Raw genomic sequence first — 104476 nt, forward strand, 5'->3', positions numbered from 1 at the left:
GCTTCAAGGGTGGGGGAAGGTTTGTAAAAAGTTACAGGGTTTTGCGCACTATCAAAGATTTAGATTATACGTGCCTTTTCCGTTTAGTAAATTTCCAAGATTTGGCTCCTCGAAGAAGGGGGACAAAGAATCCTGATCATACACGCGCAGAATAATCTCAGCAGTCAGGCGTGATGGAGAAACAATTTCCAGGCGGTTTAGTTTTTTCTTTATTTCTGGGGTTATTTCTACAGTTTCTACAACCACCATTCTGTCTATGAACCCCGCTTCGCTGAGCTCAGCAAGGCGTTCCACCGCTGGCTGTGAAAATACCGGATGCACTACGGCTACATGAACGGAACCAACACCACGATTTCTCAGTTCCTTTACCAAAGCATACAGAGAACCCCCGGTGTCTATCATATCGTCCACAATCCAGATTGTTTTATTTTGAAGGGATGTATCTGATAGAACCTTGATGCTCTCTATTGAGTTAGCACGATTATAATTTCTCTTTTTATGTGCAATGATTAAATCAGCGCCGAACGCTTTTGCGTATTGCCGGGCTAATCCTTCACCCCCAGCATCCACTGAACAAAAGGCCCAATTCTTAACCCCTTGGGCTGAGGAAGACCCCAATAGGTCTGTGGAGGTTCTGGCGATGTACTCCATTAATAACCCTGTTACTGGGACATCATCAATAAGTACCCTGGTGGGATCTACTGCTGTCTTTGATTTATCGCTGTGTAGTTGATAGGTGATTATATGATTGATCCCCAAGCTTGCAAGTGTTTTGTAATGTACCCAGAACCCCACGGAGTTACGCCTCGTAGTCCTGTCCGAACGGGAGCATGTCATATAGGGTTCAATAAGAATTATCCGCTGTGCAGCTGAACGGCGAATGGCATCAACAGCATGGTACAATTCCACCTTCGCCTCGTTGAGGGGAATCCCTGCTGCATTTCGGGCACAACTAGCCAGTAAAAATACCTGTTTCCCACGTAAACTGGTAAGGATTTCCACCTCCATCTCGCCGTCAGCAAAGGTTCGTGTCTGCATTCTACCAGAAACGCCGGTCTGAAAATTACGATCATAATAATCGGGAAAGGTACGTAGTTGTTGGGTCACAGAATTACAGAACCACTGCATAGATCGGGTGGTAACGATGGAGAATCCACAGTTCATACCACTAGAATAGTCCATAAAACTCCGCCTTGACCAGTATCTTTTTAAAACCGTATACTATTTCAACGAAATTTGAATCAGAACTGAATTTTATTTTGGTAATAACAGATAACATCACCGAATAAAAAAAGGAAACGATATGGCTAAAGGAACTCCCAAGGAATTACACAGTCCTAGTAACCAACAAGAAAAAATCAAGGCACTAGAAGCCGCCCGACTCCAGATTGAACAACAATTCGGAAAAGGGTCCCTCATGAAGCTGGGTACAGGGGTAGAACGAATAAATATCGAGTGTATTCCCTCCGGTTCTATCCTTTTAGATGAAGCACTAGGCCTTGGGGGTTACCCCAAAGGCAGGATCATTGAAATATATGGTCCCGAGTCCAGCGGAAAAACAACCTTGGCGCTGCATGCTATTGCGGAAACGCAAAAACGCGGCGGAATAGCCGCATTCATTGATGCGGAGCATGCCCTTGATCCAGTATATGCCCGAAACCTCGGTGTCAATATAGATGAGCTTTGGGTCAGCCAGCCGGATAATGGAGAACAGGCACTAGAGATTGCGGAAAGTCTGGTCCGTTCTGGTGCAGTCGATATGATTGTTGTCGATTCAGTGGCAGCCCTTACCCCCCAAGCAGAGATCCAGGGAGAAATGGGGGACAGCCACGTCGGTCTACAAGCACGCCTAATGAGCCAAGCCTTACGGAAACTGACTGGAACGATCTCAAAATCCGGGGCCTGTCTGGTCTTTATCAACCAGATTAGAATGAAGATAGGGGTTATGTTTGGCAACCCGGAAACAACCACCGGAGGGAACGCCTTAAAGTTTTACGCATCTGTACGGCTTGAAGTCCGCCGGGTAGAAACCATTACCCAAGGTTCAGACAACGCCATCGGGAATACTGTTCGTGTTAAGGTGGTGAAAAACAAGGTTGCTCCTCCCTTTAAAAAGGTAGAGATGGATATCATGTTCGGTAAAGGTGTGTCGTGGTCGGGAAGTCTGCTCGATGCCGCAGTTAAATACGACATGATCAAAAAAAGTGGCTCTTGGTATTCCTTCGGCGAAGAACGGATCGGCCAAGGAAAGGAAAATGCAAAAACCTTTCTTGAGTCTAATCCTGAAATTGCCACAAAATTGGAAAAATCACTACGAGAGCAACTGTTCCCCAATGAAATTCTGGTTGGCAGCGATCCCAAACCGGAAACAGGGAAGGATGAAAAGAAACAAGCTGACCAGAAAACAACAGGGAAGAGTACGAACTCGAAGGAACTCTTTTAATTCGTGAGAGTGGTGATAGGCCTGGGGGGAAATGTAGGGAATGTGCCCAAGACCTTTGAGGAGGCAATTTCACATATACAATATCGGATACTTCGTTATCATCGGGGGTATTTAAAGAAGATCGCCCCCCTGATCTCATCCGATCCAGTCGACTACCTTGAACAACCGCGCTTTCTCAACACGGGGATTTTACTTCAATGGTCCAGTTCATTACACCAATTATTACGCATATGCCAAGAGATTGAAACAGCACTTGGACGTGACCGGGAACATGAGATCATTAAAGGTCCCAGACCCATAGATATCGACATTTTGTACGCTGGCAGAAACCATGTTCTGCGCCATCCCAGGATCACCGTACCTCATCCTAGGCTTCATCAACGGGGATTTGCCCTGATCACCCTTTTAAGCCTATTGCCTAGCGCGGTAGATCCATTGACCGACCGCGCCTATCAAGCATACCTGGAGGAAGTTTCTACCCAGGGTATTTACTATGAGGAATGGGAATACTATAATGCCGCCACCAAGGAGATGCGCGGAGTTCATGGATCAATTACCAATGCCCCTGGAGGAGGGGACTCAAAAACAGACCTTTCGGATCCAGGATTTTGAGGGACCTCTCGACTTATTACTATTTCTAATTAAAAAAAATGAAGTAAATATCTATGATATCCCGATTGCCCAGGTGACAGAACAGTATGTTAGTTACCTAAATGATGACGTAAATAGAGATTTAGATAATTTGACGGATTTCTACCTTATGGCTGCGACCCTGCTCTATATAAAAAGCAGGATGCTCCTTCCAGTCGAGATCGATCTCGATGACGAGCTAGGTGACCCGCGTAAAGATCTTGTAGAACGGCTCATAGAATACCAGCGCTTTAAAAAATTGTCGGATCTTATGATTGAACGAAATGATGATACAGATGTATTAATCGAACGAAGGGGAAGTCAAAGGACTATTCCTTTCGGGGTTGAGGATCCCTGGCAGGATATAGAGGTATGGGATCTACTGAAATCTTTTTCCACTGTTATGGCCGGATTGACCTCTGAAAAAATCATTAATCTGTATGAAGAGGTTTCGGTTAACGAAAAAATCAGTCTAATTTATGAACTTTTAGAGGAACATGAGCATTTCTCATTCCAGGATCTTATCACAAAACAGAATTCAGTTATGGAGTTGGTCTGCGCATTTCTCGCAGTATTAGAAACGGTAAAAATGCGGCAAATCCGCATTCAACAGCATGTTTTCTTCGGTGACATCCGTATAATTCGGCGGGAAGATGCTGCCGATTTTACCATAGATGAGTCCATCGAGGAGGAAGGAGGTTGAAGCTGAAACGAGAAACTGCCCTTATCGAAGCGGTTCTTTTTCTAGAAACAGAGCCCATATCTATTAAATCACTCTCAAAAATAACCGGGCTATCGCCGGATGCTGTGGAAACCGTTGTGGCACAACTATCGGAACTCTACAATGAGGATGAGGTCCATGGGCTTGAGCTAAGTCAATTGGACGATGGCTATCTCTTTATACCGAAGGCATCTCTGTGGAATTCCTTGAAACATCGCTATGGCAGGAAGAACGAAAATAAACTAAGCCGAGCAGCCATGGAGACCCTGTCAATCATAGCGTACTCCCAGCCTATAACAAGAGGTGAAATTGAGAATATTCGAGGCGTAGCATCGGACAGTATGATCAAACTACTTGCAACTAAAGAACTAATAAAAGAGGTCGGTAAAAAAGATGCACCAGGTAGACCGGCCCAATATGGAACAACCAGGCAATTTTTAAAGGTATTTCGCCTTTCTAGTATTGCCGACCTACCCAAACTAGACGAACTGGAAAGCGAAAGATTTAAATTAAATGCAACATAATATTAATGAGGATAGCAACACTATCCGTTTACAGGTATATGTCTCAAAAAGCGGAGCGGCTTCAAGACGAGAAGCTGCAGAGATTATCACGGAAGGAAGAATTACAGTTGACGGGGTTGTTATATCAGAACCCGGTTATCGAATATCCGGTAATGAAGAGATTGCTCTGGATGGTGAAATCCTCCATCAAACCAAAAATCACGCCTATGTGGTTCTCAATAAACCAGTTGGATACATATGCACCAATAAGGATCCCCAGGGCAGGCCAACAGCTGTCGGTCTTGTACAGCCGCAATTCGCCCAGAGATTATTCACCGTAGGGCGCCTTGACTTTCAATCCTCAGGCCTCATCCTCTGTACCAGCGATGGTTCTTTTGCCGATTCTGTTATGCATCCATCAAAGCGTGTAGAAAAAGAGTATCTTGTCGAAACGCAACAGGAGATACCGGCACAAATCCTAACCGAGTGGAAGCGAGGCATCCGGATTGCTGGCGAACGGTACATCTTAAAACGATTCTCCATCCTTAATCCTAGAAGAGTACGCGTGGTTCTTGAAGAAGGGAAAAACCGAGAAATACGGAATGTATTTGCACATTTCCGAATAACGATCCGTAAATTACATCGCATTCGTTTTGGCCAACTAGAACTCGGCGATCTTCCATCTGGAAGCTATAGGGCGATGTCAAAATCTAAAATTATCGAAATGGTTTTCGGTGATGTTAGTCACGATCCCCAACTCACTACCGACAATGGTATGCCAGCAGAAAAGAGCAATAAAAGGAAAACACCGCGTAAACAGGGCTGGGCCAAACCAAAGGGTAGTAAATCTAGAATGCGATCTAACACTAATTCCAAGCGATCCGTCACCAAGTCTAAAAAGCAAAGGAAACACGATGATAATCGCCATTGATGGCCCTGCAGGAAGTGGGAAGAGTACTGTTGCTCGTTATATTGCTGATAAGCTGGGGTTTCTCTATGTGAATTCTGGGCGGGTATACCGTACCGTCACCTTTCTTTGTTTGGAGAAGGATCTAAGTATTTCGGAAGAAGCAATTTTTAAATCCATCCCATGGAATGAAATTAGCATTCACCGTGATTACATAGCGGTCAATCTACAGCAATTATCCGACGAGCTGCATCATCAACGTATCGACAAGTTGGTACCGAGGATAAGTTCTTTTCCGATGATTCGAAAAGCAGTAAACAATATAATTGTAAACACCTCAAAGAATGAAAATGTCGTAGCAGAAGGCCGGGATATGACTACGGTAGTTTTTCCGGATGCGGATATTAAGGTGTATCTCGATGCTTCTATTGAATCTCGGGCGATGCGCAGATTCAACCAAGGAATCTCTGACCAAACCTTCGAGGAGATATATAAAGCTATTGAGGAACGAGACCAAGTTGATCAGAAAAAAGCCGTGGGTGCGCTACGCCGTTCAACGGACGCACTGTATTTAGATACATCCGGCTTGACCATTGAACAAGTTTGTGAGAAAGTAATTAAATCCATCCAAGGACATAAAACACATCAGGAGTTATTATAAATCATGGTAGATAAAGAACAGCAAAGCTCAGCCGAAAAAACAACAAAGCAGGAGTTGCTGCAAGAAGAGTATCTTAAATCCTTGGATGAGCTGGAAGTCGGTCAGCTCGTCGAAGGTACTGTAGTGGCCGTCTCGGACGATCAGGTTTTTGTTGATGTTGGTTACAAATCTGAAGGTAAAATCGCAACCACGGAATTTGATGAAGTTCCTTCGGTTGGTGAAACGGTTCAGGTTGTGCTCGTAACGAAAGAAGGCCGGAACGGCGAGGTGGTTGTTTCAAAACGCAAGGCAGATGAACGGATTGTTTGGAAGGATATAAAACAGGCATTCCAGGATCATCAGCCTATAACCGGAAAGGTTGCTAAGACCGTAAAAGGTGGTTTTGAAATCAATCTTGGGGGAGGAACCAGAGGGTTCAACCCAATTTCAAAGATGGATCTCTTCAGAATTGATGATCCAGACTCCTACGTGGGTATGGATACACAGTTCTACATTGAGCGTTTATACAGCGATAACCGAGTTAACATTATCCTCTCAAGAAGAGCCTGGCTCGAAGAAGAGGTGGATAAAAAAAGGTCGGAATTTTTTGCCTCAGTCCAAGAAGGTGATGTTGTAAAAGGTATCGTGAAGTCTTTCACAAGTTTTGGTGCCTTCGTTGATCTCGGCGGCTTTGATGGTCTATTGCATATTAATGATATGAGCTGGGGCCATGTTGCTCGCCCGAAGGATTTCGTAAAGCGCGGCCAGGAATTAGAATTGAAGGTTGTTCGACTGGATCATGAGAATCAGAAGATAAACCTTTCACTCAAGGATATGCGGGAGATTCCCTGGGATAGCTTCCATGAGCGGTACGAACTCGACCAGGAAGTAACCGGGACGGTTACAAAATTAACCGATTTCGGTGCGTTCATTGAACTTGAGGAAGGAATTGAAGGACTTGCCCATATATCTGAACTCTCTTGGACCAAGCGAATCAACCATCCCAAAGAGGTTTTAAAGATTGGTGACAGTGTCGAAGCCAAGATTCTTGGATTTGACCTAGATGCCCATAAGGTGAGTCTTGGTGTAAAGCAAGTACAGCCCAATCCTTGGGATGAAATCAATGAAACCTATCCTGAAGGAATGCGACTTACACGGGTTGTAAAGAAAATTACCAATAGCGGTGCGTTTGTAGAGCTTGAAGAGGGTATAGACGGATTCTTACATGTTGATGACCTTTCGTGGACAAAAAAATACAAAAACCCCGGTGCCGTTCTTAAGGAAGGCGAAGAAGTCGAGGTTGTTGTCCTTTCTTCGGATCCTGATGCTAAAAACATCCGTCTAGGAATTAAGCAGCTTTCTGATGACCCTTGGGATTCATTAAAGAAAGCTTTCCCGGAAGGTTCTATCATTGATGGGGAAGTTACCAATGTGACCGATTTCGGTGTTTTTGTACGCGTACAGGGTGGAATCGAAGGGTTAATCAACAAGTCTCAATTGGTTGATCCTCGGGTTGAAAGTCCCGAATCCGCTCTTCAGAAGGTAACTATTGGCCAGGAAGTGAAAGCAGTAATTACCGAAATTAACCCTATGCGACAGAAGCTCTCCCTAAGCCTCCGTGAACTGGAAAGGCAGAAGGAACGGAAAGAGATCGAAAAGTACATCCATGATGATGGTGATATTGAAACCACCACCACAATGGCTGACTTCTTCAAGAAAGAAGAAGACTAACTACAGGGGTACATATGTTTAACTCAGCGGAGGATACGAAGAAAATCGAAACCCTCATAGAGTTAAACAGTCTCATTAACTCGGACTATACAGATCTGAATGCATTGCTGACTCGTATCACCGAGTCAGCAATGATTCTTACTGGGGGAGAGGCGTCATCGTTATTGCTATTAAATACCTTTGAACAGAAGCTGTATTTTGAAGTAGCTCTTGGGAGCAAGGGCGATGCTGTCCAAAAGTTTTCTTTAAAAATAGGGGAAGGCATCGCCGGTTGGGTTGCTAAACACAATAAGAGTTTAATTGTAAACGATGTAGAGAAGGATTCCCGGTTTTTCTCCGATATAAGCAAGAGCATAGGGTATAAGACTAGTTCTATACTAGCAGCCCCTATGAGGATAAAAGATGCTTGTATAGGCGTCATTGAGTTGATCAACAAAAAAAATGCGAGGCATTTCACTGAAAACGATCTTCAGTGGCTCGAAATATTTGCAAATCAGGCCGCTTTGGCAATCTCTAATGCCAGAGTGTATCAGAAAACCCAAAACGAAATTGCCGCGCTTCAGGATAGTATTCAAAGCCATGCGGGCTTTCACCCCTTGAAATTTGCAAGCCAAGAATTCGAATCAGTGATGTCTATTGTGAAGCGTGTTGGCGTAACAAATTCCTCTGTTCTAATCCTCGGGGAGAGTGGCGTTGGTAAAGAGCTGATTGCTGAACAAATTCATTTAGCAAGCAAACATGCAAATGGCCCTTTTATTAGAGTGAACTGTGCAGCGTTACCAGAGGGAATGATTGAGAGTGAGTTATTCGGCCACATTAAAGGGTCTTTTACTGATGCAATTAACGATAGGGTGGGGAAATTTGAAACAGCTTCTAATGGTACGATTTTCTTAGACGAAATTGGTGAACTATCGTTAGCAGTACAAGCAAAACTGTTACGTGTTTTAGAGGAAGGGATTTATGAGCCTCTAGGCTCAAATGAACAAAAAAAGGTTCAGGCAAGAATTCTTTTTGCAACCAACAGGGATTTAGCTAAATTGGTTGAAGAAAAGCATTTTCGGCAAGATCTTTATTATCGATTAAATGTAATTCCCATCAATGTACCCCCCTTAAGGAAGAGATTGGCCGATATTCCGGTACTAACCGATTTTTTTCTTCAAAATGCCTGTAGAGAGATGAACAAGCCAGACGGTGGTATTGAAGCCACTGCTATGGAAGCACTTCTTGATTTTCCGTGGCCTGGGAATGTACGAGAACTGAAAAATGTTATCGAACGAGCTGTGGTATTATCTCCGGATGGAGTTATCCGACGGGAGGGACTGCAATTAGGAAACCAACATTTAGATAAAGGATTATATTTTAAAGGTAAGCGGTTAAAAGAGTCAGTTAATGTATTTAAGAAACACTTTATAATTTCATGTCTAGAAGAGAATAGTTGGAACCAAACCATTACGGCGCGACAACTAGGAATACAACGAACATATCTATCCAGACTCATGCGTGAGCTGGAAATTAATCACTAGGAGAATAGTTAATGCCTGTTATTGAAAACTCATCAAAAAGCACACTGCGTGATAAATTCAATGGTTTTTTGGCAAGAAACCGCCGCATAATCATTTGGTTAAGTGTTGTTTTTATCTTAGCAGTAGCTGCCACGATCATCATCACTGAAATTAGTAACAATACCGCCCTGGAACAGGCCGCGGCTCTTGAAAAGTTAGAAGATGAATATGCTGCATTCATGTCTGAAGATGATGATGCAGGCGAAGCGGGCCAGGAAGCCTTAATGGCCGAGATTGACGATGTAAAGAAGAGCTTTCCAAATACTATTGCAGATCAAAGAGCAACCATGATACTCGGTGAGCTCGAACAGAAAAATGGTAATTATGAAGCTGCTTTCGAATATTTCACTCAGGCTTCCACTATTCAAGAAAAAACGTATCTATCGGTACCTATTTTGATCCAGGCGTACAAAACGGCTGAATTATCCGGTAATATCGATATCGCTGTAGAAACACTAGAGTCTCTGTTGGATAAACATGGAAATGAATCTGTTGAGGCCCCGCGAGTCCTGTTTAATCTCGGTCGATTATCTGAACTAAAAAATGACCCGTCTGAAGCAAACACTTATTATGAGCGACTTCTCTTGGAATATCCCTCAAGCAGTTGGACAAACCTAGCCCAGGACCGTATACTTTATTTAACAGCGACAGGGGTCATTATAGACTGATAATAGGCCTATTACCGTTTAAGTAGGCCATAATTTGGATGCTGGAACTATAGATTTTGTAAAACAACAGTTCTGCGATTGGCGTGAGGTTCTTTGAAATTTTGTTTTGAAGAACCTCAATTGTTTAGATCGATGACTCCAGGGAGGTGCTATGAAAAAAAAATCATTATTAACTCGGCTTCTTGATGTTCGTTTTTTTGGTTTTTTCATAGCACTGCTGGTAGCTGCGGTGTTTTTGCTTGCAGCAAACGGGTTGGTTATTTTTAAAGGTCTTGATCAACTGATACTTGATATCCATTTCAGGTTAAGAAATAGTACTCAGGAACGCGTGTTGCAGCAAGGCGCAGTTATGCAGGATCGTTCCCTTTCTATCAGCCCAGATATCATGATTTTGGGTATCGACAATAGAACATTGGAGCGCTTTGGAAGATGGCCGTTTCCCCGCTACAGACACGCCGATTTGCTAAATACCCTTTCTAGAATTAAAGATCAGCAAGAGCGGGAGCGTTCAATACTGTTGGATTTTTTCTTTTTCGAGTATACAGACGATCCAGTTTCCGATGTTCTACTTAGGGATGCCATTAACGAAAATGGAAGAACCTTTTTGGAGACAGTGCTCTCACCCGCACCTCTGACTACCGACAATCCCGCGGAGCTAAATCAACGTTTTGATGAAATCATTGCACGGGGTGAGGTAATCAACTCAATTAATGGTGACAAAGAAAAGTTGCCCGCCTGGCTAGGAATTGAATCACCGATTCTTCCATTAAGCAAGACGAATGCCTCGATCGGCCATGCTAGTTTTGTCAGTGATCTTGACGGTGTGTTCAGGCGGCAACCTTTAATTATTCGATATCGAAAGGAAGTTGAGCAGATCTCTCTCGGTACCCTACAAGAATCCAGGGAAGCGATTCAAGATAGATTACTCGCGGATGATCTGGATATAGGGTTCTACTCCGCCACAGGGTATCCGCACACCTTGCCGGATCCTGACAATAACCAAATTTTGGAAGACATCATCGAGCGCGTTCAAAAAGATGGAATACCAATAGCAAGCGATTCAGATTCCGTACTGGATAATTATACGGTATCGTTATTTAAAGATTACTACGTCCCATCAATTACTTTGAGACTCGCAGCAGATTACCTTAGGGTTCCTCTTTCAGACGTATCAATTGAAATTGGTAATAAAATAATCTTACCTGAACCTAAAATGCGTAATATTGAAAATGGTTCAATCGAACCCTATGCAATAATGATAAAACAACCAGAATACAATGAAACTGGCGAAATTATTGAACCTGGGGAGTTTAAAACCGTGGATATTATCGAAATTCCAATCGATGAACATGGGTATATGGTAATAAACTTCATGGGTCCTAGATCAAGCTCTGATCCTAGCGGCAATCAAACCTTTCCTGTAAGAAGTTTCGGAAGTTATGCTGCTAGAGCCACGGGGCCCTTTTTTGATACCTGGCCTGAATCTTTACGACTCAGAAATAAGATTCTTCTTGCAGGTGCTTTTAGTCCAGGAATGGCTGAAGATGAGAAACTCACACCCCTTGGTGGTATGTATGGTATTGAGGTGCATGCAAATGCACTAAATACTATAATTATGGACAATTTTATTATTGAAATGTCGTACAGTTACTATCTTATCTTCATCCTTGCCTTGGTTATCATTGTAGCCCTTTATTCGAGACGAACCTCTACGATTATTTCGTTTATCATTACTGTTCTCCTTCTTGTAATTCTTTTCTTTGTTACAACGTTTATTTTTGATACCTATTCCTATCTTATACCCTACGCAGTTCCAGCATTGTCAGCCTTCTTCACATTTTTAAGTATTATTGTATATAGAGTAATGACTGAAGAAAAAGATAAGAAACGAATTAGAAATATGTTTGGAAAATACGTCAGTCCTCGGGTTGTGGACCAAATACTTGCGAATCCTCCTGAATTGGGTGGGGTAGATAAAGAATTGACTGTTTTTTTCTCTGACATCCGTGGTTTCACCACTCTATCAGAATCAATGACACCTCAAGAATTGGTAAATCACTTGAATATTTACCTTACAGCCATGACCGATATCATCCTAGAATTCCAAGGTACTCTCGATAAGTATGTGGGCGATGAAATAATGTGCTTTTGGGGTGCTCCGCTTCCCCAGAATGAGCATGCGATTTTGGCATGTAAATGTGCCCTAGCTCAAATAAATAAACTCAATGAATTGAACTCCCAATGGCCAATAGAAAAACAAATACATATCGGTATTGGAATAAACAGCGGTATCATGACAGTTGGAAACATGGGTAGCTTGGGCAGGATGAACTACACCCTGATGGGAGATAATGTTAACCTCGGGGCGCGTCTTGAAGGTACAAATAAAACGTATTTAACAGAGATAATTATATCGGAATATACATATGGTTTGGTCAAGGATAGGGTGGTAGCACGTGAACTCGATAACATCCGTGTTAAAGGAAAAAATAAACCTGTGGTTATTTATGAACTGGTGGATGTCCTTGAATAAAAGAGTTTGCACCTCTTTGGCACATAAAAAAAGTCGGACCGCATTGACTATATATATGGCGTACAGTCGGCTAATCATCCTCGGAATACTGGGTATCCTGTTTTCCTGCGGTCTGCCGACAGTAGGACCTCCTTCACCCGGTAGTCTTGTAGAATTGAATTCCCCAGGAGATAACCACCTTCAATTTACTGCAAAAGTTTTAGTGAACTCCGCACAACTTTTCCTCCTCTTACGGGCTGTGGATCCTGAAGACATTGAAGAACTAAAAGACAAGGTCACAGATTCGATTGTTCCCAACACATTACTCAGCAGTGCATACGGGTTTTATAATTATAATAATGAAAATAATTCCCCTTCAATCAAATTAGAGGACGACCTAGCGGGGAAGGAGCTTAAGTTTGATTTATACCTTTCCGCGGAAGAAACAGTAACAAACGGTGTCCGTATTCGCGTCGTAGAAGACACTGTTTTAAAGATAGATTCTGCACTCGTGTATGAATTAGAACAAGAGATCCCCAGTGATAGCAGATTCATTATCGCGGCCTACCTTCAGGTGCAACAATTTGATTCGAGCAATTCTAAAATACTTTTTAATTTTGATTATCCATTGAAATTCGGTGTAGGGAACTGATATGCTGTTGATTGTTTTCATTATTCTTGGTCCAGTACTCCTCATGACTGGTTCTTTTTCTTATTTGTATGCTCGTTACAGTTCATTTTTGCTGTTGTTAATCATCTCATTTATAGGGGGAATCTTATTTGCCTTTCTTGGTATCAGAGTAAGTGATGGTATCATTGCGGCCCATAAGCAATTTGTATATACCTTGAGTCTCAATACTGGTATAAGTCTATCCTTTATGAATCAACTCTTTCGGCTAATGACCTCAATTCTCGGAGCTGCTATCTTTAATCTTCTTCTAGTGGGCTCGATGAAGTTTAATCGCAATATGTAAATACTTAAACTTGTGTATATATTCTATACGCCCTTTGTTAGATCCTTCCTATCCGTTCGGTGATTTAATTGGTTACTACGTATAATATATATTCTGTCTACTAGAATCTGCTTTCTATGTAGTGCATTGTATCAGCTGTTAGTATCGGTATCGGTTCAAGCCAACATTTAGTATTAATCCAATACCTATCATCGCAGAAAGGAGATTTGATCCCCCGTAACTGATAAATAGTAAGGGAATCCCAGTTACAGGCATTATACCCATGGTCATACCAATATTAATTAAGAAATGCGACAATAACATGGTTAAGATACCCACAGTCAGATATCCGCCGAAGGCATCACGTGCTTGTCGTGCGATTCTAAGTCCTCTGAATAATATTATGCTATATAACAGAAAAACACTGATTCCCCCGATGAACCCCCACTCCTCCGAAAGGATGGAGAAAATAAAATCGGTACTCTGTTCAGGAAGATACTGCAGGTGACTTTGGGGACCATTTAAAAGGCCTTTGCCGTATAATCCTCCGGATCCTATGGCGATTACTGATTGTATAATGTTCCATCCAGAACCTAAACGATCAACGTAGGGGTCAATAAATACTATCAATCGCATTATTTGATACTCTTTTAGGACGAATCGTACTAAAAAGGAAGAAAGATAGGCAGCAAGTAATAAAAAGGCACTGTAAACCAACCAGTAAAAGAGCATTTTCTTTTTCAGTAGAAAATACCCGGTCAGCCCTATTATAATAGTAATAGATATAAATACTATACTACCTATAATAATTTCTTTATTTCTGAATATGTCAACCAATGGTATTCTGCTTTGAACTATTCGATTCTCCCAGCTGGGCAACACACTGAATAGTAATGTGAGAATACTGAAAAGCAATATAAAATTTAGATACCGTAATTTCGCGCCACCAAAATACAGCATGGCTAAAAAGACAGGTAAAAAAACAATTGCAGTCCCCAGATCCGGTTGAAGCAATACTGCACCCATGGCAGCAATCAATAAGAGAATAGGTTTAATTAATCCATTCGCTGACTGTAACTGTCCCTGCCTTCCTTCCATGTGATTCGCTAATATCATTATGAAGGCAATCTTCAAAAATTCTGAAGGCTGTATTCCCAGTTGACCAACACCAACCCACGCTCTTGCACCGTTTATTGTCCTTCCAATTAAAAGAGTAAGTAGAACAAGCAGAAAGAATAAAATAAAAACATAAACAGATAGACTTTTTAGATAATCATACCTGATTAATGTTATCGAAATTAACAGAAATAGACCTATGATTGCCCAAATGATTTGTTTTATAAACTGGTTTGAAAACACCACTCCAGTCGAACTCACACCACTGGAATAGATAAAAAGTATTCCAATTGAAATGAGTCCTACCAAGGCAAGCAAAATAGAAATATCAATATTTAAAAGCAATCGTTTTTTCATACTATAAATACCAAAGAGGTTTAAGATCCTCCACAACCTCTTCATAATTCATTTCATTGAAGTATCCATGGAGTATAATATTTGCAGCTTTCGGCGCCCACCAATCCCATTCATTTTTTGCATCGATCCATACAACCACCACAATCGTCTCATCCGTACTAACACCAACTTCATAGGGTGCATAGGAAACAAACCAGGAATGTTTATTACCTTCATAGCCAGTCTGAGCTGTACCCGTCTTTGCTGCAACCTCGACGGCATCGGTTGTAACAACAACATTGGCAGTCCCGTCAGTAATTACCTTCCGCATGCTTTCTTTGAGTATTCTGATAGTCTCTTGCTGGAAATTCAGATCTTTTATTAGCTCCGGCTCAATATTTTGAACAACCTTAAATGAAACCGGATCCCGAATTTCCCGAACAACATGGGGTCTGTAGACTTTTCCATCATTAATAATTGCACTAACCATATTGGCTAATTGTAGAGGGGTCACGGTTAAATACCCCTGTCCTATGGATAGATTGACTGTGTCTCCCCCGACCCAAGGAGCATCGTAGGTTCGCTCTTTCCAATCCTGAGTGGGTACTAGTCCCCGAACTTCACCAGGAATATCTATACCAGAATTTTGTCCAAATCCTATCTTTCTTGCATAATCGATTATCAAGTTTTCTTTCAGTATTTCATAACCTAAGTGATAAAAATATACATTACAGGACATTGCAATGGCATCATATAAATCCACATGCCCATGTCCACTCGGATCCCAGCAATTGAAACGTCTATCCCCGATATCCAAATGGCCTTCACAAAACACGGTATCATTTGGGTCTATGAGGTTTTCTTCAAGAGCCGTAAGAGCCATCAATAACTTAAAGGTTGAGGCCGGTGGCGCGGCAGCTTGGATTGCTCTATTCAGGAATGGACTCGAAGGATCATTATTCACCTCATTAAAACCATCTCCACCGAGGGGACCGTAAAAAACATTGGGGTCATAACTAGGATGGTTTACCATAGCTAGTATTTCACCGCTAGCAGGCTTCAATACTATCGCCGACCCAATTCGATTTCCAAGTGCTTTTGATGCCAATTCTTGGGTGTTTCTATCAATGGTGAGAATGAGGGTATTTCCAATTGTTGGTGTTTTTTGCAGAATTGTATCCTGCAGACCGGCATCCCTACCGAGAGCATCTACTTGACGTATAGCCAAGCCATCTACACCCCTAAGCACCTTGTCATACGCCCCCTCAACTCCTGTTTTACCGATTAGGGATGATTGATTATAGCCTTGGTTAAATAGCACTTGTAACTCTTCTTGGGTAATATTCCCAATATACCCGAGAACATGGGAGAACAACGACCCATAAGGATAAATCCTCAATGGTTGTTGAGACCAAGAAATTCCTGGATACAATTCTATGCGTTCAGCCAGCCTGGAAATAATGTTATATTCCAAACCAGATAAAATCACCTTTTTTTCATGGGATCGATAGGATCTTGGGACTATTTGTTCTAGGAAAGTGACTGGATAATCGAGCACCTGGGTTAGGTTTTGAATTATGGCACTCCGATTTTCCTCATTTCCTACTAACGCAGGGGTTATTTCCAAATTAAAACTACTTCTATTGGTAGCAATCGGTACATCAGCATTTCTATCGTAAATCTCTCCTCTTTGACTTGATATGATCACTGAGCGATTGGACACCCGACTAGCACGATCCTCGTATATGTAGTTTTCCACAATTTGCATTGAGAATAGTTTGTATGCGTAAATAAGAATTAAGGAGATAATAAGTATAATAAATACATAGTAACGCTTGCTATTAAATTGCTCATTTTTTCCAGAACGCTTCATTTACCGTGTACCACCTGGCCTTCTTGTAATTAGTAGTTCAAGTCTTCCAAGTATGAAAAATAACAGGGGTGCAAACAGGACTGTATAGAGTATTTCCAGTAAATTTGCTATGGCGAATATTTGATCATTAAGATTAAGGTTAAAGATGAATGATAGAAAAATTAGGATTACATTCCACAGAATCATTGAAATGAAGGTGATACCGATTGGCCAGAACAACCAATGAGTAGAGACAAAAGCGTTCCGGAGTCTTCCAACAAGGTATCCAATAAGAGTACAAAGAAGAATAAAGAGACCAAAGGGTAAAACACCGACAAGATCGTAGGTTAACCCTATAAGGGTACCTACGATTTCTCCCAGAAAAGAACCATTGGTAACCGCAAAAAAAACAAGTAGAATTAACGCAGTATTGGGCAATGCACCGCCTAGGAGATTAGCTGCAGAAAAAGCCGTTCCTTGAAAAATTACTAGTAAGGAGCCCATAAGAGCAAAAATTAAGACACGTAGCATAGCTACTCCCTAAACTGATTTGATTCTGCATGTTTTAATACAAACACTGCCTCTAGTGTAGCAAAAGAGACTGAGGGACGTACCGAAAGATGAATAGAAGTTTCCCAGGATTGAGCGTGTATTTCTTCTATGGTCCCTATTTGTATTCCTCGAGGAAAAATAGAATCAAGGCCCGATGTGATGATCATATCACCGACAGACAAAATGTTCCTTGCATCACGATCCACATAATCCATATTCAATGATTTTCTATCGATCCCGGATCCAGATACAAGACCCTCATATCTGGATTTTTGCAGCCTGGCTGCAATAAAGTGATTGTTTGAGGTTATGGGCAATACTCTACTCGTAAATGTGTTTACGTCTACTACCCTTCCAACTAAAGCCTGTTGATCACCGGCAAGGGCAACTACCGGAAGGCCCTCAGCTATCCCGTCGGCTCTTCCTTTATTTATTGTAAAAACCTCAATTGTTGAAGTTGGATTTTTAGCCACAATGAAGGCCGGAACGGTCTCAAAGCTGGACTTCTCCTTAAACTCCAGCATTTCTCGAAGTTGCTGGTTTTCAAATTTTACGTCCTCAAAATCATTCAGTGACTGCTCCAAGTCCTGTAATCTTTCGACAACCGTATCGTATTCTTTTTGAAGACTCGCGAGCTCTGATACTGATGTTAAGGTGTTTTTAAAAAATCGTCCTACGGAGGCTGCTCCGGTTTGCAATCCCCCAGTAAAATCCTCACCCAAGTTCCTGAGCGCCATAGATCCAGAGTCACTACTAATAATTAGTGAGATTGTGGTAATTACCATCACAATTAAAAGATAGAAAGAATCTTTATGCTTTTTTATGGCACTGCTGAGACGTAACATTCGGACTTACACTTACGGGTTCAAACTATCGTAAATCATACGATTTGAATCAATCCCCCTCACCTGCTCAAAATATAAACCTGCGCCGATTGCAACACAGTCTAGTGGTGCTTCTGCACGGAATGCGGGGACTCCTGTCTCATTAGAAATAAGTGTGTCTAATCCCTTTAAGAGGCTGCCGCCCCCTGTCATCACGATTCCTCGTTCTACAATATCGGCAGCAAGTTCCGGCGGTGTTTGACCTAAGGTTTTTTTAATCTCTTCAATAATTGCGCCAATGGGCTCTTGTAGTGCTTCACGGACTTCTACACTATCAATCTCGAGTCTTCTGGGTAGTCCGGTTATAGCATCAGTCCCTTTGATTTCCATTTTATCAATTTTCTTGTCGGGTGTTGCATTCCCGATGCTCTTTTTTAGTTCCTCCGCTGTCCGCTCACCAATAATTAAATTATGGATCCCCCGTACATGCTTAATGATTGCTTCATCAAACTCATCGCCTCCCAAACGGATTGCATTGGTTACAACCATTCCTCCCAAGGAGATGACAGAAATTTCACTCGTACCGCCGCCGATATCAACCACCATATGTCCCGCTGGTTCATGGATTGGTATATTTGCTCCAATTGCAGCAGCAAGAGATTCTTCAATGACCTTTACTTCGCGTGCTCCAGCCTTGTAGGCGCTCTCTTCAACAGCCCTTCTTTCAACCTCGGTGATGCATGAGGGAACACCGATTACCATTCGAGGCTTAATGAACAATCTACGGGGTAATACCTTGGAGATAAAGTAACGAATCATTTTTTCTGTAGTTTCAAGATCGGCGATCACACCATCCCGCAATGGTCTTATAGCAATGATATCTCCGGGTGTCTTCCAGAGCATACGCTTGGCCTCTTCGCCTACCGCGACAACCTTCCTAGTGCCACGCTCCACTGCCACAACAGATGGCTCATTGGCTAGAATTCCCTTCCCGCGCAGATATACCAGGGTGTTGCAAGTACCAAGATCAATACCGATGTCAGTAGTAAAGGAATTAGAAAATTTACCCATGTATTGGTTCCCCTTTAAGAGTTTAAACGAAGTATTGCACCAGCATGCTTCGGATTTAGTTCATACGCTTCTCGCCACAACGCACGGGCAAGCACAGTGTTTCCTTCAGCAGCAGCAATCTCACCTAAATAGTATTTAGCGTCCGCAGATGAAGGATTGAGCTCCTCCAGCTCAAGATACATCACCTCCGCCTCTTCTAAATTATTTAATTTTCGGTATCCTTCACCTGCGAGCAAAAAACCCTGTTCTTTAACATAATTTTCCGATGATTCATCAATGGCTTTCCGTGCATAGAATGCAGTTTTTTCGAAATCCTCCAATGAATCATATAATCGGGCGACTGACAGCAGTATAATAGCACGATTATTTTCCTCGTGTGAAGCAAGAAGGTACTCAATCCCTTTTCTCGGAAGCCCAAGTTCCGCACTGGTCAGCCCTAAATACTCAAAACTATCGGGTTGGTGGTAGCCAAGACTTTCTGCAAATTCAAAGTACTTAAGGGAAAGGTCATAATAATAGTATCCGGCATGATAATATGCTTTCCCCAATATATAGTGTACCTGCCCAGTGATTGATGACACAGAATCCAAACTCAGGAGCCTTCGAAGAGATTGAATAGATTGATTGTAATGGAATAACTGGGTTTCGTAATTGACTTCTGATTGTCCGATATAGAAGTGTGCAAAGCCATCGAACCGTAATGCTTCTACATTGAATGGCTGCTTATCAAGAATGCTATTGGTTCTCTCAACAATTTCGCTGTATGCTTCTTCGGACCACAATTCCTGTAGCTCATTCCCCATACGAAAATTTATTGAAAGCCCCTCAAGCGGTTTAACCTGAATAAAAATAACCGTTCCACTCACTAAAATTACAACACAGAGGATAATGAATAGCCAGGTATACCTCCGACTTGCGCCGGTCTTGCTGTTCTTGTTGTCGTTGTTTGAAAATTTCCTCTGCATTGATTTCATTGGGTATCTCTAAAAAAAGGCTAGTAAGCCGGGTTCTGTTTCAGATTGTCATCTATCTCAATTCATAGTTACCCATGAACTATAGCAATCTACCCGCCAGGCATTTTGAATACAAAACTCTTCCTGACTGCTTGATCTTGCTCCTGACAAGGTTTACCAGCACACTGGGTTACCCCAATGCCGGTGGGCTCTTACCCCACCCTTTCACCCTTACTGGATATCCAGCGGTCTAATTTCTGTGGCACTTTCTGTAGGGAAATCCCTCCCGGTCATTAACCGGTGTCAACTTTATGGAGCCCGGACTTTCCTCTTACATAGTAAAAATATGTAAGCGACAACCTAGCCTCTAAATTACTCTTCTATCTCCTCATCCAAAAGATCATCCTCTCCGTCATCTAAATCATCGTCAAGATCATCGTCCAACACCTCTTCCTCATCGGATGAGTCGTCCTGGTCATCATCTTCATCATCGTCGTCGTCTTCCTCTTCCTCGTCTAAATCATCGAGATCTTCTTCATCGTCACCGATGGAATCGTCAAAATCATCCATATCATCTGCGAAATCATCATCAAATTCGGACTCGTCAAAGAGATCAGCGGTGTCTTCCAGATCCAGATTCTCAAGTGCATCTTCGGATCCGGCTTCTTGATAAAATAAAATCATCGAGCAGTAGGGGCAAAAGTGTATTTGCTCGCCGCTCCGGACATCATTCACAAATTGCAACGGAAGAATCATATTACATCCAGTACAAACACCTTTTTGAAGAGGAACGATGCCCTTTCCTTCCTTGGACCTAATAATCCGTTTGAACTTAAATACAATTTCCCCATCAATATCGGGGGTTATAGCTTGTTCTTGATTGTCAAGCTCTGTCAATAATGACTCTCGGTCCTGGGTCTCTTGATGTATTTTTTCTTGTTCAAGGGTGAGCTCTTTTTCCTGGTCCTTTATCAACAGTTCTTCACGCTCGATCGCTTTTTCTAGTTCTTCAAAAGCCTTTTCTTCCCTTTGGAGTTCTTTTCGATAGTTTTGTTCGCGTTCCCCAGCATCCCGTATCTCTTTAACCAATGCTTCATATTCACGTTGAGTACTTATTTCTGCAATCTTTCCTTCATAATTCTCGCGTTCAGTCTCTGCATCACGCATCTTAATACGCAAATCATTAATATATGATTTCGCAGCTGTAAGACGTTCATGTTTTTCGATAAAACTCTTTTTTAAGCGATTTACCAGCTCTGACTTGGTGGTCAATGACCTAGGCAATTCTTTTAGTTCACTTTCTATTAAATATTTCTGAGCCAAAATATCTTGTAAAGACTTTAATTTTTCCAGGGTCTCAGTAATCATGTCTATGCCGCTCCTTATTATTGGTACCAGTAACGATAACTAATTATCTAAATAATCTTTCAACCTACGGCTACGTTTTGGATGACGCAATCGGCGTAATGCCTTCGCTTCGATTTGCCGTATTCGCTCTCTTGTAACATTAAAATACAGTCCAACCTCTTCTAAGGTGAGACTGTATCCATCCTCAAGACCAAAACGCATTTTCAGAACCTCTTGTTCTCTCTCAGGCAATGTACCCAACACTTCCCGGAGTTGTTCCTGGAGAAGCGTGAAGGCAGTTTGATGCGCAGGATTCTCTACATCCTTATCTTCTATAAAATCCCCTAAAAGGCTATCTTCTTCCTCTCCAATGGGTGTTTCTAGACTAATCGGTTCTCGTGCAACGTTTTTAACGCTCTTCACCCGTGCAGGTGTCCAACCTAAACGCTCCGCAACCTCCTCATCAGTAGGCTCCCTACCCAATACCTGCATTAACTGCCGTGACTCTCGTACAACCTTGTTTATTTGTTCAATCATATGGACAGGAACTCGGATGGTCCGTGCCTGATCCGAAATTGAACGAGTTATAGCTTGGCGAATCCACCAAGTGGCGTAGGTAGAAAACTTATATCCCTTACGGTATTCAAACTTTTCTACTGCTTTAATTAAACCTATATTTCCTTCTTGCACAAGATCAAAGAAGTGTAACCCACGATTTGTATATTTTTTTGCAATGGATACCACAAGCCGTAGATTTGCTTTAATCAAACGGTCTTTGGCATTTTGCATCATAATTTTGCCATGCTCAATCTCGTCCGACATTTCCAAGATTTGTTCAATGGTATTCTCAAACTCCAGTTCCAAATTGCGGAGCTTTTTATCGGTTAACTGAATGTCGCGGATCATCTCCTTAATTTCATCCGCAGTTAAACCGAGTTCCGATTCAATTTGATCTCTTTCATCCGCAATAATGAGACTTCGACCGAGACTTCTCAACTCTCGAGGGCTTGAGACCTTCAACCGCTTCTCGGTTCGTGATATATCTCTCTTGTAAATATGGATTTTCTTGGCTGCATTAAGGAATTTATCGGAAAAATGGGTAATTTCATCTGGATGAAGCTCAATTGCACCTAGATCAAGCACCAGTACTGAACGTTTATCACTCAATTCAGGATCTTCTAAAACATCTACACCCTTCGATACCAGCTTCCGCTTATGCTCTATATATGTCTTAAGATCCGAAAGGATCGGTCTCAGTGGATCTCGGTAAAAACTGGACAGTCTTCTTCGCTCCGCAAGATACTCACTTATTTCTTTCTTGGTTAAATTCATCTCCCGCGGATCTTTCTTCGAGAAGGCTCGTGTGGCAAGGTTATAAAATTCGGGTATCATCATCCCAGATTTTTTAATCACCTGTTTGATGATGTTTTCACCGTCCTCCATTTTTTTTGACAGCTCAACTTCTTGATCAGCAGTCAGCAAGTTTTCTTTTCCAATCTCACGCAAATAGAGCCTTATAGGATCATCAATCGCAGACTCTTTATCACCGTAAATAACCTTGCTTTTTTTTTGTTTACCAGACTCATCCTCTGGCGTACTATCGGAGGCAACAGGAGGTTTTTTATCCTCCCCCTGACCATGAGCTTGTGCTTCAGCAGGCTCCTGCTCAGCAGCATTCTCCTCTTCTTGACCCAACCTCGCTGCAGCAATTTCATCTTCCAATCGGATATCGTAATTACCAAGAATTACCATTACCTCTTCGATTAATACTGAGTTAACGATTTCCTCGGGCAGAAGATCATTCATCTCTTCAAAGCTAATAGTTTTCTTTTTTTTCGCATAATCGATGAGTTTTATTACAGCAGGATTATTCTGCAGGTCTATCATGTATAGTCACCTTTAATTTATTCAAAGCTTGATCAATGTAAATTTTCTCTGTGAGTAGTTCATGCAGCTTTTTTTGTTCATCGGTAGACATGAACACCTTTTTTAACTGCATTTCAATTTCTCGTCGTTGCCGAAGTAATTTATCAATTTTCACCTGTCGGATTCCATCAAGAATCAATGCTTCAGGATTCACAAGAAACTCTTCCAAGGCTTGCTTTTCCAAAAGGAACGAGATCAAATCCTCATCCTCAATTCTTGCAAGAATACTCTCTTGTGTTAACTCATTAGCTCGAAAGCTTTCCTCCAGCACGATATATAACTCCATTGCCCATGGATCTCTTAAATCCTCTTGGTGTACTTCTCTTCGAACCTTCTGAAAATACTGAAAATTGAGTACCACTGCAATCATCAGAAACAGATCCCCTGTTAATTTGGATGGTACTATCTGCCTCTTACTGCTCTCAGACTCCTTTTCAATGAAATCAGAATCATTCTTCTCAAAACGGGTAGCTTTATTAACTCCTCTAGGTGCCGGTTTTGAAACTTCTAGTCTCTGATTAAAATCAGTTTTTAAACTTTCAACAGATAATTCAAAGTACTCTGCTATCTGTTTAAAGACTCCCTCTCTCTTAACAGCAGAATTTATAGATTCAATATAATCAAAAAGCTGTTCCACAGCCTGTCTTTTCCCCTCTGGGGTTGAAACAGGAAACCTCGAAACAGCTTGTTTGAGTAGAAAATCTAATGCATTTGATGTTGAATATACAATATTTTGTACACCTTGTGAACCACTTTTTTCAAGGATATCACTAGGATCTTCTCCTGAAGAAAGCAGACCCACAGATATGGTAAAATTTTTGCTTTCCAATAATTGCAATGCTTTTTGCGAAGCATTAATCCCGGCTTGGTCACCATCAAAAAGCAGTAATACCTCTTTAGCGTACCGATGCAATAATGTAGCCTGCTCCGGAGTGAAGGCGGTACCGAGAGGGGCAACGGCATGATGAAGCCCCCCTTGGGAAAGCGCAAGGACATCCATGTATCCTTCACATACAATTGCTTCTTTTTTTTTTCGAATCTCCTCTTTAGCTTGCCACAAGCCATAAATTGTAGAAGATTTATGGTACAGAATCGTCTCGGGAGAATTTAAGTACTTTGGACCATCTCCCTCTAGAATTCTACCTCCAAAAGCTACCACGCGGCCGCTATTATCCAAAATAGGAAACATAAGCCTGTTTGAAAACAAACTCCTGCTGCTATTTTTCCTGGTAAATAACCCCGAATCCTGGAGGAACCCCTCTGAATACCCCTTTGAAACCAGAAACTTCTTAAGCCAAAACGGATCCCTGGGGGCGTACCCAAGTTGAAACCTTGTAATCGTTTCTATATCAATTCCTCGGCCAGAGATATAATCCAGCGCTTTAGCACCATCCTTTGACTTAACAAGCAGATGATGAAACATACCAGCCACACGGGCATTTAGTTGTTGCAGAGATAGACGTTTTTTTTGAGCATCATTCTGCTCAGAGCCCTCCATGGTCAATTCGATACCAAGTTTTTGTGCTAGATACTCCAGTGCTTCTGGATAGGTTAAGCCTTCCATCTCCATAACGAACTGCACGACCCCACCGCCTTTTTGGGTACTAAAACAGTAGTATGCATTTTTTTCCGGGGTCACGGTAAAAGAGGGGGTTTTTTCATTTTTAAAGGGACTCAAGCCCCATAGACGGCCTCCTTTTGGGGTTAAAGTAACGTAGTCGGAAACAATTTCCTCAATCCGAGCCCTTTCTAATATCTCTTGCACGATGTGACTTGGAATCCGCATGGTAACCGCTAAACTCCTACCGTTCTAGAATAAACTCAACCCGGCGGTTTTTCCATCGGTTGTCTACATCCGAATGCGGCACAATTGGCTTACTTCCACCCACACCGAGAATCTCAATTCTATTAGGATTCATACCCTGTGCAACTAGGGCTTGTTTCACAGACATACTACGGTCACGGGACAACGGGATCAGCTCCTCCTCCTGTTCCCGTTGAGTACCGGTGATATTGACCGCATGACCCTCAATTCTTATACCGTAGGAAGGATATTTAGCGAACAACTCTATGAGACGGTTCAAAATCAGAGCATTGCGTAGACCTTGTGGTGTGTCTTGACTCAAAACAAGCTCGGGACTATTCGGCAAAAAGGTGATACTGGCAATTTGTATCTTTAATTGATTGCCGTCCCTAATCACAAAGATATCAATAGTGATAACACCGCGGCTTTGAGACTCATTACCCCACCGGTCGATGGTGGTAAACGTATACGTGTAGTCTTCGGCTGCTAGGACCTTCTCACCTTCTGCAGAAATCCCATCCCAATATAGATTGGGAGGTACATCACCTTCAGATTCAAAGGTGTTAAATAGTTTACCGTTTCTATCAAAAATACTGAACTGCCATGCCTGAATTGAACTTTCATCAACGGCACGAAGGTTAATTATCAATTCATCATTAAGACCGTCACCATCGGGTGAAAAAGGAGTGTTTTCCAGACTCACAGATTGTTCTGGGCCAGAGACATCCACGACAAAGCTTTGGCTTCTCGCTTCAGGACTATCACCCTTTTCATAGACCGCGGTAAAGAATGCAGTATAGGCCCCTTCCATAATGTTACCATGAGAATTCCTGCCATCCCAGGTAATGGTGAACTGGTCCGATGCCTCGACACCTTCTCGCAGAAAGACGGTATTCATCGACGCATCTTGCACCTCGAAGGCCCATCTCTCAAGTCCCTGTACAATATTCATGAACAATCCGAACTCAATCGTTTCGTAATAGCCATCATTATTCGGCGCAAGCCCTGCCTGGTTTAAGGTAATGAATACGGCTGCCTTACGAGTATCAAGGGCAAAGGGCTCTGATTGCTTAACGGTTTTATTTCCTGCCGCATCCTCAGACATGATTACTAATCGGTAATCGCCATCATCCACGATATTTCCTGTTGAATCCCGACCATCCCACTCAAAGCTCTCCAAGGCATCAGTCCATCGGAACTCGGTTACCACAGATCCATCGATGGATTGTATCTCTCCTCTGAACTCCGGTTCCTCGCTTGAATCAAGAATAAATCTGAATGTGTCTTTACGTGAATCGCCATCAGGCGAAAAAATATCATCTTCTGTGGATATTGTAATTTGCGGGAATCGGGTATCAATAGTTATAGCCGAGGTCTTGGCAGTGCCAACAGAACCGTTATTATGCGTAACCTGGAGTTGAGCGTAATAGATGCCGTCAGCAACTGGCCGACCTTGATCGGTTTTACCATCCCATCTAACGGAGTTTGGTATAGAATTTTCTCCAGAATAGGTCCTTACAGAACCTTCAGAATTTGCAGACATAATCGTTATAGTATAACTCTGAACCGAAGACCGAGATCTCTGAGTAATGAAGAGTCTATTTTCATCTTTCACACCATCGGCATTCGGACTGAAGGCTGAAAACTCTGGCGTTATAAGATACTCGGCGCCGCTTGTATCCTTGGTAAAGGTAACCGGATCAGAGGTGAATCTATTCCCTGCTGCATCTTCAGCTCTGAGGCGATATCGGTAATCCCCATCCTCAACCAGCCTTGTGTCCCCATCAATACCATCCCATCTTAGCTGGAATGGCACCGTACGGTCCCAAATGTACTGTTTAACTATTCGATTTCCCTCATCGATGATTTCACCTACCCATCTCGACTCTTCGGTAAACACTTCTTGATAGAATAGGATCTCATCCTGCTCCCCATCAGAATCTGGAGAAAAGATCGACCATTCTTTACTAACCAAACCTTGAGGCGGGGTCACATCAACCTGAAAAATACCACTCATCGCCTGGGGTTTATTTCCACTAGTATAGGTTACTGATAATTCTGCCTTGTAACTTCCCTCGGGAAGAAGTGCCTCGGTATTGTCGCGGCCATCAAATAGTATCTGACGTGGTGGAATCCCCTGACCTGTATAGGTACGTACAGTCGTGTCCCGCGTATCCATGACTCGAATTGACCAACCTTGTACTCCATCAAGCTTAGTCAATTCTGGGCGGAACTCAATAGAATCGCGAAACCCATCTCCATTCGGACTGAAAGCTTGGTCGGAAATGGATAATCGAACGGGACTTATATAGGAATTAAGCAAGATATTATCCAGAACAGCAGAGTTTCGATTTCCAGCCCTATCCGTTGCATGGATCCGATAGGAATAAACACCATCAGGGAGGATCTCACCGGTAGAATCTGTACCATCCCAGGTTAAGTCTTGAGGTCTTTGATCGTTCATTGCAATTTCATAAACTACAATCCCTTGTTGATTAAGGAACTCCATCACCCATAAATCTTCTTTGCTACCGGTTTGTGGAATTCGTAGATAGTCCTTATTTCCGTCTCCATTGGGACTAAAAATTTTCTCATCCTGAGTTAATGATCCGATGCTAATTTCTGGCTTTTCGGTATCGATAAAAAGGACGGCAATCTCCTTGTTCGTGGAGTTCCCATATTTGTCGGTGGCATCTAGGTAGATAGAATATCGTCCGTCTGGCAATACGGTTCCATCTTGACCCCTTCCGTTAACCACAATGGAAAAAGCCCCAACCACCATGTCTGGATTCGAGGTCAAATGGGAGAGAAAAGCCCCAATAGAATTGATCTGTGGTATCAGGCTTGCTTCCCCCGCAGAAAATACTTCGCGGCTATTTCCATCAAGAACAGACCACCGATATTCTGAAATTCCTGATGGATCAGTGAGTTGAATAGCAAGTTCCTGCCTGTCTTGTATTCCGTCGTTATTTGGGGAAAGCTCAATATAGTTTATTGAACTTTCAATTTCTGGACCTTGGATATCACCCCGCTTCAACGGCAATGATACCCCGGCTCCTATACCTACTATTCCATCATACCAAGAAGCCAGACTCATGGTAGTGAGTACGCCTGGGGTTAATGATGGTTTTTTATCGTTTCCGGTGGGAATCCTAAAGGTAAAAGAAATCCGTGGTAATAGGGATGCGGCATCAACGGAGTCCATGGTAAGCTGCGCGACATCAAGAGAGAAGCTCAGACTTACATCAACAATATTAAAAAAGCCAAAATCACTTCCAATCTCAGCCCTAAAGTTTTGGAATCCCGGGACTGAAATACCTACAGAAGGTCGTATTGAAATGAAAGAGTTTTTCACTACTGTAGCTTGGATACCAAACGATGGTGTAAAGGAAGACTCAAGGGCAGAACGTCCAGCCACTGGACGGTAATCCTTCCCCATCCCCCGGATTGCAAAAGCCCATGTCAGATCATGTATTCCACTCAGGGAGGTATAGGTTTTACTGATTCCAAAATCAGCACCGATCCCCATATCTGTTATCGACGACACTCCACCTACGTAAGTCCGCAGACCAACCCCCAGGGTTAATCTGCCTGGGAAAGAACGTGCCCAGGAAGCTCCTAGTCCGACTACCGTCCCGGTGTTTGCAATTCCATAATCGATATTATGTAACTCTGAGGTGACTCCGAGGGATCCCACCTTCAATGGTAAACCGAGGCTAATAACTGCGCTGTGTCCGGACAATTGATATTGGTCGGTTATATTTTCCAAAAAGCCGACATAACTAATATCCAAAATTGGAATAGTAAAATCCGAAAAAGAACTCGGATTACCTCGTCGATCATGGACAAATCGATTGTTTACAGGATTACCACTCTGTTGAGTGGCCGTAAATTGCAAAATATCCTCGCCACCGAGGGGTGGATTGTATTCGGCAAATAGAGAACTTCCCAATACTGAAAATACGAATGCAAAAAAAAGAGTATTAATCCTGTGCTTTTTCAAAGTCCCCCCCCATGGTGATGTTCATCATCCTTAAAAACATGTTCAAACTCACATCCCTCAGAATAAAGCTGCTCGATATTCTCAAAATCCGATATTCGTAATGCCGAGAAAAGCTGATGTTCAATGGTTTTGTATAAGATCTCCAACTCGTGGTCTAAGCTCTGTTCCTTTTTCATTACTATAAATAAACCAACCAATTGTCTTGGAGTAACGGGTAATGATGCCCTAATCATGCCACCTGCCTTTTCCTGAGGGATTGCCCATCAAAGTACTACAAGGCTGAAGAATCGGATTTACTGATATTTTCACTCTTCGGTAAACGGTTCAGCTTTTCGAAGATCAATCCACCTTTTTATTGTATCTCCTGGGTGGTGTTTTCCAATGTTAACACCAGGACACTCTTTTTCAACCTGATCCCATGCTTCCTGGCTATGTAGATGAGAATTCCAAAACGGGTATGATTTACACTGGAGTGGGCGAACGGGATAAACCGAACAACCACCTTCCGACCAAAATATACAGTCAAAGTTCTCCTGCTCCAGGAGGGTCCGCCGTTTTGCCACCCCTAGGTCCACCATGCGAGTGTATTTTTTTTTAAATTCATCTTGTGAAATAGAAAAGAAAGCAGCGAGCTTACCTATATCGTTATCGGAGAGAAACACATATCCCGACTCATGCCTACAACACATATTACACCGAGTACACGAAAAGCGTAATCCATGGTCGAAAAATGTTTTATCCATTATTCCCCCTAGTAACAAAAAAGCCAGTGCTCCAAGGAACACTGGCTTTATGGGGAGTGAAGGATTCGAACCTTCGAAGGCTGAGCCAACAGATTTACAGTCTGCCCCCTTTGACCGCTCGGGAAACTCCCCTTGATGCGTCCAATTTGTAGCACACATCGTTTTTTTGTTCAAGCCATCTGTCGGATTCGAACCGACGACCCCGAGATTACAAGTCACGTGCTCTGGCCAGCTGAGCTAAGATGGCATTAACGGTTAGCAAGCCTAACGTAAGAGCGGATTCTGTGTCAATACGTGACTGTGAGTAGTTATTCTAGAAGAACAGGGGATGCTTTAGGAGAGTATCATTAAAAACAGAATACCCTGGCAAGGATACTAGCTCACCAGGATTTTTTTTATTCCCCTGCTCACCCGTCCACACAGAGAATTCAAATTGGGCGGAAAGTGCTGAGGGTCTTGTGGAAATTGACCAGCCATCCTCCCCAACGGTAAGTTCATGAGGATTTCCTTGCCTCCTGGATATAAGAACCGGTTCTATATTTAGCACGCTGTTTTGTGGGATACGGTGCAGCTTTGCCTCTGAGAACAATGGATCCTTGGGTGAAAACGGTATATGCGGGGGCTGATGTAGATTTTCTCCTATCCCGTGGCCATAACAACCTGGGAGGATATCAAATTTATAATACCGTGCGGTGTCTACGGCGGTTAACGAGATATCGGATATTGTTTTACCCGTAATTGCGGTGCGAACAGACAAAATTGAAGTTTTCCAGGCCACGGATAACAACCGCAACTTCAATGCAAGTTCATCATCAGCGAGCTGATCGTGAAGCGGTTCGTTCTTTTTCCGTACCAGATACGTCCATGCACCATCAACATATAGGCCATGCATACAACCCACGATATCGATGGTACATAGGTCTAACCGTTCGAAGGGGGTATCATTCGGCACACCATGGACGGCTACATTATTAGCAGAAATACTACAGACGGCTGGAAACCCACGGTATCCCAATAAACCTGGCTGTAACCCCTTTTTTTCAAGCAAAGATTTGACTATCTCTTCAATGTCCCTCCCGCTAATTCCGGGCTCAATAACGTGGGAAAGATATTCAAAACACTCGAACAACCTCTGATTAGCATACCGGATGAGGGGTAAACTCTGCAGGTTCATGGAAACACTAAATCACTTCTTAAGTTTTCAGCACCGTTTTTATAAACAGGTTTTGGTCGTATCTGTGCATCGGTTTGAAAAGTCATGAGTATTCGAATCATTTTTTTTAAGGTATTTGGATATTCCGGCTCAGCAGTACAAAACAACGGAACATGATCAAACCCTCCTGAGGATCGAAGAGCACGGGCTGGGTTTTCGGAGCGGATATCCGTGGTTTGACTGAAAATAATGTTAATAATATTCTCGGAATCAATTCCATTATGTTCTAATAACTCTCGCACTGTTTCGACAGTCCAATACTTAACATTTTCTGGAGTGTCATCATCAACCCTCACAGCCCCACGAACACTTAAAACCCTCATTAAAAAACCCCCTCAATCGTAGTTTGAAATCCTAAGGATATGACTGCCACAAAGCCGGATACAACTATTCCAATACCGAGACCTAGTAACCGTCGGATACGTGGTTTAAAGGAATCAACGAACCCTCCGATCACCGAGAGGACAAAGGCATAGATAAAAAGTATGAACAACACCGAGTTACCTATACTCAAGGCAAATAGCAGTAGTTTCATGGTAGAATCCATGAAGCGTTGATAATTACCCATAATAAAACTGCTCAAGATAATAAGGGTTCCCAAAAGAATGGTTATAGAAATGCGGACAATTACCGTCTCATGGATAAGGAATAAAGTTCTTCTGGTGTTCATACTTGAATCAATATATGCTATCTTTTAGTATTTCTACAAGGTTTGCAGTCAAGGGGAATAGAGATGAAGAAATTTATAATCAGCCTTCTTATATTGGTAATTATCGGGGGCGTTGTTTTTTTCTTCGGATGGGTTCAATTGAAGCTTTCCCCCGGCGAAGGACTCATACTCTTTTCAAAAACCAACGGATGGGAATCAGAGCTACTGAAGCCAGGTGACTTCCATTGGCGATGGCAGGCCTTATTGCCAACCAATGTTACTATGTACCGGGTTCCTACCTATCGGAAAACCGAAAGCATCTCTTTTTCAGGAGATTTGCCTAGCGGTGATGTGTATGCAACATTTATAAACGAACCGGGGGCATTTAGGTTTCAGGTTGATTTATCCGTAGAATACCAGATTAATTCTGATGCGTGGGTTTCATTAATTCAGGACGGTCGATTTGATCCTGAGTCCCCAGAGCAATTTTTCTTGACAGTTAATCAATCCTTATCGGCAAGCATACCGACCTTCCTCTCATCTGCCGCTTCTATTCTTTCCGAGGGTCAAAGCGAAAATGCCCTTGATACCCTCCAAGAACGGCTTACCTCATTTCTAAACTCTCAAATTGACGAAATTACTGTAACAAGCACGTCTCTCAAATCAATTTCGTTGCCCGATACGAGCCTCTACCAAACAACACGGGATGCGTACAATGCTGTTGTCCAAGCAACCGCTGAAGGCAAGGCTGAAGCGGCTCGAGAATCTACGTTCGAACAAGACAGATTATCCGAACGCGTCCGGCAATTGGGCGAATATGGACGGGTTCTGGAGGAATACCCCACCTTACTTGAGTATTTTTCTCTACAGAGCACCACAGGACGAGACCCTCTAAATCTCCAAGCACTTCTGACCTCCATTATCCAGGATACAGGAAGCGATGAGTGACTTTTTTTTCAACTTCCAAAAGATTACATATATCCACGGACCTAAGCCGCCCGGGTGCATTTTATGCTCTATTATAAATCATAGCGATGAGGTGGAACGATTGGTGGTAGCCGAGCATCGTCTTTTTGTTGTTGCAGTCAATCTCTACCCATTTAATGCAGGACATAGTTTAATTTTTCCGAAACGGCACATAACAGATATTCGCGAAATGACAGCAGAAGAAGTTTCGATTCACGGTGAGATTCGGACAGTTCTGATGGACTGTATTGAGGACCTATACCATGCCCAAGGTTTTAATATAGGATTCAATAATGGAAGGGTTTCCGGCGCTTCGATAGAACATATTCACGAACATATAATTCCACGCTTTCCTTCGGAGCTCGGAATCGCAGATCTGCTTTCTGGAAATCGAATTATGATCGAACCCCCCTACACTACCTGTAAACGGCTTACAGAGGCCATTCGGGTTCATCCACAAGCCCATGCGATTAACCTCACCACGTATTAATCTTGGTCTATCCCTTTGCCTTTATGGTTTGTACTGAATGCGTTACAGACTCTTCTTGATGAACCAGCAATTCTAGCTTTATTATTTTTATAATTGAGGTGTATTGGATTCTCAAGGCTTTCAGGTAATCCCCCAATGTCTTTGGTAGCACTCCTTCCCCGCTCACTGATTTCATTTGCAGCGCATCAAATCCAATCCTATTCTGGGGAGCCGGTCTTCGTAATTCTTCTTGCAGAGCCTCCATCTTCGAACCCAGGATTACGTCAAAGGTTTCATGTAACACGGTAATATCATCCAGGTACCTCTGGATTATTTCTACGGCACTTCGTTCACGCTGTGCCATTAGATTCCGGAACGCCCGCTGCTGGGTAATATCTTGCAGAGCGCCACGTTGGAGACGTAAATATGATTTCCCATCCTCGGTCTCCGGTGAGAATCCCTCATCAAATCGTTCTATTTCTCCAGCTGCATCCTCTAGTGAAGCAGACTTGAAAAGCAGATTGTTTTCTATATCCCGCATACGCGGCGGGATAATTTTTGCTACCATTCTAAGGCTCTCACACTGCTGGGGAAGAAACCATTGTAGTATAAAATTATATAGTGTCGTTAATGCATCAGTTGCGGCAAAATGCGTCATTCCTGCCACCGGCGGGGAACTCCGTTCATTTTCTAAATTAATTAAGGGCCGCAGTTCATTTCGAAAGATTTTCTTTTTAGATATGGTCAAGTATTCGTTACGAATGGCTGCGAAAGAGGTGTCAAGTTCATCTAGTACCCGTAATGTGATGGCATTCTTGTAAAAATCCTTAATCTTTAGACGCGGGGTATAGGCTATAAATCGATAGAAGGGATCATTGTACCCAACCCGCAACAAGTCCGCCATCGATATCTTGTTAAAAATCCCTCGATATGATCAGCCGTCTGCGTAAAGGCTCTATTTAATGCTTCTAGCTGCTCCTTGGGTACCGATGCAATCTCATCTGGATGCCCGGGAACATCCTCCTCTTGGAGAAGTAATTCTGTATTGGTAACCAGATAGAATGATAACAGTTCGGAATGCACAGTCCCGCATTCACGGGTCTTACTCGCACTGTAGAGTGCATATGCTAAGTGCTCGATGTATTCGAGGGCTTGAGCGAGGGATACAGGCTTAAAATCAGGAACCGACTGTTCTTGGTAGTCGTCCAAATCAACCCGAAAAAGAGAAAAGAAGGATGTAAACGGAAACTGTGATAGTTTCTTCATAAAATACAGAGGGAGTATCCCTTCCTCTATAAAAGAAAACACCTCGTTAGGAATAGTCTGTAAATAGGTACTAACCTCATTGAGAATCTTTTCTTTTAAAACCGTCCTGCTTTCATGAATACCGTAGAGTTCCACCAGCTGGTCAAATTGAATAAATCGAAATAGTGATGATTTTGCCTCCGGAACCTTACCAGCCATCACAAACTCCACAGCTCTGCGTAAATTTTCGGGTTTCTCCCAGAAAAAGAGAACAGCCTCGTTTGGGACAATGAGTTTTTTATATAGAGTAAATACTTCTTCCGCAAAGAACGTCGTTAAAAACTCGGTATCTCTTTCAAGCACCGGATGAGAACTTGATCGTAATTTTCTAAGACTTCGCCGCACTAAAATCTCTGATGCTATCTCCTCCTGGGTTTTTGTGGAGAATATATTACGTATCCATAGTATGAAACGTTCCCAAAACCCCATTTTACGAATTTCCTGGGCAACTATATCTTTTTTTTGCCCTTCCTCTTGGATCCTATGATAAATTTCCTGTCGATCGGTATTATGTACACTCAGGCTCTTCCTAATCTTTTCAAGTAACGCCGTTCGTTCTTGAGGACTTAAGGCAAGTGATAATTCGTCAAGGGTAGACCTTTTCAAGAATATTACCTCCTTTTCAGCTCATATTGAGTCCGATGGTTTTCTGTAAGTTCCACGATACACAGTAGGCTCCCCTCTTGTACCGTTACAGTTACTGTTTCCTGGATTCCTACATTACTTAAACTCATCGGCATTTCCTGCCAAATTACATCTTTTAAATCCCATGCTAACCCCTGGGAATTGCAGACTGTATGTGTTTGCCCTAGGGGAGTAAAACTCACTCTCCTGTCTTTCATTTTTGCAAGACTGGTTTGACCAGGAAAAAGCATAAATAATTCATCGTACTTGGTTATCCAAAAAACGGGAACAGATAGCCGACTGACTATATGGATAATAGATAGCGTATGGTCTAGCCTTCCGCCACCTCCTCCTAGAATCAGTAATTCCGTGGCACCTCGTTCCAATGCAAATTGTATTGCCAGTTCAGTGTCGGAAAAGTCCTTTTCCTTGGGATACTTTATCACCCGGTCTGGATCCATTTTTCTCAGGGACTCCCTATGTACTAGAGAATCCATATCACCTATAACGAGGTCAGGCTCTAAACCAGCATCCAGAACAGTATCGAATCCACTATCTGCAGCTATCAAAAAACTACATCCATGCAGAATTCGTTGTAATACAGGGTTGGTAGGTGCTTCGCCACCGATAACGATAGACACAGTTTGATGTAAACAACTTTCCATATCGACAGGATGTACTATTCATCCAGGTATAGCAAGGCGTTCAAATTACCCTACTCTCCATTCATATCTCTTTGGGCTGTCATGGTGTGAACTCCGAATTTTAGCAGCAGTGCTCGTAAATGGTTGTAGCATCGCGCCTAAGCGGTGCTGCTCCTGGGGCCGGAATCCTATTATCCACCCTATATCCGATGTGGGTTACTTCCGAATGCGCAGTTTTTCTACATCAATGGAAAATTTTTATTTCACAGCCTAAAGAAACCATTCTATGTTCCGATATTCAATCTAAAGGAACAAGGAAGTTCCTTAAATGGGTGTTTACCCAGATCGATCAAGGAGGATTGTATGATCATCAATCACAACATGAGCGCTATGTTTGCCCAGCGCCAGAACAAGTTCAACAACATGAGTGTTGATTCGAACATCGAGAAGCTATCATCAGGGCTACGGATTAACCGTGCGGGTGATGATGCATCGGGTCTTGCTGTATCCGAAAAAATGCGAGCTCAGATCCGCGGTTTGAACCAGGCTGAAAGAAACGCATCGGACGGTATTTCCTTTATTCAAACCACTGAAGGTTATCTACAGGAAACTCAAGATATTCTTCAGCGGATCCGGGAATTGGCTGTGCAATCTTCGAATGGTATCTATTCCTCAGAGGATAGGATGCAGATTCAGGTAGAGGTATCTCAGCTTGTAGACGAGATCAACCGGGTAGCATCCCATGCTCAGTTCAATGGGATGAACATTCTTACCGGTCGGTTTGCTGCTGATAACGGGACAAACGTGGTTACCGCAAGCATGTGGTTCCATATTGGCGCAAACATGGACCAACGAGAACGTGTTTTCATTGGAACCATGACCGCCCAGGGCCTCGGACTCCAAGGAACTGGTGGTCTCCCTCACACAGCATCATTTATCAGTATTTCGACCCCTGAAAAGGCGAATACAGTAATTGGTGTAGTGGATACAGCCTTGAAGACCGTAAGCAAACAGCGCGCAGATCTTGGTGCTTACCAGAATCGCCTTGAACTTGCTCAGCAGGGTATTTCTATTGGTGCTGAAAATCTTCAGGCAGCTGAATCTCGTATTCGAGATGTGGATATGGCCAAGGAAATGGTTGATTTCGTGAAGAATCAAATCCTTGTACAGAGCTCCAACGCAATGCTTGCACAGGCGAACCAGAAGAATCAGAGTGTTCTTCAGCTTCTCCAGTAAGCAGATCAACCCAAAAAAGGCTTCCCACTCAGGGAAGCTTTTTTTTATACTATCACGATGAATAAACCGAAATTGCCTAACTTCATTCTGTCTTTTGCCCAAGTGTTCATACAACACGGGTTTCAATTGTTCCTGGTTGGCGGTGCTGTACGAAATATTGGACTTGGGATCACACCAAAAGACTGGGATTTTGCCAGTGATGCAGAACCGGAGGAAGTTATATCACTATTTAAACGGGTGATACCAACGGGCATATCCCATGGGACAGTCACGGTATTATACCGCTCCCACCACTTTGAGGTGACGACCTTTCGGATCGACGGGAGCTACACGGATAATCGTCGGCCAGATTCGGTAGAATTTACCAAGGACATACGGGAGGATCTTGACCGGAGAGATTTTACCATCAATTCAATGGCCATTCAGCTTCCCGAAATCAAATTTTTTGATCCCCACAATGGTTTGAATGATCTTTCATCCAAGATTATTCGATGCGTCGGAGATCCGAATCTCCGGTTTAAAGAAGACGCCCTGCGGATCCTCCGTGCAATTCGCTTTTCATCACAATTAGGATTCACTATCGAAGCACAGACTTGGCAGGGTATGAAAAACCATAGAGATGGACTTGCTTCAGTTTCCATAGAACGCATCCGTGATGAGTTTACAAAAATAATCTTATCCGACCAAGCATCCTCGGGGGTAAGACAACTTGAAGAGATTGGGCTCTACCAGTATTTTATTCCAGAAATAAGCAAGTGTGTAGAAGCGGATTTGTTTACGCATCTCGTAAACACGGTTCAGGCGCTACCAATCACTGCCACCCTTCCCCTCCGTCTTGCTGCCTTTCTCCACGATATTGAAAAACCTACTACGGAGAGCTGTACCTCCGACGGTGCTATCCACTACCTTGGTCATGACCAGAAAGGAGCAGAAACAGTACAGGCGATTCTCACACGCTTACGATATCCTAATCAGATCGTGGAGCGAACTCGGCGGCTAGTCCAACACCATATGTTCGAGTATACGTTAACCCACGATTCTGCTATCAGGAGACTGATTGCACGGGTTGGAAAAGATCTTATCTTCGACCTCATCCTTTTAAAACGAGCTGATATTCTAGGAAAATTCTTAAGAGTACCCAACCGAGCCCCAGCGGCTATTCTCCAAATCGATGATTTAGAAGGCCGTATTAAAGAAATCCTTGAGGGATCCCCTCCCCTTACCGTAAAAGATCTTGCCATAAATGGAAGACAGCTGATGGAACATATTAAGGTGAAACCCGGTCCACATATTGGGCTTATCCTTGACGAATTATTAGAGACAGTACTGGCTGATCCAGCCATGAACCAGGCAGAGAAACTGCTCAGCCTAGCTAAAAATTTTTATGAAACCCGTATCAACGGGCCTGCCCAGAAGAGTAGCGAGTAGATTGTCTCTTGTCAGTACGTACTATTCATCAGTGATGTCAAGATCATTATACGCAAGCCTTGCGGCCTTTTGCTCGGCTTCTTTTTTGTTTCTCCCCTGGCCTGGTCCATAGGTTTTCTCCAAAACCGTAACCTCCATCCAGAACACCTTAGCATGATCCGGCCCGGTTTTCTTAATGAGATGATACTTAGGGTAAGTCTTGTATTCCTTTTGAACGTATTCCTGGAGAAGTGTCTTATAATCTTTATGGTGTTTATTCTGTAATACTTTGTTTATCTCTGGAATTAAATATTTTAATATAAAGCGCTTAGCTGGTTTAAATCCTGAATCTAAAAAATACGCACCGATCACCGCTTCCATCGCATCGGCTAGTAGGGCTCGTTTATTTCGACCCCCGGAGTGCTCTTCACCCTTGCCAATGAGAATGTAGTCGTCAATGTGCAGATCCCGGGCGATATCAGCCAGGCTAACCTCGGAGACAACAAAGGACTTAATTTTTGCCAGGTCACCTTCACTCTTATCGTGCAATTCCGTGAACAGGTATTCAGCCACAACGAGCCCCAGAACAGAATCCCCGAGGAATTCTAATTTTTCATTGTTGCCGATGGCGTTTGTGGTTTCGTTTGCAAAGGATCGATGGCAAAAAGCAAGGTTCAGAAGATCAATTCTCCTGAACCTTATACCTGATTGCTTTTCGAATAGCGTCAGTTCCTTACGCCGTTCCGGTGTTACCGTTGGAGCCTGCAGAACCTCGATATTCTTTTGTATGTTCACCAGAAACTTACTTTTGTTGTGACTTAAGAAAATTCAAGGCATCCTGAACAGTTTCAAACTCATTGGTTTGATCATCGGGAATCTGAATACCCATCTCTTCTTCGATGGCATAAACCAATTCATAGAGATCCAGGCTGTCTGCCCCAAGATCCTGTCGGAAAGAAGCTTCAGGAGTGATCTTCTCCTCTTCAACTTCCAATTTGTCAGCGATTAGCTTCTTCAATTTTTCCAGCATTTCGTCCATTGGACCCTCCATTAGTTGTGATTAAGACAGGGATTCAGGTTCTATAACCTGCTTACCACGATAAAAGCCGCATTTCGGACACACCCTATGGGGCATTTTCATTGCACCACAGTTGTCACATTCGGACAGGTTTGCCACGTCCAATTTAGCATTTATTGAGGCCCTGCGTCTCGTTCTCGCTTTCGAAGCACGATGCTTAGGTACTGCCATTAGAATCCTCACTTACATATACTATTTCGTAATGTTGATGACATTACAAAATGAATGGTTTATTGTCAAGTATAACTGAATCCAATTCAGAAAATACTTTATTCTTCTTGATACCGTTTTGCGACTCGGCTCTTGATGGCCTCTGGTACCATTTCACTGATATCACCACCGAGCCTTGCCAACTCTTTGATTGCTGTTGAACGTAACACAAAATATTTTGGATCTGTTGGCAAGAACATCGTCTCAACATGGGAGTTAAGGCCCTTATTCAGCATGGAAAGCTCAAATTCATAATTAAAATCCGTAAGGGCCCGAACGCCACGAACCATTACCTTTGCATTCACGCTTTCCGCAAAGGTTACGATTAGTTTATCCCACGTATGAACTGAAACGTTTTCGTAACCTTGGACCAATTCCTCCAGCATCTGCTTCCGTTCCTCAGCTGTAAAACTATAGCGTTTTTTTGGATTTACTGCAATAACTACATAAACATGATCAAAGATCCCAGAACACCGATCAATCAGATTGAGATGTCCAAGCGTTGGGGGATCAAAGGAACCTGGGAAGAGTGCTGTAAGCATAGTGAGGTATACTACGGATCCTAGGTTCCTATGTCAAGTAATTCCTCTTCGCCCTATCCTTTTTAATTCAGAGTATAGTAAACTACATCGACATGAATACCTGGAGGAGCATCATTCGGATTTTAGTAGTTCTCCTGTTTTCGGTTCCATTGCTGCTTTGGGGACAGGAAGACAGTGATTGGCAGGTCATTACGCCCAAGCCTTCTAGTGACCTTTCTGAAGTCGATAAAATCACCATGCTCGCCACCTCCGGAAATTACGAATTAACCAAATCAGCATTACACTTCCTGCTCGATGATGTAAAAAGCGGCAATAGCGATGTCCGAATTGATGAAACCCGTCAGATACTCACAAGGATTGTTCACCATGCAAGCCAGCCCGGCAATGCTCTGATGCCCTCAGAGATAGTACTACTGCACCAGATTGCCGTTCGAATTCCCGGAGTACCGGGTGCACAGCTTTCATCGAAGATATTAATGCTATCCACGGATGATGCAATAAGATACTCACTTCTGCAGGAATTAAGCTCTGAATCAGTACTGTTAACTGCTGACCTGGATCAAAGTCTTATTGAAATACTAGAAGGACAACGTTCCCGGATACCCCACCCGGATTACTTAATTATTAAGATCATTAGCCAGTATCTACGAGGGCAATTCGTAGACCGTTCCGTTATACCGAGCAAACAGCTACTGGAATTGTTGATATCTATTATTCCCAGGATTCATGTATCTGAAATCCGTTCACACCTGTATGAGACCCTGGATTTAATCATCACCTTTTGAGCGCGTTACAGTGTTGTTGTTGCGTTCCCTGTATTGAAGTGATGTTGAGATAGAAGTTCCGACGAGATGGTAGTGGCGATTCGCTCAATTGCCCACTCAACATAATATGGATCCTTTAATTTTTTTTGAAGTTCAAGAATTTCTTGGGGTGTCAATTCACGGTCATGATTCATCATAGGTTCAGTTACCCAATGTCCTCATAAAAATCGATGGTTTTTGTTTTCACATTGATGAATAATACATCAATTTGAATACTATGGTCTGAGAAATTATTAGGTTGCTCAAAAAAGTACCGTACACCCCGTTTAATTTTTCTCAGCTTATTACAATTTACGGCACGCTCCAGCTCAAAAACCGGTGTGTCCGCCCAGGCCTTAACCTCAATAAAATGTAAAGTCGAGTGTTCTACAGCAATAATATCGACTTCACCGCCGGGATAATTAAAGTTTCTTTTTATTATCTTGAAATTTCTCTGGGTGAGAAAATCGCAGGCACGCTGTTCACCCCGCCTGCCTTTTTGAACAGTCGAATCAGGTTCTTTCATTCCAGCTCTCTGAACGCTTAGGTTTGGCCCGTGGGTAATTCCTTTGGGTTGACTGCCCGGGCAATAAACACACCCTTGGTCTGCATCAAGTCTAGGATTTCCCCCTCATCTTTTAGGTATTGCCGGCCTTCAGTGTTCACCATGATCTTAATTTCTGGACGCAACGGAGCATCTGGATGATTCTGTACTACCCGGCCTATACTGGCGTCGCTGAGGAGCACAATCGATCCAATCGGGTAGATGCCGAGGGTTCGTATAAAAACCTTTACGACCTCGGGGTCAAATCTTCGCCCGTTATCACTCAAAATCGTCCGCATGGCTGTGTATCCAATCATCGAATCCCGGTAAGGACGTTCGCTGACCATCGCCTCGAAGGCATCCGCAATGGAAATCACCCTACCTGTTAATAGAATTTCTTTCCCCTTTAACCCACGTGGATAGCCCTTTCCATCCCAACGCTCATGGTGTTGTAGGGCTGCCATCCCTACATCTTCTGAGAATTGAAGCTCTTTCGTAATTAATTTGTAGGTGTGAATTGTATGCGTTTTTATAAGTTGAAGCTCTTTGTTTTCTAACCCGCCCTGCTTCTCCCGGATGGATGCCGGAATTTTTGCCATACCGATATCTCGAAGGAGGGCTGCTATGGAGAGCTGTTGCAGTTTATGGGGTAACAGAGCTAATTCTTGGCCTACCAGGTAACTGATTATCGTTCCGTTTATAGCATTCTCTATGATGGTAGATTCACCCTTTACACCGTAAAGAATCAGCTGAATCATATCTCCACGAAACTCATTCAGGGTATTGGTAATAGAAGCAAGGAGGTTGAGAAGCCCCTCACGCTCAATCAAAGAGCCTTTTCTAATTTTTTCAAAATACCCAGTTAAGGTTTGACACCAGCCGGTATAATCCTTCATAAGCTTCCGCTGGGTTGGATTGTTAAATAACAACTGGGCGAGTCCGCGCCGAGGATCGGGATTTTCAGGATCACCCACGAGGATATCCCCAGGGGTTTGCACCATCTCAATGCCCCATTTTTTTAAACGCTCAATATCTTTCTCCAAGAGTGCTACATTGGCTGGAATCAATATAGTGTCTTCTTCAATGTAAACACTTTCGGAAAAGATCATTCCGGGTTGTAATTGGTTAGTTAAAAGCGTTTTCATGATGTACACCGGCTTCTTGATTCTGGAGAAATGCATATAACGAAGCTACAACGCGATAAAAATCCTCAGGGATAGGTGTTCCCAAGGGAATTTTTGAAAGAGCTTCAGAAAGAACCTTGTCTTCCCTGATGGTAATATCCAGTTCCCGGGCACGGGTTAACAATAGTTCTACCTGCTCGCCAAAAGCTTTTGCTATGACCTCTGGGGCAACCTTTTTCGGATCATATCCTAACGCCACCGCTTTCTTCACTTTTTTATCCTTTAATATCAACTGATTTTAGTATAGTTGATGGATTATAAATTGAAAACCCATCAAAAACCTGATCATCATTGATATATTGCACTTCCTTGAATCTATGGGCTTCTACAAACTTGAGCAACCTTTGTTCTTCTTCACCATCAGGTGAGGTACTAGGGGAATACCCGGTATGATACCAACGCAGGATCTTTCTCTCGGGTTCGACCCATGTGAAGAATACGATTTCATTGCTGGTTGTAGACAATGAGACTACCAGCTGACCCGATGAATAATTCTGCCAGAAAAGCAGGTTCCCGATTTTTGTATCCTCGAGGGTGTAAAAATACCAGCCAGTTTGATTTTCTCTTAGCGTCAGAAGGTTAAGTATCTGAAAGTCATGATCTTCTGAGGCTACATCCCCGGGGGGTTGATGAGAAAGGTGTTTGAATACTCGTTGAGTAATGTGTTCCTTGGGATCTAACCCGAGGGAATGCAGGTGGACGCAAATCCCAGCCGGTATCGCTGATTTGGTTGAGAACACAGGACTATGCTTCTCAAGAAATGCACTCCAGCGCTTAACCGTCCCACCGGATATTTTAAGGTTCCTTGCCATTAATGAGTACACAAGAAATAGCCCGTGAGGATTATTCTGCAACGATAACTCGGCTAAAAATCCTTTTACACCTTGGAGCTGGAGATTGAGATACCCCGGGGCGGAGTTAATAGAATCATGGTGCGATAAAGACGGGGGGGTACCAGGATTGTTTGACAACTCGATGATAGTCCCCCGAGTAATAGGTTCATCTACCCTAGTCTTCAGTGAAACATGAAGGGTTGCACCCGGCCGGTCTAGGGATTTTACCGTTAATTCCAACAAGCCAGGCTGTTCTTTTTTCGGAGCAATATCGACTACTGAATATAAACGCCCCCGGATTCCACCTAGAGGCTGGATCTCGGGGGCTGCTTTATAGAGTATGTTTCTGTTAACGATGTATCTCGGAACAGAACGAATCATTCATTATGCACGATTTTTTTTCTTTATGAGTTCTCGAATCTTAGCAGCCTTACCAATGCGGTCTCGCAGATAATACAGCTTCGCACGACGTACTCTACCCCGCCGTTCTACCTCAATCTTCGCGATCCGAGGAGAATGAAGGGGGAATACCCGCTCCACACCAACCCCGTAGGAGTTCTTCCTAACGGTAAAGGTAGCACTGGCACCAGAGTTGTTTCTGGCGATAACAATCCCTTCATATACCTGAATACGCTCGGTCTTCCCCTCTACAATGGTGAAGTGAACCTTGACCGTGTCTCCAATAGAAAATTCCTGTATAGAATCCTTAATTTGTTCAGCTTCAATAGCCTTTATGAGATCCATAACTTCCTCCCTGTTCTTCGGCAGCAGCAAGCAATCTTGCATCTTCCTTTGTTAATTCTTTCTTTGCAAAAAGGTCAGGACGGACATGTTTTGTTTTCCGTAGTTGTTGACCTCTTCGCCATGCATTAATAGCAGCATGGTTCCCCGATAATAATACATCTGGGACCCCTATGCCCAGTACCTTTTCCGGTCTGGTAAAATGGGGATATTCGAGCAATCCATCGTTGTGACTCTCTTCCACCAAGGATTCTTGGTTGATAACACCGTCGACGAGCCGATACACGGCATCTATGATCGTTAACGTGGCAACCTCCCCTGATGATACGACATAATCACCAATGGAAATCTCATCAGTCACATAGCGTTGGATAACGCGGTGGTCTATCCCTTCGTACCGGCCACAAATAAATACCAATTCTTGTTCGTCAGCGAGGTTTTTCGCAAACTCCTGATTAAACAAACGCCCGGAGGGACTCGGGTATACTACCCGTTTTCCCAGGGCTTGAACTGAGTCCAGAGCACCTACCAGGGGTTCCGGTTTTAAGACCATTCCGGCACCCCCTCCGTAGGGATAATCATCACAGGTACGATGTTTGTCCAAGGCAAAATCACGGATATTAACAGAGCTGTACTCAATTATGTTCTTATCGACAGCCTTTGCCATGATTGAGCTTTGAAAAAAAGCATCTACAATTTCTGGAAACAAACTCAACACAGTTATTTTCATTGAAGAATCCATTCATCTACAAGGTGGATACACTTTTGCGGTATATCAACCTCGGCAATAAACTGATCTATCATGGGGATATGCACTACCCTACCGTCTGTTAATTTTGTCTCCAACAAATCGCTGGCACTGTTCTCCCAAACCGATACAACCACGCCTCTTGTAGTTTCACTAACACTTATACGGCAACCCACCAAATCGGCAATGTAATATTCACCCTGGCTGAGCTTGGAAGCCTTATCTCGTTCAACTAAGATTTCTGCGCCTCCAAGTTCTTTTACAGCTTCGGGACTATCCAATCCTTTTATCTTGGCTATGGGATTTTTCCCGGTTCCTCGTACATGTTCAATTTCTATCTGACGCTCATGTCCGTTAAAGCGGAGTATAGCTGCGGTCAATTCCTTCAAGTGGTTGATTTCACCTGAATGGCTGAACAGTTTGCACTCTCCTTTGACCCCGTGGGGGCTCTTTAGGGTTGCAACCACTATCAACCGTTGCATCAGTCCAGTATCTCTAGAACAACACGCTTTCCTGATTTGGTAGCGGAGGCACTGAGCAAGGTTCTGATAGCCTTGGCTATACGTCCATGCTTGCCAATCACCTTACCAACATCGTCTCCTGCTACCTTTAGTTCAAGGATGGTAGACTTTTCTCCCTCTATTACATTCACCTCGACACCATCAGGGTTATCAACAAGAGATTTTGCCAGATATTCAATGAGTTCTCGTTCCATACATTCCCTCCTCACTCTTACCTATTTAGGAGGAATACTTTTACTTTAGAAAAATATCCTTCTTGTTGAGCAATTTCCGTACGGTATCCGAGGGAGTTGCACCCTTTTCTAACCATTCCTTAATTTTTTCCTCTTGCACTACCAGCTGTTTATCATCAGCTTCAATAGGATGGTAAAACCCTAGTTCCTCTATTGCCTTACCATCCCGGGCGGTACGGGAATCCATTACAACTATCCGGTAGTAGGGCCGCTTCTTACTTCCGAATCTCTTCAATCGAATTTTAACACTCACCGTTGATCCTCCTATGATCCAACCAGTTGATCCACAGCTGCTCTGGAGCAGTTGAAGTATCGAATTTGAATTTTGTATCGTAACATTGATGTTCGGATCGTTTTGCCGCGGAATCCGAACAGTTCTACCGAGTACTAGCCTCAGCCTCCGAACTGTCTCATCAATTGCTGCTGATACTTTTTATTTTTTGTCATTTTTTTCATCATAAGCCGCATCTTTTCAAATTTCTTTAAAAGTTTATTTACATCGTACACCGAAGTGCCGCTGCCTTTTGCGATCCTTTTTCTCCGAGAAGGCCCTATGATCAGATGATTATCACGCTCTTTGAGAGTCATGGATAGTAGGATAGCCTCTTCACGTTTCATCTCACCTTCATCCACTGCTTCGGCAGCTTCTTGGGCCTTCAGTCCCGGAATCATGCCGAGCATAGATTCAACGCTGCCCATTTTTTTCATTTTCTTGAATTGATCAAGGTAGTCAGCCAGGGTAAAACTGGCGGACATCATTTTCTTTTGGAGCTCTATTGCTTCCTGCTCATCAAAGGCCTCCTGAGCCTTCTCAACGAGACTTACCACATCCCCCATGCCCAATATGCGGGATGCAATCCGTTCGGGGTAAAAGGGTTCGATGTCGGTTATTTTTTCACCAGTACCTATATATTTAATGGGCTGATCGGTAATGGATTTAATAGATAGTGCAGCACCACCCCGGGTATCCGAATCAAACTTAGTTAAGATTACCCCTGTAAGGCCGATCTGATCGTGGAAGGTCTTTGCAATGTCAACAGCTGCTTGTCCGGTCATGGCATCAGCAACCAACAAGGCTTCAACAGGATCTACTACCTTTTTGATCCCCTGTAATTCCTTCATTAGATCAAGATCAGCCTGCATTCGACCTGCGGTATCAACAATCAAGACATCAAACTGCTCTTTCTTCGCTCTCTGCAGGGCCGATTTAGCTACCTTACTGGGATCCTTAGCCTTTTCATCGGCGACCACTGGGATACCGTGTTGCTCCCCGAGTATCATGAGCTGCTGTATGGCGGCCGGTCTTACAAGATCAGCCGCAGCAAGCATGGGGCGTCTACCCTGGTTTTTTAGTTCTAGGGCTAGTTTTACCGAGGTCGTCGTTTTACCGGAACCTTGCAGTCCGTATAACAGAATCACACTGGTAGTGTCCGGTCCTTTAAGCTGCAGTTCCTGGCGGGTATCGCCGAGAAGCTGCACCATCCGATCGTTTATGATTTTTATGAATTGCTGACTCGGTGATACGGCTTTCAGAACCGCATCGCCTTTGGCTTCCTGGATAGTCCGATTTACAAAACGCCGAACAACCCGCAGATTGACATCCGCCTCTAACAGGGCAATTTTTATTTCCTCAACAGCATCCTCGATGTTCTTTTCAGAAATTCGAGCCTGTCCTGAGATAGATCTGATAACGTCTGTAAATTTATCTGAAATACGGTCTAACATTCAGCCTATGTCCTAAAGTATAGTAACGCTACTTATACAGATATAGGCGGGAACTGTCAAGGCTTGGGATGAGAAGTCCTTACCGTACCAATATATAGTCACGTTCCAGCTGCAATGCCGCCCCTCGAGCTTGCTGGTAGTGTGTGCTTAGGGGATATTCTTGGAGAAGCCTCCGATACAGCGAAACAGCCGTCTTGATGCTGGTTAGATCCTTTTGGGCAGCCAAATCTTGGGCTTGGGCAAATAACACGTCATCTCCGCTCCGAGAGCTCTGTATTGCAAGTTCTTCTTGTTTTATAGCTGACCGGTCAGAAACTGTTCTGAGGGATGGGCCCTGGGATACAGGCTCTACCCCTGGAACTTGATTCGGAGCTTCCTGGGGGTAATCTGGGTCTTTATCGGGCTCTGTTTGCATTGATGTAACTATCGAAATGGATTTCGTATCTTTTTTCCCGCTTTGGAGATTGTACCGTTCTAGGTCCAGGGTAATCGGTTGGGTTAGCTGTGGTTCTGCCAGGGGCTCATCACCCGTGGAATTTAAGGTAAGATGCATTCCCTCGGTACCGTACTGTAGTGAAACTACGAGATTAATCTGATCGGCGATGTACCGACCGTCTGAGATGGATAGAATCTCCCGGGGCTCACTTGCGGCAGAATCCTCTCCCTCCAAGATTCGGGTGACACTCCAGCCGAATCCGGGCAGGAAAACGGATTCCCGAAGCACCTGGGATAGGGAATACACATCATGGGGGCGTAGCCGGACGGTTTCACCCTCCGGGATTTCAGGGTCCATTTCCAGCTCATTCTGATCGGGTTGCCTTCCGGCAGCCTCAGCCTGACCGCCTTCTGCCGGCTCTCGGACCTGGCTGGGCGCCAGAGCCACGGATACAACCTCTGGAGGAGCCGTGGGGGATACCGACGGGGGGTTCGCCTCCGCTACCCTGTCCACCGCTGCAGTTTCACGATCGCCAGTCGAATTTGCCACTCTCGGTGTTGCTTCATGGTTGTCAGGCGTTTCGGGGAGACCCTGAGACGGATCGGTGGTATTGGGAAGGTTCTCCCCGCGAGAGGTTGGTACTTCAGATACATAACCGCTTTCCACGTCCAGCTTTTCTGAAATCTGCACCATCGGCAGGGGTAAGGGCTGCTCCAAGGCTATCGAAGCCGGAGCCGGACTGGGGATGAGGGGAAGCTCGGGCATTTGCCGGCTGCGCGGAATGGACGTCTGCTTGAGAACTCGGTATATCGGCAGCAACCCTGGGGACGGGGGAGTGGGAATCTCTATCACCGGGTCGGCGGAAGGGGTCCGTCTAGCGCTTATTTCCGGTAAGGCTTGTTCCGAATCTTCCGTATGCCCTGGCTTCGAGATAGGTATTTGTTGTGGAGATTCTATTGATGGTTGGTTCGGCATGCTCGCGCAGCCTCCCAGTACCACCGCCATAGTTAAGATCATTAGTCGATTAGCAGTTTTCATTGCCATCCCCTCCCGTACTAGTATCGGAACGTACCAGGGTGGGTTAAGTACTTTATGGTGCACAAACGGTTATACCCGCGCTAGATATAGGGGATAGAGATAGGTGCGGGGTCTTGAAGCCAACCCAGATATAGGTTCGCGGGGGAACACGCTACAGGCTTTTAGGTATTACATATGGTATTAATCGATTTCCATCAGCAAATCAAAATACCGCTGGCGGTTCTGTTCTGAGAGGGTGTCGGTTCCAACGGTGATGGGATCAACCCAGAACTGTTCTATATCTTCCAGGGTCCATTGGGTTCGCCGGGGACGCTGCTGAATCCAGCCGGGGTTCCAGAAATACTCAATCTCGTTCGGGATTACCAATTCGGCAGGATCTAGCTCATGGGCGGCCTGCAAGGGATCCGGGAAGGGGGTATTCAAATCTTGTTGAACCGTGGGATCTGAATCCCTCCTCCCTGGGAGCCCGGCAGAAGCACCGGTATCCCCGGGCTTGGAAGTACATCCACGCATGAGAATCACCATAAAAACCAACAACAGAACGCCAAGTACGATAAAGCCAATAATCCGTAATGGAATCTTTTTGAACAGTCCTAAAAACGCCTGTAAGATTTTTCTGGATTCCATGGTGACTCCTCCTTACCGGGGTATCTACCCCCTATGGAGATTTTGATCCGGAGTGGTTACCTCACCCTCGCCGCCGATGCGAATGGAGACTACCTTCGAAACACCGGATTCCTCCATTGTAACCCCGAGGAGGGTTCGTGCGCCGGCAACGGTTTTTTTATTGTGAGTTATCACAATGAACTGACTCGACTGGCCGAATTCCATCAGCATCGTCACAAACCTGCCCACATTGCTCTCGTCCAAGGCCGCGTCAATCTCATCGAGGAGACAGAAGGGGCTGGGTTTTACCATGTAGGTTGCAAACAGCAGGGCTACCGCGGTGAGGGAGCGCTCACCACCCGAGAGGAGGTTTATACTCTCAAGTTTTTTGCCCGGGGGCTGGGCGAAAATCTCGATTCCGGATTCTAGGACACGATCGGGTTCGGTAAGCCGGATCTCCGCCCGGCCGCCGCCGAATAGTCGTCGGAACATGGCATGAAAGTTTTTCCGGATCTTTTCATAGGTTTGGGTGAACAACTCTGCACTCTCTTGACGAATCTCAGCGGTGATACGTTCCAGGTCGGATTTGGCCTGGGCAAGATCGTCCATTTGCCCGCGAAGAAATTCATAGCGTTCCTTAACCTCGGCAAATTCTTCGGGAGCCATAAGGTTCACACTTCCAAGGCTCTTTTGCTCCTCTTTGAGGGTATCCATGTTCTTTTTTAATTCTTGGATACTATCGGTGATCTCATATATCCGATCTTCATAGGTGCTTAGTTCTTGGGAGTACCGTTCCCTAAAGTTGTTGTACAGATTCTTAATATCCGCGGAGATCTCAGCCAGGGTCATTTGCAGTTTTTCAACCTTTGCCTGGGCCTTCCCCAGTCCTGTCATACTCGTCTTAAGCTCTTTTTCCTTGCGGATCATCTCCGCATTCTTGGTGGAGATGGTTTTCTCGAGTCGCGAGAGGGTTTTTTGAAGGTTCTTTTCTTCTTTTTCCTGGGATAGCCGTTGAGATTCAACCTCTTTGATTTTATTGGAGAGGCCCTGCAGTCTTCCCTCATCCTCAGCCATCTGTTTCCGATGTTCCCGCAAGCGAGTGTACATTTCCTCGGTCTGGGTACGGGTTCGATTGATATCTTCCCGTATGGAAGCCACCTGATTCTTTAGTTGAACATCTGAAAGTTTGAGGTCTTCCAGGGTTCTTCGGTATTCTTCGACCTTTTTTCGCAGGCTATCATTTTCCTCGGTAAAATTTGTAATGCGTTCACGGTGGTTTTCAATTTCGTGGCGGAGGCTACGCATTCTTTCATCAATTCCACGTTTTCTCGTAATAATCCCTTCGGGTGCGATAAAATCATCCAAAAACCGAGGAATTGTTTCTTCCAGTTGGGTGTAGACATGATCCAGGTCGGCTATTTTTCCGTCTATATCTGATAAGCTTTCGATGAGGCCACGGATGCGATCCTGGAGTCCTTCTACCTCTCCTGTGCCTGTAAAATCGGATAACAGATCGCGTTTCCCCTGAACCGCAATTCTAATACCCTGTAACCGACCATGAAAATCTTCCGACAACTCTTCCCGCCGTTTTATAGAATACCCCGATTGTTGCAGCCCCTGATCCAATTGAGCTACGATATCGTCGGTCAACTCCGCGAGGGATTCCTGTAACCGGGTTTGCTCAGCCTCGATGGTGTGAATTTCTCGGGTGGAGGAATCTATACCCTGCTGATTATCGGCAATCCGGTCCGAGGTCCTGGTGATGGATGCTGCAAAGAATTGGATGTTTTGCTGGTTCTCCTGGACTCGGGATTCCATGGCTTTCTCAGATTTTTCTTTTTCAAGAATCGTATTCTGCACTTCCTCAATACGTTTGGAAATTACCGCTTCGGTCTCTTTATCGGATTTTAATTTATCCGAGATTTCCTGTCCCCGTTCCTGGAGGAGGGAGATTTGACTGGTCAGGTTATTCTTTTCAAGTTCAATCCCGTATAGCAGTTTTTGGGTCTCGATGAGCTCGGATTCCATGGTATTGACCTGATCGAGATTGCTCTCCACAGATTCATTAATAGTATCAATCCGGTGTTTTAATTCATCCCGTTCCTTGGCTGCAACGGCCAGCTCCTTATTCCGCTTATCCTTTGCCTCTAGGAGATCTCGAAGTTTAAGAAGCTGGATAGATAGCTCAACCGAAAAGGTCTCATCCTTAAGTTCCCGATAGCGTACCGTCTTTTCAGACTGCTTCTTAAGGGCGTCATAACTGCGCTTGACCTCGGAGAGGATGCTTTCTACCTGCCGCATATTCTCTTCGGTGCGTAAGAGCTTGCGCTCTGCCTCTTGCCCCCTCACCTTAAATTTAGTGATGGCGGCGGCTTCCTCAAAAATCAGCCGCCGCTCCTCCGGTTTATTCGAGAGCACCTGATCTATCTTCCCCTGCTCCATGATGGAGTAGGCTGATTTTCCCACCCCTGTATCATAAAACAGTTCACGGAGTTCCTTGAGGCGCACCGGAGTGTTGTTAATATAGTATTCACTGTCTCCGTTTCGATATAAGCGGCGTTTCACCGATACTTCCGGCATGTCCAGGGGTAATAAATTGTGATCGTTTTGCAGGGTAAGTGTGACTTCAGCAACATTGAGTGCCTTCCGGGCCTCTGTACCATTGAAGATTACATCCTCCATCTTATCTGCCCGTAGGCTCTTCGTGGCCTGCTCACCTAACACCCATTTGATGGCGTCCACCACGTTGCTCTTCCCGCATCCATTGGGGCCAAGCAGGGCAGATACGCCATCGCTGAATTGGATAAGACTCTTGTCAGCAAATGATTTAAATCCAAAGATTTCAATACTCTTGAGAAACACAGATACCTTCTTTTCTATTCGGCGGTTGAGGGATCTAGTAACGCCGCAGTTGCTATTGTTCACCCAAGCTATCACCAAGGGGGTGGAGCGTCAATATTCTTGCAGTTTCACGGGAATACAACTATCCTGAGATTATACCAGAAACCAAGATCCTAGGAGGAGTTATGATCAGTTCGAAAATCCAGAGTGCGGATTGGAAATCCGAAAAGCATGCACCGGTTATTGAGTGCAAACCACAGGGTGAAAAACAGGGTTCATACAGTGTTACTGTAAGTGTGGGAAAGGAAATTCCACATCCCAATACCACTGAGCACCATATTTCCTGGATCCAGCTTTTTTTCTTGCCCCAGGACGGCACATTTCCCATTCAACTCGGAGAGGCTAGATTCACTGCCCATGGTGAGTCGGCTCAGGGTGCGAATCAGGGTCCTGCATACTCCGTACCGGAGGCTCGCTTTCAGGTAACGATCACTGGCCAAGGAACCCTCCAAGCTATTAGCTACTGCAACATTCACGGCCTATGGCAGAGTGAAATCCCCCTGGCATAACAATGCCCCTGGTCCATACCTAGTTCCATTGCCCTAGCCGACCATTTATGGTATCTATCAGCACCATGTATGTATGCGGACTTGATGAAGCTGGGCGGGGGCCGCTTTGCGGCCCCGTAACGGCTGGGGCAGTCATACTCCCGGAGGAGTATAATCACCCACTGTATAAGGACAGTAAAAAACTCACAGAAAAAAAACGACGACTCATCGCGGAAGAGATTAGGGGATCCTCGCATCCCTGGGGGATAGGATGGGCCAGCCATCGAGAAATTGACAGTATGAACATCCACAATGCGACCCTGCTTGCCATGACCCGTGCTTGGGAGGATCTTGTACGCCGGTCCGGTGCAAGTCAGCTTGAGATCATCCTCGAGCAGGGGCTCGCTATCCTGGTGGACGGGAAGTTTGTCCCGCCTATTCCCGGTTTTACCGGGGAGATTCTTCCGGTTGTCAAGGGTGATCAATTAGTCACCGCCATTTCTGCTGCATCAATTCTTGCGAAAACCGAACGTGATGCCTGGCTGGATGATTGGTGTACTGAGAACGACCAAGATGACCGGTACGGCCTACGAAAGCACAAGGGGTATCCCACCGAATTTCATCGGAAAAAGATCGCCGAGTACGGTCCCAGTGAAATTCACCGTCTGAGCTTCCGTCTGCCCCAGGGATAATCGCCGACGATATAGAAACTAGCTACGAGAAATTACTTCACTATAAACGAGGATATATGCGTAACACATCACAAATTCTTCCCCCCGGGGAGGTTATTCGACAATTCATAACGGCCGGTGAAAAGAAGATCCAGCAACCGTCTCGGCAATTTTTTCTGTCGTCAGTACTTGGAGGCGCGTATGTGGCCTTGGGTTGTTTATTGGCTCTTGGGGTTGCCGGGGGGATCCCCGGGATTGCTGCAGCCAACCCCGGTCTGCCTAAGCTCCTGTTCGGGGTAATGTTCCCCCTGGGATTGATTTTGGTGGTATTCACCGGCGCCGATTTGTTTACAAGCGACTGTGCTATCTTTACGGTTTCTTGGTTGAGCAAACGAACCCCCTTGAAGGCGGTAGCGCCGCGGTTGCTTCTCAGCTACGGGGGCAATTTCATTGGCGCTATGGTGGTTCTATTTATTGTGGCTATACCGAGCGGTTTTCTTGGCCATGAACCCTGGAGCGCATATTTTGCGGGGATTGCCGAGGGTAAAACGAGTCACAGCTTTTTACTCTCCCTTCTGAAGGGAGTCGGGGCGAACTGGCTGGTTTGTTTAGCAGCCTGGATGGGGACTGCAGCTTCTGACGCCCCGGGGAAAATGCTAGGGATATGGTTACCGGTTATGGCCTTTGTCACCCTAGGGCTTGAGCATAGCATTGCGAATTTTTTCCTTATTCCCGGTGGAATGATGAGCGGAAGCACGAATACCATTATCGAGATGTTCGCTACCAACATAATACCGGTAACCCTTGGGAATATGCTCGGAGGGATTTTTCTGGTCGGCGTGCCCCAGACGCTCTTGTTCTTACAGAATGATTCTGCGGAGTAATTGCACCCCATGTTGATTTGTCGTGATGTTTGTCCCTGTCCTTGCAGCCCACGAACCTGAGTATTCTATATAGTGACCTGCGTACTGGTACTGTACTAACATACCAAGTTGTGCCAAGGAAAAAATGTACTGGGGTAAGCCAGGGGAACCCTGGGATAATGAATTATTGGTAGGCGAGAAAGAGCGTCCGATCGGAATCGAACCGACATCTCCAGCTTGGAAGGCTGGGGTAATAACCATTATACGACGGACGCTTGCTGGGCTAATGTATACAGAAATGAAATATTTTTGTCAACAAGGGTTCGAAAATTGTGTTGCTCTTTATCCGAATACCCTGGGTTGACGGTATACTAGGATCAGGGGCTCGTGCATCTAGTGCCGGAACAATTACCGCAGTTAAGAGATCACTTTGGGGTATGATTTTTTGCGCATTCAGGCTATAGTCCCCGAAGAGATTTATGAAGGGAGATAGTATGGTAAAGAAAAGTATTGCCGTTCTTATGTTAGTATTCCTTAGTATAGCGGGTGTATTTGCTGGGGATTATGATGAACTTCGCGAGGTAATGGAAGAAATACTCGAGGTTCAGCAGGATTTGATTGATGGACTTGACGGGGCGGAAACCGCTGAAGAGGTAGCCTCGGTTATCGTCATTTGGGGTGAGGCGTTGAATGAGATTGGTCCGAAGATGACCGCCATTGAGGAAAAATACCCGGAAATCGTTGATATGCAGGAACCACCCGAAGAAGTGGCCGATATCGCTGCAGAACTTGAAGCTCTCGATGAGAAATTAGCAACTTCCATGATGAAGATCTACTCATATTATGAGGATCCGGCGGTACAAGAAGCCATGGAAAGTCTTCAGTAACAGGAAAGGGATGCATACATGGGCGTACGTGGCGAAATTTTTTCTACGAGGGTGATATCTGATCGACGGACATTCTTTTTCAATGTGAAGGAGAATCGTCGGGGAGATAAGTTTCTCAATATTGTAGAAAGCCGAAAAAATGTGAATGAGGATTTTGACCGCTCTCAGATTATGATTTATGAAGAAGATGTGGACCGTTTCGTTGAGGAACTAGAAAAAGCCGTCAAGGCATTAAAGACTCGTTCCTAGGTACAAAATGGATTGGATATTGGTTCCGTTCCTCATTCTTGGTTGGGTGTTAACTGTTCTGTTCTTTATCCTCTGGCTGCTCAACCGGGGGATATCGGCCCAACTGAAAAACCAAGTTCAAATAGAACGTGAGCTGCGTCTTGAACAGAGCAGAGATTTTTCCGAGACTCGAGAATACTTGACCAGCGTATTGCCCCGCAAAACCTTAGAGCTTCTCGAGTCAAAGGAACACAGCTCTACCAGCCAGCAGATCCAAGTTCTGCAGCAACACTTATCGCCGGTACTTCGGGAATTAACTCAGCTCAATCAAACCATGCATAGCAGGCAGAAGGATGAGGCCTTTTTTAAAGGGGGACTCGAACGGGAGCTTCAGAACCTGGTGAACCTGAATCAGACCCTTTCCGAGGAGGCTCATAATCTTGCCAGGGCGCTGGAAGGTCAGAACAAATCCCAGGGGATCTGGGGTGAGATGGTTCTGGAACGATTGCTTGAGTCTGCGGGGTTAGAAGCAGGCAGAGATTTTGAGCTTCAAAAAAGCTTCCGGTTGGGAGGAGGAACGATTCTCCGGCCGGACGTTGTAATCACCCTACCAAAAGAGCGTTTCCTGGTAATCGATGCGAAGGTAAGTCTTAAGTCCTATATGGATGTTATCGCTGCATCGCAAGAGGTGGAGCGGGCTGCTGCAACGAAGCGTCTGGTTGGGAGCATACGGGGGCACATTAAGTCCTTGGGAGAAAAACACTATGAGTTGCTTCATAAGTCATCGAGCATTGAGGCTGTATTGCTTTTCATGCCGATAGAAGGAGCGCTTGCTGCAGCCCTCTCCTCGGATTCCGGAATTTTGGAGTACGCTTTTTCCAAGAGAATCATTATTTGCTCCCCCAGCAGTCTCTTGCTCACCATTAAGATCGTTAATACCCTCTGGTTACAGGATTCCAAGGACGGCAGAACCGAAGCGCTGTTGGAATTAAGCGATGAGCTGACCCGCAGCTTAAAGCGATTATTTGAGGATCTGCAGAATCTTGACTCTAAACTTACTGCTTCCCAGGATTTGGTGGATCGTATGCTTACAAGGTTTACCGCGAAACGCGGAGGACTGCTGCCTACCCTGGATTCTATCGCAAAAAAACGGGACCAATGACCGCTACTGCACAACCACGGGTAAGCGAGATGCAAGAACTTGGACGGTTCCTCCCTTTTCATCCAGTCGATCACCGTCGAACTGTAAGAAACGACGCCGGCGCGTTTTTATAACCACCTGCTTGGCTTTGTACTGATGAAGATCCTTGAGATGCTGGCTCTGACCGCTCAACACATTGAACATCATAGTAATCAGAGCGCCGATCCCGGGTTGTTTATAGACCATGACGTGGAGGTACCCGCTATTCAAACTGGCAGTTGGGTTTATTACAATGCGCCCGGCGTAGTATTTTCCATTGGAAATAATTACCTGATAGCCGCTTACGACGACCTTTTGTAAGTCGTCATCATATATTTCAAGGGTTGTGAGGGGCGGCTTTCTTCTGGTGAGGGTCCGGAGAACCGCGAGCACGTAGGCAAACTTCCCGAAGAACTTTTTTTCCGCCTTATACACACTGTGGACCGTTAACGCGTCTATGCCCGAGGAAACCATGAGAACGAAGGGATGCTCGTTTATCATTCCCAGGTCAATGTGTTTGATTCGTCCGGTTCTCCATAGACTCAGGGCCTTAACCGGATCCTGGGGAATAAATAACTCTTTGGATAGTACGTTCGCTGTTCCGTGGGGAATGATAAGTATGGGCAAGGGATTGTCGATCATCCCCTCCACTACTTCCCGCACGGTTCCATCTCCTCCCAACACAACCACGGCATCCTTACCTTCCCGGTAGCTTTGAATGATCCTTCCGCCATCCCCTCGGTGCCTGGTGTACTCAATCTGCAGGGTGATGTTGTGTTGCTCTGCATAGGCGGTGAGCCGATGCATTGTCAGGGTAAGCCACCTCCGCCGGCCTGCCGCCGGATTGATGATACATAAGAGGGTGGCTGGTTTGTCTGCGTTTTTTCTAATCAAGATTATTTACCTTTCCTGAAACTGTTGGTATAACAGGGTATGCAAAAACCAATTAAAAAAATACTCAATTTGATAATGTTTTTCCAGCTTTTTACCGCTGGGGCGTTCAATCCTATACAGAGTCTCTATTTTACCCAACATCTTGGTTTTTCAGGAACCCAAACCGGATTAATACTTTCGTTCGCTGTGGTGTCGGCTATTCTGGCGCCGCTGCTGAGTTCCCTGGTGGTGGACCGGATTCTTTCCGCCCGCAGGCTGCTGATGGTGCTCCATGGCGTTTCGGCAGGTGCGGGAGTGTTTTTTTCTTTCCAGGATAATTTTATCCTCGTCCTGCTGAGTTATTTTATTTTTATGATCACCCAGGGACCAACGGTAGGGCTTGTAAACGCCGTTACCTTTGCGAACCTACCCGAACCCACAAAAAGTTTCGGCGGCGTACGGATGTTTGGGACCCTGGGATGGATGGTCGCCGGTTGGTCCTTCGGTTTGGTGGGGCATCTACTCTCGGTCTTGGGGGGTGATGCTTCCGGGACCTCTGTCCTGCTTCCATGGGCTTTCAGAATTGCTGCGCTAGGATCCCTCTTGACCCTTCTGTTTGCTGCGATCCTTCCGGGAAAACCTAAGCCTGTTTCGGTTCCACGAAGCCTGAAGGATATGATTCCCCGGGAGGCTTTGGCTGTCTTGGGACGACCGGAGATCCTGCTGCTGATGATGGTGTATTTTGTGTCGGGGATCTCTGATCGATTTTATGTGTTCGGTGCTGGACCCTATCTTAGCATGATAGGGTTTTCCCAGGCTCAGATCAGTCCCATCCTCACCATAGGGCAGATCGCTGAGGTTCCTGCCCTCTTTTTCCTCGGACGATTGCTAAAACGATTCGGGTTTAGAACCGTTTTTTCAATAGGATTGATTGCTCAGGTGGCACGATTCGCGATTTTTGGCTATGGAACCCATCCCGTCCTGGTATTCTTCGCTGTGGGATTAAATAGCCTGGTATTTGGCTTCTTTTACGCGGGGGCTACGGTATTTATTGATAGCCACACAGACATCGAGAGCCGGAGCAGTGTTCATCAGTTGATTAACCTCGTGTTTATGGGATTGGGAAGCTTAGTTGGAAATACCCTGGCGGGGGTGGTTTCCGATCTCATACCCGGTACTCAGAAATTTGGGAGCACATTCTGGACAGTCCCCTTCTGGGGTTCAGTCATACTGTTAACCCTGACCTGGGTTTTGGTGTTTCCACGAATTTTCCGAAAACCATTACAGAGCTCATCATAAGCTGTGGTACACCCAACATTCATGGTAAAATGCCGTTTCTTCTGTTACACTTGTCTGGGGAGGATCTTCATTTGAATAGCAGCCACGATCAAGTCACCGATGATCTACTCGTATTTAGCGATGAGTCGACTCCTGATGCCGTTGATTTACCGAAAGATGACACCACCTGGAAAATTTTAATTGTTGATGATGATGAACAAGTTCATAAGGTTACCACCCTCGCCCTCTCCCATGTTCTGGTTCACGGAAGGAGTTTAGAGTTCCTCCATGCCTTCACCTCAGCCGAGGCTATGGAGATCCTACAAACGACTGACGATATCGCCGCATTGTTATTAGATGTAGTGATGGAACGGGATGATGCCGGTCTTTTTTTAATCAAGGCGATTAGGGAAGATCTCGGGAACCAGAAAATTCGAATAATTCTCCGTACCGGTCAACCGGGATACGCCCCAGAGCTCGAGGTCATTCAGCAATACGATATAAACGACTATAAAATGAAGTCGGAGCTGACCCGGACGCGCCTTATAACCTCCATTACAACTGCATTACGATCCTATGATCAGATTAAACGGATCGAAGAAAGCCGGCTCGGCCTTCAGCAGATTATCAGGGCCTCCTCTGAGTTACTAAGCATCCATTCCCTGGGAGAGTATTCAGCAGCGTTGATTCGTCAAATCGGTTCCATTTTGGATACATCAATTCTTTCGGCTGCTTGTCTCCAAGGAAGGCTGCCCCTCTCAAGTGAAAGTACTTCCCTTCTCTATAGCCTTGGGGACCCTCCCTTCCTGGATGTCAATATGAATGCCCAGGGAGATCCTGAAGACCAAAACCGGGGAGTTATTGATTACCTTGTTCCAAAATTAGAGAAAAAACGCTCATGGTTTAGGAATGATGAGGCGCTGCTGTTCATTTCTGGTGTGGAAGACCGATGGCATGCAATTTATCTCGTTCTTGATACCGTATTAAATGATGGAAAACAGCGATTACTTGAGGTATTTGCAGCCAATCTCGGTGTAGGATTCCGTAACATTGAATTGGTACAAAACTTAGAGAACTTCGCGTTTTTTGATCCCCTGACCGCCCTTCCAAATAAAACAAGGTTCACAGAGATTATCGATTCTACCCTCAAGTCAAGCAACGTAAACCAACTAGTGGTTATGCTGGACATTGATGATTTTTCGGAACTAAACGATAGCCTTGGTCATGAACATGGCGATGCCTTACTTAAAGCAGTGGCGGAACGGCTGGTAAGTAATTATACCGGATCCTTTGTCATAGCACGTATAGCCGGGGATACCTTTGGAATTCTTGGCCCTGAGGGATTACTACGACCTCAAATGATTCTAAGCCTCTTCGAGGAGCCATTCTTAATTTCCGAAACCCCCTTTCCCATCCGAATAACTTTGGGGTTAGTTCACCTCCAAGATGTAGAAACCGGCGCTGAGGCTGTTAAAAACTCTAATATTGCCATGAAACGGGCAAAATCTAGTGCACGCAGCAGATTTCTGTATTTTTCATCAGCTATGAAGGATACCATTCACCGGCGGATGCTAATTTCAAAGGATCTGAAGCCAGCGTTGTTGAACAAAGAGTTTATTCTTCACTACCAACCGCAAATAGATTTAACCCGGGGTCAAACCGTAGGCACCGAAGCGTTAATACGGTGGAAACGACCCACAGGGGAAATCGTCCCGCCGTTCCATTTCATTTCTGTTGCGGAGAGTTCCGGAATAATAAATGATATAGGAAGATGGGTTTTCTCCGAGGCATGCAGGCAGGCCTTGGAATGGCATGCCATGGGTGATCCCTCGTGGAAACCCCGGATGGCGATCAACGTATCCATGCGCCAGGTTCATAATCCGAACTTTTTACCCTTTTTATCCCATGTTATACGAGACTATGGGATCGAACCCGATTTACTAGAGATTGAGATTACCGAATCTCTCGTCATGCAGGATGCTGAGAGGGTCATCGACTTATTGAAAAAAATAAAGGACCTGGGGATGCGGATCGCCATTGATGATTTTGGTACGGGATTTTCCTCGCTTAACTACCTGCTTCGGCTGCCCATCGATCGCTTAAAAATTGATAGAAGCTTTATTCTCAACCTTGAAACCGACCGCCGGTCCAAGGTGCTTACTGAGGTAGTAATACAGCTTGCGCAGCAACTGGAATTGGGAGTAATCGCCGAAGGCGTTGAAAACCAGCAACAAATTGAACTCGTTAGATCCATGGGGTGTAATGAGGTTCAAGGTTTCTTCTATTCAAAGCCCCTGCCCCCGGATGATTTAATCACCTGGGTTCGAAACAGTCACTCAGACATAAACAATTCTTAATTAACGAGGTCTTCATGAAAAAGGTAGAGAACAATAGAGTAGTAACATTGGATTATGAATTACGCGATGCTTCGGACAACACAGTACTAGATTCCTCGGCTGAGAATGGGCGCTTGCCATACCTGCATGGAAGCAAGTTCCTGATGCCAGGGCTTGAGGCTGCGTTGGAAGGTAAGAGCCTTGGTGAGCGGGTTGAGCTTACCCTAAGCGGAGACCAAGCCTACGGCGACTATGACGAGAAGATGGTTTTCACCATACCTCGGAAGGAATTTCCCGATCATATAGAGGTTGAAGTCGGCCTCGAATTCGAGGCAGAGATACAAGACGAACTTCGGTATTGTACGGTTACCCAGGCAGAACATGATTTGATCACCGTGAATGCAAATCACCCTCTCGCGGGAAGGACTCTAACCGTATGGGCGAAAATAACAGATATCCGTGAAGCAAGCCAGGAAGAACTGGAGCATGGACATGTCCACGAGGATGGTGAGGACTGTGACGAATAATCAAAGTGCTGCGAAGCGCTTTTCGGAACGTCCCGAGGTTCTCCAAAATTACCCACTCCTGCAAAACCTCGGTGTCTTTGATCATATTGAGGATTTGAAATACCAGATCCGGGATCTTGAAGAGCTCTTACAGGAGGCTTCAGGGATTTTTTCGCAGAAAACCATCGATGGTCTCATGGACTATATTGTCAGCTGCATCTCGAATAAGTTCATACCAACGGACCTCACGGTGGTTCTTCATGATAGGAACACAGGAGCGAAGGTTTTTAGTTATAAAAACCTTCGTAAACGTGACACTACCATTGTGATGGACAGTATCAAGCCCTTTGAGGATTTTTTCCTGCGTTTTCCTAATACCATCCATTTTGATCTTTTTGAATACCAATTCAACCACCCGGAGTTATTAGAACCATTGAAGGAGTACCATCCACAGATTGTTGTGCCGGTTATCGGCATGGCGGGTTTATACGGGCTTATTATATTCGGGCCCAAATTACTCGAATCCCAGTACATCGATGAAGAGATTGGCTACATTGACAGATTGATGAAATTCACTGCGATTGCCATCCAGAATATCATGAATTACCAAAACGCAGTGACCGATGTAAAGACCGGTCTTTATAACCATTCTTTTTTTATGAAGCGACTCCATGAGGAATGGTCTAACGCTGAACGGTACCGCAGCGATATTGGATTGCTGATTCTAGACATTGACCATTTCAAGACCTTCAATGACCGCTACGGTCATCTTGCAGGCGATGAGGTGATCATCAGTATTGCCGAATGTATCCGGGATTCCGTCCGGACCGGGGATGTGGTCGCCCGTTTCGGCGGTGAGGAGTTTACCGTCCTCCTCCTCCACAGCGATAGAATAAAGACCTGGAACTCTGCAGAGCGGATACGCCGCAGGATTCAGGAGACAGAGGTTCTGTATAGGGATGAAATCCTCCGGGTAACGGTAAGTATTGGCTGTGCGACCCTTAGCTATCAGGTTCCTGATACAATGGATGATTTTATTCAAAATGCAGATTCAGCGTTATATAAGGCAAAAGACTTGGGTCGAAACCGCTGTATTATGTACGGTGAAAGCCTCTTATTTACGGCCTTAATGTCTGAGTCAGGGGTTGGGGTCGATTGCTAAGAATACCCTTCGCCCTGATTGGGTCCGTAATAACAATTCGAAACGCACGTCGTAACGGTATCCAGGGACAATGTGGCTAAGGTGAGCATTACCTTTTTTTTACCCTATATAGTAAGCTTCCCTTGGAACACTATTTTTGCTTTTCCGGAAATATGAACATAGTTTGAGTCTATCTCTAGATTAATAATTCCTGGGCGATATGAGACCTGCTTGGCAATTAGATGTGATTTACCTAGCGTATCACCCCAATATTTCGCTAATAGAGTATGAACTGAACCAGTAACCGGATCTTCATTAACTCCCGCCCAAGGGTTAAAATACCTAGTTTCAAAATCAGCACTAGTACTTTTTTTTGTTATTCCAATTCCGTTTGAATAGATACCTTTATTTTGAAACATATATTCATATTTCGGCTTAATTAATTTTATATTGCAATTTTCTTTAATTACTAGAACAACTTTTTTTGTTTTTGTTCCATAAAAACACTCTTCAATTTCAATGTTTTCAAAAAAATCATTGTAGATTTCTTGTTTTTCAAGTGGAGCATAATCATCTAGTGGAAATTTCATGGAAATAGATTCATCTTGCTTTATTTCTACATTGTATTGATTTGCAAAGCTTTTAAAGGTGATATATCTATAATTAAAGGTATCAAAAAGCACTTTACTAGCAGCAAGTGTGGCATGACCGCATAACGTCATTTCCTTATTTGGAGAAAACCATCGAATAGTATATTCTGTATTATTTATTCTTCTGATAAAAGCGGTTTCAGACTTTCCCATATCTATCGCAATTTTTAACATTAATTCATCTGGAATGCTCTCTTTGTAAATGATTACGCCGGCAGGATTTCCTTCAGCGAGGTTCTCACTAAAAGCATTTACAATATATGACTCTAGTTTCATTTTTTCTCCACCATCAAAGACATCAGCTTAACCCGTTGTAGGGTGCGCAAGAGCTAGTAACCTGAGATTTTGAGGACCCTAGCAGCGGTGTGGTTCTGTAGAGCCTACTCAAATATACCGAGGTGGACATTTTTTCTTACTGTCTCGGCGGGGAATAGCTTACCGTTCATACATACGTATACTCCGTGCGGAAGGAGTTGGACGGCAGAGATACTGCAACCCAGGTTAAAGATTGCATCAGATCCACTAACCGAGTAGGGTATCATGGCTCCGGTAAGCACGATTGTTTTTTCTTTACCTCGGAAGGTTGACAGCAGTGTTCGTGCGGTCACATCCATGGTATCGGTACCATGGGTGATTATTATCCAATCCTCCTCAGAGGATACACAGGCATCGATGATTTTACGCCGATCTTCCTCGACCATTTCAAGGCTATCTTTGAGCTGGTTGATTTCCAATGTTATGGGAATGGTACACCGTACCTGCTTAAGGATTTCAGGAAGATGGGTCTTTCTTAGAGTAAGCTCACCACGTAGTTCATCATACTGCTTATCAAAGGTTCCGCCGGTGATGATGATTCGGATCGTTTTCTGTTGCTTCTGTTTGAGTTCCATGTCATCCCCATTTCCACGATATTAATGCCCCGGTGATAATTGCGATACCGCCGAGTATACTAAAAATACTCGGCATGGAGGAGAGTATCAGACCGTCTATGATCATTGAGAATACGATATTCGCATAATTAAAAATTGAAACCCTATTGGGGTTCCCCCGTTGGTATGCCAGGGTTAAAAACCACTGTCCTACTCCAGCTAGGAGTCCTAAAACAAGAAGTTGGAAAAACTCAGACTGGGTCGGTCCGGAGAGACTAATAAGAAAAGGGATGGTGGAAATAAAGCTGAACACCGCGAAATAGGCCATGATGGCTAAGGGGTTTTCCTTGGAGCCTATTTTTCCGATGATAGTATAGGCCAGTCCCGCTGCGGCCGCACCCAATACCCCCGCTATACCGGCCGCAAGCTGTATACTACCGGTTGTTTGTTGAGCCGACTGCAATACGAGCACAGCGCCGGTAAAGGCCAACACCAAAGCAAGGATCTGAACCATCCGAGGTCGGATCTTGGATAATAAGAAAGCAAACAGTAAAACAAAAAAGGGAGACAACCTATTGAGCATACTGGCATCCCCAAGGCTTAGGTATTGAAGGCTGTAGAAATACCCAAGAATACCAAGAGTACCAGCTAGTCCTCTAAACAGTAAGAGCAGTCTGTTACCAGGACGGCCAAGAAGTTCAGTAACCGGTCTGCGTGCATAGACCTGTAGTCCGAGGATAATGATAAACACTACCCCGTTTCTGAATAGGATTTTAATGGGGAGAGCAACCCCACTCAGATTTTTAACAAAGAAGCCCATAACCGCGAAGGATAGGGCTGAGATGAGCATATAAAGTATCGGCTTCTTGTCTGTCATTCTTGTTCCTACATCGCTAGTACGCCGGGAATACCGAAGGGGCGGTGTTCATCCCGCCCCTTCGGTTCGCTTACACTCTATGCCCATTCGAGAGGGACGGTACAACCGATAGGTTTGTTACCACTATTAAATATCACATTGGCCGGCCATACATGCCAATTCTTGAGCGGCGGTTGTTAAATCACGTTCCTCGTACCTATAAATCTTCGAGAAGTCGATATGGGGAAAATCTTTTGTCAAGCGCTGATATTCATCGGCCGTGATTTCAACGTAGGGCATTTGATCGTATTGCGCATCTACCGCAGGAAGAAAGGCCATACCGCCGATTTTGTCCTGATGATCCCAGATCCATTTGATGATATCAATAACCTCATCTGATTTATAGGTAATGGTAACCGAGGGATTATGCTCGGTGTAGTGAATTTTATTCTGCAGCCAGTAGTCGCATTGTTTCATAGCATCCCGAGTATTCCTGGTAATGGCGTGTTCAGGGCTTTTAACCGGGAAATGAGCGACCCAGGTATTAGCATTTTCCACGGTTTGCCCGTTTTCAGGATCCATCGGAACCCCCTCATCTTGAAGGACCTTGAAGATGGGGGTATGAGCTCCAACCCGGACGTTCCGGATATAATGCGGGGCCCAGCGGGCATGGAGGCCTGAGGAACTGTTCAGCAGCTGGCTGGAGTTTCCTGAGGGTTTAACAGCGGTTACTGCAACAGATTGGTTAATGCCAAGCTTTTGAGCATAAACACGGTTTGTCTCAACGGCTACATACCGGAGTCTGCTCTGAACATCCGGATCCTGGCATACAGGACTATCCAATTGTCCGTTTAGATCCACCCCGAGGAGGCGTTCTTCTTCACAGTTCTGCTTCCATTGAGGACGCAGGCCTGGGAAGCTCGTAGCCATGGATTGAATGGTTCCAAGAATCGTTGCCACCTCTACCTTGTCTTTGAGTGACTCAAAGGTGTCATCCTGCCGGGCTATGGCACTGGTCAGATTACAGAATTGGAAGGGGCGGAGAATGATCTCGCCGCAGGGGTTTGTGCCGAATTCGGCATACGCCCGGCGTTCCGGTCTGTTCTCAACAGCGGCTCTCCGATTGAAGATACCGGGTTCTCCCCTACCCGAGGTGACCATATCCAATACAAACTTAGCGATTTCCTGCTGGGATAGCTCGCGGTTCGGCCACACCGCCGAGTTATTGGCGTTCCAGCGCTGAGCGTTCTTTTGCCAAAAGTCGCCGTCCTTGCAGTGTCTCATCTCTTGATCGTCATAATCGAATAGGGAAATCATAGCTGTTCTGCGTACACCACCACTCACCGCAGCGCCGCCCACAGCACACATGATATCGTGGGCATCGAGGGAAGTCAGAAACCCTCCCTGACGAGCCATTACGCGTTCTCTCGCGAAGTTCAGCATCTGACGCAGGGGTTCCGGTCCTGAGGCTCTACCGCCCTTAATTTTAAGCGGGGCTCCGGCGGGTCGTACCTCTGAAAAGTCGAAATCAACATCCTCACCGGCGAACCAGGTTTCAAGTCCGGTCCGTAAGGCATCCGACCAGCCCTCTGAGGTATCCTGCACAACGTATGATCCGCGGTGTTTTCCCGTCTGTCGAAGGATTCTTGGCATGTTTTCTATGTAATGCCGTTCCACACTGTAACCAACTCCGCAACCGTTCATACTTATGATGAGGGCCTCGACAAACGAATCAATGCTATCAACAGGAAGGTATGAACAATTGTAAATGGCGATATTGCTTCGGCGGGCCGGATCACCTGCCATAGCCAGAAGCCTCATAGATGGCATTACCTTCATTTCAAGGATTGCCTTCTGAATCCGATCATAGTCCTTCTGAGATAGCTTGTTCTCAGAGATTTCCTTCAGGTACCCCACGGCCCGATTCACGGTTTCTAACCATGTTTCTCTTCTACCGAGATCATAGTTGAACCTGGAGTATTTATCATAAAATTGGAACTTTTGAATTTGCGTAGGGAAATACACGTCTGATTCATCAAAAGCAGTTTTCACTTCAGGAGGTACCGGGCGTACCTTCCGCATTTTTTCATGCTCTGCGCGGTATAAGATGTACGCCTTAGCAGCCTCGTATTCGCCTGCAGCTTGGAGAACCATCTCAACTATATCTTGGACCTGCTCAACTGTTGGCAGGTCAAATTTAGCAGCGACGACGTTTACAACCTGATGGGTCAATTCTTCGGTTGAGGTCTGGCTCTGCTGCTTTATACTCAGAAAACAACGGTCAAGGGCATTTTTAATTCGGCTTGGATCGAAGAGCTCTTTTCGGCCGTCCCGCTTTAACACCTGGCCGGGTAATCCCTTGCCTCCTGCAGCTGTATATACTGCTTCAGGCTGGTGCTGGAGATCGAGCTTTCCAACAGCTATCTTTTTCTCAGTCTTCATGAAACCTCCCTTGCACCACCATATATGGTGGTGTTAGGTGGAAGGTAACACAACCTACAGCGTAGTGCAAGGTTTTGACTCGCAAAATGCGATTTTTCCTCCACGGATTATTGTGAGGGTTAGTCGCTATTCTATCCTTCGTAACGCACGTTCAGCAGCACGCTGAATAGCCGGGTGTTGACCATCAGCCAGAAATCCATCTATTCGTTCTCTATGGCTCTCCCCTCCCTGATTGGACAAACCCCGAATGCCATAGATCTTAATCGTTATTTCACCATGATCCAACATCCGTTCGAACACGGGAACGGCCTCTGGATCAGTGCTTTCCGATAGGGCCTTGCAGATTGCGTCTAGAATTCGTGAGTTCGGTTTTTCCCACTCCTCTTCGATGATCTTAAGGAGCAGGGTTTTACCGAAGCTGAACTTCTTTTCAGCAAGGTAGCTGTATAATTGCACTCGAATTGCCTCCGGGGTGGTTCCCGATTCTGCATCTTCAAGGATTATACTCCATGCATAGTCACTGTCATAAGCAGTCAAGGTTTCATAGCCAGTCAGCCGCACAACTCGTTCCGGGTCACGTTGTGCTACAAACCCTACTGCTGGCTCCAACTCCGGTATCGGATTGTCACGTAGATTCCTGAGTATGCCTTGCCGAATCCGCCAATAGGAATCCTTCAAACCGTCAGAAAAGATTGGAGAAATTTCTTCCCTGGGAAAATTTGATAAGGAACTCATCACTGAGGTACGGATTAGCACCTCATCTGACTCTACCAATTCCTTCAATACCGGTAACGACTCCTTATCCGCCATCAGCCCTAAAGCCTCTATGGCAGACTGACGTAATAGGGTTTCCTCACTAGCATCGGTGGCACTTTCTTCAAGAAAATCCCGGTCTTCCGGCACTGAGAGGGTACCCAATGAACGCAGAATCTGCGCTTTAATGGAGGTACTTTGGCGATCTTTCTCGTATAATTCTTTTAGGGTATCACTGTACGTTGGGTCTCCCTTTTCTCCGATTATGGGGATGACCGCAGCTATAAGGTTATTATTCGAGCCCTGGAGGATCTCGGTAATAACATCCCATAGATCTTTCGTGAGAGGACGCTCATCATTTTTAATGAAGGAAAGGTATCTGATAACGAGATTATCACTCACATCCTGGTAAAATAGTAATTCCCGCTGTACCTCCGGGTACAATCTAAAATCTTCCACTTCAATGAAGAAATCTATGATCTTTTCTCGAACGCTGGACCGCGAATCTTCGAAAATGTCTGCAATTTCATCATAGAGATCAACAATTTCTTCAGATTGAATTTCATCTATGGTAGCAATTACCTCGGAATCAATCCCAAAGCGGAGGGTCTGACGCCAAATCTCCTCCTGTTTTTCGCGAGCCTCGGTAATACTACGTTCGGTCTGATCCTGGGATTCCCCAGCAGCCCCGTCATCTGTTTGTGGAAACCCCGGCGCCCGTGCCAGGAGAACAAACACAACCGTAATCAGGGGAATGAGGGATCTTTTTATGCTGTCATTGGGGTGGCAATCGTTTCTTGAAAGCAAGATTCACTACCTCCACTTTTAGAATAATATAGGATACAACGATGATGAGTACACTACCTATACCGATAACAAGAATTCTGAGCCAATTCAATCCGGTGCTGCCCAGGGCCCACCAATCTGCAGGAAACACTAGCCCGTTGAGTACGACAATATACCCAGCCATTAGGAGGGTAGAAACACAGGTCTTCCAAAAGGTGGGTAGAAACCCTCTGAGATTCAATCCGCCAAGATCCTTGCGGGCGCGGATGAAGAGAAACCAGAGGCCAACCCCTGCAGCAATGCTATTCGCCAAGGCTAGTCCGGCAACCCGGAGGACCGTCTCCTTCAGCCAGAGCGAAAGCCCTACATCCAGTACTAGGATTAGTAATGCATTGTAGATCGGTGTTTTAAAGTCTTTTCTCGAATAAAAGAACCGTTGAAATAGGTTCCCGCTGGCAGAAAAAAACAATCCGATGCTTAGGTATAATAACACCTCGGCGGCCATGGCTGTATGGTGGGGCATAAAGGCTCCGCGCTGTAAGGCGGGTCCAATTATTTCCTTCCCGAGAAGCATAAGGAGAACCGCAGAGGGTACAAGGAGGGCGAATAACGCCCGGAGACCGAAGGTAAGGGTCTGCCGGATCCCCTGGGTCTCACCCAGGGCAGTCTGCCGACTCATCCGAGGATAGAGAACCGTTATGACACTGGCTGAGAAAATCCCAAAGGGTAATTGCCAAAAGACCAGGGCATTGCTAAGGGCTGTACCGCTTCCCGGCTCGAGGCCGCTGGCGAAACGAACAGCGATCTGTTGGTTCACGGTGAAGACCGCAGAGGATAACACGACAGGCCCCCAGAACCGGAGGATCTTCCTGAATTCCGGATTAGAAAAATTCCAATCTGGTTTAATGGAGAATCCGTAGGACCGAAACGTTGGAAGCTGGACCAGTATCTGGGCAAACCCGCCGGTGAGCACCCCCACCGCCATCGAAAAAATCCCCAGCGATTCATGGAGGAATATGATCGAGCCGATTACGGTAACTGAAAACAATACGGGGGTGATGGCAGGGACAAGGAAGTGGTTACAGCTATTGAGGGTTCCCATGAGCACCGAGGCGATGGAGATCAACAGGATATATGAAATCAGCCAGCGGAAGAGGTCTACAGCCAGGGCCTGATCGCCTGGGTCGGGGAAATTGAAGATAATCGCAGATACCTGGGGGGCGAAGATAATCGTTAGAAACAAGAAGGGAACAAGAATTGCCAACTGAAAGGCAAGGAGGTTTCCGACTATCCTCCGGGCCTTTGAACCGTCCGGGGCGGTAACCATCGATTCGGTGAGTACGGGAATAAAAGCCGACGATAGGGCGCCTTCGGCCAGGAGCTTCCGCAGATTATTGGGTACGGTGAATACAAGATTCAGGATATCAGCCTTCCCGTCCCCGCCAAAAAACATGCTTACCAGGGCAATTCTGATAAATCCAAGGAGACGGCTGAGCAGGGTTGAAACCATCACGATAAACGTGGAGCGGGAGGTTGACTGAAGGGATGTTTTTGCGGTGTCGCTCATATCGTATTCCCCATCCCTCTTCCATAGCGCTCGAGGAATGTATTTTTGTATTCTAGAAACCGGTTCTCTTCAATAGCGGTTCGAATCTCCGTCATGAAGGTATGAAGAAACCAGAGGTTGTGTCTGGTTGCTAACATGGGACCCAACATCTCCCCCGCCTTGAAGAGGTGCCGGAGATATGCCCGGGAGTACATGGATATGGGGCTATCCAAATCTATAGGCTGGGTATCCCGGCGGTACCGTTCATTTTTAATATTAATCCTGCCATCCCTGCTAAAAAAGTAGCCGTTTCTGGCGACCCGGGTGGGGAATACACAGTCAAACATATCAATTCCCGCTTCCACTGCGGAGAGAATGTAGTCAGGGGTGCCGATTCCCATAACATACTTCGGTTTACCTGTAGGAAGCAGCGGAGCTGTGTAGTGTAGAAAATGCTCAAACACCTCAGGCGGTTCTCCTACGGACAGTCCTCCGATGGCATACCCGGGAAAATCAAGCTCTGAAAGTTCCTGGGCGGATTGCGCCCTGAGATCCTCAAAAAAGTTCCCCTGGACGATACCGAAGGCAGCGCCCCGGTAGTCCCCGAGGCTCTGCTGCCAGGCATCCTTGGCGCGTTTTGCCCAGCGGGTGGTAGTGGTCAATGCTTTATGAGCACTCTTCTTGTCGATCCCGTGTTCGGTGCAGACATCAAGAACCATCTGAATATCGGAGCCTAATACTCTCTGAATCTCTACGACTGACTCAGGGGTAAGCATATGCTTAGAACCGTCAATATGGCTGCGAAATTGTACGCCTTCATCGGTGATTTTACGAAAGGGTGAAAGAGAAAATACCTGGAATCCACCAGAATCTGTGAGGATATTTCGGTTCCAGGTGGAAAACTCATGGAGCCCGCCGAAGTCTGCAATAACTTCTGTTCCCGGTCGCAGATAAAGGTGGTAGGTGTTCCCTAAAATGATCTCGAAGCCAATATCTTCAACCATCTGATGACTTAAGGCCTTAACAGTTCCCTGGGTTCCTACGGGCATAAACACCGGTGTCTGCACCCGGCCGTGGGGCAGCTGTATTTCTCCCCGTCTGGCCTGACAAAACTCATCCCTGTGTTTCAGGGTAAATATGGGTTGATTCACAATACTATCCTAAGGTTTATTACGTTTTTGCACGAGCCAGCAGGGTGATTCCAATGAGCAAAAAAAGGAATACTCCTATCCAAGCCCCTACCCAAGGGGGAATGAGACCCGTCTCAGCCAAAAGCCCGCCGACCATTTGAATGACATAATATACAACAGAGACTCCCAAGGACACAAGCAAGCTTAGGAGGAGGATATTCTTCTTAAAGTTCCCGCCTATGGCTGAACTAATAACCATGACAATCAACGGAGTGAGGGCAAAGGCATAGCGCTCATAGTACTGGGTTAACTCTTTGCGGGGTGGCAAGCCGGAGCTCTCTAACACGGAGATCCATTCTCGTGCTTCCGAAATGGTCATATCCTCAATGGAATCCCTGAGCCGCTGGAAATCCTCGGGAGGCTTGGTGAGCAGTTCACTGGAATACTGGGTATGAAAAATAGAATCACCCTCTAACTCTCCATGAATATTCACATTGTAGATCCATGCATTCTCAAACACCCAGGCTCCCTGGGAATCGTCCCAGCGTGCAAGGCTACTGATAATCCGCTGAACCGGGTTTCCCCGATCATCCCGAACGAGCACGCTAACCTCGGACAGGCTCTTCTCGGAGTGGTTATAGTATGCAGCCTGGTACACAACCCGACCGGCATCACTTAGGCGGGTTACATTCGCCGAATTCAAGCTGGCCGAACGTCGTAGTAGCACGGCACTGAGCTCATTTTTCTGTTCAAGGGTTTGTATTACTACTCCCTCTTCAAAATAGAAGCTACCCACACTCAGCAACCCTCCAAGAATGATGAGAGGAAGGACAAACCGGATATGGGGGATCCCGGCGGCGAAGACCGCTATAAGTTCATTATTAGAATAGATGATCCCCAGGGAAAACGATACGGAGAATAAGAGCGCGATGGGCAGGCTGAGTTGCAGGCTCTTTGGAAGGAATAGTAACTGCACCTCCATGATCCTTGAAAAGGGAACCTCCAGGGTCAGGTAGCGGTTCAGATTAGAGAAGAGATCGCCCAATTCGATTATGAGTACGAAAAACAACAGAGAGACCAGAAATATCTGTAAAAAATGGAAAAGAATAAAGCGCGAAAGGGTTCGGAGCATGGATTACCTCCTGGTTTTCACGGTGTAGAGGATGACACCTGCCAAAACCATCATCACATTCGGAAACAACATAGCTACCATTGGCGGAATTCTGAGGTTCTGCACCCCCAGGGCCTCGCCGCCTAAGAGAAGCGCCCAATAGACCACCGCAAAGAGCACACCAATACCGAAGCCTACAGCCCGCCCGTTATGCCTGGCTATGAGGCCTACGGGAAAACCGAGGATGATGAAGGTAAAACACGCGAAGGGGATGGAGAACTTTTTCCAAAATTCGATTTTATACAGTTGGAGGGTCCGGTCGACCCGTGGCTGGTTCCGAAGATCATCGATCTGGGTAATCAGCCCCTGCAATTGAGGGCCATCACCACCGCTGTGGTAGGCACTGATTAACCGGCTAAGGGCCAGGGCTATCTCTCGATCGGCCCTCAACCAGCGATCTTGCAACACCCCTTCCCTGGCTAGTATTAAATCGTAAACATCTAGACTGCTCATTTCCCGGGCGCTGGGGTTTCGGATACTGCTGGTTAACTGGTTGAGCAGGATGGAATACACCATGGTATCCGAGGTGGTGAGGGTGTAATCCCTGGGATTCTCAATATCAGCCTCATGAATTGTTACCCCCCCCAGGGAGAGGGAGATAACCCCGTCCTGTTTTGCATTCCTAATAATCTGAGCGGTTTCGGCGGAGATGATTCTGTTCGTCTGTTCCTCCCCCTGATCTAAAATCACTACCTGATAAACAATTCCGGACCTCACATCCCCGGTGATAATCGTTGATTCATCGTACCGTTGAATAGAATTGGGCTGGAGCACCAACTCAGAGTTGCTAAATAGAAGTTCCTGGTACAGTTGGGTATACCGCAGGGTGCCGAGGGGAAGGAAGTAATCATTTGTTACGAAAGAGATCCCGGAAAAGAGAAGCCCCACCGCCATGAGCGGTATAAATATCCTGGGAAGACTGATGCCGGATGCTTGCAGGGCAAGGATTTCATTATCCGAGGCCAATTTCCCGGTGGTCATGAGCACGGCAAGCAGGGTACCGAAGGGAAAGGAGAGTGCAACAATGGCAGGCATGGCGAATACTATGAGTCGCAGGGTATCAATTATAGAAACATTTTCCGAGAGCCTATCCCTGGCAATGACTAGGATTTGGTTTACAAAAAAAATGACAATGAAAAACAGAAAGGCTACGGTAAACGAAAAAAGGAACTCTTTAATGGTGTACCGAACCAGAACCGAACTCCAGGAGCGTCTATTTTCTGATTGCATCTTCGGTTGAACCAAATCCACCGGAGCCCCTTTCGGTTTCCTCGAGTCCCTCCAGGGAACTGTACTGGAGGGTTGCCTGAACCACGGGAGCAAACACGAGTTGCGCAATTCTCATACCTGGTTCAACGGTATAATCGGAATCCCCAAGATTGATCATGATAACCTTTATCTCGCCTCGATAATCTGCATCAATCGTACCGGGGCTATTCACGCAGGTAATCCCGTGTTTTATGGCGAGCCCCGATCGCGGCCGGACCTGAGCCTCGTAGCCATCCGGAACAGCCAAGAACAACCCGGTAGGAATTAATCCTCGTTGCCCCGGTTTCAATACAATCCCCTGATCCAGGACAGCGATCAGATCCATACCCGAAGAATGGCTTGTTGCATAAAAAGGCTCAGCTTCTGGGAGAAACCGAGCCCTTATAGAAATTCGCGGATGCATACGTGATAAACCTCGCAGGCTATCGCCGTGGTCGATCCATGGCGCCGCCATCCTCGTCATCAAGAACCAGGGCCAGGTTTACACGACCCATCTTATCGATTTCGATAAGTCTTACCGGTACCTGCTGATTGAGTTCAAGGACATCATTCACGGAGTTGATTCTCCGTTTTGCCATCTTACTTATATGGCAGAGTCCCTCTTTCCCTGGGAGGAATTCGATGAAGGCACCGAAGTCTACAATCCGCCGGACTACACCGTCATAGACCTTTCCAATTTCCGGCTCCTGCAGCAGGGCAAGGAAGCTATCCTTGGCTTGCTCAGCCTTCTGGGCATTCTTACAGTAGATAGTCACTGACCCATCATTATCAATATTGGTTTCTACCCCGTATTTCTCATTTATACTCTTGATTGTCTTACCGGAAGGTCCAATCAGAATACCGATTTTCTCCGGATCAACCTTGAAGGTAATAATCCGCGGAGCATACTGGGATAGCTCGGCCATGGGCTTGGCAATAACCTGGTTCATAATACCAAGAATATGCATACGCCCCTTCCTGGCTTGCTCCAAGGCGGCCTTCATGATCTCGGGAGATACGTTTTTGATCTTAATGTCCATCTGGAAGGCGGTTATTCCGTCTTCGGTTCCAGCGACCTTAAAGTCCATATCTCCGAGATGGTCCTCTTCACCGAGAATATCTGAGAGCACAACGGCTGAATCACCCTCGGAGATGAGTCCCATGGCGATTCCTGCTACCGGCTTTTTAATAGGAACACCCGAGTTGAGAAGCGCGAGGCTTCCACCGCAAACCGTGGCCATGGAGGAGGAACCATTCGATTCCAGTACCTCGGAAACAATACGAATAGTGTACGGGAAGCTACCCTTCTCCGGTAAAACGCCGTGCAAAGCCCGATGGGCAAGGTGGCCATGTCCGATTTCCCGGCGGCCCGTTCCCAGTCGACCGGTCTCCCCGACACTGTAGGGCGGGAAGTTATAATGGAGCATGAAGTTTTCCCGTCGGTCGCCGTCAATGTCGTCCATAATCTGCTCGTCATAAACGGTTCCAAGGGTGGTTACTGCCAGCGCCTGGGTTTCGCCCCGGGTAAAAAGGGCTGATCCATGAACCCTGGGAAGTACATCAATTTCGCAGGTTATCGGCCTGATGTCCTCAGGACTCCGGCCATCAACCCGTTTCTTTTCATTGATGATGCTCTTCCGGAGAATTTCGTACTCCATATCGCCGAAGATCGCCTTAAACTGCTTTGCATTCTCTTCGGTAATACGGTCAGCAAACTCTTCAGTTGCCTGGGTTACCACTGCATTGATGGCTGCATACCGTTCAAACTTGCCCTTAACGAAACAAGCTTCTTCGATGGCAGCGTAATACTTATCGTATACCTCGGCTTTGAACTCTATTTCAGCCTTTTGTTCGGCCAATGGGAGCTTCTCTTTGCCGATGAGGCGGCGCAACTCTTCCTGAGCCTCGCAGATGGTCACGATTGCTGCATGACCGACCTCGATGGCTTCAAGCATCAAGGCCTCGGAGACCTGATGGGCGCCCCCTTCAACCATGGTAACACCCTCGGCCGAACCGGCAATGGTGATATCCAGTTCACTACGCGTGATTTGATCAAAGGTTGGGTTCACCACATGGTGCCCGTCAACATAACAAACCCGAACGGCTCCGATGGGGCCATCGAAGGGGATGTCGGAGATATGTACCGCGGCAGAGGCCGCAACGATAGCAATCACATCCGGCGGATTTATCTGATCGGTGGAAACAACCGTGGGAACAACCTGGATTTCCCGCTTAAAGGCCTTATCAAAGAGGGGTCTCATGGGCCTGTCGATCAAGCGGGAAACAAGAATTTCTTTATCCTTCGGACGAGCTTCACGTTTCAGAAAACCGCCGGGGATCTTACCGGCAGCGTAGTACTTTTCGTTGTATTCCACAGTCAGCGGTACGTAATCCAGATCATCCACAGGGCGAGATCCACAGCATGCCGTTGCCAACACAGCCGAACCGCCATAGGTTGCGAAAACCGCACCGTTTGCCTGTTTTGCCATCCGCCCAGTTTCAAGGGTTAACGTCTCTTCTCCGATAGCAAGAGTTATTGTTTGCATAGGATCTCCTTCCCTGTTTTAACGCTTATTTTCTTAGATTGAGGGAGGAAATCAATTCACGGTACGCCTCAAGATTCTTACCCTTCAGATACTTTAGCAGCCGTCGTCGCTGACCAACCAGCTTAAGCAATCCGCGTCGGGAGCTATGATCCTTCTTGTGGGTCTTCAAATGCTCGGTCAGATCGGTAATCCTCTTGGTTAATAGAGCAACCTGCACCTCAGTCTTGCCGGTATCAGTCGCTGATGTACCGAACTTTTCAACAATTCCTGCAATTTCTTCTTTTGTCACGGACATGTACAATTCTCCTTCTGTCCTAATTAATGTATGTATCGTCGAATTCAATAAAGGCGATCTGGCTCTCCAGTTCATCGCTCTGCCACACCAGCCCTGAATCACGGCATGTAACCATCCCCTGGACTCGTGCCCCATCACGGTGAACCATTGTAACACAATGCTCACCCCGCTGGGGCAGAACCTGGGATACCATTTCATGGTAAATCTGGGTTTCATCCCCGTGGCGAAGGAGGGGGATTCCGCGCAGATCAACGGTATAACAATGCCCTAGTAGGTTATTTGCCTCTGATATAGAGGCATTTCGTACAGCCTTTCTGATTCGAGTGCTGCTTATAGGCTCGTCATTATGGTACGCCAATGGGAGGATGTCAACCCAAGGAAATTGGCCGGAAAGCTCCTTTCCCGTCATTCCAGGGAAGACCCCCAGCTTAAAATTCTCCCCTATGGTAAAGGAATCCAGTCTGAGGAGCTTCGAAAGGGTGTTCATAAACTCCTCAGCCCCGGTATGCCGAAGCTTATGGCTGAATGGAACCAGCAGAATCCCTTCCAGACCCTCCGCTTCCAAGAGGGTGAGCTTCTGGTTGAGACTAGAAATGGATCCGAGAAACTGCCCCGGATCGAGGACCCTTCCGGGGTTTTCTATGAAGGTTATGGCCCAGGGATGTCCTCCCCGGGTTTCGGCCAGGTACTTTGCGCGATGGATGAGAGTCCGGTGACCCCGATGAACCCCGTCAAAAACGCCCATAGTGGCTGCTATTCTATAGTCGTCAGGGAACAGTTCGGGGTGTAATTGGTCATAGTGAAGTATTTCCATAGTCAGTACGCCGGGGAATCTGCAGGATCTGTGGGCTGTACCCAATTAAAGGTGATTTGACTGCCCGAAGCATCCAGGGAAGCAATGATGTGTTCCCGGGAATCTATTAAAAATAGGATACTCCCCTGGTGGGATGACCTAGCAACCCTGGTTAGAAGGGTCTCCGCCAGGATGCCCTGTTGAACCAACCCCTGCTCTTCAGGGCTGATTTCCATATATCCGGCTCCGGGAATAGCGTTAATAAAGGACAACCCCGTAAGATACCCCGGGGATTCCGCGAAGTCCTCCGGACCGGCGGCTGCATCAACCGAAAACGAACCGATGGATTGGCGATGCAATCGGGTGAGGGTGGCGCAGGAGCCGCAACGTTGGGCAATATCCCGAGCAAGGGATCGTATATAGGTACCCTTAGAACAGGTTACCTGAAACTCAAGAAAATCACTCCCTTGATTTACGATCTTCAGATCTCTGATGGTAACCTGTCGGGCGGGCATGGTAACTTCCTCTCCTTGGAGTTGCCGCTGGTATGCTCGTTTCCCCTTGATGTGAATCGCCGAGAACACAGGAGGAACCTGGGCGTACTCGCCGATAAAGGAAAGAGCCGCATCCCGGGCCTCCTGCTGGTCGGGCAAGGGGCAGGTTTTTTCAACCCTGCCCTCGGGATCAAGGGTATCGGTCTGACTGCCGAAGTGGAGAGTTCCGTGGTAGGTTTTATCCTGCCCGGTAAAGAGGGGAACCATCTTCGTAGCCTTACCCACCAAGACGATCAACAAGCCCGAGGCGAATTTATCTAAGGTGCCGCAATGACCGACCTTGGTGGTGGACAAGACCCGTTTTACCGATGAGAGGGCTTTAAAAGAGGTTATCCCTGGGGGCTTATTGAGTAGAATCAGGGCCGGCTGGGGGTGCTTGGAATTCTTCATCTTCATCATGGCTCACGAGGGATTCAAGTTTTTTCGTCAGCTCGAATCCTTCCTGAATGCCAGCCTCCACGGTAAACCGAAGCTTCGGGGTGTTCCGGGTTTTCAACTCTCGTCCTAATCCGGACTGAATGAATCCAGCAGCATGGTTAAGTCCATCGACTCCCTTTTGCAGGTGTTGCTGATCCATGTATCCCGAGACTCCGATTTCCGCATACGCTAGGTCTTTTGATACCTTGCACGAAACTAGGGTGAGCAAGGAACCCACACGTGGATCCTTGATCTCACCCCTCATTATGTATCCGCTCACTATCTGGAGAATCAATTTTTCAACCCGAGTTTGACGGATGGAGCTCATTTCTTCTTTTTCTCCGAACTCTTCTTAATCTCTTCCAGCGTTGGACCGAGCTTCTTGGCAACTTCCTTCATGACAAAGACTTCCATGGTGTCCCCGGTCTGTATATCGATCCAGTTCTCAAGACCGATACCACACTCAAAGCCAGCCTTAACCTCTTTCGCGTCATCTTTAAAGCGGCGCAGTGAGACTATGGGGCCGGTGAAGATTTCGATACCGTCACGGATAAGATGAACCTGAGCATTTCGCCGAACCTCACCGTTGGTCACGTAGGAACCGGCTATCACACCCTGCTTCGGAACCTTGAAGGTCTCTCGAACCTCGACGGTACCAATCTGCTCTTCTCTGAGCTCGGGCGATAGCATTCCTTCCATTGCCTGGCGGATATCCTCAACAACATCGTAGATGATACTGTATTTTCGGATCTCTACCTTTTCTTGATCAGCAAAGGCCTGGGCCTTGGGCGTCGGACGGACGTGGAACCCGATGATAATAGCGTTTGAAGCAGCAGCAAGCATGATGTCCCGTTCGTTAATCGCTCCAGCGGCGGCCTGCACTACCACAAGGTGAATTTCCTGGGTACTCAGTTTTTCCAGGGCGGATTGGATGGCTTCTACGGAGCCGTGAACATCACCCTTGATGATTACCTTAAGCTCCTGAATCTCTCCCTGCTGAATTGAATCGTAGAGGTTATCCAGGGTTATTTTCTTAACGTTCTTAGCGTTTTCAACCTTCTGCAGTTCTTGCCTTTTTTCACCAACCTGACGGGCCATTCGGTCGGATTCCGTTACCTGGAAGGGGACACCCGCCTCGGGGATGCCGGTAAATCCAAGGATCTCAACAGGCATACTTGGGCCCGCTTCGTCAACCTTTTGACCGCGATCATTGAACATCGCCCGGACCTTACCGGGATATACGCCGGCAACAAAGCTGTCGCCAACCTTCAGACATCCCCGCTCAATGAGCACCGTCGAAACGGTACCGCGTCCCTGGTCAATGCGGCTTTCAATCACCTTACCCTCGGCTACACCCTTATAGTTGGCTTTGAGTTCCATGACCTCAGCCTGGAGCAGAACCGCATCAAGCAGCTCATTGATTCCCTCACCCTTAAGGGCTGAAATCGGGCAGCTCATAACATCACCACCCCAGTCCTCGGTAAGCAATCCGCGGTCAGCCAGCTGCTGTTTTACCCGGTCGATGTTCGCTTCGGGAAGATCAACCTTATTGATAGCAATGATAATAGGGACCTTCGCATCCTTTGCATGGCTGATGGCCTCCAAGGTTTGGGGCATTACCCCGTCGTTGGCCGCTACAACCAGGATGACAATATCGGTCACCTGCGCTCCCCTGGCCCTCATCAGCGTAAAGGCTTCGTGTCCGGGAGTATCGATAAAGGTTACCTTTCCGCGGGAGGTCTCCACCTGGTACGCACCGATGTGCTGGGTAATACCGCCGGCTTCATCGTTGACAACGTTTGTCTTCCGAATCGCATCCAGCAGCTTGGTTTTACCATGGTCGACGTGACCCATAACGGTAACGATGGGGGGCCTATGCTCCAAATCCGCTTCGGTATCCTTGGGAGATTCGATCAGGGTCTCATCATACAGGGATACGATATTGACCTTACAGTCATACTCAGCGGCCAGGATCTGGGCAGTATCTGCATCGATCTGCTGGTTGATGGTTACCATCATGCCCATGGCCATGAGTTTGGCAATAAGATCAGAGGCCTTAAGATTCATCTTCTTTGCGAGCTCACTAACCGTTATGACTTCCATGATGGAAACTTCTTTGGGTACGGGGTTAGTTTTTATCTTTGGCTTCTTAGACTTAAAGTGGATCTCTTTTTCCTGATGACGATCCCTCTTCTGGAAATTATCCTTCTTTTTTGCCTTAAAGAACTTTTTGCTTGAAGCCTTCTTTTCTTCCGGTGCTGCATCCGGGGGCGGAGGCGTGCTGCCGGGTCTTCCACCGGGGCCGCCGGGGCGGAAATTCCGCTGAGGGGGCCGGGGAGGTCTGTTCCGGTCTCCACCAGGACCTCCCGGTCCTCCCTGCTGGCCTCTACCTGGGCCGGAATTACGGTCGGGACCTACATACCGTCCGCCGACGATCCCTGCCTTGGTGGGATAGGAGCGCTTACCGGATGAGGTGTCCCGGCCAGCCAAATTGCCCTGTTTTCGAGCCAGATTACCGGCTTGACGGGGTCCTGCGGCGCGCGGTCGATTCTCTCCGGGCTTTGCATCGGGTGTGGTCTTTCGCGGAGCTTTTTCAGGATTAGGCTTTGTCTGACTTCCGCTCGAAGGTTGACTTGAAGCAGACTTCGCCTCCTTCGGGGGCGTCTTAGTCTCTTCACCTCTCTCCTGGGAGGCCTCAGTGTCCCGCTTGACAGGCTTCGCCTGCCCTTCGCGTTCTTCATGGTCCGTATGAACCTTCTTCTTAATTACAACTTTCTTCTTAACAACCCGCTTCCGGCTATCGGAAGAAGTTTTGTCCTGAGGGGAGGTTGCTTCATCATCCTTACGATGCTTTATGAGAGTTGCCTTAGGCTTTTGTTCGCTCTTCTCAGTATTCTGGTCGTCAGACATAATCCACCTTTATAAAAATCTTTACCTATTTCTCGTCACCTGAGGATGGGCATCATTCTTCATCCTCTTCTTCAATTATTTCCACATTCTCAGCAATTACCCGTTGAACGGTATCCAGCTCCGAAGAATCCAACCCGGGGATACCGGCGAGCTCGTCGTCATTCCTCGATAGGAAATCAACGATTGTTGTAATTCCATAATCACCTAACGCCTTTATGGCTGTTTCAGGTACTCCGGGCAGCTCGCTGATGAGGGTTTCATCATCCTCTTCATACTCAACAAAATCATCGTCACCATAGTACGCGTCTTTTTCATTCTCTTCAAGCACCTGGGTTTCATCGTCCTCGGCTTCTTCACCTTCGCCGGACGGTTCATCATATTCATCCTCCAGATCCTCAGCAGGCTGCTCTTCAGCAGGAGCAAAGACCTCGTCCTCGACAATCTCGAGATTTTCCTCAATTGTTTTCCGTAGTAAATCAATGTCGTCTTGATCAAGGCCTGGAAGCTCAGCCAGCTGTTCCTCGGATAGGGAAACAAGGTCCTCGATGTACTCAATATTATCCTTGGCCAGGGTAGCGACGATTCGGTCGGGAATACCAGGAAGCTCACCTACTCGTTCGATCTCCTCGTCCTCTTCGATATCACTGAACAGGTTGTTCACCGCAGCCTTGGTAATATTGGAAATATCCATTTCAGCAAATTGGGCTTCGGTTTTAACGTCAATATTCCAATCCACTAAGCGATTTGCAAGACGGACGTTCAATCCTTGCTTTCCAATAGCCAGACTTAATTGATCGTCAGGTACAATAGCCAGAACATTCCGCTTAGGTTCATCCAGGATAATCACCTGGGAAACCTGGGCGGGGCTGAGAGCATTTTTAATGAAGTTCCGGGGATCGGTGTCGTATTTCAGGATATCAATTTTTTCGCCTTCTAACTCACGAACGATCGACTGAATACGCACCCCCTTGAGACCAACACAGGCGCCGACAGGATCTACATCCCCGCGGTTCGCATAGACCGCCAACTTGGTCCGATACCCGGGCTCGCGGACGATTTTGAATATTTCAACGGTTCCATCATAGATTTCGGGAACCTCAAGTTCAAAGATCTTCCTGACGAACTCGGGGTGTGTTCGGGATAAAATTATCTGCAGCCCGGTCTGGGCCTTGGTCACCTCGTGAATATAGGCTCTGATCCGATCGTTGGGCCTGTAACTCTCCCGGGGGGATTGAAATCTTCGGGGAAGGAGTCCTTCAATTTTGCCGAGATCCACAAAAATATTACCGTTGCGTTCGCGCTGATAATACCCGATGATCATTTCTCCGACCTTATCTTTATACTCGGAGTAGAGGGTATCTTTTTGAATCTCCCGCAGGTCCTGCCGTGCCTTCTGCTTGGCACTCTGTACGGCCACGCGATCAAACTCCTGGGGATTCACTTCAATCAGAAGCTCATCACCAATCTCGCATTCATCGTTCAGCTTTAAAGCATCTTCCAATGCGATCTCAAGAGCGGGATCCATTACCTCTTCAACGATTTCCTTCCGAGCGAAGAGACTCACTTCCTCGCCGTTCTCGCTGAATCGTACAACAGCATTCTCGGTAGTATTGTACTTACGCTTGTAGGCGGCGAGCAAGAAATCCTCAATTGTCTTTTTTACGAGCTCCTCAGAGATACCTTTATCCTGTACCAGGAGCCGAATTGCGTCAGCTAATCCAGAAGCCATGACTACTTGACCTCCCATTTATAATCTAGTTGTCCCTTTACTATATTAGAAAAAGGCACGGTGGTTTCACCTGCTTCCTGATGAATGGTGACAGAATCAGAATTACTCTGGGATATGGTCCCCTCAATCCAATCCTGGCTATCTCTCAGCAATAGGCGAACCTGTTTACCGGTAAAAATTTCATACTCCCGAGGGGATTTTATCTTACGATCCAGCCCAGGAGAACTGATTTCAAGATGAATATCTCTGCTGTCCAGGATGATTTCCAATCGGGGAAGTAAGGTTCGGTACACAAGAGCGCACTCATCGCTCCCCACACCCTGGTCGCTATAAATAATAACCCGGGTTTGGTGGGTTCCCTTGGTATTTCCATAGTTTAGTTCCACCAGCGAAAAACCCAAGCCTTCTACAACGGGGGCAACTTGATCTAACAGGGTATTCAACTCAATTCCCATAGTTGGGGCACCTCATTTTCCATTTCCGGACGGACATACAAACCATCGTTCTTGATCAGCTCAAACCATTTCTTGGTGCGCAAAAGCCTGTACCATTCCCCATTCACGGCGCTTTCTCGGAACCAAAACCCGGGCATCCCCGCTATATCGGGTGTAGTGTACAACCTTTGCGCGCTATCAATATATTTGCTTGTATACAAAAAAAGAGCCGTTCGACGACTCTCCTGAATCATGCGAAAATATATTGTCCAGGAAACAATACCACGGCACTGAAGAAAGGTCAATCCTGGGCAATGGTTATGCCATACACTCCTAGGTACCCTGCGGATCTAAGCAGATCGGAGCATGCGCGTAAACTCGCACCTGTGGTTGAAATATCATCAATTAATACAGCAACCTCATGGGTTGTAGGCTTCCTGCCGGCGGAGAGCGTATACTGCAGTCTTGCCTGGTTGAAACGGGTCCGCCGGTCCGCGGTTTTTTGCGATTTTCCCTGTATCCTAGCTATGCATGGATTGAATGACCAACCCGAATCCCGGCAGATCCTCTGAACGCAGTAATGCACCGGATCGTATCCCCGGCTGAGGATGCCTGATGTCGACCCGGGTACCGGAATAAAATCAGCACTCCGGGAAATACCAGGGGGCAGCCCCTCAATTGCCCTCTCTAGTAACCACATCCAGAGAGGGAGCGCCGGGCGGTAATTTTGAAACTTAACTATGGCCAACAGATCCTTGGAAAGACCCCGGTAGAGGAGCAGGGAGTACACCTCGGGAACATAGAGGGATGCACTCTGTTCTCGGCACGCAAAACAGCGGCGCTCCCCGTCCCCAGCGGAATTGAGCAGGGATGGATTTCGCTTCGGTTCGGAATGGTGTTGATCCCCGTCCTCCACTGAATTTAGCAGCTCCCTGCCACAGCAGCGGCATGTTGCGGCGGGGCTCCAGACAATGCGGCCAGTACATTCCCGGCACAACCCCGGAACAGAACCTCCGCCCCCCCCTTGTGGGACTGCAGCAGGGCACTCTTCCGTGCCTTGGGAACCCCAGAGCGGCCTGCCGCAAAGGAGACAAAACGTGAAGGTATGGTAACTCATATAGGATACAACCGTGCAAAAACGGTACCGTGCTTCAAGGTTCCAATGGAACGTTCCCTGTTTTGCCGATAATCACCAGCTCCTGGGGGCGGAAACCCATCGATATCCTATTTTTTCAATGATTCCTGAAAACGGGCTAGAATCGTGAGGGCCTGCAAGGGGGTAGTTGTCCCAATATCGATGTTTTTTAACTCCAGGGAAATCTCCTCCAGGGGATCGAACAATCTTTTCTGGGGCTTGGAACCCTGCTTTCCTGGTTTTCCCGGATTAAACGCAGGAACATCGAAATGGTTTAGCAACTCCTGGGCACGCTCGATGACCATTCTGGGGATACCTGCAAGCTGGGCAACATGGATACCGTAGGAATTGGATGAGGCTTTCGGAACTACCCTGCGGAGAAATACGATCTCGCCATCTTCATCATCCACCTGGAGGGATAAATTTTGAAGGTTGGGATGGCTCAGCTCGGTTAGCTCGTGATAGTGGGTTGCAAAGAGGGTCCGGGCCTTGATGGTGTTTAGCACGTATTCACTGACGGCCCAGGCGATGGAAAGCCCGTCCTGGGTCGAGGTACCCCGCCCGACCTCATCCATAATAATGAGGCTGCGTTCGGTAGCGGTTCGGAGGATCAGGGCAGTCTCATTCATCTCGACAAGGAAGGTTGATTCCCCCCGGGCAAGATTATCGCTCGCCCCTACCCTGCAGAACACCTTGTCGCAAATACCTATTTTGGCCCTGTCAGCCGGCACGAAGCTGCCAATCTGGGCGAGGATGGTAATTAGCGCATTTTGCCTGAGGTAGGTACTCTTTCCGGCCATGTTCGGGCCGGTAATGAGGGCAAATCGACCCGATGTCGATCCCTTTTTAGACGATAATTCGAGACTGTTTGGAACAAACTCCCCGTGGCTCAGATGGGCCTCCACCACCGGATGGCGGCCCCCCTCTATATCCAGCAGTACCTCTTCGACGAGTTCCGGGGCAACGTATCCCCGCAGGGTAGCGACCCGGGCAAGGGACTGAATGCAATCCGTTTCCGCAACGAGCTTGCTTACCTCGAGGATGTCCTGAACCCTCTGGCGAACCTGCTGACGCACCTGGATGAAACACTGACGCTCCAGTTCGATCAACCTGTCAGAGGCCAGGGTTATCTTCGATTCCAGTTCCCCCAGCCGCTCCGTGGTATACCGCTCGGCATTCACCAGGGATTGGCGACGGATAAAATGCTCGGGCACCTTCGAGACCTGGCCCTTGGAAACCTCCAGGTGATAGCCGATTATCTTATTGTACTTGAGTTTTAGATTCTGAATGCCCGACTGGTCCCGTTCCTGGGAAAGGTAGGACTCCAGGGTCTCCCGACTGTTTTCCTTCAGTGATCGGATCTCGTCCACTTCGGGACTGTAACCCGGGCGGATGAGCCGGCCTTCGGTCAGCAAGATGGAAGGATTCTCAATTATTGCATTCTCAATGAGGGCGGTTATCTCCTGCAAGCCCTGACGACTATGTTCCGGCACTCCCCCGCCCAGGTTCGCACCGGAGAGGAGATCGAGGAGTTCGATGGAGAGCGAGAGGGAGGTACCGAGGCTCAGCAAATCCTTGGCATGTCCCTTATCTAGGGAGATTCTTGCAGCCAGGCGGTCTAAATCCCGGATGGACCCCAACAATTCTGCGGCCTTCGATAGGATGAGCTGGCTATGGTAAAAGCCCCGTACCCTGGCCTGGCGCTCCAAGATAGCCGGTGCGCTATTCAGGGGACGCAGCAGCCAGCGCTGCAGGAGCCGGGAGCCCATGGGCGTCTGGGTTTGGTCGATGACGTCCAGGAGGGTGTATTTCCGGGTGCCATCCCGCATATTCCTGGTGAGCTCGAGGTTCTTCTGGCTGCTTTCATCAATACTGACTGCATCATGCTCTTTATACACCTGGAGTTCCCGGAGAAAGGAAATCCGGTGCTTGGTTACATCTTCGGCATAATCAATGAGCACGCTTGCCGAATGAAGCTCAGGCGAATCAGGTGCGAGGCCGAAGGATTGTAACCCTGCCACCCCCAAAAGATCCCGGAGGCGCTGGGCGGCTGTCCGGGAATCAAAATACCAATCGGGATACCGGTTCAAAAGAATCTCCGGAGAGTCTTTTAGATACTGGGCGATTTCCGACACCTGTTCCAACATGGATTCCTGGACGACTATCTCGGGGGGATTGTAACGGTAGATCTCCCGGCGCAAAAACGCTGCCGCCGATGGGCCGCTGTAGCTCGTCAGAAACAGTTCTCCCGTGGAAACATCCAGGGCTGCGAAACTGTAGACCTGTTGCAGGGGATCGGAATAATCCGGGGCTGGGGAAGAAAGGGCGACCAGGTAATTATTATTCTCCCCGGGCAGCATGTCCTCTTCCATGACCGTACCGGGAGTTAACACCTCCACAACCTCACGCTCGGCAATTCCCTTACCACCCTCGGGAAGTTTGGTCTGTTCGCAGACGGCTATCTTTTTCCCCGCCTGTAGCAACCGGCCCACATAGGCACCGGATGCATGGTAGGGAATCCCGCACATGGGTATGCCATTCCGTTTAGTAAGAGTGAGTCCGAGTATTTTACTTGCCTCTTGGGCATCTTTGTGGAACATTTCATAGAAGTCACCAAGACGGAAAAAAACAATGGCATCCCGATGTTTCGACTTGATTTGGGTGTACTGTTGCATCATGGGGGTTGAGTCAGACATAACATCGGGATTATAGTACAGCTGTGTAAACAGGTATAGTGATAAAATAAAGGAGTGCGACATTGTCAGACGGAATTGGTTATAAGCGCGTTGATGACGAGCTTTACCTCCGCGGCACGGGCAATCTTAATGCACGCAACTGTGATGGACTGAAATCGATGGTATTTTCCATTCTCCAAGAACGGGGAGTGACGCATATATACATAGATCTATCATGTTGCACCTACATGGATTCAACCTTTCTTGGGTTGATTGTGGGCATGCATAAAAAGTTAAAACAGACCGGCAGCCGAGGACTCGTAATTATAAATCCAAGTGATGAGGCTGAGCATCACCTCTCAGCCATGGGCCTCGATCAGATTATCCCTATTTCAAAAGAAATGATTTCCTTCCCTGAACACCTTGATTCCTGCAAAATTAAATCTACCGAAAATCCACAAGACATCCTAGCTGCTCATAAAAACCTGATGGATATTTCCCCTGAAAACCGGGAACGGTTCAGGCTGCTGACCAAGATGTTGGAACAGAGGATACAGCAGGGCACCCAGCGGTAGAATCAGCCCGTACGTTTTTGTTTCTTGACGCCAATTATTACGCATCTCGATCCGAAGCAGAAGCCTGGGTGATTTCTGCGTCCTGTTGCAGGTAGATTTCTACGTCCTTAGGCTTTAGCGCATGTGACCAAAGCCAGCCCTGTCCAAAATCGCATCCCAATCCCTTTAAAATATCTAACTGACGCAGGGTTTCTACCCCTTCGGCAATCACATCCAGACCGAGGGTATGACTAAGGTTGATAATCGTTTCGGTTATTTTAATATTGGTGAAATTCTTCTCGAGGCGCCGTATGAAGGATAGATCAATCTTTAGAGTGTCTACCGGAAATTGCTGGAGGTAACTCAGACTGCTGAAGCCGGTCCCGAAGTCGTCGATACTGATGCGGATGCCGCGTTGACGCAGCTGATGGAGGATATCAACGGTATGCATGGCGTTATGCATAGCCTCGGTTTCAGTGATCTCAATCTTTATCTGGCCGGGAGAGAAACCGCTTTCCGCCAGGGCCTCATCGATCCAGGATACCAACCCATCGTGGTAGAATTGTTTTCCGGAGATGTTGATGGAAAGGGTTTGGGTTGGCGACATCATGCCCTCAGCAACCCACCTCGCCCCGGCAAGGCAGGCCTGCTTAAATACCCACTGACCCAGGGGTACGATTTTTCCCGTCTCTTCCGCGATGGGAATGAATTCTGAGGGCGAAATGAGTCCTCGCTGGGGATGGAACCACCGCAGCAGAGCCTCAAAGCCCTGGAGCTCCCCCGAACCGATGGTGTGGATCGGCTGGTATTCCAGGAAAATCTGACTATCATGAATAGCTTGTTCAAGCTCCATGCCGAGGATGGTCTTACGCCTGGTATTACTCACCATGGTCGGTTCGAAGATCCTGAAGCAGGATTTACCGTCCTGTTTGGCCCGCAGCATGGCGATATGGGCGTTATCGATGGCAACATCGGAGTTGATTGACTTCTCGCCCAGGTATACACCGATACTCAGACCGACCCGAATCTCCTTACCCTGAAAGGAACAAACCGACTCAGAGCTGAGCAGTAACCGGTTGACCGCCGAAACCACCTCGCTATGGCTGCTCCGGTTCTCCAGGAGGATGAGGTACTGATCGCCCTCGAACCGTCCAACCGAATCGGAGGGTTTAACCTGGCTGACGAAGCCCAGACCGATGCGCTTTAGGAAATAATCCCCTGCCCTATGACCATACATGGTGTTGATGCTGGAGAAATTATCTAAACCGACGCAGATGACCGCATACCCCGCATCGGGGTTCATCCGGAGCCGTTCAATAGCACCGGATATCCGGTCTTCCATGATCACCCGGTTGGGCAGCCCCGTGAGGGAATCCTGGACAACCATACGCTGGAGCCGCTTTTCTGCATCCCGCTGCTCCGTGATGTCTCTAACCACAATGACGTAGAGCTCGGTGTCACCGATCTGGGTAACCGTTCTGGTCAGGGAGACGGGAAAGATGGTTCCATCTGCAGAGATATGGAATAAGGGGATTCGATCGCCCCCGGCAGCAAGAAATCGGCCCCAATCAACGGAATGATCAACCTGAAGATCCTGAAAGGAGCTTCCCAGCATCTGCTCCTTGGACCGACGGTAGAGAGCCTCGGCCGCAGGATTACAATCAACGATATTGGTTGAGCCTTTATCGAGAAGAAAAACCGGATCGGGCAAGGAGGTAATGAGGGTGCGGTAGTGCAACTCGCTCCGCACCAAATCTTCGGTCCGTTTGGCGACTTCCCGTTCGAGATTGCTGTTGGTTTGGATCATCTCCCGTTCTTGCTGGGATTTATACAAGGTTAGGTGGATGACCAATTCCAATTCCCGCTTTCTAATGGGAGTCAGAATGAATCCGAAGGAGTGGCTGTTTTCCGCCTGAGAGCGCAGTTCCTCATCCGAGCGGTTGGTTACATATACAATGGGAAGATCAAGGTGGTCATGGAGATCTTGGGCCAGTGCGACCCCCTGGGATGGCCCGCAAAAATCAACATCAAGAATTAGCAGATCTATTTCTTCCAGGGTGGTGGTAGAAATAAAATCCTGAACGGTTTCTGCCCTGCCGATGATAGTGTATTCCAGCTCTTCCAAGGCTGCTGTAAGCTGAGAAGCAATAGATGTGTTTGACACAGCAATAAATATCTTCTTTCCGTTCATGCAAATGGTGTCCTTGCCTGGATGTTGGCTCATTGTAGCATGGATGAAAGCAGCTGAAAACGAAAACTCCATTGAGTTAGTGGGGAATCAGTACGGTTTTTTTGGGTGGTGTATTCCACTTTAAACGAAGCAGGAAACTGTTTGACAATTGGGCACACTATAGTTCCTATCATTTAATTAATTTCCTTTTTACTTATATTTCATTATTGGGTTTTATCCACTCAAACCAGATAATGCCTGCAGCAACAACCGCTGTGATGCTTCCGGTCACTGCCGGGTTATAATATGTGCCCTGTACGGGAAATAGCTGCCAGCTTATGTTTATAAAAGCGTGAAACAGTACCGGTATTATCATGCTTTTTCCAGACCTATTGTAGAGCCATATAATAATAATCCGCGACGAAGTAAGAAAGATTGTTTGCCAAAAAATCCAGGAAAGGTTTCTGCCAACCTGAAAAAAGGGGATGTAATGCCACAACGAATGAAACAGTCCCAGAACAATTCCGGTGAATATCCACCCGAATCCTTCCTGCATCAGTGGGAGCGCAAATCCGGTCCACCCAAGCTCTTCTGTAAAAGCAGCAAGGAAGAACAGCAAAAAAGTAATGGTTGAAAAGAGGTTTAGGTGAATCTCTAGGGGAATTCTGGCCCCCGAAAGCCGGAGAACCAAAAAGGATGCTATAAATATAGCGGGTTGTAATAGTACTGCTGGAATAATCCAGGCTTTCCTTTTAACTGAAAACAGAAAGCAAAGCCCGTCTTTTATTTTGCGTACGTTTGGGGATTTCCTGAATAGTGCAATGGATATCCCCGCCGCCGCAGCAGGCAGAAAAGCCATAAATGAACTTACAGGCAATCCAGGTAGCAATTCCCCCCCAGCAAAAGCGGAAATCAACCATAAAATGGATGAAAGCAGTGTGACCAGAAAAAAATAGAAAAGCAGGTCTTTTGTTTGCAGGGTCATTCAGTGCCTTCTTTGTCTGGTTTCGCGGATTTAGCAATAATACCTGAAAGGATCAGCGTTCCACTTATTCCGGCGCCTAACGGTCCCAGGACCTGCTGAAATACTCCTGTTCCCTTTAAAGAGTAACCAAAATAAAGAACTAATCCCGCCCAAAGAAGGGCTTGAATCAGTAGTAAAAAAATCATTTTCTTCATAATAAAACTCCAAAATTATAACTGACCTTGATTCATTCTTAACCTGAAATTCTTTATAGCGTTACCGGTCTTACAAAGGAAAGAAGTGCAGATGTAGATCTGTGTAACCCCGGCAAGTACCATACACAGTGTGGTTCCGGCGGCAAGAATGAGTGCACCAGAATACACAAAGCATATCAGTCCAATGTATTTCCCTAGTCTGTCATACGAACTCCTGGCGGTTAGTCCCGAACTAGCAAACAGACAAAAAGAACTTGTTACAATCACTATTAAAGAAGCAGGCACACTTCCCTTTACCGTGAAATACAGAAGTATCGTTAAAACAAAAGCAAAATCAGAACCCGCGTCTATTAACCAGCCCCATCTATTGTTAACTCCCAGCTTTCTTGCCAAATACCCATCCAGAACATCACTCCCGCAGGCAATACAGAAAACAATAAAAGCCGATACAGTATTATGAGTTTCCACTAGAGCCAGGACCAGACCTCCCCAAAAAAGCCTTGAAAAGCTCAAAATATCAGGTAGCTGGAGTAAAGCTCTTTTATGCATAATAATCCTCCTTCCCACGTCTTTATAACCAATTAGATACATAGGAACAGAAAAAGTTATGGTCTTATTGAAAAAAAGGTCTTTTTTTTGTAGATTCCTGACATGAAACAGGTGGAATTCAACAAAATTGCGGAAACCCACGGCAAGCGTATATATAACATCGCTTTCCGTATCACCTGTAACTCGCAGGATGCTGAAGATATTGCCCAGGAAGTTCTTTACACGATTTATAATAAGTACATTACGTTTCGTGGGGATTCAGACCTTTCTACCTGGATCTATCGTGTCGCAGTAAATACCAGTCTGCGCTATAAATCACGGGTATCAAAAAGCAGTTTTACAAGTCTGGAAGAAGATGCTGTCGAATACAGCAAATCTATTCCAGAAGAGGTGAAGCATTGGGAAACCAATCCGGAAGATGAATACCTCATTAAAGAGCTGCTAAACGAGATAACCGGTGAATGTACCTATTTTCTGACCTTCAAACTGAGCGATGAACAGAGAATCGTTTATATTCTGCAGGCAATCTTAGGTTTTTCATATTCACAGATCAGTAGTATCCTGGAAATGCCCGTGTCTTCCGTCAAGGCCAGACTGTACCGGGCCAGGGAAAACCTTATTTCTTATTTTTCCGGTCACTGCAGTCATTTAAACCCGAAAAGTACCTGCAGCTGCGGCTCCCGGGTAGGGTACGCTGTACATCTTGTGCCTGAAATTCTGGACCGGGTAAAAAAACACGCATCCAAGGAATCAGATTCACTTCTAACTGAGAATCTTGAGAAAATACCCACCCTTGGAAAGACCTTTGCAAACCTGCCTTTGTTTGACTATCAGGTAAAATCGTTGGAATATTATCTGAAGGGGAAAGTATAACTTCTTGTCCTGGTGAGTATTATAATGAGCCCATAAATCGTGACAGATTCTGAATCATGTTAAGGTGAAATCTCCGGTAACACCCGGGAGGTTTCGACAATGCGACACAGATTCGATGAAGAGATTAAAGCCAAGGTTGTCCTTGAAGCTTTAAGGGAAGAAAAAACCTTGCAGGAACTGGCTGAGGAGTACGAGGTTCATCCAAACCAAATCTCCACCTGGAAGAAACAGCTTCTATCCAATGCCCCAGCCTTGTTCTTACGCAAAAACATGCGAGACGAAGAGCTTCAAACCCTCCGTAAGAAGGAACAAGTGCCCTACATCCAGCTTAGGCAGAGTAAGTATGTAAACGAATGGCTAAAAAAGGACTGGCAACTACATGGGAAAGACTACGAGCCATAGATCCTGAAAACCGCAGACTTAGTATCAAACGTCAAAGTCGGTTGCTGGGGGTTCATCGTTCGTCGTACTACTACAAACATCGCTGCGAACCTATCCGTGATCGCGAAGAAAAAGTAGCGCTAAGGGAGGCTTTCTTGCGCATTCCCTACAATGGCTACCGGAAGATGTGGCGTGAACTGCGTGAATCAGGTATACAAACCAGTGAAAAAAGAGTACGCCGGTTGATGTACCAGCTTGGACTTAAAGGATTGTCACCAAAGAAATTAACAAGCATAAGAAGTAAATCTCATGCTATTCACCCCTACCTTCTGAGGAATAAGCGCATCAGGTACCCGAACCAAGTATGGGCCACTGACATAACCTATTTGAAACTTGAAACTGGCCACGTATATCTCTGCGCAATCATGGATGTATATAGCCGCACAGTATTGAGTTGGCAGATATCCCAGACCATGGATACTGATTTCTTCCTTGAAGCCTTAAAGGAAGCATTCTGCCAATAGGGTGAACCGGCCATCTTGAATACCGACCAGGGAAGTCAATTCACCTCATATGCATTTGTGAAAGCACTGAAAGATCGCAATATACTGGTCAGTATGGAGGGACGCGGTAGCTGGTGGGACAATATCTACGTAGAACGACTATGGAAAAGCTTGAAGTACGAGGATATCTACCTCAGATCATACGAGGGAATACGGGATATGTAGCGGGGCATTGCCACTTATTTCAGGTTCTATAACAACAAACGATCCCACCAATCGCTTGACTATGAAGTACCAGATCTGCGGTATGAATCGTTTTAAATTCAAACGGCAGCAACGGCTGCATAGGTGCTGGATTCCACTTTAAACTGAGCAGGGAACTGTTTGACAATTGGGTTCACTATAGGTATACAGGGTGCCTGGAGCATAAAACTCGGCTACCGGGAATAGCTGCCTCCTGACTGAATCGCAAATCGGTACGGGGTGCTTGAAGACAATGGAAAAACAGCGGGGAATTCCGCAATTCAACCTCGTGCGCTGAACTGATGTCCACGCACGAGGTTCTTGTCCATGGATGGCTTTCTAATCCCATCCCGGTTCGGACAGCGGTACAAAATATCGAAGCTCCCCGTCGGGCATTACGGTCAATAACGACATGGCTTGTATTGTTTCACCTTGATACTCGAATTTGCGATCGCTGAAATTTGCAATCATTCGTAAACCCGAATCGAATTCCGTCATTTGAACCAGCTTATCGTCAGAAAGCCAGCTAAAATCCGTAAGCTGATCAAAACCGTGTTCCCGGTGTATGGGACTAAAGAATTCATAATTATGCAGAATACTATCCCCTTTTTCCGCAAGGCGATCACGATTTACATTGTAGAGCGGAACATCCAGGTACAACATCTGGGTCAACTGGAGCTCTTTGGTAACTTCCGGGAATTTAAACATATCCGCGCCCCAGTGATTGGTTACAAGCACTGAATCGTGGTGTATTGCCTCCAGCAACGGTATTCTGCTGGCAGCGTCGAAATACCGTCTTTTAAATACTTCAGGAAGAGGGACCCCCAGGAAATTAATAGCCGGGGCATCGGGGGGCCAGAATCCGCCGATATAATACTCGGAATTGCGGTCATTGAACTCCGCTGATTCCCAGGAAAAAGGTTGAGACAATCCCCATTCCGCAATAATAATTTCGGGAAGCATAAAGGGATTGGTACCTTCGCTTCCTACAATGAGTCCTCTGTCCTGCCGAAGCCAGCGCAGCCTTGTTTTTCTAAAATCGACAGCCTCTTCGCTACTCAACGGGAAATTGGTATTATAATCTTCATAGATTTCTCCGGCGGCGTCACAATCAATAAAATAGAAGTTAAAATCAGCAATTCCCAGGTTTCCGTTTACCCGTTCACGAAAAACCTGCCAGGCAGCCTTTGGATTCAGATACCTGCCCTTTCCCGCAAATCCTTGATAATAACTACCGTCTGCGCGCTGAATTGTGCCGGTCTCGAACAGTTCTTGATTGAACTGAGCGGTTTCCCAACTTTCCCCGGTTTCCCCTAGTGCTTCAGGGTGAATGCTATGATAGGAATCGTAGGGACCGATCAGGTATCCGGCCTCGGTTGCCGCTGCCACCGTTGCAGGAAGATTCCAGGGATTGTGCAGCCCCTCCACTGTAAGCCTTGCTCGCTCTATACCTAAATTCTTCAATTCATGGATAAAAGAGGGAGATACTCCCTGTCCCCAGGTTTCAATGGGTTTCAGATATTGGGGGAACATGTCGTAAAGAGTATCTGCACCAATGGTTCTGATCGCCTGACTAAGTCCCCGGGTCATTTGGCTCTTGGCGTAGGCGGAGGGCCATTCGCCGGCTGCAATTTCAGTTATATTGCTTTTGGTATCGTGGTCCATCAAATTCAGTAGTGCTTTGTGCTGTTCCGATCCGTCGGTCAATGCTTTGGCAAAGGGCTTCCATGAATCCGGTTTTATGTCTCTGGTAGAAAGTTCATCATATCCCCAGATATAAAATTGAGCGGATCCCAACAGCCGTTCTGCGCCCTCTTGGGGAATTTGGCTTAGTTTTTCTTCTCCGCTTATGAACTGACCGCTCTCTAGGAGATAGCTGCGATAGAGTCTTGCGGGAAGAAGCGGATCGCTGCCGTCTGTCCAAGCCAGGCGAAAGACCTTCTCTTCTTCGCCGAAACGATTTAAATACTGTTGCTCGATGGTAAAATTATGGTCATCAATCAGTAAATTGTTTCTAAAGGGCGTTTCGCAGATCCAGGCAATTGTTTCCTTTCCTGTGGTGAATCCCCATAGAGGAGATTCATAGAGCTCGTGATTGCCTTGGAGATACTCGGTCCACTCTTCGTCGGCCAGCGGCACGATCCTCCCGTTACCGAAGAGCCAGATAAAGGATAATTCTTCCGAGGCCTGGAATCCCGGCCAGGTCAGATGCTGTACCAAGGCGGATTTGAAGCTAATTCGAAGTTCCGACCCCTTAAGCTCAAACAGTACTTCCAGCTCCTTTTCTTTCTGTCGGAGTCGAATTAGTTCGTCGTTCTGTTCCCGTACTTCCCAAACTTGTTCGTTTATTCCACTGGATAACTGAAGCGACGTGCCGTCTTCTCTAAGAAGTAGCATCTCAAGGTTGTGTGGAGACACCAGTACTTTCTTCGCGGAATTTTCACCGGTAGTTCTTAGAAACAGATAATTCTCCAGGTTTAGCGGGGCTCCCCCGGCCGGTCTGTCCTGTTCTTCTTCACCCCCGGCAAATACCGAAAAAAGCATCAGGCAGCACAGCATCAAACTAAAAAGCTTCTTTTTCATACACACTCCTTTGATCCCCCAATTCTCAGGAGATCTCTTAGTTATGTGCCGAAGGCTATTCCGGAAATAGTACAAAACTTTGGTCGAATTTTGACAACATTGTGACAAGTACGCGTTTCGGAAACAGGGAATATCCATTTTCTTTTCAAGATATGCTATATTCCCAAGGGTGGGGTCCCAAAAGCATATAGCGGTTATCGATGATGACCGTTCAATTCGCAACAATCTTTCTTTGGCTCTTCTGGATGAGGGTTACAGAGTTTCGACCTTTGACGGCGCTCAACGGGCAATCAAATCACTGGAAGCAGAGCCTCCGCATGTTATTATTCTGGATATTCTTATGCCCCGGATGGATGGTTTGGAATTCTGCCGCAGTTGGAGAGAAAACCATAAGGATACTTCCATCATCTTTTTGTCTTCCCTTACCTCCGAAGAAGATAAAATTGAGGCCCTGTTAACCGGGGGAGATGATTACCTTTCCAAACCCTTTTCCCTGAAAGAGCTTCTTATTCGGGTTGACGTTTGTCTGCGCAGGATACAGTGGATGTCGGAAATTCCGACAATAACCGGGGGCAAGCAGGACCATGAAATACTATCGCTGGATAAAGAACGCTGGCGAGCTTGGCTCCAAGGTAATGAACTCTCACTGACGGTATCGGAATTTCGCATTCTTACGGCGCTATCTCATCGACCCGGCCAAATTTTTACCCGGGAAATGATTTGTAATGCCGCATACCCTCAAGATCCCTATGTTTCGGAGCGCAATGTAGACGCCCATATCCGAAGAATCAGAAAAAAAATTTCCGCGTTATCTCCCGGCACGGATTTGATTGAAACCGTCTACGGCCTAGGGTATAGGTTCATGGAATGAATCGATCTTCGCGTATCACTATCAATTGGTTATTTGCCCTGCTCATTACGGCCATACTCTTGTTTCCCGGAATTCTGGTGTTTTATTTGGAACGGCAAAACACAAAGGATCTTATCCGACACGGTATGCTTACCAGTATACTCACCCGTTACGTCGTTCAGTATTCGGTCAGTCACGGAGTATTTCTTCCCGTTGATCTGATTCCTAGAATGCTCGTGAACCAACGGATTCAGATCTATTCTTCCCAGGGTACCCTTCTCGATGACAGCGGCTGGATTTACACGGAAGAGCTTGATTTGTACAACGATTCGCACCCAGAAGCCCGGCAGGATTTCACCGTAACACCGGAGGCCCCTTCAAAAGGGACGCTGTATCGCCGCTATTTATATGTTCGTAAGGAATTTCCCTCGCATTCCCCCCTGAAGGGGTATGTTGTGGCAATAAGCGACAAAGCGGAAGTCATGGCTCGAAAGGATGCGATTCAGAATCTTGTTTATATTTATATGTTTTGCGCATTAGGCGCCTCTGCCGGTATTGTCTATGTACTTCATAAAAGCATTACCGATCCACTTCGAAAACTGGTCGCTTGCATTAGTTCTGGAGATGCCGAGTCAAAGGAGTTGGAAAAACTAACCCTCCGTCCCGATGAATTGGGAAAAATAGCCGCAGAATACCGGAACAACAGAAAGGCGTTGCTTGAAGAACACGGACGCTACATCAATTTTAGTGCAGATATTATGCACGAACTAAAGAATCCTATAAGCGGAATCCGGTCGGGCCTGGAATTTCTTTTGGGAAAAACAATACGACCCGGACGAAGGGACAAAATCCGCCTATTACTGGAAGAAAGTGCAAGACTCGATCTCCTGCTGAACTCGATCCACGAGCTGGGAAAGTATGAAACCCCCATGACGAGCATAAGCGAAGTAACAGACATCAGATGTGACCCCATAAAAATCCTCAAAAACCTGGTTGATTTTTACGGCAGTGACAATCTTATTCAGGAATCAGAATGCAGAACGGGAGAAATACAAATTAATCTCCCGGCTGATGATTTCGGCAGGGTGCTGCGTAATCTTGTGGATAACGCGCTGGAGTATTCCCCAGCCGGATATCCACCCCGTTTGATTTGTGGCGCAAAAGCGGATGGTTTATTAATTCAGGTTATTGACCGGGGCCCGGGTGTTCCCCGGGAAGAACGAGAGAAAATATTCTCGCGCTTCTACAGTTCCAGAACAGGCGAACCGGCGAGTAAGCACAGCGGACTGGGCCTGACCATAGCCAAAAGCATAGTCCGAAGATCCGGAGGCACAATACGTTGTAAGGAAAATCCGAAAGGTGGGACCGTGTTTGAAATCTATCTTCCGCTGAGCTCAAATCACCCGGATTAAAAATCCAAAGACATTCCCGGGTGATAATCGCCGGCAATTTATTATTCTTGGTCTAGCGATAATTGTGCACCAAAAGAAGATCAAGTGTAATAGTCGGAATCTTCAGATTGAGGCAAAAGGAATTTGCGCAAGATATTTGACACTACCAAAGGTTTTTACGGGGCCGGCTTCGTTACGCCGCTTACCTCAGGAGCTTTGTATGCGTTATTTTGCTCGGATTCAAATAGTCAGAGGTTTTAGTGAATTAATGTCCACATTTTCTGGAAGGTCAAAATCCTGAATAAGTTCCGTTTTAAATCTTTCGAAGTCATATTCAATTAATAAATCTCCAGATACGAAAATCGAAAGATTAAGAGTCGGTTGAGTATTAAAGCTCCCGAGGTATGTGACGGAATTGGGTGATATTTCAATTATGGTCATCAAGTATAGTGGGATAGCAATGTCTGCTTTTGCATATCCACTTTTACCTTGGATGTAGTAAATTGCATATTTTCCTTCTGGTACGTCTTTGACCGAGAGTTTGTTGCTTTTAGGTAATGTGATTCTAGTTGTTGCGGAAGTTTCTAAATTTTTGAGGAAGAAATGATAATTATACTTTGATACATGTGCGGCAACATATCCTCTTTTCTCATCAATTCTTTTGGTGCCGAAACCTAATGTCGCACAACTAGACAGCAAAATTGTAATTAGCAAGACTAAAACTATGGTAGATTTAATTTTCATTATTCGTCCTCAAGAAGTAATAATCTTGAATTTGTACATAGTTGCTTAAGTTATCAGGTTGTGTGTTTGAAAAAATTGTTCGATTCTTATTTAATGCTGTTTCGATTTCAATATTTAAATATGCATTTTCATTTGCTTCTAGCGTTACTAGTTCCACCTTCCAGGGTGAATAATCTGGTGAATTTTTAAAGACCTTATCATTAAAATAGATCAAATACTCGCCAGGAGGTAATTCAAGAACAATGTATTCTTCTGCTTGAAACGTTATTTCTATCGATTGATTTATGATTACTGTTGATTCAATACCGTTGGCTTCTAATGGAGCCTTATCTCGGTAAATTGTAAGGGTCTGAGAATATAATATTGATGTTAGAAAAAAGAGCACTATTGCAAATAAGAATAATGATTTATTTTTCATATTAGTATATGACATCTCCAAATTATTAATATTTTATCTGTAAATATATAAAAAGTCAACATAATGAGGCTGTAGAAAAAGTCCCTGCAACCAGCAATCATTCTACCCGGACAAGCCTTTATAGGCAAAACAAAAAATGACCGTATTTTAATAGAACGAATACGCCACTCTGTGTTTCCAGATTGCACTGGGAATCTCCAGGATGCCCCTCTTTGCTTTTCTACTGCCACGCGCTGTGCCAAGAAAGTTGTCACACAATCTTAGTAGAGAGGAGTGACAAATGCAGCGATACAGTAAGCAGTTTCGGAATGCGATTCTTCAGAAGATGATCAGACCAGAAAAGAGATCTGCCCCGGATTTAGCCGCTGAATACGGTGTTTCAGCAGCCACGATATATGGCTGGAAGTCCAAGCTGAAAGACGGTACCCTTAATCTTATGGCAGATGACGTTTCAAACAAGGACCGAAGTCCCTCAGAGAAGTTCGCCTTAGTCCTTGAGGCCCGCAGAATTCCAGAAGAGGAGTACGGCGAATGGCTTCGTCGAAATGGTCTACATTCAGAGCATATAACGCTCTGGGAACAGGAGTTGCGATCGACTTTGGACAATGATTCTGGCGCTCACGATCAGCAGCTGAAGGATGTTCGAAAAGAGCTGAAGCAGAAGAACAAGGAACTGCAACGCAAAGAGAAGGCCATAGCCGAAATGGCTACCATAATCGCTCTTCAAAAAAAAACTGCACTTCTTTTTCCGGATCACGAGGACGAATGACTCACCCGGAGATAAAGAAGCAGGTCGTATCCGACATTTCCAAGGCCGTTTCTCAGGGGGCTGCATTGCATAAGTGCTGTGATGCTATCGGTCTGCATCCTCGGACATATCGGCGCTGGTGCAGGACCACTGAGGATAAGCGGAAAGGGGCGAAGCGCACCAACAAGCGGGCTCTGAGTGCAGACGAGAAAGACCAGATTGTTGCGGTCTGCTGTTCCAAACGATTTCAGGATAAGAACCCCTATGAGATTGTTGCAATTCTCTTAGAGGAAGGTATTTATATAGCCAGCCCAAGGACATACTATCGGGTCTTGAAGGAACGAGGGCTCCTGATTCATCGAGGAAACTCACGGGCGCCTCGCAAGTCATATACTCCTCCCGAGCTCAAAGCAACTGGCCCGGATCAGGTTTATGCATGGGACATAACCTGGAGTGCGCTTGGACTCCACAACCCATCGGAGATGGTGAAGGGGGCACGAGTGTAATTGGAATATATCTTGTGAAGGCAAGGAGGTGAAACCGAAGATATCCGCCTTTCGTTGCGGAAAGGCGAGAGCCGAAGCGGGGGTGACCTGCTGCACACTGGCAGGGTGACCGAGCCCGTGGGAAAAGGGATGTGAGGCGAAGTCGTTACGCCAAGATGCACCCCCAGGCTGAGCGTTGGAAGGTTGAGGAACACGAACCGATTAACTCGCATCTGAGAGCTGAAATGTCGCTACCACCTACACGGCTTAAAAGGTGGTGGTATAGGGAACTGGAGAACATCCATGTCTTCGGAACCGGCACACATGGAACATAAGTATGGTTCCACGGAAGCCACCACAGGAAGTGCGCAGCGAAGCCTGTTGGCTATACTCCGACTTGCGAAACGCAAGGATAAAGACTGCGATCGGCAACCTCACCAATGCGACTGAGTCCAATTACGCAAACCAAGGAAGGCTTGTACGGAATGCCAAGGGAGTGTGGCCCCGATGACCTGCAAGCTGGCGGAGCCTTCGTAGTAGTCCGCGGCGGAGAAAGACCGTTACATGGCGAAGGAAGGCAGTTCAGGCGGCTTAATCCGCACATTATCTGACCAGAGAGAGGTGAAGACCTTTGATAATCAGTGAAATGCAGAGCAAGCTGGCAACATGGTCGGCATCCAATCCGCACAGGCGGTTCGACCGGATGCTCCGACTCATCGCTCAATGGGAATGGCTCCATGAAGCGGCGCGCATCACTCTTTCCAGTAAAGGGACGCACACCGCCGGTACTGACGGAGTACACAAAGCCGAAATCGAGCGGAACCTCGACCAGTATCTGGAGGAGATCCGTCACGACCTGCTTGCGGGAGATTATGAGCCGCAACCGGCTCGGCGCGTGTACATACCGAAGCCGAATGGAAAACAACGTCCGTTGGGCATCCCAACCTTGCGCGACCGAATCGTACAACGGGCAATGCTGATGGCGATGAAACCAATATGGGAGAGCGATTTTCATCGCCTTTCGTACGGTTTCCGACCGGAACGCAGTGTTCACCATGCGATACGGACCGTACAACTACTGCTGCAAGATGGCACGCACGAAGCTGGCCGCTGGGTCATCGAAGGTGACCTCTCGAGCTACTTCGATACAGTGCACCATAAGAAGCTGATGCGGTGCGTGCGAGGACGGATTCGAGACCAGCGCTTTACGGCGCTTCTGTGGAGGTTTCTGAAAGCAGGACATATCGACAAAGGGTTGTTCCGTGCGGCCGAAGAAGGTGTCCCTCAAGGAGGGGTGCTATCACCACTTCTGTCCAACATCATGCTCAACGAGTTTGACCAATGGATGGATCGACACTATGTGGGCAAGAAGGCTCGCAAGGATCGGTGGTACTGGAATCGCACAATCACGGAGCAGCGTCCCATCGCACTACGTGAAGGACGAACCTGGATTCCGGCTGTTGCGTACTGCCGGTACGCCGATGACTTTATACTCATCGTCAAAGGCACAAAGGGTGACGCTGAGTCGATCCGCGAGTTGGTTCGGCAGTTCCTCGAGGATGAACTCTCACTGACGCTCAACATGGATAAAACCCATGTCACGCATGTCAACGACGGTTTTGTCTTTCTTGGACACCGGATCATCAGAAAACGTGGGCCACGAGGTACCATGCGCACGGTCACAACCATACCGTGGGAAAAGTATCGAGCGTTTGCGCGTTCGATTGCCGATGAACTCTCGCGAGATTACAGCGAGAACAAGATCGCAATGGTAGAACGCCTGAACAGCCGACTGGCAGGATGGGCAAATTTCTACCGATACACTGATTTCACCGCTACGATCTACGCGAAGCTGGACAGGATCGCGTTCTGGAAACTGGCTCACTGGCTGGCACGGAAGTATAAGACGTCCATCAAGCAATTGATGAAACGGAACGTCCGCAGGCCTAAACCGGGAATGGCAAAGACTTGGGTGCTTTTCGGTCGTAGCCCTAACGATGTCGTATGTGGTGTGTCACTCAGGAGGCTGATAACCAGCCCAAAAGGTCAATTCAGGTGGCGAAACCCAGAAACCAACCCGTACCTACCAAGGACGGAACAACGGAACACCGTCACCTCTCGCTACAGGGATGTTGCGATGGCCATGAGCCATGCTTGAATGGAGAGCCGTATGCGCTGAGAGGTGCACGTACGGTTCGGAGAGGAGAAGCAGGGAAATAGTTCGACTACGCCCTGCTTCTTACTCTACTACCATCAATGGTAAACGGACTTTTCTGGTACGTCTATTCGGTTGAAGATATCTGGACACGGGAGATCGTTGGCTGGACCATCCACAACGAAGAGAGTGCCGAGCATGCAATCGCGCTATTCAACTCGATAAAGACTAGACGTAATCTCAAAGGAACGTGGATACATTCTGATAACGGTAATCCAATGCGAGGAGCAACTCTGGCTGTGATGCTTGCAAATCTCGGTATGTTTCTTTCACATTCCCGACCTTTGGTAAAGAATGACAACGCCTATATCGAGTCGTTCTTCAAAACGCTGAAGTATCATGCTGCGTACCCGCGGCGGTTTAATTCCATGGAGAATGCTCGTCGCTGGATGGCAGACTTTATCGACTGGTATAACACCAAGCACCGCCATTCCGGAATCGGGTATGTAACCCCGCAGCAACGGCGACAAGGTAAAGTGGAGGGACTTTTCAGAAAGCGAAATGCAACCCTACTGGAAGCATTTCAGAGGACACCTGAACGTTTCCCGAAGGACGGTCCTAAGCTATGGCGCGAGAAGAAGACCGTATATCTAAACCCAAGTGATGAGACGAGAAAACTCTTATGCAAAAGAGCAGCTTAAACATGACAACTACCTTGACATTAAGCGACACCGCGCCGACTGGTTGAAGCGCTCTGTTATAAAGGCCCCTAGTGACCGTTGCACCCCAGGATAGCTTTCGTAGGAA

At 46.2% G+C, this 104476-nt stretch carries 99 protein-coding genes, 3 tRNA genes and 1 other RNA gene; 36 read left to right on the forward strand and 67 right to left on the reverse strand.

The window, feature by feature from the left end; genetic code table 11:
* Window positions 1-51: 51 nt before the first annotated feature.
* Window positions 52-1164 carry a ribose-phosphate diphosphokinase gene (locus tag DC28_RS00005; RefSeq protein WP_037544385.1) on the reverse strand — a complete coding sequence of 371 codons (1113 nt, stop codon included), beginning with the start codon at window positions 1162-1164 and terminating at the stop codon, window positions 52-54.
* A 139-nt stretch (window positions 1165-1303) separates the two neighbouring features.
* Between DC28_RS00005 and recA the strand changes: the two genes are divergently transcribed.
* The 11 genes from recA (at window position 1304) to DC28_RS00060 (ending at window position 12969) form a co-directional block, all read left to right on the forward strand.
* Window positions 1304-2443: a recombinase RecA gene (gene recA / locus DC28_RS00010; protein WP_037544386.1), complete on the forward strand. Its 1140-nt coding sequence runs from the start codon at window positions 1304-1306 to the stop codon at window positions 2441-2443.
* 3 nt (window positions 2444-2446) lie between these two features.
* A complete protein-coding gene (gene folK / locus DC28_RS14985; protein ID WP_081941721.1) occupies window positions 2447-3055 on the forward strand; it encodes a 2-amino-4-hydroxy-6-hydroxymethyldihydropteridine diphosphokinase in 609 nt (202 codons plus the stop codon).
* Complete coding sequence (locus tag DC28_RS00020; protein ID WP_052078252.1) at window positions 2988-3776, forward strand: segregation and condensation protein A; 789 nt, start codon at window positions 2988-2990, stop codon at window positions 3774-3776. The genes folK and DC28_RS00020 overlap by 68 nt, the downstream gene beginning before the upstream one ends.
* On the forward strand, window positions 3773-4318 hold the full coding sequence (gene scpB, locus DC28_RS00025; protein ID WP_193382269.1) for an SMC-Scp complex subunit ScpB: 546 nt from the start codon (window positions 3773-3775) through the stop codon (window positions 4316-4318). The genes DC28_RS00020 and scpB overlap by 4 nt, the downstream gene beginning before the upstream one ends.
* A complete protein-coding gene (locus tag DC28_RS00030; RefSeq protein WP_052078253.1) occupies window positions 4308-5228 on the forward strand; it encodes a pseudouridine synthase in 921 nt (306 codons plus the stop codon). Before scpB ends, DC28_RS00030 begins: the two co-directional genes overlap by 11 nt.
* Window positions 5212-5865 carry a (d)CMP kinase gene (cmk, locus tag DC28_RS00035; protein WP_037544388.1) on the forward strand — a complete coding sequence of 218 codons (654 nt, stop codon included), beginning with the start codon at window positions 5212-5214 and terminating at the stop codon, window positions 5863-5865. The genes DC28_RS00030 and cmk overlap by 17 nt, the downstream gene beginning before the upstream one ends.
* A gap of 3 nt (window positions 5866-5868) precedes the next feature.
* Entirely contained in the window at window positions 5869-7575 is a 1707-nt protein-coding gene (gene rpsA / locus DC28_RS00040) for a 30S ribosomal protein S1 (RefSeq protein ID WP_037544389.1), read from the forward strand.
* Between the two features lie 14 nt (window positions 7576-7589).
* On the forward strand, window positions 7590-9098 hold the full coding sequence (locus DC28_RS00045; protein ID WP_037544390.1) for a sigma-54-dependent Fis family transcriptional regulator: 1509 nt from the start codon (window positions 7590-7592) through the stop codon (window positions 9096-9098).
* A gap of 11 nt (window positions 9099-9109) precedes the next feature.
* Window positions 9110-9805, forward strand: a complete 696-nt coding sequence (locus DC28_RS00050; RefSeq protein WP_037544392.1) for a tetratricopeptide repeat protein — start codon at window positions 9110-9112, stop codon at window positions 9803-9805.
* Between the two features lie 151 nt (window positions 9806-9956).
* Window positions 9957-12338 carry an adenylate/guanylate cyclase domain-containing protein gene (locus DC28_RS00055; protein ID WP_037544524.1) on the forward strand — a complete coding sequence of 794 codons (2382 nt, stop codon included), beginning with the start codon at window positions 9957-9959 and terminating at the stop codon, window positions 12336-12338.
* Window positions 12339-12492: 154 nt separating this feature from the next.
* Complete coding sequence (locus tag DC28_RS00060) at window positions 12493-12969, forward strand: hypothetical protein (RefSeq protein WP_156104510.1); 477 nt, start codon at window positions 12493-12495, stop codon at window positions 12967-12969.
* Window positions 12970-13429: 460 nt separating this feature from the next.
* On the opposite strand, the gene rodA is transcribed toward DC28_RS00060, so the two are convergent.
* The 17 genes from rodA to DC28_RS00145 form a co-directional block, all read right to left on the reverse strand.
* Window positions 13430-14743: a rod shape-determining protein RodA gene (gene rodA / locus DC28_RS00070; protein ID WP_037544395.1), complete on the reverse strand. Its 1314-nt coding sequence runs from the start codon at window positions 14741-14743 to the stop codon at window positions 13430-13432.
* Window position 14744: 1 nt separating this feature from the next.
* Window positions 14745-16595 (reverse strand): penicillin-binding protein 2, encoded by a 1851-nt coding sequence (mrdA, locus tag DC28_RS00075; protein ID WP_037544396.1) that lies wholly within the window; start codon window positions 16593-16595, stop codon window positions 14745-14747.
* Between the two features lie 512 nt (window positions 16596-17107).
* Window positions 17108-17971 carry a rod shape-determining protein MreC gene (gene mreC / locus DC28_RS00085; protein WP_037544400.1) on the reverse strand — a complete coding sequence of 288 codons (864 nt, stop codon included), beginning with the start codon at window positions 17969-17971 and terminating at the stop codon, window positions 17108-17110.
* A gap of 12 nt (window positions 17972-17983) precedes the next feature.
* Window positions 17984-19021: a rod shape-determining protein gene (locus tag DC28_RS00090; RefSeq protein WP_037544402.1), complete on the reverse strand. Its 1038-nt coding sequence runs from the start codon at window positions 19019-19021 to the stop codon at window positions 17984-17986.
* A 14-nt stretch (window positions 19022-19035) separates the two neighbouring features.
* Window positions 19036-19995, reverse strand: coding sequence for a tetratricopeptide repeat protein (locus tag DC28_RS00095; RefSeq protein WP_081941722.1), 960 nt, complete (start codon window positions 19993-19995; stop codon window positions 19036-19038).
* An 8-nt stretch (window positions 19996-20003) separates the two neighbouring features.
* An RNA gene (rnpB, locus tag DC28_RS15010) (RNase P RNA component class A) lies at window positions 20004-20346 on the reverse strand.
* Complete coding sequence (locus DC28_RS00100) at window positions 20347-21342, reverse strand: zinc ribbon domain-containing protein (protein WP_037544406.1); 996 nt, start codon at window positions 21340-21342, stop codon at window positions 20347-20349.
* A gap of 39 nt (window positions 21343-21381) precedes the next feature.
* Window positions 21382-23208: an RNA polymerase sigma factor RpoD gene (gene rpoD / locus DC28_RS00105; RefSeq protein WP_037544407.1), complete on the reverse strand. Its 1827-nt coding sequence runs from the start codon at window positions 23206-23208 to the stop codon at window positions 21382-21384.
* A complete protein-coding gene (gene dnaG / locus DC28_RS00110; RefSeq protein WP_037544408.1) occupies window positions 23189-25033 on the reverse strand; it encodes a DNA primase in 1845 nt (614 codons plus the stop codon). The genes rpoD and dnaG overlap by 20 nt, the downstream gene beginning before the upstream one ends.
* A 16-nt stretch (window positions 25034-25049) precedes the next feature.
* Window positions 25050-29054, reverse strand: coding sequence for a FlgD immunoglobulin-like domain containing protein (locus tag DC28_RS00115; protein ID WP_156104511.1), 4005 nt, complete (start codon window positions 29052-29054; stop codon window positions 25050-25052).
* Window positions 29051-29230, reverse strand: coding sequence for a hypothetical protein (locus tag DC28_RS00120; RefSeq protein ID WP_037544413.1), 180 nt, complete (start codon window positions 29228-29230; stop codon window positions 29051-29053). The genes DC28_RS00115 and DC28_RS00120 overlap by 4 nt, the downstream gene beginning before the upstream one ends.
* A gap of 129 nt (window positions 29231-29359) precedes the next feature.
* Window positions 29360-29797, reverse strand: a complete 438-nt coding sequence (locus tag DC28_RS16890; protein ID WP_081941723.1) for a YkgJ family cysteine cluster protein — start codon at window positions 29795-29797, stop codon at window positions 29360-29362.
* A 50-nt stretch (window positions 29798-29847) separates the two neighbouring features.
* Window positions 29848-29929: transfer RNA gene (locus DC28_RS00125), tRNA-Tyr, on the reverse strand.
* A 41-nt stretch (window positions 29930-29970) separates the two neighbouring features.
* Window positions 29971-30044 (reverse strand) — tRNA-Thr (locus DC28_RS00130).
* Window positions 30045-30110: 66 nt separating this feature from the next.
* Entirely contained in the window at window positions 30111-30971 is an 861-nt protein-coding gene (locus DC28_RS00135) for a M24 family metallopeptidase (protein ID WP_037544415.1), read from the reverse strand.
* Entirely contained in the window at window positions 30968-31333 is a 366-nt protein-coding gene (gene aroH / locus DC28_RS00140) for a chorismate mutase (RefSeq protein WP_037544416.1), read from the reverse strand. Before aroH ends, DC28_RS00135 begins: the two co-directional genes overlap by 4 nt.
* The gene (locus tag DC28_RS00145; RefSeq protein WP_037544419.1) at window positions 31333-31680 is read right to left on the reverse strand and encodes a hypothetical protein; all 348 of its coding nucleotides are present in this window, start codon (window positions 31678-31680) and stop codon (window positions 31333-31335) included. Before DC28_RS00145 ends, aroH begins: the two co-directional genes overlap by 1 nt.
* Before the next feature lie 63 nt (window positions 31681-31743).
* Here DC28_RS00145 and DC28_RS00150 point away from each other — a divergent pair, with 63 nt between their 5' ends.
* A complete protein-coding gene (locus DC28_RS00150) occupies window positions 31744-32607 on the forward strand; it encodes an SPFH domain-containing protein (protein ID WP_037544421.1) in 864 nt (287 codons plus the stop codon).
* On the forward strand, window positions 32600-33115 hold the full coding sequence (locus tag DC28_RS00155; RefSeq protein WP_052078254.1) for an HIT domain-containing protein: 516 nt from the start codon (window positions 32600-32602) through the stop codon (window positions 33113-33115). The genes DC28_RS00150 and DC28_RS00155 overlap by 8 nt, the downstream gene beginning before the upstream one ends.
* Before the next feature lie 7 nt (window positions 33116-33122).
* Here DC28_RS00155 and DC28_RS00160 read toward each other — a convergent pair whose 3' ends face one another.
* Genes DC28_RS00160 through DC28_RS00170 form a run of 3 tightly spaced genes read right to left on the reverse strand, consistent with a single transcriptional unit; the run spans window position 33123 to window position 35688 of the window.
* Window positions 33123-33998 carry a DUF5312 family protein gene (locus DC28_RS00160; protein WP_037544423.1) on the reverse strand — a complete coding sequence of 292 codons (876 nt, stop codon included), beginning with the start codon at window positions 33996-33998 and terminating at the stop codon, window positions 33123-33125.
* On the reverse strand, window positions 33947-35005 hold the full coding sequence (locus DC28_RS00165; RefSeq protein WP_037544425.1) for a DUF5312 family protein: 1059 nt from the start codon (window positions 35003-35005) through the stop codon (window positions 33947-33949). The genes DC28_RS00160 and DC28_RS00165 overlap by 52 nt, the downstream gene beginning before the upstream one ends.
* 5 nt (window positions 35006-35010) lie before the next feature.
* A complete protein-coding gene (locus DC28_RS00170) occupies window positions 35011-35688 on the reverse strand; it encodes a thiamine diphosphokinase (protein WP_081941724.1) in 678 nt (225 codons plus the stop codon).
* 342 nt (window positions 35689-36030) lie between these two features.
* On the opposite strand from DC28_RS00170, the gene DC28_RS00175 reads away from it, so the two are divergent.
* Both DC28_RS00175 and DC28_RS00180 read left to right on the forward strand, forming a co-directional pair.
* Entirely contained in the window at window positions 36031-36903 is an 873-nt protein-coding gene (locus tag DC28_RS00175) for a flagellin N-terminal helical domain-containing protein (protein WP_037544428.1), read from the forward strand.
* Between the two features lie 57 nt (window positions 36904-36960).
* On the forward strand, window positions 36961-38331 hold the full coding sequence (locus DC28_RS00180; protein ID WP_037544430.1) for a CCA tRNA nucleotidyltransferase: 1371 nt from the start codon (window positions 36961-36963) through the stop codon (window positions 38329-38331).
* A 21-nt stretch (window positions 38332-38352) separates the two neighbouring features.
* Here DC28_RS00180 and rnc read toward each other — a convergent pair whose 3' ends face one another.
* The 4 genes from rnc to coaD form a co-directional block, all read right to left on the reverse strand.
* Complete coding sequence (gene rnc / locus DC28_RS00185; RefSeq protein WP_052078255.1) at window positions 38353-39105, reverse strand: ribonuclease III; 753 nt, start codon at window positions 39103-39105, stop codon at window positions 38353-38355.
* A gap of 7 nt (window positions 39106-39112) precedes the next feature.
* Window positions 39113-39349: an acyl carrier protein gene (locus DC28_RS00190; RefSeq protein WP_037544432.1), complete on the reverse strand. Its 237-nt coding sequence runs from the start codon at window positions 39347-39349 to the stop codon at window positions 39113-39115.
* A 21-nt stretch (window positions 39350-39370) separates the two neighbouring features.
* Window positions 39371-39559, reverse strand: coding sequence for a 50S ribosomal protein L32 (gene rpmF, locus DC28_RS16040; protein WP_081941725.1), 189 nt, complete (start codon window positions 39557-39559; stop codon window positions 39371-39373).
* A gap of 98 nt (window positions 39560-39657) precedes the next feature.
* Window positions 39658-40140 carry a pantetheine-phosphate adenylyltransferase gene (gene coaD, locus DC28_RS00195; protein ID WP_037544434.1) on the reverse strand — a complete coding sequence of 161 codons (483 nt, stop codon included), beginning with the start codon at window positions 40138-40140 and terminating at the stop codon, window positions 39658-39660.
* A 92-nt stretch (window positions 40141-40232) separates the two neighbouring features.
* Between coaD and DC28_RS00200 the strand changes: the two genes are divergently transcribed.
* A complete protein-coding gene (locus tag DC28_RS00200) occupies window positions 40233-40925 on the forward strand; it encodes a hypothetical protein (protein WP_037544435.1) in 693 nt (230 codons plus the stop codon).
* Between the two features lie 184 nt (window positions 40926-41109).
* Here the strand turns inward: DC28_RS00200 and DC28_RS00205 are convergent, their stop codons facing one another.
* The 13 genes from DC28_RS00205 to DC28_RS00265 all read right to left on the reverse strand — a co-directional run bounded on the left by DC28_RS00205 (window position 41110) and on the right by DC28_RS00265 (window position 52477).
* Window positions 41110-41469: a YraN family protein gene (locus tag DC28_RS00205; RefSeq protein ID WP_052078256.1), complete on the reverse strand. Its 360-nt coding sequence runs from the start codon at window positions 41467-41469 to the stop codon at window positions 41110-41112.
* Window positions 41470-41486: 17 nt separating this feature from the next.
* Window positions 41487-42632, reverse strand: a complete 1146-nt coding sequence (locus DC28_RS00210; RefSeq protein ID WP_037544437.1) for an HD-GYP domain-containing protein — start codon at window positions 42630-42632, stop codon at window positions 41487-41489.
* Complete coding sequence (locus DC28_RS00215; RefSeq protein ID WP_081941727.1) at window positions 42613-42903, reverse strand: EscU/YscU/HrcU family type III secretion system export apparatus switch protein; 291 nt, start codon at window positions 42901-42903, stop codon at window positions 42613-42615. The genes DC28_RS00210 and DC28_RS00215 overlap by 20 nt, the downstream gene beginning before the upstream one ends.
* Entirely contained in the window at window positions 42887-43885 is a 999-nt protein-coding gene (locus tag DC28_RS16325; RefSeq protein WP_156104512.1) for a hypothetical protein, read from the reverse strand. Before DC28_RS16325 ends, DC28_RS00215 begins: the two co-directional genes overlap by 17 nt.
* Before the next feature lie 3 nt (window positions 43886-43888).
* Entirely contained in the window at window positions 43889-44248 is a 360-nt protein-coding gene (gene rplS, locus DC28_RS00225; RefSeq protein WP_037544441.1) for a 50S ribosomal protein L19, read from the reverse strand.
* Window positions 44226-44975 (reverse strand): tRNA (guanosine(37)-N1)-methyltransferase TrmD, encoded by a 750-nt coding sequence (trmD, locus tag DC28_RS00230; RefSeq protein WP_052078259.1) that lies wholly within the window; start codon window positions 44973-44975, stop codon window positions 44226-44228. Before trmD ends, rplS begins: the two co-directional genes overlap by 23 nt.
* Window positions 44972-45475: a ribosome maturation factor RimM gene (gene rimM / locus DC28_RS00235; RefSeq protein ID WP_037544443.1), complete on the reverse strand. Its 504-nt coding sequence runs from the start codon at window positions 45473-45475 to the stop codon at window positions 44972-44974. Before rimM ends, trmD begins: the two co-directional genes overlap by 4 nt.
* Window positions 45475-45708, reverse strand: a complete 234-nt coding sequence (locus DC28_RS00240) for a KH domain-containing protein (protein ID WP_037544445.1) — start codon at window positions 45706-45708, stop codon at window positions 45475-45477. Before DC28_RS00240 ends, rimM begins: the two co-directional genes overlap by 1 nt.
* A gap of 40 nt (window positions 45709-45748) precedes the next feature.
* On the reverse strand, window positions 45749-46000 hold the full coding sequence (gene rpsP, locus DC28_RS00245) for a 30S ribosomal protein S16 (RefSeq protein ID WP_037544448.1): 252 nt from the start codon (window positions 45998-46000) through the stop codon (window positions 45749-45751).
* A 140-nt stretch (window positions 46001-46140) separates the two neighbouring features.
* Window positions 46141-47472: a signal recognition particle protein gene (gene ffh / locus DC28_RS00250; protein ID WP_037544450.1), complete on the reverse strand. Its 1332-nt coding sequence runs from the start codon at window positions 47470-47472 to the stop codon at window positions 46141-46143.
* A gap of 79 nt (window positions 47473-47551) precedes the next feature.
* Window positions 47552-48946 (reverse strand): hypothetical protein, encoded by a 1395-nt coding sequence (locus DC28_RS00255; protein WP_156104513.1) that lies wholly within the window; start codon window positions 48944-48946, stop codon window positions 47552-47554.
* Between the two features lie 180 nt (window positions 48947-49126).
* Window positions 49127-49573, reverse strand: coding sequence for a hypothetical protein (locus DC28_RS00260; protein WP_037544454.1), 447 nt, complete (start codon window positions 49571-49573; stop codon window positions 49127-49129).
* 24 nt (window positions 49574-49597) lie between these two features.
* Window positions 49598-52477, reverse strand: coding sequence for a chromosome segregation SMC family protein (locus DC28_RS00265; protein WP_162180168.1), 2880 nt, complete (start codon window positions 52475-52477; stop codon window positions 49598-49600).
* Window positions 52478-52578: 101 nt separating this feature from the next.
* Between DC28_RS00265 and DC28_RS00270 the strand changes: the two genes are divergently transcribed.
* Genes DC28_RS00270 through DC28_RS00280 form a run of 3 tightly spaced genes read left to right on the forward strand, consistent with a single transcriptional unit; the run spans window position 52579 to window position 54496 of the window.
* The gene (locus DC28_RS00270; RefSeq protein WP_037544458.1) at window positions 52579-52962 is read left to right on the forward strand and encodes a class II SORL domain-containing protein; all 384 of its coding nucleotides are present in this window, start codon (window positions 52579-52581) and stop codon (window positions 52960-52962) included.
* 47 nt (window positions 52963-53009) lie between these two features.
* Window positions 53010-53633 carry a ribonuclease HII gene (locus tag DC28_RS16045; RefSeq protein ID WP_037544460.1) on the forward strand — a complete coding sequence of 208 codons (624 nt, stop codon included), beginning with the start codon at window positions 53010-53012 and terminating at the stop codon, window positions 53631-53633.
* Window positions 53634-53689: 56 nt separating this feature from the next.
* Entirely contained in the window at window positions 53690-54496 is an 807-nt protein-coding gene (locus DC28_RS00280; protein ID WP_081941728.1) for a formate/nitrite transporter family protein, read from the forward strand.
* Window positions 54497-54678: 182 nt separating this feature from the next.
* On the opposite strand, the gene DC28_RS00285 is transcribed toward DC28_RS00280, so the two are convergent.
* Window positions 54679-54750 (reverse strand) — tRNA-Gly (locus DC28_RS00285).
* A gap of 219 nt (window positions 54751-54969) precedes the next feature.
* Between DC28_RS00285 and DC28_RS00290 the strand changes: the two genes are divergently transcribed.
* Genes DC28_RS00290 through DC28_RS14995 form a run of 3 tightly spaced genes read left to right on the forward strand, consistent with a single transcriptional unit; the run spans window position 54970 to window position 56752 of the window.
* Window positions 54970-55362, forward strand: a complete 393-nt coding sequence (locus DC28_RS00290; protein WP_037544462.1) for a hypothetical protein — start codon at window positions 54970-54972, stop codon at window positions 55360-55362.
* Between the two features lie 18 nt (window positions 55363-55380).
* Complete coding sequence (locus tag DC28_RS00295) at window positions 55381-55611, forward strand: DUF3276 family protein (RefSeq protein WP_037544463.1); 231 nt, start codon at window positions 55381-55383, stop codon at window positions 55609-55611.
* 46 nt (window positions 55612-55657) lie between these two features.
* Window positions 55658-56752: a DNA recombination protein RmuC gene (locus DC28_RS14995; RefSeq protein WP_162180169.1), complete on the forward strand. Its 1095-nt coding sequence runs from the start codon at window positions 55658-55660 to the stop codon at window positions 56750-56752.
* A gap of 3 nt (window positions 56753-56755) precedes the next feature.
* On the opposite strand, the gene DC28_RS00305 is transcribed toward DC28_RS14995, so the two are convergent.
* Window positions 56756-57664, reverse strand: coding sequence for a diacylglycerol/lipid kinase family protein (locus DC28_RS00305; protein WP_162180170.1), 909 nt, complete (start codon window positions 57662-57664; stop codon window positions 56756-56758).
* 39 nt (window positions 57665-57703) lie between these two features.
* On the opposite strand from DC28_RS00305, the gene DC28_RS00310 reads away from it, so the two are divergent.
* The 4 genes from DC28_RS00310 to DC28_RS00325 all read left to right on the forward strand — a co-directional run bounded on the left by DC28_RS00310 (window position 57704) and on the right by DC28_RS00325 (window position 62925).
* Window positions 57704-58942 (forward strand): MFS transporter, encoded by a 1239-nt coding sequence (locus DC28_RS00310; RefSeq protein ID WP_037544465.1) that lies wholly within the window; start codon window positions 57704-57706, stop codon window positions 58940-58942.
* Window positions 58943-59013: 71 nt separating this feature from the next.
* Window positions 59014-61278, forward strand: coding sequence for a GGDEF/EAL domain-containing response regulator (locus DC28_RS00315; RefSeq protein ID WP_052078263.1), 2265 nt, complete (start codon window positions 59014-59016; stop codon window positions 61276-61278).
* A gap of 14 nt (window positions 61279-61292) precedes the next feature.
* Window positions 61293-61784, forward strand: coding sequence for an FKBP-type peptidyl-prolyl cis-trans isomerase (locus DC28_RS00320; protein WP_037544466.1), 492 nt, complete (start codon window positions 61293-61295; stop codon window positions 61782-61784).
* Window positions 61774-62925 (forward strand): GGDEF domain-containing protein, encoded by a 1152-nt coding sequence (locus tag DC28_RS00325; protein WP_037544467.1) that lies wholly within the window; start codon window positions 61774-61776, stop codon window positions 62923-62925. Before DC28_RS00320 ends, DC28_RS00325 begins: the two co-directional genes overlap by 11 nt.
* A gap of 104 nt (window positions 62926-63029) precedes the next feature.
* Here the strand turns inward: DC28_RS00325 and DC28_RS00330 are convergent, their stop codons facing one another.
* From DC28_RS00330 to mutS, 20 genes are all read right to left on the reverse strand, one after another.
* The gene (locus tag DC28_RS00330; protein WP_037544468.1) at window positions 63030-63830 is read right to left on the reverse strand and encodes a PhzF family phenazine biosynthesis protein; all 801 of its coding nucleotides are present in this window, start codon (window positions 63828-63830) and stop codon (window positions 63030-63032) included.
* A gap of 104 nt (window positions 63831-63934) precedes the next feature.
* A complete protein-coding gene (locus DC28_RS00335; RefSeq protein WP_037544469.1) occupies window positions 63935-64444 on the reverse strand; it encodes an asparaginase domain-containing protein in 510 nt (169 codons plus the stop codon).
* A gap of 1 nt (window position 64445) precedes the next feature.
* Entirely contained in the window at window positions 64446-65300 is an 855-nt protein-coding gene (locus DC28_RS00340) for a DMT family transporter (RefSeq protein ID WP_037544470.1), read from the reverse strand.
* A 126-nt stretch (window positions 65301-65426) separates the two neighbouring features.
* A complete protein-coding gene (locus DC28_RS00345; protein ID WP_037544471.1) occupies window positions 65427-67721 on the reverse strand; it encodes an ATP cone domain-containing protein in 2295 nt (764 codons plus the stop codon).
* 126 nt (window positions 67722-67847) lie between these two features.
* Window positions 67848-69281, reverse strand: a complete 1434-nt coding sequence (locus DC28_RS00350) for a HEAT repeat domain-containing protein (RefSeq protein ID WP_037544472.1) — start codon at window positions 69279-69281, stop codon at window positions 67848-67850.
* The gene (gene murJ / locus DC28_RS00355; protein ID WP_037544473.1) at window positions 69250-70827 is read right to left on the reverse strand and encodes a murein biosynthesis integral membrane protein MurJ; all 1578 of its coding nucleotides are present in this window, start codon (window positions 70825-70827) and stop codon (window positions 69250-69252) included. Before murJ ends, DC28_RS00350 begins: the two co-directional genes overlap by 32 nt.
* Window positions 70824-71957 (reverse strand): tRNA guanosine(34) transglycosylase Tgt, encoded by a 1134-nt coding sequence (tgt, locus tag DC28_RS00360; RefSeq protein WP_037544474.1) that lies wholly within the window; start codon window positions 71955-71957, stop codon window positions 70824-70826. Before tgt ends, murJ begins: the two co-directional genes overlap by 4 nt.
* Before the next feature lie 19 nt (window positions 71958-71976).
* Window positions 71977-73068 carry an LptF/LptG family permease gene (locus DC28_RS00365; protein WP_037544475.1) on the reverse strand — a complete coding sequence of 364 codons (1092 nt, stop codon included), beginning with the start codon at window positions 73066-73068 and terminating at the stop codon, window positions 71977-71979.
* Window positions 73069-73071: 3 nt separating this feature from the next.
* Window positions 73072-74337, reverse strand: a complete 1266-nt coding sequence (locus DC28_RS00370) for an LptF/LptG family permease (RefSeq protein WP_037544477.1) — start codon at window positions 74335-74337, stop codon at window positions 73072-73074.
* Window positions 74321-74779, reverse strand: coding sequence for a dUTP diphosphatase (dut, locus tag DC28_RS00375; protein WP_052078265.1), 459 nt, complete (start codon window positions 74777-74779; stop codon window positions 74321-74323). Before dut ends, DC28_RS00370 begins: the two co-directional genes overlap by 17 nt.
* A gap of 19 nt (window positions 74780-74798) precedes the next feature.
* Entirely contained in the window at window positions 74799-76901 is a 2103-nt protein-coding gene (gene pnp, locus DC28_RS00380) for a polyribonucleotide nucleotidyltransferase (RefSeq protein WP_037544479.1), read from the reverse strand.
* A 25-nt stretch (window positions 76902-76926) separates the two neighbouring features.
* Window positions 76927-77196, reverse strand: coding sequence for a 30S ribosomal protein S15 (gene rpsO, locus DC28_RS00385; protein ID WP_037544481.1), 270 nt, complete (start codon window positions 77194-77196; stop codon window positions 76927-76929).
* Window positions 77197-77215: 19 nt separating this feature from the next.
* A complete protein-coding gene (locus DC28_RS00390; RefSeq protein WP_037544483.1) occupies window positions 77216-78010 on the reverse strand; it encodes a nucleotidyl transferase family protein in 795 nt (264 codons plus the stop codon).
* A 2-nt stretch (window positions 78011-78012) separates the two neighbouring features.
* Entirely contained in the window at window positions 78013-78933 is a 921-nt protein-coding gene (truB, locus tag DC28_RS00395; RefSeq protein WP_052078266.1) for a tRNA pseudouridine(55) synthase TruB, read from the reverse strand.
* Window positions 78887-79288, reverse strand: a complete 402-nt coding sequence (gene rbfA, locus DC28_RS00400; protein ID WP_037544485.1) for a 30S ribosome-binding factor RbfA — start codon at window positions 79286-79288, stop codon at window positions 78887-78889. The genes truB and rbfA overlap by 47 nt, the downstream gene beginning before the upstream one ends.
* The gene (infB, locus tag DC28_RS00405) at window positions 79285-81870 is read right to left on the reverse strand and encodes a translation initiation factor IF-2 (RefSeq protein WP_037544487.1); all 2586 of its coding nucleotides are present in this window, start codon (window positions 81868-81870) and stop codon (window positions 79285-79287) included. Before infB ends, rbfA begins: the two co-directional genes overlap by 4 nt.
* 52 nt (window positions 81871-81922) lie before the next feature.
* Complete coding sequence (gene nusA, locus DC28_RS00410; RefSeq protein ID WP_037544489.1) at window positions 81923-83599, reverse strand: transcription termination factor NusA; 1677 nt, start codon at window positions 83597-83599, stop codon at window positions 81923-81925.
* Between the two features lie 2 nt (window positions 83600-83601).
* Window positions 83602-84054, reverse strand: a complete 453-nt coding sequence (locus DC28_RS00415; RefSeq protein WP_052078267.1) for a ribosome maturation factor — start codon at window positions 84052-84054, stop codon at window positions 83602-83604.
* A 280-nt stretch (window positions 84055-84334) separates the two neighbouring features.
* Complete coding sequence (locus DC28_RS00425; RefSeq protein ID WP_037544492.1) at window positions 84335-84949, reverse strand: ComF family protein; 615 nt, start codon at window positions 84947-84949, stop codon at window positions 84335-84337.
* A 308-nt stretch (window positions 84950-85257) separates the two neighbouring features.
* A complete protein-coding gene (gene mutS, locus DC28_RS00430) occupies window positions 85258-87864 on the reverse strand; it encodes a DNA mismatch repair protein MutS (RefSeq protein WP_037544548.1) in 2607 nt (868 codons plus the stop codon).
* A gap of 62 nt (window positions 87865-87926) precedes the next feature.
* Between mutS and DC28_RS00435 the strand changes: the two genes are divergently transcribed.
* Window positions 87927-88418 (forward strand): STAS domain-containing protein, encoded by a 492-nt coding sequence (locus DC28_RS00435; protein ID WP_037544494.1) that lies wholly within the window; start codon window positions 87927-87929, stop codon window positions 88416-88418.
* Window positions 88419-88455: 37 nt separating this feature from the next.
* Here the strand turns inward: DC28_RS00435 and DC28_RS15000 are convergent, their stop codons facing one another.
* The 4 genes from DC28_RS15000 to DC28_RS00455 all read right to left on the reverse strand — a co-directional run bounded on the left by DC28_RS15000 (window position 88456) and on the right by DC28_RS00455 (window position 92295).
* Window positions 88456-90561, reverse strand: a complete 2106-nt coding sequence (locus tag DC28_RS15000) for a putative bifunctional diguanylate cyclase/phosphodiesterase (protein ID WP_238565734.1) — start codon at window positions 90559-90561, stop codon at window positions 88456-88458.
* A 220-nt stretch (window positions 90562-90781) separates the two neighbouring features.
* The gene (locus DC28_RS00445; protein ID WP_052078269.1) at window positions 90782-91552 is read right to left on the reverse strand and encodes a CPBP family intramembrane glutamic endopeptidase; all 771 of its coding nucleotides are present in this window, start codon (window positions 91550-91552) and stop codon (window positions 90782-90784) included.
* Window positions 91549-91746, reverse strand: a complete 198-nt coding sequence (locus DC28_RS00450; protein ID WP_037544496.1) for a hypothetical protein — start codon at window positions 91744-91746, stop codon at window positions 91549-91551. The genes DC28_RS00445 and DC28_RS00450 overlap by 4 nt, the downstream gene beginning before the upstream one ends.
* Before the next feature lie 15 nt (window positions 91747-91761).
* Window positions 91762-92295: a CDP-alcohol phosphatidyltransferase family protein gene (locus tag DC28_RS00455; protein WP_037544497.1), complete on the reverse strand. Its 534-nt coding sequence runs from the start codon at window positions 92293-92295 to the stop codon at window positions 91762-91764.
* A 102-nt stretch (window positions 92296-92397) separates the two neighbouring features.
* Between DC28_RS00455 and DC28_RS00460 the strand changes: the two genes are divergently transcribed.
* The 3 genes from DC28_RS00460 to DC28_RS16050 all read left to right on the forward strand — a co-directional run bounded on the left by DC28_RS00460 (window position 92398) and on the right by DC28_RS16050 (window position 94073).
* A complete protein-coding gene (locus tag DC28_RS00460) occupies window positions 92398-93168 on the forward strand; it encodes an RNA polymerase sigma factor (RefSeq protein WP_037544499.1) in 771 nt (256 codons plus the stop codon).
* 99 nt (window positions 93169-93267) lie between these two features.
* Window positions 93268-93570 (forward strand): transposase, encoded by a 303-nt coding sequence (locus DC28_RS16815; protein WP_037544500.1) that lies wholly within the window; start codon window positions 93268-93270, stop codon window positions 93568-93570.
* Complete coding sequence (locus tag DC28_RS16050) at window positions 93522-94073, forward strand: DDE-type integrase/transposase/recombinase (RefSeq protein WP_081941736.1); 552 nt, start codon at window positions 93522-93524, stop codon at window positions 94071-94073. The genes DC28_RS16815 and DC28_RS16050 overlap by 49 nt, the downstream gene beginning before the upstream one ends.
* A 561-nt stretch (window positions 94074-94634) precedes the next feature.
* Here the strand turns inward: DC28_RS16050 and DC28_RS00475 are convergent.
* The gene (locus tag DC28_RS00475) at window positions 94635-96878 is read right to left on the reverse strand and encodes a glycoside hydrolase (protein ID WP_037544502.1); all 2244 of its coding nucleotides are present in this window, start codon (window positions 96876-96878) and stop codon (window positions 94635-94637) included.
* A gap of 169 nt (window positions 96879-97047) precedes the next feature.
* Between DC28_RS00475 and DC28_RS00480 the strand changes: the two genes are divergently transcribed.
* Together DC28_RS00480 and DC28_RS00485 are read left to right on the forward strand one after the other, a co-directional pair.
* The gene (locus DC28_RS00480; RefSeq protein WP_037544504.1) at window positions 97048-97749 is read left to right on the forward strand and encodes a response regulator transcription factor; all 702 of its coding nucleotides are present in this window, start codon (window positions 97048-97050) and stop codon (window positions 97747-97749) included.
* A 215-nt stretch (window positions 97750-97964) separates the two neighbouring features.
* Window positions 97965-99140: a sensor histidine kinase gene (locus DC28_RS00485; RefSeq protein ID WP_162180173.1), complete on the forward strand. Its 1176-nt coding sequence runs from the start codon at window positions 97965-97967 to the stop codon at window positions 99138-99140.
* Between the two features lie 219 nt (window positions 99141-99359).
* Here DC28_RS00485 and DC28_RS00490 read toward each other — a convergent pair whose 3' ends face one another.
* Together DC28_RS00490 and DC28_RS00495 are read right to left on the reverse strand one after the other, a co-directional pair.
* Complete coding sequence (locus tag DC28_RS00490; RefSeq protein WP_037544509.1) at window positions 99360-99863, reverse strand: hypothetical protein; 504 nt, start codon at window positions 99861-99863, stop codon at window positions 99360-99362.
* The gene (locus DC28_RS00495) at window positions 99853-100281 is read right to left on the reverse strand and encodes a hypothetical protein (RefSeq protein ID WP_037544511.1); all 429 of its coding nucleotides are present in this window, start codon (window positions 100279-100281) and stop codon (window positions 99853-99855) included. Before DC28_RS00495 ends, DC28_RS00490 begins: the two co-directional genes overlap by 11 nt.
* A gap of 280 nt (window positions 100282-100561) precedes the next feature.
* Here DC28_RS00495 and DC28_RS00500 point away from each other — a divergent pair, with 280 nt between their 5' ends.
* The 4 genes from DC28_RS00500 (at window position 100562) to DC28_RS15005 (ending at window position 104370) form a co-directional block, all read left to right on the forward strand.
* Window positions 100562-101050 carry a transposase gene (locus tag DC28_RS00500; RefSeq protein ID WP_037544513.1) on the forward strand — a complete coding sequence of 163 codons (489 nt, stop codon included), beginning with the start codon at window positions 100562-100564 and terminating at the stop codon, window positions 101048-101050.
* Entirely contained in the window at window positions 101047-101535 is a 489-nt protein-coding gene (locus DC28_RS00505; RefSeq protein ID WP_052078270.1) for a COG3415 family protein, read from the forward strand. Before DC28_RS00500 ends, DC28_RS00505 begins: the two co-directional genes overlap by 4 nt.
* A gap of 610 nt (window positions 101536-102145) precedes the next feature.
* The gene (gene ltrA, locus DC28_RS00510; RefSeq protein WP_081941739.1) at window positions 102146-103672 is read left to right on the forward strand and encodes a group II intron reverse transcriptase/maturase; all 1527 of its coding nucleotides are present in this window, start codon (window positions 102146-102148) and stop codon (window positions 103670-103672) included.
* A gap of 98 nt (window positions 103673-103770) precedes the next feature.
* Window positions 103771-104370, forward strand: a complete 600-nt coding sequence (locus DC28_RS15005) for an integrase core domain-containing protein (protein ID WP_081941740.1) — start codon at window positions 103771-103773, stop codon at window positions 104368-104370.
* Window positions 104371-104476: the final 106 nt, after the last annotated feature.

Source organism: Spirochaeta lutea (assembly GCF_000758165.1).
GTDB classification, from domain to species: Bacteria; Spirochaetota; Spirochaetia; order DSM-27196; family Salinispiraceae; genus Spirochaeta_D; species Spirochaeta_D lutea.

Coding starts and splice junctions, on each gene's coding strand:
- DC28_RS00320 (WP_037544466.1), top strand. CDS start 61,293: ATGAAAAAGGTAGAGAACAATAGAGTAGTAACATTGGATTATGAATTA.
- rpmF (WP_081941725.1), bottom strand. CDS start 39,559: ATGGCAGTACCTAAGCATCGTGCTTCGAAAGCGAGAACGAGACGCAGG.
- mrdA (WP_037544396.1), bottom strand. CDS start 16,595: ATGAAGCGTTCTGGAAAAAATGAGCAATTTAATAGCAAGCGTTACTAT.
- DC28_RS00240 (WP_037544445.1), bottom strand. CDS start 45,708: ATGGAACGAGAACTCATTGAATATCTGGCAAAATCTCTTGTTGATAAC.
- DC28_RS00120 (WP_037544413.1), bottom strand. CDS start 29,230: ATGAAAAAGGAACAGAGCTTAGACCACGAGTTGGAGATCTTATACAAA.
- DC28_RS00260 (WP_037544454.1), bottom strand. CDS start 49,573: ATGGAATCCAGAAAAATCTTACAGGCGTTTTTAGGACTGTTCAAAAAG.
- DC28_RS00135 (WP_037544415.1), bottom strand. CDS start 30,971: ATGAACCTGCAGAGTTTACCCCTCATCCGGTATGCTAATCAGAGGTTG.
- DC28_RS00310 (WP_037544465.1), top strand. CDS start 57,704: ATGCAAAAACCAATTAAAAAAATACTCAATTTGATAATGTTTTTCCAG.
- DC28_RS00445 (WP_052078269.1), bottom strand. CDS start 91,552: ATGACCCTGCAAACAAAAGACCTGCTTTTCTATTTTTTTCTGGTCACA.
- DC28_RS00050 (WP_037544392.1), top strand. CDS start 9,110: ATGCCTGTTATTGAAAACTCATCAAAAAGCACACTGCGTGATAAATTC.
- rpsO (WP_037544481.1), bottom strand. CDS start 77,196: ATGTCCGTGACAAAAGAAGAAATTGCAGGAATTGTTGAAAAGTTCGGT.
- DC28_RS00460 (WP_037544499.1), top strand. CDS start 92,398: ATGAAACAGGTGGAATTCAACAAAATTGCGGAAACCCACGGCAAGCGT.
- DC28_RS00505 (WP_052078270.1), top strand. CDS start 101,047: ATGACTCACCCGGAGATAAAGAAGCAGGTCGTATCCGACATTTCCAAG.
- nusA (WP_037544489.1), bottom strand. CDS start 83,599: ATGGCTTCTGGATTAGCTGACGCAATTCGGCTCCTGGTACAGGATAAA.
- DC28_RS00295 (WP_037544463.1), top strand. CDS start 55,381: ATGGGCGTACGTGGCGAAATTTTTTCTACGAGGGTGATATCTGATCGA.
- DC28_RS00100 (WP_037544406.1), bottom strand. CDS start 21,342: ATGATTACTGAGACCCTGGAAAAATTAAAGTCTTTACAAGATATTTTG.
- DC28_RS00055 (WP_037544524.1), top strand. CDS start 9,957: ATGAAAAAAAAATCATTATTAACTCGGCTTCTTGATGTTCGTTTTTTT.
- mutS (WP_037544548.1), bottom strand. CDS start 87,864: ATGTCTGACTCAACCCCCATGATGCAACAGTACACCCAAATCAAGTCG.
- ffh (WP_037544450.1), bottom strand. CDS start 47,472: ATGTTAGACCGTATTTCAGATAAATTTACAGACGTTATCAGATCTATC.
- mreC (WP_037544400.1), bottom strand. CDS start 17,971: ATGTTACGTCTCAGCAGTGCCATAAAAAAGCATAAAGATTCTTTCTAT.
- DC28_RS00200 (WP_037544435.1), top strand. CDS start 40,233: ATGAATACCTGGAGGAGCATCATTCGGATTTTAGTAGTTCTCCTGTTT.
- DC28_RS16325 (WP_156104512.1), bottom strand. CDS start 43,885: ATGATTCGTTCTGTTCCGAGATACATCGTTAACAGAAACATACTCTAT.
- dut (WP_052078265.1), bottom strand. CDS start 74,779: ATGCATCCGCGAATTTCTATAAGGGCTCGGTTTCTCCCAGAAGCTGAG.
- DC28_RS00190 (WP_037544432.1), bottom strand. CDS start 39,349: ATGGACGAAATGCTGGAAAAATTGAAGAAGCTAATCGCTGACAAATTG.
- DC28_RS00005 (WP_037544385.1), bottom strand. CDS start 1,164: ATGAACTGTGGATTCTCCATCGTTACCACCCGATCTATGCAGTGGTTC.
- DC28_RS00340 (WP_037544470.1), bottom strand. CDS start 65,300: ATGACAGACAAGAAGCCGATACTTTATATGCTCATCTCAGCCCTATCC.
- DC28_RS00095 (WP_081941722.1), bottom strand. CDS start 19,995: ATGAAATCAATGCAGAGGAAATTTTCAAACAACGACAACAAGAACAGC.
- DC28_RS00030 (WP_052078253.1), top strand. CDS start 4,308: ATGCAACATAATATTAATGAGGATAGCAACACTATCCGTTTACAGGTA.
- DC28_RS00495 (WP_037544511.1), bottom strand. CDS start 100,281: ATGAAAAATAAATCATTATTCTTATTTGCAATAGTGCTCTTTTTTCTA.
- DC28_RS00155 (WP_052078254.1), top strand. CDS start 32,600: ATGAGTGACTTTTTTTTCAACTTCCAAAAGATTACATATATCCACGGA.
- DC28_RS00450 (WP_037544496.1), bottom strand. CDS start 91,746: ATGAAGAAAATGATTTTTTTACTACTGATTCAAGCCCTTCTTTGGGCG.
- dnaG (WP_037544408.1), bottom strand. CDS start 25,033: ATGCGGATTCCAAGTCACATCGTGCAAGAGATATTAGAAAGGGCTCGG.
- DC28_RS00500 (WP_037544513.1), top strand. CDS start 100,562: ATGCAGCGATACAGTAAGCAGTTTCGGAATGCGATTCTTCAGAAGATG.
- DC28_RS16890 (WP_081941723.1), bottom strand. CDS start 29,797: ATGGATAAAACATTTTTCGACCATGGATTACGCTTTTCGTGTACTCGG.
- DC28_RS00045 (WP_037544390.1), top strand. CDS start 7,590: ATGTTTAACTCAGCGGAGGATACGAAGAAAATCGAAACCCTCATAGAG.
- DC28_RS00370 (WP_037544477.1), bottom strand. CDS start 74,337: ATGCAATCAGAAAATAGACGCTCCTGGAGTTCGGTTCTGGTTCGGTAC.
- DC28_RS00475 (WP_037544502.1), bottom strand. CDS start 96,878: ATGAAAAAGAAGCTTTTTAGTTTGATGCTGTGCTGCCTGATGCTTTTT.
- trmD (WP_052078259.1), bottom strand. CDS start 44,975: ATGAAAATAACTGTGTTGAGTTTGTTTCCAGAAATTGTAGATGCTTTT.
- DC28_RS00335 (WP_037544469.1), bottom strand. CDS start 64,444: ATGGAACTCAAACAGAAGCAACAGAAAACGATCCGAATCATCATCACC.
- aroH (WP_037544416.1), bottom strand. CDS start 31,333: ATGAGGGTTTTAAGTGTTCGTGGGGCTGTGAGGGTTGATGATGACACT.
- DC28_RS00160 (WP_037544423.1), bottom strand. CDS start 33,998: ATGGCGGACTTGTTGCGGGTTGGGTACAATGATCCCTTCTATCGATTT.
- DC28_RS00270 (WP_037544458.1), top strand. CDS start 52,579: ATGATCAGTTCGAAAATCCAGAGTGCGGATTGGAAATCCGAAAAGCAT.
- DC28_RS00205 (WP_052078256.1), bottom strand. CDS start 41,469: ATGAAAGAACCTGATTCGACTGTTCAAAAAGGCAGGCGGGGTGAACAG.
- DC28_RS16050 (WP_081941736.1), top strand. CDS start 93,522: ATGGCTAAAAAAGGACTGGCAACTACATGGGAAAGACTACGAGCCATA.
- coaD (WP_037544434.1), bottom strand. CDS start 40,140: ATGCTTACAGCACTCTTCCCAGGTTCCTTTGATCCCCCAACGCTTGGA.
- DC28_RS00020 (WP_052078252.1), top strand. CDS start 2,988: ATGGATCAATTACCAATGCCCCTGGAGGAGGGGACTCAAAAACAGACC.
- DC28_RS00490 (WP_037544509.1), bottom strand. CDS start 99,863: ATGAAAATTAAATCTACCATAGTTTTAGTCTTGCTAATTACAATTTTG.
- rimM (WP_037544443.1), bottom strand. CDS start 45,475: ATGCAACGGTTGATAGTGGTTGCAACCCTAAAGAGCCCCCACGGGGTC.
- DC28_RS16045 (WP_037544460.1), top strand. CDS start 53,010: ATGGTATCTATCAGCACCATGTATGTATGCGGACTTGATGAAGCTGGG.
- DC28_RS15005 (WP_081941740.1), top strand. CDS start 103,771: ATGGTAAACGGACTTTTCTGGTACGTCTATTCGGTTGAAGATATCTGG.
- DC28_RS00175 (WP_037544428.1), top strand. CDS start 36,031: ATGATCATCAATCACAACATGAGCGCTATGTTTGCCCAGCGCCAGAAC.
- rbfA (WP_037544485.1), bottom strand. CDS start 79,288: ATGAGCTCCATCCGTCAAACTCGGGTTGAAAAATTGATTCTCCAGATA.
- pnp (WP_037544479.1), bottom strand. CDS start 76,901: ATGCAAACAATAACTCTTGCTATCGGAGAAGAGACGTTAACCCTTGAA.
- DC28_RS00170 (WP_081941724.1), bottom strand. CDS start 35,688: ATGGAAAGTTGTTTACATCAAACTGTGTCTATCGTTATCGGTGGCGAA.
- murJ (WP_037544473.1), bottom strand. CDS start 70,827: ATGAGCGACACCGCAAAAACATCCCTTCAGTCAACCTCCCGCTCCACG.
- DC28_RS00365 (WP_037544475.1), bottom strand. CDS start 73,068: ATGCTCCGAACCCTTTCGCGCTTTATTCTTTTCCATTTTTTACAGATA.
- DC28_RS00090 (WP_037544402.1), bottom strand. CDS start 19,021: ATGGGTAAATTTTCTAATTCCTTTACTACTGACATCGGTATTGATCTT.
- DC28_RS00210 (WP_037544437.1), bottom strand. CDS start 42,632: ATGAAAACGCTTTTAACTAACCAATTACAACCCGGAATGATCTTTTCC.
- recA (WP_037544386.1), top strand. CDS start 1,304: ATGGCTAAAGGAACTCCCAAGGAATTACACAGTCCTAGTAACCAACAA.
- DC28_RS00290 (WP_037544462.1), top strand. CDS start 54,970: ATGGTAAAGAAAAGTATTGCCGTTCTTATGTTAGTATTCCTTAGTATA.
- DC28_RS00345 (WP_037544471.1), bottom strand. CDS start 67,721: ATGAAGACTGAGAAAAAGATAGCTGTTGGAAAGCTCGATCTCCAGCAC.
- DC28_RS00255 (WP_156104513.1), bottom strand. CDS start 48,946: ATGAAAACTGCTAATCGACTAATGATCTTAACTATGGCGGTGGTACTG.
- DC28_RS00415 (WP_052078267.1), bottom strand. CDS start 84,054: ATGGGAATTGAGTTGAATACCCTGTTAGATCAAGTTGCCCCCGTTGTA.
- DC28_RS00150 (WP_037544421.1), top strand. CDS start 31,744: ATGAAGAAATTTATAATCAGCCTTCTTATATTGGTAATTATCGGGGGC.
- rpoD (WP_037544407.1), bottom strand. CDS start 23,208: ATGATAGACCTGCAGAATAATCCTGCTGTAATAAAACTCATCGATTAT.
- DC28_RS00280 (WP_081941728.1), top strand. CDS start 53,690: ATGCGTAACACATCACAAATTCTTCCCCCCGGGGAGGTTATTCGACAA.
- DC28_RS00390 (WP_037544483.1), bottom strand. CDS start 78,010: ATGGAAATACTTCACTATGACCAATTACACCCCGAACTGTTCCCTGAC.
- cmk (WP_037544388.1), top strand. CDS start 5,212: ATGATAATCGCCATTGATGGCCCTGCAGGAAGTGGGAAGAGTACTGTT.
- rplS (WP_037544441.1), bottom strand. CDS start 44,248: ATGGATCTCATAAAGGCTATTGAAGCTGAACAAATTAAGGATTCTATA.
- DC28_RS00455 (WP_037544497.1), bottom strand. CDS start 92,295: ATGCATAAAAGAGCTTTACTCCAGCTACCTGATATTTTGAGCTTTTCA.
- DC28_RS00180 (WP_037544430.1), top strand. CDS start 36,961: ATGAATAAACCGAAATTGCCTAACTTCATTCTGTCTTTTGCCCAAGTG.
- rodA (WP_037544395.1), bottom strand. CDS start 14,743: ATGAAAAAACGATTGCTTTTAAATATTGATATTTCTATTTTGCTTGCC.
- DC28_RS00330 (WP_037544468.1), bottom strand. CDS start 63,830: ATGAAACTAGAGTCATATATTGTAAATGCTTTTAGTGAGAACCTCGCT.
- infB (WP_037544487.1), bottom strand. CDS start 81,870: ATGTCTGACGACCAGAATACTGAGAAGAGCGAACAAAAGCCTAAGGCA.
- rpsA (WP_037544389.1), top strand. CDS start 5,869: ATGGTAGATAAAGAACAGCAAAGCTCAGCCGAAAAAACAACAAAGCAG.
- DC28_RS00145 (WP_037544419.1), bottom strand. CDS start 31,680: ATGAACACCAGAAGAACTTTATTCCTTATCCATGAGACGGTAATTGTC.
- DC28_RS16815 (WP_037544500.1), top strand. CDS start 93,268: ATGCGACACAGATTCGATGAAGAGATTAAAGCCAAGGTTGTCCTTGAA.
- truB (WP_052078266.1), bottom strand. CDS start 78,933: ATGAAGAATTCCAAGCACCCCCAGCCGGCCCTGATTCTACTCAATAAG.